This is a genomic window from Rubrivirga marina, from assembly GCF_002283365.1.
GTDB classification, from domain to species: Bacteria; Bacteroidota; Rhodothermia; order Rhodothermales; family Rubricoccaceae; genus Rubrivirga; species Rubrivirga marina.
Genome location: NZ_MQWD01000001.1, coordinates 774,141 through 889,483 on the forward strand (window position 1 = coordinate 774,141; position 115,343 = coordinate 889,483).

The window sequence follows — 115,343 nt, forward strand, 5'->3', positions numbered from 1 at the left end:
GGTGGCGAGATCATCGTCGTCGAGGCCGACGAGTACGACCGGACGTTCCTCCGGCTGGCGCCCATCGTCGCCGTCGTGACCAACATCGAGGCCGACCACCTCGACATCTACAAGGACCTGGACGACATCAAGGACGCGTTCGTCCAGTTCGCGAACTCGGTCCCCTTCTTCGGCGCCGCGATTCTCTGTCTCGACGACGAGAACGTGCGGAGCGTGCTCGGGCGGATCCATCGCCCGGTTCGCACCTACGGGACGAGCCGCCAGGCCTCGCTCCGAGCCGAGACCGTGGACCAGGTCGGTGCCGAGACGCGCTTCGACGTCTACGAAGGCGTCGAGCGTCTCGGCACCGTCGTCCTGCAGGCGCCGGGCCTCCACAACGTCCGCAACGCCCTCGCGGCCGTGGCGGTCGGGCTCGAGCTTGGCGTCCCGTTCGAGACCATCGTCGAGGCGCTCGCCACGTACCAGGGCGTCGACCGGCGCTTCCAGGTCAAGGGCGAGGCCGAGGTCACGATGGACGGCGAGACCGGGACCGTCCTCGTCGTCGACGACTACGCCCACCACCCGACCGAGGTCGAGGCCACGCTGGCCGCCGCCGCGCGGGGGTGGAGCGACCGGCGCGTCGTGGCCGTCTTCCAGCCGCACCTCTACAGCCGCACCCGCGACCTCGCCGAGGAGTTCGCCCTCGCGTTCTACGACGCCGACGTCCTCGTCATCACCGACGTGTTCCCGGCGCGCGAGGAGCCCATCGAGGGCGTGAGTGGCAAGACCATCGCCGACCTCGCCCGCCAGTACGGCCACCGCGACGTCCACTACGTCTCGCAGAAGGGGGCGCTCCCGGCCCACCTCCACAGCCTCGTCCACCCCGGCGACCTCGTCGTGACGATGGGGGCCGGCGACGTGTGGCGCTTTGGCGAATCGTTCCTCACCCAGCTCCAGACCGGCGACACCACGCCGGTCGGCGACCGATGACCACGCGACGCACCAAGAAAACGGCCGATCGCCGTCGCCGCGTCCTCCGGGGCCTCGGGCTCGTCGTGCTCGCCCTCGGGCTCGTCGCCGCCTGGGTCTGGCAGCGGACGCTCCCGCTCGAGGCCATCGCCGTCGTCGGGGCCGAGCACGCGCCCGAGGCGGAGGTGGCCGCCCTCACGCGGGCCGAGCCCGACTCGGTCGCCCTGTTCTCGCTCTCGCCGGCCCTCATGGAGGACCGCGTCCAGGCCCACCCGTGGGTCGCTTCGGCGTCCGTGCGGCGCCTCCCGACGGGGACGCTCCGGATCGCCGTCGAGGAGCGCGTACCGGTCGCCCTCGTGCTCGACGCCGAGGGCCGCCAGAGCCACTTCCTCGACGCCGAGGGCTACGCGATGCCCATCGCCGCCGCGTCGCCGGCCGTCTACGACGTGCCCGTGCTGACCGGCGCCCCGCCCTACCACCCGACCCAGCCGGTCGCGGGCGGCCTCCGCTCGTTCCTGGCCGCCCTCGCGACGGCCGACGAGGCGACGCAGGCGCTCGTGTCCGAAGTCGCGTGGGGCCGCCGCCCGACGCTCTGGACCACGCCCGTCGCCGCCCACGGCAGCCTCCCGGTCCGCCTCGGGACCACGCCGGGCGAGCACGCCGACCAACTCCGCCGGCTCCGCGCCTTCTGGGACCAGGCCGTCCTGCCCCAGCCCGAGGTTCGGTTCGACCTCGTCGACCTCCGCTTCGACGGCCAGGTCGTGACGCGCGAGCGCGGCCCCGCCCCCGACTCGACCGAGGCCGCCGCTCCAGCGGCCTCGACGCCTCCCGCCTAACTCCACCCTCCCCCACACACCATGCCTCACCCCGAACTGGCCGGCGACCGCGTCGTCGTCGGCGTCGACATCGGAACCACCAAGATCTGCGCCGTCGTCGCGAGCGCCGACGACTTCGGCCGGATCCACGTCCGCGGCGTCGGCGTGGCCGAGTCCGAGGGCCTCAACCGCGGCGTCGTCGTCAACATCGACAAGACGGTCGACGCCGTGAAGCGGGCGATCTCGGAGGCCGAGCACTCCGCCGGCATCGAGACCCAGTCGGTCGTCGTCGGCATCGCCGGCGACCACATCCAGTCGTTCCAGAGTCGCGGCGTGATCACGGTCGCGGGCGGCGAGATCGACAAGGGCGACGTCCTCCGCCTCCTGGAGGACACGAAGCACGTCGCCATGCCGGCCGACCGCGAGATCCTCCACGTGCTCCCGCAGGAGTTCATCGTCGACGGGCAGGACGGCGTGGCCGACCCGATCGGGATGAGCGGCGTCCGGCTCGAGGCCAACGTCCACATCATCACCGGGCTGGTGTCGGCGGCGAAGAACGTCTACCGATGCATCGAGAAGGCCGGGTATGCGGTCGATGACATCGTCCTGGAGCCGCTCGCGAGCAGTCACGCCGTGCTCCACGACGACGAGAAGGAGGTCGGTGTGGTCCTCGTCGACATCGGTGGCGGGACGACCGACATCGCCATCTTCGAGGACAAGACGATCCGCCACACGGCCGTCGTCGCCGTCGCCGGCAACAAGGTGACCGACGACCTCCGCAAGGGGCTCGGCATCCTCCACGACCAGGCCGAGCGGCTCAAGCGCGAGTTCGGCGTGGCCCTGGTCGACATGGTCGAGGCCGACCAGGAGATCCAGATCCCCGGCATCGGCGGGCGCCCGGACAAGTCGATCGGGCAGTCGACGCTGGCCCAGATCATCCAGCCGCGGCTCGAGGAGATCCTCGAGTTCGTGGCCATCGAGATCAAGCGGTCGGGCTACGGTCGGCACCTCTCGGCGGGCGTCGTCCTCACGGGCGGCGGCGCGCTGATCCCGGGCACGGCCGCGCTCGCGGCCGAGATCCTCGGGCTGGAGGCCCGCGTCGGGCGCCCGCTCGGGCTCGCCGGCGGCCTCGTCGAGGAGGTCGACGACCCGAAGTACGCGACCGGCGTGGGCCTCGTGCTCCACGGGCTGCGGACGGGCGCCGGCCGGGGGGCCTCGCTCCTCGCGCCCGCGCCCCAGACGGACGACGCGACCGCGCCGGAGCCGGCCCGCGAGCCCGTCGAGGCCCTCGGCGACGGCTACGACTCGGACCCGGACGGGCTCGTGAACAAAATCGCGAGTCGCATGCGGAGCTGGTTCGACGAGCTCTAGGCCTCCCCCCACTTATCAACACCCCCGCGGCAGGGCTGCGGAGCCGGTACCTTACCGGTTGTCCTGCCGACGCCTCACAACCCTGGCAAGACACACCCTTTCGGAGGGACCCCAATGGACGATTTCAGCACCCGATTTGCATTCGACGACGACGCACAGGACACGGCCCTGATCCGTGTCGTGGGCGTGGGCGGCGGAGGCGGCAACGCCGTCAACAACATGCTCGCGAAGGGCATCCATGGCGTCGAGTTCGTCGCCATCAACACCGACGCCCAGGCGCTCCAGGCCAACCAGGCGCCGAGCAAGATCCAGGTGGGCCGCGAGCTCACCAAGGGGCTTGGCGCCGGCGCCCGGCCCACCGTCGGCGCCAGCGCCGCGCAGGAGAGCCAGCGCGAGATCGAGGCGGCCCTCGACGGGGCCGACATGGTCTTCGTGGCGGCTGGCATGGGCGGCGGGACCGGCACGGGCGCGGCGCCCGTCGTGGCCGCGCTCGCCAAGAAGATGGGCATCCTCACGGTGGCCGTCGTGACGAAGCCGTTCAACGCCGAGGGCCGCAAGCGCGGCAAGATGGCCGAGCAGGGCATCGAGCAGCTCCGCGAGGTCGTCGACACGCTCATCATCATCCCGAACGAGCGGCTCCTCGACGTCGCCGACGACAACACGACGGTCGTGGAGGCCTTCGAGATGGCCGACGACGTGCTCTACAACGCCACGCGCGGGATCTCGGAGCTCATCACGGTCCACGGCCTCATCAACCTCGACTTCGCCGACGTCCGGACGACGATGCTCGACGGCGGGACGGCGCTCATGTCGAGCGCCATCGCCTCGGGCGAGCGCCGGGCCGAGCGCGCGGCCAAGGAGGCCATCTCGAGCCCGCTCCTCGACGGCATCTCGATCGCGGGCGCGCGGAACGTGCTCGTCAACATCACGGCCGGCGTCGACCTCGGCATCCGCGAGGCGACCATGGCCACCTCGGTCATCCAGACCGAGGCGGGCGAGGAGGCCGAGGTCATCTTCGGCACGGTCATCGACGAGACGCTCGGCGACTCGCTCCGGGTGACGGTCATCGCCACCGGGTTCGATCAAACCGGCCGCCAGGACGAGGCGGAGGCGCCGGCTCAGCGGCCGCGCGTCGTGCTCGGGTCGAACGGCGGGGCCCCGCCTTACAAGGGCGAGGACAACCTCAAGACGCTCGACGTGCCGGCCTACGAGCGCCGCGCACCGCTCCACCCCGAGCGCGTCCGCGAGGACGAGGAGGTCGCGGACCGCGAGAAGGCCGAGGGGCGCCGCCCGTCGAACGTCCGCCCGCTCCCGAACGCCACCCCGCCACGCCGCGAGCGGATCAACAAGGACGACACGGACGTGCCGGCCTTCCTCCGCCGCATGATGGACTAGCGGATACCAGGGCCCGTCCGCCGACGTTTTTCCCACATCTCGGGTGTGACGGACCTGTGGCACTCGCCGTCCCTACCCTCGGGCTGGGACGCAACGATCCCCCCGGACAACTTCGCCAGGGTTGTCCTGAGGCCCCGCCGGATCTCCGCCCGGCGGGGCCTCTTCTGTCCGGGCGCCATCCTTGAGGGACGGGCGAACGCGGCGGCGCGGCGTGCGTACTCTCGGCCGGCCTCACCCTGCCCGTGTCCCGTCTAACCGCCCTCGCCGCCCTCCTGCTGGCGGCCTCTCTCTCCGCTCAGACGCCGCCCGCCCGCCCCGCCCCGTCGGCGGACTCGGCGGCGGTCGACTCGACGGCGCCGTCCGCGCCCGCCTCGGCGAGCCCGCGGGCCCGGCTCGACTCGGCCGCGCTCGCGCCGCGGGGGCCGTTTCCGCCCCTCGACCCGAGCCTCGCGGGCGTCGTCTGGAACGCCCCCGCCGACGCCGAGGCGGCCGTGGCCGACCTCGTGGCGATGCGTCGCGCGGGCGTCCGAGCGGTCCGTACCGAGTTGATCGAGGAGACGGCCGTGCTCGACGCCGCCAGCCGGCTCGGCATCGCGCTTTGGCAGGACCTCCCGATCGAGGGCCTCCCGGCCCTGTTCCTCCGCGCGCGGACCGACGAGGCGGCCCAACTCCTCGCCGAGGCGCTCGACCGCTCCCGGCCGTACTCGGCCGCCCGCCACTTCGGCCTCGCCCAGTCGAGCGACACGAGCGACCCACGCGCGCGGCCGTATTTCGAGGCGCTGACCGAACTCGCCCACGACCGCGGCGCCGAGGGCACCCAGACCTACTACGTCAGCCGCTTCCCCGTCGACGACCGGTCGGCGCGGACGGTCGACCTCGTGCTCCTCGATGCCCGCGACGGCGACCCGGTGGCGCTCCTTCGTCGCTGGCGTACCGAGCACGACACGCCGGTGGGCCTGGCGTCGATGGGCACGGGCGTCCGGCCCGGCCAGCCCGGCGGCTGGCGGACGCTCGGGACAGAGGCCGCCCAGGCGCGGACCCTCGAGAACGCCTTCACCGACCTCCTCGGACTGAGCGAGCCCCCGGCCGCCGCCTTCGTCTACCGCTGGCGCGACACGGACGCCGACCGCGTGGAGCGCGATCAGCGCGCCGAGGTCACGGGCACCCGCTTCGGTCTGCTCGGGCCCGGCGACGAGCCACGGCCGGCGCTCGATGTCGCGAGCGGGTTCTGGACCGGCCGCCAGCGCGTGTTCGCCTTCGACGCGGGTTCCGAGGCCCGGCAAGAGCGACGCGCGTCGCCGCTCCTGCTTATCGGCTGGGGGCTCGTGCTCGGCCTCGGCGTGTTTTATGCCGGGGCGCCGCGGCTCGGGTCGCTCGCGCCGCGCTACTTCGGCCGGCGCGACCTGTACCGCGAGGCCGTCCAGCGCGGGTTCGACCTGTCGGCGTTCGAGACGTCGGGCCTCGCGCTCGCCCTCACGCTGGCGGCCGGCGTCGTCGGGACGTCGGTGCTGCGGGCGCTGGCGCGGACCGACGCGCTCGTGGCGGCCACCTCGTCATGGACGCTCGATGGTCAGGCCCGGCTCACGAGCCTCCTCGGCCAGCCGCTCCTGCTCGTCGGCGTGCTGGCGCTGGCGTACGCCGCGTGGCTCCTGCTCAACCTCATCTGGCTCAACGTCATCACCGGGCGACGTCGGTTGCGGCCCGCGCAGGCGCTCTCGCTCGCGGTCTGGTGCCGCTGGGGCTGGTTCCCGCTGATGATCCTCTCGCTCCTCCTCGGCAGCATCGACCCGCAACTCGCGACGGTCCTCGCCCCGACGGTCCTCGGCGTCGGGCTGCTGATCGAGGTCGTGGCCGGCTACAAGATGATGTGGGACCTCCAGGCCGTGACGCACGCGCCGCCCGCGCGGGCCATCCTCCTTGGATTCGGCCTCCCGTTCCTGCTAGCGGTCGCCGGCCTCGTCGCGCTCGGGATCACCTCCCGCGACGAGATCGGCTTCCTCTGGCACCTCGCGACGCGCGCCTGACCCCGCCCGCCTCGGCGCCGAGGCGGACGGAGTGGTGAGCTACCCGGTGTAGCTCACGCGGTAGATCCGCCCGTTGATCTCCTCCGTCACGAGGAGCGACCCGTCGGGGAGCACCAGCAGGCCTACGGGGCGCCCGAACGTGGTCGGGCCCGAGGGATCGATGAGGAAGCCGGTCAGGAAGTCCTCGTAGTGGCCGACGGGCCGACCGTCCTCGAACGGCACGAAGACGACCTTGTAGCCGGTCCCCGGGTCCCGATTCCACGAGCCGCGCATGGCGACGAACGCCCCACCCCGGTAGCGCTGGGGGAAGGTCTGGCCGTCGTAGAACTGGAGGCCGAGCGCGGCCGAGTGGGCCTGGAACAGGACGTCCGGCATCGCGGTCCGCGCCGCGAGGTCGGGCGCCTCGCTCCGGTCGCCCTCCATTCGCCGCGGGTCGAGGTTGTCCGGCTCGAAGTACGTGTAGGGCCAGCCGTAGAAGCGCGGCTCGCCCGAGGCATCGGAGCCGATGGCCGTGAGGTAGTCCGGGACGAGGTCGTCGCCCAGCCCGTCGCGCTCGTTGACGGTCGTGTACGGGACGCCCGTCATGGGGTGGAAGTCGAGGCCGACGGGGTTGCGGAGGCCGAACGAGACCGTCTCTCGGCCTGAGCCGTCGGGCGCCATCCGGAACACCGACGCGCGCGGCAGCTCCTCGACGTCCACGTTCGACTCGGAGCCGACCGTCACGTAGAGGCTGTCGCCGTCCGGGCTGGCGACGACGTTCCGCGTCCAGTGCTGGTTGTACCCACGGCCGGGCAGGTCCGTGACGACGGCCCCCTCGCCCTCGACCCTCCCCCCACTCGAATAGGCGTAGCGCCGCACGTCCGACGTGTTGCCGACGTAGAGATCGCCGTCGACGAACGCGAGACCCATCGGGAGGTCGAGGCCGTTGGCGTCGGTGGCGATCGTCTCGACCGACTCAGCGACCCCGTCGCCGTCCGCGTCGCGGAGGCGCTTGATCCGGTTCTCGCGGCTCTCGACGAGGAGCACGTTGTTTTCTGGGTCGAGCGCGAGCCAGCGCGGGCTGTCGAGATCCTCCGCCCAGACCTGGACGGCGAAGCCAGCTGGCACGTTCAGGACCGCGTCGTCCGGCACGTCGATCACGTCGGCCCCGTTGCGTACCGACTCGGTCGCGTACGGCTCGGGAAGGTCGCCGGCCTCGATCTCGATGGGCGTCGGGGTGAGGGGCGCCGTGCGGACGGCGCCGGGCAGCGTCGTGTCGGCCGCGGCGGTGCCCGAGGCGGCCGGAGGCGCAGACGGCACCGATGGGCCAGACGAAGAGCACGCCGCGAGGAGGACAGAGAGCAGGAGGAGTCGCATCGGGGTGGGAGGGGGACCTAGCTTGTCAACGTCGCTCCGCCGCCCCAGTGCCCTCCTCGAACCAGCCTCAATCCCTCGGGTCCGTCCTCTCCGAGCTCGTCGACCGCTACGGCTACCGCGAGCGGTTCGACGCGGCGCGGGCCGTGGAGGCGTGGCCGGAGGTCGTGGGCGAGGCCATCGCGAACGTGACGGAGCAGGTCTGGATGCGGCACGGGACGCTCCACGTCAAGGTCCGGTCGTCGGCGTGGCGGCACCAACTCCAGTTCCAGCGCCAGCAGTGGCGCGAGCGGATGAACCAGCACCTCGGCCGCGAGGTCGTCGACGAGGTCGTGTTCCGGTAGGTCGGCCGCCTCCGCCTCGGCGCCGAGGCGGACGGACTCGGGGAGCGTCCGGCGGTGCCACGAAGCCCCGCGGGTAGCTTCCGGCCTCACCCACCCGATTCCCGTGACCTGCCCCCTCTGCGACGCCGAGCTCGACCGGTCGACCCTCCTCGAGGCCGAGGCCGGCGGCCGGTCCCTCCGCGGCTTCCGCTGCCCCCGCGACCACGGCACGTTCCTCCCGGCCGACCTCTACTTCGCGTGGCGTGAGCACTACGAGCCCGCCGACCCGCCAGCCGAGGCCGTCCCCTCGTCCGACGAAGTCGGCGACGTGAAGCGGGCGAAGCTGTGCCCGCAAGACCAGCACATCATGAGCCGCTACCGCGTCCGTCCCGAGGGCGGGTTCTGGCTCGACCGCTGCGCCACGTGCGGGGGCGTCTGGTTCGACGGCGAGGAGTGGGACGCGACCGTCGAGGCCGGCCTCCTCAACCGGCTCCCGGCCCTCCTCACGGACGCGTGGCAGCGCCAGGCCGATCGCGAGGTCGCGCACGACGGCTACGAGGACCGGCTCCGCGACCGTCTCGGCGAGGACCTCGACCGGGTCGACGGCTTCCGCGCGTGGGCGTGGCAGCACCCCCAGCGGCACCTCATCTTCTCGCGCCTCCGCGAGCGCCCAGACGAGCCCCAGGAGACGGCCGATTAGCCGCCCCGCCCGCCTCGGCGCCGTGACCGAGGCGGGCGGAGTCGGGGCCTAAAAGCGCAGCGCCGCCGAGAGCCGCGCGCTCCGCGGGAGGACCGGGTGGAAGTGGACGTCCTCGACGCCCGCCGCCGGCTCGCCCGGCAGGCGCGACGTGTAGAGGTAGCTCACGTCGGCCGCGTCCGAGTCGAGCAGGTTGAGCACGTCGAGCGCGACGGCGACCGGCCCGAGCGTCGTGCCCACGCGGGCGTTGACGAGCGTGGACGCCTCGGCCTGGAAGGCGCCGTCGGCCGTGAGCGGGCGCGGGCCGAGGTGGCGGACCTGGAGGCTGGCGATCCACCCGTCGGGCCGGCCGGCGTAGACGCCCCCCGTGACCACGCGTCCGATCGAGTTCTCGATCCGATCGCCGTCGGACTCGCCCGCGGTGTAGCGCGAGCGCGTCAGCGCCACGTCGAGGGCCAGTTGGAGCCAGTCGGTGGCGCGGTAGAAGTTGGTCCACTCGACGCCGACGTGACGGCTGGCGTCGCTCGGCTCCGTCCCGCCCGCGTCGCCAACGAACACGAGCTCCGACTCGAGTTCGAGCGCCCACAGCGCGACGGTCGACTGGAGCCCGTCGACGGCCGCCGTCCGCGCCCCGACCTCGGCGCCGCGCGTCCGCACGAGCGGGTCCACGGGGTCGACGGCCTCGCCCGTCGCGGGGTCGACCGCGATGACCGTCCCGCGCGCGTCGTTGCTGTGGAAGCCGAGGCCGGCGTTGAGGTACACCTCCGTCTCGGCCCATGGGCCCAGCGCCAAGCCCACCTTCGGACTGGCGATAAAGGCTGTCTCCCCGCCCGAGTTGACCTCGCGGTCGCTCGTCACGTCGAACGCGTAGACGTCGCCGCGGAGGCCAAGCGTCGTCCGGAGCCACTCCGTCCAGCGCGTCTCGTTCGAGACGTAGGCGCCGCCGCGCGTCTGCGCGACCTCGTCGTCGCGGACGGTCCCGACCCGCTCCCGCGCTGACGTCCGGAAGAGGCCGACGCCGAAGATCTGGTCGTGCCGAAGGTCGGCCCCAACCGTCGTCTCGCTCGCCCGGCCGATTCCGCCCATGCGCCACGAATGCGCGACGTCAGCACCCGCATACGCACGGCGGTCGGCCTGCTCGAACTGGTCGCCTTGGTCGGGGTCGTCGAGGAAGTAGGTGAAGTTGGAGAACAGGTTGAGGTGGTAGGCCGCGGCGTAGGCTGTCGCCCGCGTCCGCTGGCCGGCGTCGGTCGACCGGCGCCACGTGCCGGCGAGCGTGTAGCGGCCCGTCGTCCCGCCATTCGTCGCGTCGAGCGTGCCGAACCGCGTGACGAGGCCGGGCACGGCGCGGCGGGCGATCTGGTCGGTCGCCGTCCAGTCGTTGTGGTAGCCCATCGCGGTGACCTCGAGGCCATTGCGCGTGCTCCCGGTCGAGTACTTCAGCACGCCGCTCGCCAGCGTCCCATTCTCGGGCTGGACCCACGGGCCGTCGGTGTACTGACCACGGAGCGCGACCAGCAGGTCGCCTCTGCCGAGGCGCCATGAGTCGGCCACGAGCGCCGCCACGAAGTCGTCCGACCCCGCCTCGGCCTCGGCGAGGCCGGCGTCGAGGCGACGGACGAGGCGGATCTCGGCACGGCCAGCCGTGGCGAAGTCGCCGGCCGCCGCGTTCTGCGGGCCCTTCTCGAAAGCGACCGTCTCCACCAGCTCGGGAATCAGGAAGTTGAGGTCGAGGTAGCCCTGGCCGTGCGCGTGCGTCGGCAGGTTCATCGGGACGCCGTCGACGGAGGCCGCGAAGTCGGTCCCGTGGTCCAGGTTGAAGCCGCGGAGGAAGAACTGGTTGGCCTTCCCCGACCCGCTGTGCTGCGTGACGATGGCGCCGGGCACCGTCTCCAAGACCTCACCCACGCGGAGCAGCGGACGGACGGCGATCTGCGCCTGCCCCACGAGCCCGGACGACGCGGCATTCGCCACGCCGACGAGATTCGTCAACCGGCCCTCCACGACGACCTCGCCCAGGTCGGCATCCGTCGACACGAGCACGAGCACGACCCTCGTCGTCTCGCCCGCGCGGACGGTTAGGGTCTCGTCGGCGTCGCTGTAGCCGACGGACGAGGCGCGGAGGGTGACGGTGCCCACTGGCACGTCGAGGTCGAAGCGGCCGTCGGCGTCGGTGACGGCGCCGCGGTCGGAGCCGACGAGGGCGACGTTGACGTCGGCGAGCGGCCGGGCGGTGCCGGCCTCGGTGACGGTGCCAACGAGGCGGCCGGTGGACTGGGCGGAGGCGGCACCCGCGAGGAGTGCGAGCAGGGCGGTGAGCCGCGCGAGGCGGCGGAGAAGCGAAGGCATCGGTCGAGAGGGGTCAGTAGAGAGACAGGCACCGTGCGTCGTGCGCACGGCGGGGGCCGCCGCGCCCACGCGCGGCGGCTCGGGCCAGGGGCGGCCCGGAGGTCCAGACGTGCCGCCAGAGCTGGCGGACGCGCTCAGCCGCGCCGGATCGGCGGCGGCGTCTCTACCGAAGGATCGACCGAGGCGGGTGGAGCCATCCGCTCCCCACCGAGGGGGACCGCGGCGACTGCGGGCGCCGGGACGCCGGGCGTCGCCGGCAGCCGGTGCTTGTCGAGCGAGACCGTCACCACGACGTGCTGCTCCGTCGGCGCCGTGTCGTGGCGGTGGACCGCGCCCTCGTGCTCGTGGAGGCCCCGCGCCTCGGGCGGCGTCGCGAGCACGTGGATCGTCTCCCGCACCGGATCGGACGCGTGCCGATGCTTGTGGTCGTCGTGCGCGTGCGCCTTCGGGCGGAGCGTCCGGAGCACATCGCGGTCGCCTTCCTGGTCGCCCACGAGGTGGGGCGCGGCGGGCGCCGTCGGCGCGTGTTCGAGGGCGAGGTGCGGGAGCAGCTTGAGCCCTTCGCCCGACGCCGTCGTCCCGAGTGCGAGGACGTAGCCCGCCACGACGAGCGCGACCAGCGCGCCCCGGAGGGCGCGCTCGGTCCGACTCGCCGAGGCGCGGCGGCGCATCTAGCGGGTGGCGCTCGTGGCGCGGATCGGGGTGCCCGTGCCGAGCGACGCCATGAGCGTCTGCGCCTCGGTCGCCGCGCTCGGGCTCTCGACGTAGAGGTTGCCGTCGAGCGCGAGCTGGAGGTGGCGGGCCGCCTCGGCGGCCTGGCCGGCGCCCTCGTAGATCCGCGCGGCGCGGTAGTGGACCATCGCGTCGCCCGTGTCGAGCCGCATCGCGCGCTCGATGTAGGGGATGGCCTCCGCCGAGCGGCCGACGTGGTGAAGCGCCCAGGCGTAGGTCTCGTTCGCGTGGAGGTGGCCCGGCCGGCGGGCCTGCTGTTCCTTCGCCATCTGGAGCGAGCGCTCCAAATCCTCCCCACGGTCGATCAGGAAGTCGGCCTCCTCCATGTCGACGATCTCGCCGAAGCCGCGCGCCTCGAGCAGCGCCTCGTGGACGCGCTCGGCCGCGGCCTCCGCCTTCGCCTCGTCGCCTACGGCGAGGTAGGCCTCGACGAGGAGCTCGTCGATGACCCCGAGCGGCTCGAGCGCCCGGGCCTCCTCGAGCTGGCGGACGGCCTCGTCGGCGTCGCCCTTCACGAGGGCGACGTGGCCAAGGCCCGCCAGCGCGGGCACGAAGTCCGGCTTCTCTTCGAGGATGCCGCTGTAGAGGAACGCCGCCGTGTCGGCCTTGGCGTCGCCGAGGTAGAGGCCCGCGAGGTGGTACAGCGCCCAGGCCCGCTCGGGGCGGCCCGATGGCGCCGCGTCGGCGGCGTAGCGCATGGCCTGGATCGCGCCCTCGGTGTCCCCGTGGAGCTCGCGGAGGTAGCTCGCGCGTGAATACGCCGGGAGACCCGGCTTCAGCGCTTGGAGCCGGTCCGAGACGCGGACGGCCTCGTCGTACTCACCCAGCTCCACGAGCGCGTCGACGAGCGTGCCGTGGACGTAGGCGTGGTGCGGGTACTCCTCGAGGAGCTCGCGCGAGAGGTCGCGCGCCTCCTCGAACATGTGGAGCGTGTTGAACAGCGACGCCTGGAGCGTCCGCGCGTAGTAGTGGTCGGGCGCCATCTCGATGGCCTCGGCGAGGAGCTCCTCCGCCTCGGGGATGGTCTCGGCCTGCGTCCCGCGCTCTTCGCCAAGCTGGAGGAGCGCGTGGGCGAGGCGGACGCGCGGCTCGACGGCGTCGGGCTCGCGGCGGAGGAGCGCGCGGTAGTAGTCGACGGCCTCTTCGGCGTTGGCGAACCGGTCGCCGGGGGCGACCTGGGCGTGGTCCTGGGGGAGCGGCGCGGGCTCGCGGTCGAGCCACAGGTAGCCGACGACGCCGATGGCGGCCAGCACGAGTCCGACGGCCAGGAGACGGGCGGTGCGAGGAGTCATGGGAAGAAGGGAATCCGAGAGAAAGGAAAAGAGGAGGCGGAGCGTGTTCGGCCCCGCCCCCCCGGACCCGCCAGGCGGGTCGGTCGAGGCGTGCGCCCGTTAGCGGACGACCGTCGCCCGCTTCGTCGCGACGAGCTCCCCGTCCACCATCAGGCGGTAGAGGTAGGTGCCCGTGGCGAGGCCGGAGGCGTCCCAGTCGACGTCGTGCGCGCCCGGCTGGTAGCGCCGGTCGGTGAGCGTCTGGACGCGGCGGCCCTGGACGTCATAGACGTCCACGCGAACCGTCGCCGTGCGCGGGAGCTGGAACCGGACCGTCGAGTTGCCGGCGGTCGGGTTCGGGAAGCTCTGGTCGAGGATCATCCCCGACGGCGCGCCGACGCCCATGCCGCCCGACGTGGCGAACCGAGCGCGCGGGGCGCCCGTCGTCTGGTCCCGCACGTAGTCGTACCCGCGGTGCGGGTTGGCGAGGTACGGGAAGTCGCTCCGGAGGGCAACGTCGTTGCGGGTCGGGCCGGCCACGAAGTCGAGCTCGGAGAGCGTCTGCGGCGTGACGAGCGCGCCCATGTAATCGCTCCCGGTGTAGTCGTCCTCGAGGACGCCCACGGCCGTGAGCACGAGGCCGCCGACGGCCTGCAGCGCGATGCCGGTCACGTCATCCTCGAGGCGGCGCCCGTTCGGGAAGCCGTCCATGTGCGGGATGAACTCCAGGTCCGTGTTGGCGAAGTCCGGCACGGTCAGGCCGATGGCCGCCGCGCGGATGAGCCCGAGGCGGGCCCAGTCGGTGAACTCGCTCGAGGAGCGGTCCGTCGTCGGGGTCGCCATGTTGAGGCGGAGCATGTCGCCGCCCCAGAGCCCGCCGTCGGGCGTCTGCGTGATCGGGAGGAAGTTGTGGATGAACGGCTTGCCCTCGGTGAGGGGGTTGCCGCCCGTCTTCCCGGTCAGGAGCTGGTACGGCGCCAGGTTCGGGACGCCGAAGTAGAAGATCGGGAAGATGTCCACGAGCCGCGGCTGGTTGTCGCCGGCGAGCGCGGTCACGCTGTTCGCCCCGAGCGGGCGGAGCGGGGCGACGCTGTCGTCGAACGCCGACCCGGCCACGAACTCCAACGGCACGTCGCCGGCCACGATGGCCTCGACGATGTCGTAGACGCCGTCGGAGTCGTTCATCTCGCCGAAGTTGGTGTTGAAGTTGAACCCTTCGTTCCCATCGCCGTCGAGGTCACCGAACACGCCCGCGAGCGCGTTCATCTGGATCGACAGGTCGTCGGAGAGGCCGGGGACCGCGCCGCCGAAGGCGCCGTTGCCCATGTAGAGGCCGAGCTCCGGGTTGGCGAAGTACTGGATGAACTCCTGCTCGTCCTCGTCATAGGGCGAGGTGTAGTTCCAGTAGTCCTTCATCCCGATCGGGATGATGGCCTCGTTCGTCAGCGGCATGCCGAGGCGGGAGACCTGGACGTACCGGCCCGAGACCTGCGGCTCCGGGTTCTGCGGGTCGCTCGAGAGGCTCGTGAACTGCGGCCGCGAGGCCGAGGCCCACACGCCGATCACGAAGTTCGGGTCGAGGATCGAGTCCGCGTCGTCGGCCGACATCCCGTCCTTCTGGAGCATCTCGATCGGGATCGAGAGCACGAGGGCGTGGGTGTTGTAGCCGGCGACGGCGTCCCGGGCGAGGGCCGGGTTCGTCATCTCGCCGGGCGTCCCGTCGGTGCCGAACTGCTGGCGGATGCCGCCGAGGTCGAACACGCCGCCGAGGTCGACGAAGAACGGGTCGTCGCGCGGGCCGGCGAACACGGTCTCACCGGTCGTAGCCGTCACGACGGCCTGCTGCGTGAGGTCCTCGTACGTCGTGTTGAGCCCGGCGCCGGACTCGATCGAGCGCGGGCCGATGTTGGCCGGCGGCGTGTAGCCGTCGGTCACGATCGTCTGGAACGAGGCGCCGCCGTCGGTGCTCTTCTCGAGCGTGTAGCTCGTGTTCAGGTTCTCCGCGCCGAGGCGGATGTTGAAGAACGTCGAGGGGTCCTCGTTGGCCCGGTCGAACGTGAACCGGTAGGTCACGTCGTCCGTGGCCGAGCCGAGCATGCCGGCCGACGTCTGGTTCTTGACGTGGATCTCGTAGCGGACGTTCTCGCCGAAGTGGTTGTAGTTCGGGCCGCCCTCGGGGTGCGAGAGCGGGATGTAGTCGGCGACGATGATGACGTTGCCGTCGTCGTTGGGGTCACGGAAGGCGTAGACGTCCGTGTTGTCGGCGAGCGGGTCGTCGGCGATGAGCGGGGCCTCGCGGTGGCTCGACGCGTCGGAAGGGGGCGGGGCCAGGAGGCCGGCGGTCAGGATGAGACCGGCCGCGGCCGCGCCCATCAAGAGGGTTCGCAATGGGGTCATGAGAGGGAGGGGAGGGAAAGGAGTCAATAAGGAAGCTCTGGATGGTGCTCACTCACGAGTCCGGCGTATGCTCATTCACTGCTCACCTTCGTAGGAGAGACCCCCACTTCCGCGTCAGGAAAGCCAATTCGCCCCCTCCCGCCCCCGTTGCGCGCCTCCTCCCCCCCCTCCACGGCCACCCTCGGCGACCGCCTCCAGGCGGCCCGCCACCGCCGGTTCGTCGGGCGTGAGCGGGAGCTGTCGCGGTTCGCGGACGCCCTCGACGCGGAGGCGCTCCCCTTCCACCTCGCGCTCGTTCACGGGCCGGGCGGCATCGGCAAGACGGCGCTCCTCGACGAAGTCGCCCGCCTCGGCATCGAGGCGGGCGTGGCCGTCGCCCGGCTCGACGGGCGCGACCTCGACCCGACGCCGGTCGCCTTCGCGGAAGCCGCCGACGCCGCGCTCTCGGCCGACGCCGATCGGCGCATCCTCCTCGTCGACACATACGAGCAAATCGAGCCGCTCGACGGGTGGCTCCGGCGAACGTTCGTGCCGGGCCTCCGGGCTTCGGACCTCGTCGTGCTGGCGGGCCGCAACCGGCCGTCGGCCGACTGGCGGACGGCGTGGCCCGGCGAGGCCGTGGAGATCGAGCTCCGCGCCCTCGCCCCCGATGAGGCCGCGACGTACCTCTCGGACCGGGGCATCCCAGAGGAGGCCCACGCCCGCGTGCAGGCCTTCACGCACGGCCACCCTCTGGCTCTCGCCCTCGTGACGGAGCGCCTCCGTCAGTCGGGCGGCGGCCCGTTCGATCCCGGCACGGAGCCGGGCCTTCTCAGCGACCTGCTCGAGCGGTTCGTGTCGTCGGTCCCGTCGCCGGCCCACCGCGCGGCACTTGAAGGGGCGTCGGTCGTCCGCTCCGTCACGGTCCCGCTCCTGGGGGCCCTCCTCCCCAATGACGCCGAGGCCGACGCGCTCTTCGCGTGGCTCCGTGGCCTCGCGTTCGTGGAAACCGACGCGCGCGGCGCCCGCCTCCACGATGTCGTCCGGGAGACGATCGAGGCGGACCTCCGCTGGCGCGACCAGGACCGGTACGCCACCGTCCACGCCCGTGCGCGCCGCCACTTCGTCGACCGGCTCCGCTCCGCTCCGACCGAAGCCGACCGCCACCAGGCCTTCGCAGACTACCTCCACCTCTACCGCCACAACGCGGTGGTCGAGCCCCTCCTCGCCAGCCTCCAGACCGCATGGGCCGACGCCCACCTCGCGGGGTCCGGTCCGCTCCGCGACGGCGACGCCGCGGCCATCCGCGCGCTCGTCACGGACCACCACGGCGAGGACGAGGCGGAGGCCGTCGCCGGCTGGCTCGAGAGGCGCCCCGAGGCGGCCGAGGTGTTTTACGCTGAGGGCGGCGGCGTGGCCGGCTTCCTCCTCACGCTCTCGCTCGACGCGCTCGCCGACGACGAGCGGGCCGCCGACTCCGTCGTCGCGGCCGTGTGGGACGCCGTCGGCACCCGCCTCCGAGAGGGCGAACGGGGCCTCCTCTTCCGGTCGTGGCTCGACGCCGAAGCCGGGCAGGGCATCTCGGCCGTCCAGAGCCTCGTCTTCGTCCGGACCGTCGAGCGCTACCTCTCCACGCCGAGCCTGGCCACCTCGGTCCTCCTTACGGCCGCGCCCGCGCTCTGGACCCCCGTGTTCGAGATCGTCGGCCTGAAGCGGCTGCCGGCCGCCGAGGTCGACGGCGGCCCCCTGGCGGCGTTCAGCAAGGACTGGCGGGCCACGCCGCCCGACGCCTGGCTCGACTCGATCGCGGCGTGGTCACCCTCCGGCGTGTCCCCCCCGCGCCCGGACGACTCGGTCGTGGTGCTGGGCCGCGAGGCGTTCACGGAGGCCGTCCGGGACGCGCTGAGAGGCTACGCCCGGCCGCACCTGCTCTCCGACAGCCCCCTCCTCGAGGCCCGCCTCGTCCGCGAGCAGGACGGGGACCCCGTCGAGGCGCTCCGCACGCTCCTCTCGGAGGCGGCCGACGAGCTCAACCAGGGGATCCGGGACCGGCCCTACTTCCGAGCGCTCGACACGACCTACTTCCGGCCGGCCCCGACACAGGCCCTCGCGGCCGAACGGCTCGGCGTCCCGTTCAGCACCTACCGCCGCCACCTCGGGCGCGGCGTCGACCACGTCGTCGACGCGCTCTGGGACATCGAGACGGGCGGCTGAGGGATCAGCCGAGAACGTCGGCGCAGGCCGTGTCGGAGTCGCCGGGCAGCGGCTCGCCGGCGAGGAACGTCCGCACCATCCCGATCACGCGGGGCCGCATCATCACGAACGTGTGGCCCGACGAGACGACGGCGTGGGCCGCGCCCTCCAAACACGTCTCTTCGACAGCCACCTTCCCGTCCCGGCTGGCGGCGATGACGGCCACCTCCACGCCCGGAGGCGCCCCGAGGTCGACGGCGGTGCCGCCCGTTGTCCGCAGCTCGGTGATGGGCGGGAAGGTCCAGCGGACGAGCCCTGCCCACCGATCCGCCTCGTGGGAGCCCTGGTTGGGCGGTGCCAGCAGGACGGCCCGGCCGGCCGCCTCGGGCGGGTCGTGGACGAGGAGCCAGCGGATCACGACGGTCCCCAGGCTGTGCCCGACAAAGTGGACACGCGGCGCGGGCTGCTCGACGAGCGCCGCCTTGACCTCCGCCCCGACGCCGGCCGCGATCTCCGCCACGCTCGGTGCCCCGCTGTCGTAGCCGACGTTGAGCACGCGGTACCCGGCCCGCCGCAGGCCGATGCCCATCGGCACCATCGACAGCGGCGTCCGCCCCATCCCATGGACGAGGACCACGAGGTCGCGCGGGTCCTCCGTCGGGCGCGTGGTCCCGCACGCACTGAGGGTGGCGACGGCGATCAGGAGCGAGACGAGGCGGACCATGCGGGGACCCTACGGGGCGACTCGGCGGACGGTCTGGTACGATCGCACCACTCAGCCCAGAACGAGCCGGTCGTCGCAGAGACGGTCCAGCAGGTCGGCGCGGTGGCTGGACAGGACGACGAGGCCGCCGCCGTCGCGGAACGCGGCGATGAGGTCGAGCGCCGCCTCGGTCGCCTCGGTGTCGAGCGCACGGAACGGCTCGTCCATCAACAGAACGGCAGGCGCCCCGGCCAGGGCGGCGGCCACCTGCGTCTTGCGCGTCATGCCCGACGAGTACGTCCGGGTGAGCGCCTCGCGCCGCTCGTCGAGGCGGACGGCGTCGAGGAGCGCGCTGTGCCGCTCGGGCGCCGCCTCGTCCCACGCACCGCGCTCGCGGGCGATCCACTCCAGCGTCTCGACGGCTGTGAGGTAGCCCGGCACGTCCGGCTGGTCGTGCACGACGCCGACCGACGCCAGAAACGCATGCGGGCTCTCGTGCACGTCGAGCTCGCCGTAGCGGACGTGCCCCTCGGTCGGAGCGCTGAGCGCCGACAGCACGCGGAGCAGCGTCGACTTCCCTGAGCCATTCGGGCCGACGAGCGCCGTTGCCGTGCCGGGCGCGAACGTGTGGCTCAGCCCGCGCAGCACGAACGGGCCGAACACGTACCGCTTCGTCACGCCATCGACGACGAGCGGGTGCTGGCGGTCGATGGGGACCGTGAGGAGGGGAACGAGGCTAGGCGACGGCACGGTGGAAGCGGACATGAGCAGCGAGCGTGACGAGACCGGCGATGAGCGACGCCGCCCCCAGGTCAACGAGCGTCCACACGGCGAGGTCGTTCCAGCTGACGTCCTCGGCCAGCCAGATCAGGAGGAGCAACACGCCGGCCAGCGGCGGCAGCCAACGGACGTTCATCAGAAACCGCGCGGCGCTCCACCGAGCGACCCCGCCGAGCCGCCCCGTCCGCGCCGCCGGTAGCACCTTGTCCGAGGCGGAGAGCGCGACGGCGCCGTTTATCACCACGACGTAGAGCGCGAGACTGGCCGCCTCGACGCCGTCGCCGAGGCGGGCGAGGTGAACGGCGGCCACGAGCGCCAGCCCGAGCGCGGCGACGCGCCCCAGCGGGAACCGACGGTCGAGCGACACGAGCCCGGCCCACACCGCTGGCCGGAGCCCGCGCGGTGCCCAGTACACGGCCTCGACGCGGATCGGCTCGCGGCTCTCGGCCCGCTCGACCTGGCGGAAGGCGTCGGCCCAGACGCCGTGGGAGATCCAGAACGCCCGGTCGAACGTCGCTCGGAGCCGGGCGATGAGAACCGCCGTGACGGCCAACACCACGAGCGGAGCCACGAGCGCGGACGGCGCGCTCCCGACGATGGCCCCCGCGTTCGACAGGGTCTGGGCGACGAGGGGCGAGAGCGCGCCGACGAGGAACACGGCGCCGGTCCGGTTGAGGCCGGGGACGAGCGCGTCGGGCACGCCGTAGCGGACCGACGGCGCCCAGGTGTAGAGCCGCCGGTACCAACCGCCCGCCTCCTCCCGCTCCCACGCACGGACGACGGGCCCGAGCGACGCGAACCGCGCGAACGCGTAGAGCCCGGCCGCCAGCACCGACAGCGAGCCCTCGGCGGCCAGCAGCGGCGCACGCCCGTCGAAGGCGATCACAACGGCTGGCACCGACAACACGAGCGGGACCGGCAGCCACCGTCCGAGCGCGTGCTGGAGGAGCCGCCCGGGCTCGGGGTTGATGAGCTGCAGCCGCCGCACCGCGGCCGACGGGTACAGTGCGTGCTGCACGCCGACGGCCAGGCCGGCCGAGATCAGGATCGTGAGGTACCGGACCAGCCGCGCCCGCCCCGCGGGGTCCAGCCCCTCCCCTGCCGTCGCCGCCAGCGCGCCGAGGACGACAGCGGCGGCGCCCCACCCCACGAGGCGCGCCCACCGCCCCACAGGACTCATCGATCCGGGGAGGAGCGCGCTCACCGCAACGTGCCGAGGTACACCGTGCCGTCCGGGAAGCCGGCTCGCGCGTCTTCGGCCAGCCGGGAGGCGAACGGCTCGGGGTAGATCGTGATCTGGCCGAGCTCGCTCAAGGGCACGAGGCGGAGGCCGCGGAGCAACTGGCGGTCGCCCAGCTCCGGGTCGGTCCCGAGGCGGGCGGCCTCGACGTCACGCGCCCGGCAGGCGAAGTAGAACGAGACGGCGTGCAGCGGCGGCCGGATGAAGTCGATCGCGTACCGGAGCGGGCCGACCTCGACGTCGACGCCCGCCTCCTCCGTCACCTCGCGCCGTAGCGCCTCCTCCAGCCCCTCCCCGAACTCGACGCCGCCGCCCGGAGGCGTCCAGAACGGCCGGTCCTCCCACAGCCCCTCGTGCTCCGCCAGCAGCACCGCCGACGGGTCGTCCGGATCATCGAAGACGAGGGCGCCGACGCGCACGCGAACGCGGTTGGTGTAGACGTCGGGGATGCGCACCGGGGTTGAGAGTAGAGGATCGAGGGCGCCCGCCTCGGGGCGCTGTCGGGCCGAGGCGGACGGATCGAGGCGACACATAGATCCCCGCCAGTGCGGAGAGGGCTCGGTCGAAAAGAGCCGGGCCGCTGGACCTCCGAGCGCAGCGAGCCCTACTCCTCCGCCAGCACGCGGGCCGTCGCGCGGCGGACCTTCCGGGTGCGGCTCGGCGCCTTCGGCTCGTCGAGCGTGCCGCCGGCCTGAGCGTGGGCCACGGCCGCCGCCACGAAGTGGACGAACAGCGGGTGCGGCTCGCGGACACGGCTCCGGTACTCCGGGTGGAACTGGACGCCGACGAACCACGGGTGGGCCAACTCCGACGCCGGTGCGCCGTCGCCGCCCGCGTCCGGTCGGGGGAGTTCGATGATCTCGACGAGGTCGCGACTTGGGTTCATGCCCGAGAACACGAGGCCGGCCTCGCGCAGCTTGTAGCGGAGGTCGTTGTTGACCTCGTACCGGTGGCGGTGCCGCTCCTCGACGGCCTCGGCGCCGCCGTACACCTCACGAGCGAGCGTGTCCTCGCCGAGCGCGCAGGTGTAGGCCCCGAGCCGCATCGTCCCGCCTTTGTCCGTGACGGTCTTCTGCTCGGCCATCATCGAGATGACCGGCGCCGGCGAGTCGGGCTCGAACTCCGTCGAGTGGGCGTCTTCCAGGCCGGCCACGTTCCGGGCGAACTCGATGGTCGCCACCTGCATCCCGAGGCAGATGCCGAAGAACGGGACGCCCCGCTCGCGGGCCCAGCGGACCGCCTCGATCTTCCCGTCGATCCCGCGGTCGCCGAAGCCCGGCGCCACCAGGACGCCCGAGACGCCGTCGAGCGTCTCGGCCACGTTCGCCTCGATCACGTCGTCGGAGAGGACGCTCCGGACCTCGACCTGGACGCCGTTCTTGGCGCCCGCCAGCAGGAAGCTCTCCGAGATCGACTTGTAGGCGTCCTGGTGCTCGACGTACTTCCCGACGAGCGCGACCGTCACCTTCCCCTCGGGGTTCTTGAGCCGGCGGAGAAAGTCGACCCAGTCTTCGAGATCGGGCGTCGGGTCGACGTCGAGCGGGGCCGTGAGTTGGAGCCGCTTCAGGACCACCTCCTCGAACTTCTGCTCGCGGAGCAGGAGCGGGACCTCGTAGATCGACTCGGCGTCGAGCGCTTCGATGACGGCCTCCGACGACACGTTGCAGAACAGGCCGATCTTCCGGCGGACGTCCTCGGGCAGCGGGTGCTCGGTGCGCGCCACGAGCACGTCGGGCTGGAGGCCGTAGCTCTGGAGCGTCTTGACGGAGTGCTGCGTCGGCTTCGTCTTGAGCTCGCCGGCGGCGGCGAGGTACGGCACCAGCGTGAGGTGGATGAGCGCCGTGTTCTCGCGGCCCTCCTCGAGCGAGAGCTGGCGGATGGCCTCGAGGTACGGGAGCGACTCGATGTCGCCCGCGGTCCCGCCCACCTCGGTGATGATCACGTCATAGTCGCCGGTCTCGGCGAGCCGCCGCATCCACCCCTTGATCTCGTCGATCACGTGGGGCACCACCTGGACCGTCTTGCCGAGGTAGGCGCCGGCGCGCTCCTTCGCGATGACGCCCGAGTAGACGCGGCCCGTCGTCACGTTGTTGGCCTGCGACATGGGCACGCCGAGGTAGCGCTCGTAGTGGCCCAGGTCGAGGTCCGTCTCGGCCCCGTCGTCGGTGACGTACACCTCGCCGTGCTCGTACGGGTTCATCGTCCCCGCGTCGACGTTGATGTACGGGTCGAACTTCTGGATGGTGACTCGAAGCCCACGCGCTTCGAGGAGCCGGCCGAGGCTGGCGGAGACGATCCCCTTGCCCAGCGACGACGTCACGCCGCCGGTCACAAAGAGGAACTTGGTCGGGGCGGAGTCGGCGGGCATCGGCGGGGGTGTGGACGCTCGCCCCGCAAGCTACGGGACCGGCGCCCGCGCGCCTGCTTCCGGGCGGACTTTCATGCGCCCCCCCATCCCCTCTCCCCGCCCGCCTCGACGCCATCGCCGAGGCAGGCGGGGTCGGGTCACTCGGTGCTGGTGGCGCCCTCGACCGGGAGGAGCACCACGCGGACGTACTGGTCCTCGTCGAGCGTGTCGACGGCCATGTCGCGGACGTCGTCCATCGTCAGGCGCGCGACGATGTCGGGCTGGTCGAGGCTGTCCTGCGGGTCCGCGTCGTAGCGGGCGGCCGTCGTGAGGACCGACAGCCAGTAGCTGTTCTCTTCGAGGTTCGTCTCGCGCGCCCGGCGCTGCTGCTCCTGGAACGCCGCGAGGTGGTGGGACTCGGCCTCGCCGGCCTTCAGCGTCGCGATCTCGGCGAACACCGCGTCCACCAGCTCATCCACGCGGTCGGGGTCGGCGCCGAACTGGATGCGAATCTGGTACCGGTCCTCGTCCCGGTCGACGCTCGGCCGGACGCCGACGCCGTAGACGCCGCCGCGGTCCTCGCGGAGCTCCTCGCGGAGCATCTTCGACAGCACGTCGGCGGTGGCGTCGAGGATCGCGCGGTCCTCGTTGTCGTCGGCGTCGATCTCGCCGTGGAACACGAGAGCCACCTGAGCCTGCGGCTCGACGCCGGCGCGGACCGTCTTCTCGATGACGCCCTCCGGCGGAGCCACCGAGCGGTCGACGGGCGCCTCGTCGCGGCCGGCGCCGGGGAGGCTGGCGAGGTACGTCTCGACGAGCGGCCGGACGGCCTCGGGCTCGACGGCGCCCACGAGCACGAACGTGAAGTCGGAGACGTCGGCGAACCGGTCCCGGTAGAACGCGAGCGAGCGGTCGAGGTCGGCCCGGTCGAGGTCGCCGAGGTACTCGCGGAGCGTCCGGCTGCGGGGGTCCCCGTTGGCGAGCGTGGCCGAGAGCGTGTCGCCGAACGCGACGCGTGGCACGTTGACTTGGCTGCCGAGGATGCCGCGCGTCTGGGCCAGCGCGGCCTCGAACGCGTCGCGGTCGAGCCGCGGGGCGGTCACGTAGAGGTGGACGAGCTGAAACAGGGTTTCGAGGTCGCCGGGGGCTGCGCTGCCCGTGAACCCTTCGGTCTGGCCCGAGATCGTCGGCCGGACACTGACGATCTGGCCCGAGAGGGCCTTCCCGAGCGCCGTCTGGTCGAACGCGCCCACGCCCGACTGGCCGACGTAGCCGGCCGCGCCGCCGGCCGCGATCACGGCCTCGTCGTCGAGGAGCGACGTGCCGCCGGGGCTGGTCGCGCTCAGGAGCACCTCGTCGGCCTTGAAGTCGGTCGGCTTGAGGATGACCGTGGCGCCGTTGGAGAGCGTCCACGTGATCGTGCCGAGGTCGGCGTCCGCGTCCTCCTCGAAGACGGAGCCGGCGGCGGGCGGAGCAGGCACGAGCGGGCCCTCGACGATGGCGTCCTCGTAGGGCGTGATCTCCGCGTCGGCGACCTCGTCCAGCACGGCGAGCAGGTCGGCCTCGGCGGGCACGCTGCCGTCGGTGGGCGCCGTCACCGTGATCACGCGGTCGTCGCCGGCGGCGAGCTCCTCAGCGACGGCGTTGACCTCGTCGAGCGTGATCGTGGGGAGGTAAACCTCGACGAACGCGAGCCGCGCCTCGGGCGAGACCGACGGCTCGCCCTCCAGGAACGCGTTGACGTAGGCCATGGCGAGCGCCCGGCTCTCCTGGTTCTCCGCCTCGGCCACCGCCGACTGCGCCGACCGGAGCAGGTCGGCCTTGGCGCGCTCGACCTCGCCCGGGGTGATCCCAAACCGGCTCGCCCGAACGGCCTCGGTGCCGAGCACGCGCATGGCCTCCTCGATCTGGCCCGGCTTGGCCACCGCGATCAGCTGCGACGCGCCGACGGTCCGGACGAGGTTGCCGGTGGCGGCGGCCGCGAAGGCGTAGGGCGCGTCGGGCTGGCGCTGGATCTCAGCGAGCCGCTCGCGGAGCGCTCCGAAAAAGAGCCCCTCGACGAGCGATTGTCGGGCGTCGCCGTAGGTCGTGATCCGCCGGGGCTCGCCGCGGTACATCAGGCGGACGAGCGCGTACGGGGCCTCGGGGTCCGTCGCGATGGCGACCGCGCCGCCCGAGGCCTCGGCCATGTCGTAGACGGTCCGCTCGGGCGCGTCGGTGGGGGGCTCGAGGCTCGCGAACCGCTCTCGGATCATGGCCTCGACGGCGTCGACGTCCACGTCGCCCACGACCACGACGGCCATGAGGTCCGGGCGGTACCAGTCGCGGTAGAAGTCGCGGAGCCGCTCCGGCGGCGCCGTCTCGATGACCTCGGGCGTGCCGATGGGCAGGCGGTCGGCGTAGCGCGAGCCGCCGAACAAGACCGGGTACACCGTCCGGTTCATCCGCTCGGAGGCGCCCTGCCCGATTCGCCACTCCTCCAGCACCACGCCGCGCTCGCGCTCGATGGCCGAGTCGGCGAGTGTGATCCGCCCGGCCCACTCGCGGAGCACGTCGACCCCGGTCTCGAACACGTCGGCCGAGTCGGTCGGGACCTGGAGCATGTAGACCGTCTCGTCGAACGACGTGTAGGCGTTGAGGTCCGGCCCGAACCGCGTCCCGACGGACTCGAGGTAGCGGACGAGCTCGGGCTCGTCGAACCGCTCGGTCCCGTTGAACGCCATGTGCTCGACAAAGTGGGCCAGCCCACGCTGGTCCTCGTCTTCGAGCACGCTCCCGGCGTCGACCGCCAGCCGGAGCTCGGCGCGGCCCTCGGGCTCGGTGTTGTGGCGGACATAGTACCGGAGCCCGTTGTCGAGCGTCCCCTGCCGCACGGCGGGGTCGAACGGGAGCGGCGCGTCGAGCGCGGGCTGAGCGAGCGCGGGGGCGGCGAGGACGAACGCGAGCAGCCCGAGGCGGGCGAAGAGGCGCGACGAGTGGAGCATCGGGTCGGGGGAGTGGAGCGGAATCCGCCTGCCGATTTGCAGGGGACCGACGGCGCCTAAACATAGGGTCCGCCTCTCTTGAGGGCGGCGGCTTCGAGGGGCGGAACGCCGTCGCGTTCGCCATTTGTGCCTTGCCGCACTCGGCGCCCGCGGCCTATCTCTTGTCGTCCCAACCCGTTGCCCGATGCGGCTCTCCGTCACCCTCCTCGCCGCCGTCGCTCTCACCCTCCCCGCCTCGGCACAGGCGGGCCCTCCCTGCCAGTCGCCCGAGGCGGACGGGCTCGACTTCTGGGTCGGTACGTGGGACCTCGAATGGGACACGGCCAACGGGACGGCCTCCGGCACCAACGTCATCACGCGCGAGCACAACGGGTGCGTGATACAAGAGCGGTTCGCGGCCGAGACCGGGTTCGAGGGCGGGAGTTGGTCGGTCCTCACGCCGGCCGGTTGGCGGCAGACGTGGGTCGACAACGGCGGCGGCTACCTCCTCTTCGACGGCGCCACCGACGCCGACGGCCGCGTGACCGAAATGCGGCAGGCGCCGTTCGAGAACCCGCAGGGCCAGAGGCAGACGAACCGGATGGTCTGGGAGGACGTCACCGCCGACTCGCTCGTGTGGCGCTGGCAGGCCTCCCTCGACGACGGAGAGACCTGGGCCGACCGCTGGGTCATCCGCTACACACGCCGCGACTGACCCCGCCTCGGCGCCGAGGCGGAGGGAGGCCGCGCGCTAGGCCGGTTTCCGCGAAGTCACGAGGAGGCCGGTGCCCGTCGCGTTGTCGGCGCGGAGGTCGACCGCGTTCAGCGCCAGCCCGACGGGGCCGGCCGCGGCGTACCACGCGCCGACGAGCGGGGCCGTCAGCCACGACGCGTTGAGCGCTTGGATCGGCCACTTCACGAGGAGTCGCCACGCGGCCGAGCCGGCGGGGCCGTAGGCGTAGTCGGTCTCGATGACCTCCAGCCCGGCCGTCTCCAGCTTCTCCGTGAGCTCCGCCAGCGGGTACCCGTCGCGGACGTGCTCGCCGATAAAGCTCTCCTCCCCCTCCTCGGTCACACCCGACCCGCCCTGGTCGCTCGGCGTGTTGACGATGAACACGCCGCCGGGCTTGAGCGCCGCCAGGACGTGCCGGAAGACGGCCCGGTCGTCCTCGATGTGCTCCATCACGTCGACCGAGAGGGCAAGGTCGAAGGCGTCCTCGTACTCGAGGGGGAGCGTGAGGTCGGCGTTCTCGAACACGACGCGGCCGGCGTACGGCGTCTGCGCCATGAAGGTCTGCGCCCGCGCGAGGTAGTCGTCCTTCACGTCGACCGCCGTGACGTCGACGTTGGGGAACGTGTCGACGAGCCAGTAGGCGTACTGGCCGAACCCGGTCCCGGCGTCGAGCACGCTGACGGGTCGGTCGCCGAACGCCTCGATCCGCCGGCGGAGCGCGCGGCGGACGTACCACGAGCGGAGGAAGACGGTGTCGAGCAGCCGGTAGAACGCCTTCGTCCGGGCGGGCGTCGTCCAGAAGAAGCGGCCGAGGCGGTCTTTGACGGGGTCGTAGTCCACGAGCGCAGGGGGTGGGATCGGAGGTTACGGCCCGCCGACGCGCGGTATCGTTCCCCTCCCCCATCGTCGCCGGAGGTTCACTGCCATGCCCACCTGCATCTGGTCCCACGAGACGTCCGACCGCGTCGTCCCGCTGACGCTCGACGTGCCGTCGAACACCGGCGGCGAGCGGACCGAACAGACGCTCTACGTCCTCCCCGAGCACGAGGCCGCCCTCCGGGCCTACAACGAGCGCGTCGCACGCTTCGGCAAGACCTTCCTGCGCGCCATGCTCGGTCTGAGCGCGGCGCTCCTCGGCGTAGCCGTCGGCGCCCCCCTTTTCGGGTGGCCCGATGCGACGGCCAGCGCCATCGTCGGGTTGGGCGTCTCGGGCATCGGCTGGCTGATGATCGCGTTCCCGTTCGCCACCCCGACGACGGTCCGCTCGCTCGGCATCCGCCGCTCGATCTGGATCGCGCGCGGCCTCGGCGCCGTGACCGTCGGCCTCGGGATCTGGATCGCCCTGGCCGGCTAGCGATCCGTGAGGCGCTCGACGGCTTCGCAGAGCCGGTCCCACGAGTACCGCTCGCGCTCGCGGCGGACGCCGGCCGCGAGTCGCTCCCCGAGGTCGTCCTCCACGAACCGCACGAGCGTGTCGGCAAGCGCGCCCGGGTCCTCAGGGGGGACGACGAGGCCGGCCTCGCCATCCGGCACGATCTCCGCCAGCCCGCCCACGTCGGTCGTGATCACGGGCGTCCCGAAATGGAACGCGATCTGGGCGACGCCGCTCTGCGTCGCCGAGACGTACGGCTGAACGACGGCGTCGGCGGCGCTGAAGTAGAGGCCGACGCGGTCGTCCGGGATGTAGTCGGCGTCGAGGCGGACGCCATCGAGCGCGGCGGCCTGCGCGCGGAGCTCGGCCTCGTCGGCGTAAAACTCGCCGGCCACGACGAGTTGCGCGCCCGGAACGCGCTCGCGGACACGCGGCCACGCCTCCAGCAGGACGTGGAGACCCTTGTAGCGACGGATGAAGCCGAAGAAAAGAAAGAGCGGGACGCCGGTCGGGAGTCCCAGCGCCTCGCGTGCCTCCGCCGCGGGCGTCGGGACGCCGAAGCCGTCGTACACCGGGTGCGCCACCTGCTCCACCGGGGCCCCGAGGCCGAGCGCCTCGACGTCGGCGCGGACCTGGTCGCTCATGACCACGAGCCCGTCGCACGCGCCGAGCCCGTACCTCGTCAGCGTGATGTCGCCCGGCCGCCGCTCGTGCGGAATCGCGTTGTGGACGACGGCCAGAACCCTCACGCCTCGCTTCCGAAGTCGGCGCGCGATGACTCCGAACGCGGGGCCAAAAAATGGCATCCAGTGCATGAACACGGCCACCTCCGCACCGCGCTCGGCGACGTGCCGGGCCGTCCGCACCCACGAGAACGGGTGGAGCGAGTCGATGCGTTGGGCCGCGATCGGGAGATCGACGGGCGGGGGGCCATCGTCGAGCTGCGTCTTGCCAGGGAAGAGCGCCTCGGGATACTGACGTCGGAACGTGACCTGATCCACGTTGTGGCCGCGCGCCACCAGCCCGCGAGCGAGGGCGGACTGAAAGTGGGCGATGCCGCCGCGGTAGGGCCACGCGGGGCCGAGGAGCGTAATGCGCATAGCGTAAGATCCCTCCGCTCTCGTCCAGCGGCTCGCACCGAGGCCCAGCGGGTCTGTCCCTGGCCCCGCCCACCTCGATGCCGAGGCGGGCTAGACCCGGACCGGCTCCTCTCGACGCACGTCGACCGACGGCGTGACCTCGCTCCGGACGTCGTACTGGTCCGGCCGCTCCATCTCGGGGCGGACGATCATCTCGCCCAGCAGCCCGGCCAGGAACGACTGCGCGCCGAGCAGGATGAGCATGACGCCGAACAGGAGCAGAGGGCGGCCGCCGATCGACGCGCCGAATACGAGCTTCTCGACGGTGAGGTAGACCAGCGTCAGGAAGCCGAGGACGAACGCGAGCGTTCCGGCCCCGCCGAAGAACACCATCGGCCGGCGCGCGAACCGGGTCAGGAAGACGACTGTGATGAGGTCGAGGAAGCCTCGGAGGTAGCGCTCCAGTCCGAACTTCGTCGTCCCGTGGAGCCGCTCGCGGTGGTTGACGACCTGCTCCTCGATGTTCGTGAACCCCTCCCACTTCGCCAGGAGCGGGATGTAGCGGTGGAGTTCGCCGTACACGCGGACACTCTCGACCACCTCACGCCGGTAGGCCTTGATGCCCGAGTTGAAGTCGTGGAGTGGGATCCCCGACATCCAGCGCGTGATGTGGTTGAAGAACTTCGACGGGAGGCGTTTTTCCCACGGGTCGTGCCGCTTCCGCTTCCACCCGGAGACGAGGTCGGCGCCGGCCTGGAGGCGGCGGACCATCTCAGGCAGTTCGGCCGGATCGTCCTGGAGATCGGCGTCGAGCGTGGCGACATAGCGCCCGCGAGCCCTCCCGAAGCCGGCGGCGAGGGCGGCGCTCTTGCCGTAGTTCCGCCGGAAGCGGACGCCCGCGAACCGGTCGTCGTCTCGATTGAGCCCCTCAATAACCTCCCACGAGGCGTCGTCCGAGCCGTCGTCGACGAGCCAGACCTCGAAGCTCAGGCCGGCGCCGTCCAATGCGTCGCGGATCTGGTCCGCCAGCTTGGGCAGGCTCTCGGCCTCGTTGTACGAGGGGACGACGACGGAGAGGTCGGGGCGCATGGGCGGGAACGTACGCGCGGGTCCCCCCGCCTCGGGCGCGAGGCGGGCGGGGCTAGGTGTCGATCGTGGCGTACTTCGCGTTCCGCTCGATGAACTTGCGCCGGGGCTCGACGGCGTCGCCCATGAGCGTCGAGAACGTCTTGTCGGCGGCCGCGGCATCCTCGATCGTCACGATCTGGAGCATCCGGTGGTCCGGGTCCATGGTCGTGCTCCAGAGCTGCTCGGGGTTCATCTCGCCGAGCCCCTTGTAGCGCTGGACGCCGACGCCGGACGCGCCGCCGAGTTCATCGATGGCGTCCCTGAGCTGCTTGTCGTTCCAGGCGTAGAGCTCGCGCTTGCCCTTCTTGGCGCGATACAGCGGCGGAAGCGCGATGTAGATGTAGCCGGCTTCGAGGAGCGGACGGAGATACCGGTAGATAAACGTGAGCAGGAGCGTCCGGATGTGCGCGCCGTCGACGTCGGCGTCGGTCATCAGGACCACCTTGTGGTAGCGGAGCTTCTCGTCGGAGAACTCGTCCGAGCCGGCCGCGATCTGGACGCCGAGCGCGGTCACCATGTTCTTGATCTCCTCGTTGTCGAGGATCTTGTCGAGCCGGGCCTTCTCGACGTTCAGGATCTTGCCCCTCAGCGGCAAGATCGCTTGGAAGTGCCGGTCGCGGGCCTGCTTGGCCGAGCCGCCGGCCGAGTCGCCCTCGACGAGGTACAGCTCCGACTCGGACGGGTCCTTCGACGCGCAGTCGGCCAGCTTGCCCGGTAGGCCGCCGCCGCCGAACGCGCTCTTGCGCTGGACGAGCTCGCGGGCGCGCCGCGCCGCCGTCCGCGCCTGCGCGCTCAGGATCACCTTCTGGACGATCGTCTTGGCCTCGCGCGGGTGGTCCTCCAGCCACTCGGCCAGCTTCTGCCCCACGAGGCTCTCGACGGCGCCCTGGACCTCGCCGTTGCCCAGCTTGGTCTTGGTCTGACCCTCGAACTGCGGCTCCTGCACCTTCACGCTCAGCACGGCCGTCAGGCCCTCACGGAAGTCGTCGCCGGAGAGGTTGACCTTCGCCTTCTTGAGCAGGTCGTTGTTGTCCGCGTAGTTCTTGAGCGTCCGCGTGAGGGCGCGGCGGAAGCCGGAGACGTGCGTCCCCCCCTCGTGCGTGTTGATGTTGTTGACGAACGAGAGGACGTTCTCCTGGTAGCCCGTGTTGTAGCGCATGGCCAGCGACACAGGAACCTCGGCGTCCTCGTCCTCGATGTGGATCGCGTCCTCGAAGAGGGACTCGCGGGCCTCGTCGAGGTAGGCCACGAACTCGGCGAGGCCGCCCTCCGAGTGGTACGTCTCGGCACGGAGCTCGTCGTCCTCCTCGCGTTCGTCGGAGAGCGTGATCGTCACGCCCTTGTTGAGGTAGGCGAGCTCGCGCATCCGCGACGCGAGCGTGTCGAAGCGGTAGACGGTGTCGAGGAAGATGCCGGTGTCCGGCTTGAAGCGGACGGTCGTGCCGGTCTCCTCGTCCGGGCCGAGGTCGCGGACGCGGGTCAGCTCCTCGACCGTGTCGCCCTTCTCGAACGCCATCTTGAACACGCCGCCGTCGCGGCGGACCTCGACGTCGAGCCGGTCCGAGAGGGCGTTCACGCAGCTCACGCCCACGCCGTGGAGGCCGCCGGACACCTTGTACGTGTCCTTGTCGAACTTGCCCCCCGCGTGGAGAACGGTCATCACGACCTCGACGGCCGGCTTGCCCTCGCGCGGGTGCATCTCGACCGGGATGCCGCGGCCGTCGTCGACGACCGAGATCGAGTTGTCCTCGTGGATCGTGACCTCGATGTGGTCGCAGTAGCCCGCGAGCGCCTCGTCGATCGAGTTGTCGACGACCTCGTAGACGAGGTGGTGGAGCCCGCGCACACCGACGTCGCCGATGTACATGGCAGGCCGCTTGCGGACGGCCTCCAGCCCTTCGAGCACCTGGATGTTGCCGGCGCCGTACTCCTTGGCAACCGCAGGTGGCAGAGGCGAGCCGTCGCCCGAGGCCGGCGGAGTCGGGAGGGCGTTGGCCGGCGGCGTGGGCGTGTCGCCCTCGGGTGTCGTGGCCTGCTCGTAGGGGCGGTCGGTACCGTTCGTGTCGGGCATCGGTCGGGGATCGGTGGGAGATGCGCAGAGGCCCCTCGACGGGACCGCGCCAAACCGGCCAAATTTACGGCCGCGCGGCAGGTTTTGCCGTCGTTCCTGAACGATTCGCCCCCGGCCCTATTGGCGCCCTCGCGCCCTGTTCACACCCCTCCGCCGCCGTCTATGAGAACGTCCCCGAGCGCGTCTCGAAGGTCGCCGACGCGGGCCGTGAAGGCCGCCAGAGCGCGGCCGTACTCGTCGGCCACAGACCGGCGCCGGGACTCACCCGCGAGCACGCGCGCCTCTTCGACAAGCGACTCGTCAACGGCCGGGTACAGGCTCAAAAGCTTCTGATGGGCCGTTCCGAGCGCGTCGCTCAGGTCGTCGAGGAGAAGTCGGTCCTCGAACGCCTGCGCCAGTGCGGCGGCCTCATTCTCGGGCACGCCGGTCACGACACGGAGCCGGAGGCGGACGAGCGTGGCGCCCACCTCGACGTGGAGACCGCCGAGGTCGTCCCGGACGGTCCGCTCAGACTCCTGCTCCGACGCGTCGCGCCCGGCCCGGCGGTCTCCGATCCGGCGTGCCGTCTGAAGCGCGGCGCGGGCGGCGGCCACGAGGGCCACGGCGTGGAAGGCGGCGGAGTCGTTCGGCACAGTCGGTCGAAAGAGGGGCGTAGGGCGTGGGAGCCCCACGTCCTCTGCCCGCCGTTACACGTTGAGGTAGCGCAGGAAGGCAGCGGCGCGCTCTTCGAGGTCGTCCTCGGCCTCGTCAAAGACGGCGACGACGCGGTAGTCGTAGTGCGCCATGACGTGGCGCACGCGCGCCGTGTCGGTCACGTTCAGCTTGAGCGTCACGCGGACACGCCCCGCGCCCGGGTCATCCTCCGTCGACACGGACAGGATGCGGACGCCGTTCTGCTCGACGATCTGGGCCACCTGCCCAAGCGAGAAGTCGGTGCGGGAGACGTCGAGGACGACGATGGCGCCCGGCTCCTCGGTCGCCAGCATGTGCGCGAGCTGCCCAAACACGTCCTGGCGAACGACGAGGCCGGCGTAGCCGCCGTCCCCGGACACGACCGGGAGCACGCTCAGGCCGTGCTGGCGCATGAGGTGTGCCGCGTCGAACACGTGCGTGTCGAGTCCGATGGAGACCGGCTCGCCGGCCATGAGCGCACCGAGCGGGGCGCTGGGCTCGGGGTGCGCCCGGAGCGCGGCCTCGGTCACGACCGAGTCGAGGCGGCCGGTCGGATCGAGCACCGGGAGGTGCGCGACGTGGGCGTCGGCCAGCTCGACGAGCGCCTCGCCGACGGTGTCCGTCGTCGAGAGCGGGCCGAGGGCGCTGAGGATTGTGGCAACGGTCATAGTAGGGGGGGGACGACCGGATAGAGGCAAGCTATCACCCGGCACCTCTACAGACGGGCAAGAGGCGTACCAGATGCAGCGAGCGGCCGGTCCGCACCGACCGTTCACCTGGCGCTCGGGCCCGTTCGGGGAATCTCCCGACCTCGGCCTCGGCGAATCCGAGGCCGAAACGCTACGCGCCGTCGTCGTCCGCCAGCGTGGCGGACTGCGCGGCGCCGTCGCCTGACGGCACGTCGGCGGCCGTTTGCCAGCGGAGGTTGCCGTAGCGCTCGAGCATCCGATCGAGGTCGGGCGCGTTCTTCGTCGAGGCCCGGAAGTGGAGGCGGACCACAGCGACGGGTGGCGCGCTGGCGTCGTAGGCGTCTCCGGCGAAACCGACTTCCTCCTCGATCACCTCGGCCACGCTGTGGATGTGGGCCCGGGCTTTCGGCTTCGCGACGGGCAAGAGCGCTACGCGGTCGACGTAGTCCGCCTCGACGAGGGCGAGCGTACGGGTGCGGAGTTCGTCGAGCCCGATGCCGCGCGCGGCCGAGATGAACACGGCGTCGTCGTAAGCCTGCTCGAGTTGGTCCAGAAGGCCGGGGTCGTCCAGGGCGTCCACCTTGTTGAACACCATGAGCGTCGGCTTGTCCTGAGCCCCCAACTCGGAGAGCGTTTCGTTGACCACGCGGACGTGGTCCTCGGCATTTGGGTGCGTCACGTCGACGACGTGGAGCAGGAGGTCAGCCTCGCGGACCTCGTCGAGCGTGCTCTTGAAGCTCTCGACGAGCGCGTGCGGCAGCTTCCGGATGAACCCGACGGTGTCGGCCAGGAGAACGGCTTTGTTCGTGTCGAGGTCGACCTGGCGGGTCGTGGCGTCGAGCGTGGCGAAGAGGCGGTCTTCGGCGAAGACCGTCTCGTCGGCGAGCGCGTTCATGAGCGTGCTCTTGCCAGCGTTGGTGTACCCGACGAGCGCGACGCGGGTCTGGTCGACGCGGCCCTTCCGCTGCGTGGTCCGCTGGCGGTCGATCCGGTCGAGGTGATCCTTGAGCACGGCGATCCGCTTGCCGATGAGGCGGCGGTCGGTCTCGATCTGCGTCTCACCCGGCCCGCGCATCCCGATGCCGCCCTTCTGGCGCTCGAGGTGGGTCCAGGCCCGCGTGAGGCGGCTCCGGAGGTACTGGAGCTGCGCGAGTTCGACCTGTGCCTTGGCCTGCGCCGTCCGCGCGCGGTCGGCGAAGATGTCCAGGATGAGGCCGGACCGGTCGACCAGCTTGACCGCGTTGTCCTCCGACTTCAGCGCCTTCTCCAAGTTGCGGACCTGGACCGGCGAGAGGTCGTCGTCGAACACCACGAGGTCGGCCTTGTGCTTCTCGACGGTCTTGCGGAGCTCCTCGACCTTCCCTTTCCCGATGAACGTCGCGCCGTGGACGCGCGGGAGATTTTGGGTGATGCGGGCGGCCGTGTCGGCGCCGGCCGTATCGGTGAGGAGTTCGAGTTCGTCGAGGCCGTCGCGGAGTTCGGCGGGCGTCGTGTCAGGCGTCTGGACACCGACGAGGACGGCGGTCTCACGTCGGCGGGAGGTCGGTTGCGTCAAAAGGCGATCTGTAGGCGTCGGAGGTCTGAACGCGGCGGGCCGGGGGAACGGTGCCTCTGCTGTGTGAAAGCTAGAGTGGAACGGCGGCGGATTCGTGGGGAGGCCCTTGAATTCGTCTCTCGCGCGCCTCCGCCTAGACATCGAGACGGAAGGGGCTGGTTTGGACAGACATCCCGCTCGCCCGGCGTGTCGCCGCTACGAATCGTGGAATCACAGGACGCGCCGCCCCCGATCTCGGCGCGATTCTGGACCTGTCGGCTGCGACTCGCTCCCTCCTTTCCCCGAGGGTCCGCCGATGGGTTCCGTGTGCTGGGACGGCACGCCGGCCCCTCTGTCCCGCCTCACGGGACAGAGGGGCTGATCGTCCCGGATCGGACTTCTGTCGTTTTGTGGTGGAGCGGCAGGGGCGTGGGCGGAGGAACTTTCGGGGTCCTCCGTCCCATTGTCGGGTCACGCCCCAGGGGCTGCCCGCCAGCGTGTCGTCACGAGCGTCTCGGCGACGAGGCACGTGAGGGCGAGCGCCAGGAAGAGGGTCCACAGCGGCATCCCGCTCGGCTCGCCCGAGGCGGACAAATCCGCGGCCCCCTCGACCACACGGACCGGCCGGTCCGTCGCGGCCTCCAGCCGACGCGCAGCCTCCGCCGGATCCAGTTGTGCCGGGTCCGACTCGCGCGCGTCCTCATTGACGGCGACCACGCGGAGCGTCCGCCCGCCTTGCACGACGCGGTACAGACCCGCCCGCGCGACGGCATCGCCCACGTCGAGGACGACGGCGCCCGGGACCGTCCGCTGGAGTGGCGTCAACGCCGTTCCGTCCGGCCCCACAAGGCGGAGTGCCGCGCCCGCCTCGACGCCCTCGACGCGGACGGTTCCCCCTTCCCTTGCGACCAGCTCGCCCGAGTCGGCGACCGACGACCCGGCGGCGAGGTACGCGGCAGCGCGGTACAGGAGGGGAACGAACAGGCCGCGCTGCGGGAGGTCGCTCCACCTGAGGTCCGGCGCGACGCCGAACAGGAGCACGCTGCCCTCGCCGCGCCGGATCTCCTGGAGCATCGGCGCGCCCGTCTGTGTCTTAATGAGCGTCGACTCGTCGGCGCCGCCCGGACGGTAGCGGGCGATGCGGCGTACATCGGCCGCCTCGGGCGTCGGGCGGGCCGCGTCGAAGACCCCCGCGAAGAGCGGGTGGTCCAGGTCGAGATCGGTCGTGCGACCAATGGCCTCGCCGTCGGACTCCCCGAGTGCGCCGTCGATCCGGCCCGCGCCGAGCGCAGAGAGAAGCGGGTTGAGCGACTCCGGATCCGTCCCGGGGAACGCGAGGACGCCGCCGCCCTCGGCCACGAACGCGGCCAGCCGCCCCGGGTCGGCCACCGAGGCAGGGCCGACGAGCACGACGGCGTCGTAGTCGCTCAGATCCGCGCCGGCCAGCGCGCCCTCGGCGACCTCATTGAGCGCGACGCCGCCCGACTCGGCAGCGACGCCCAGCGCGAGCGTTACGAGGTCGGCCCGCTGGCCGTCGCCGCGGACCACGAGCACGCGCGGCGGCGGCGGCACGCGGAGGGCGAAGTAGCGCGCGTCGTCCCACTCGGCACCGTCGGCCTCGATGCGGACCTCGCCGCCGAGCCACCCGCGGGCGGGAGGCGTGACCGTGAACGGGACACGCACAGGCGTGTTTGGAACCACGTCAACGGCCGTTTCGGCGACGCGCTCACCATCGAGCAGGAGCGCGGCGCCAACCGTCCCGGGGCGTCCTCCGTAGCGAGTCACTGTCGCCTCGATCTGTACCGGCCGGCCGGGCTCCACGATTCGGCTCACGACCTCCACGTCCGTCACGGCCGTGTTGACCTGCCGACGTGCGCCGAGCGGAAGGAGCGTCACGTCGACGTCGTCGGGGAGTGCGGCGCTGGCGGAGTCGGTAAACGTCGCGGCCTGGAAGTCGCTCACGACGACGATCTCACGGCGCGGATGCGCCGCGCCCTCCAACAGGCTTCCGGCCCGAGCAACGGCGGCCGTCAGGGGCTCGGCGCCTGCGAGGGACGGCGTCGCGGCGATGGCGTCGAGGACCGGTCCGGCCGTTGCGTACGGCACCGCCCGGAACTCGGGTGGGCGGGCGACTGGGAGGAGCGTCCGCTCGTCGCCGCGGCCCGTCGCCTCGACGACCGTCCCGCCGAGCGTGCGCGCCTGGTCGATGAGGGCGCCCTGCGCGTCGCGCAGCGTCATCGACCGGCTGTTGTCGAGGACGAGGACGAGGCTCCGGGCCGCACCCTCCTCGAACACTCCGGCATCGGCCGTCCGCGTCGGGCGTGCGAAGGCGAGCACGAGGAACAGCACGGCGAGCGTCCGGAGCGCCAGCAGCAGCCACTGGCGGATGCGGACGCGGCGCATCGAGGTCGCCTCGATCTCGCGCACGAACCGGAGCGTCGAGAAGTCGACGCGCTGCGGCCGGCGGAAGTTGAAGAGGTGGACGACGATCGGGATCGCCGCCGCCGCGAGGCCGACCAGGAGGAACGGATTCAGAAAGCCCATGGCCGGCGAACGTAGCCACGCCCGCCGGTCGCGCGCGGGCCAGGAGGTTCTCCGCTACCGCCCCCTCTCGAAGACCGCCCGCCCCGCCTCGACGCCGTCGCCCCCGAGGTGGGGCAGGTGGGCGTCGGCGTCGGGGAAGACGACGCGCGTCCGCGGGAGCGCCTCCGGGTGCGTCTCGCGGAGCCACGCCAGCAGCTTTTCCCGCACCTCGCACCGCAGCTCCCACGCGTGGTCGGCGTTCGAGGCCGTCATGAGGGCGCGCATCTCGACGCCCCGCTCGCCGAGGTCGGTCACGTGGAGCCGCCACGTCTCGCCGTCGAAGTGCTCCGAACCCCCGACGATCCGCCCCACCGCCTCGCGCACGTCCTCGACCGGGACGGTGTAATCGGTCCGGAGGTAGACCGTGCCGATCACCTGCGACGACGACCGCGTCCAGTTCTGGAACGGCGTCTCGATAAAATACGAGATCGGGAGGACGAGCCGCCGGAGGTCCCAGATCCGCACGACGACGTAGGTCAGCGTGATCTCCTCGACGCGCGCCCACTCGCCCTCGACCACGACCACGTCGTCGACGCGGATGGGCTGGGTGATGGCGATCTGGATGCCGGCGAACAGGTTGCCGAGCACGCGCTGCGCCGCGAAGCCGAGCACGATGCCGGCCACGCCCGCCGAGGCCAGCAGCCCCGCGCCGATCCGCCGGACCGACTCGAAGTGGAGCAGGATCGCCGCCAACGCAACGACGATCACGACCACGTTGATGAGCCGCTGCAGCAGCCCGACCTGCGTGAGGATCCGCCGTTCGGAGAGGTTGTCGGCCTTCTGGAGGTCGAGCCGGTCGCCCAGCGACATCCGGACGGCCTTGACGCTCCGCATGATGAGCCACGCCGACGCCAGCACGATGCTGATGTAGAGGGCGGTCGCGAGGTGGGGCGCGGTCGCCTCCGCCGCCTCGGGCGGGAGTTGGGGCAGAACGAGCCGGAGCGCGAGCAGCGCGAGCGTCCACCGTGCGGGCCCCTCGGTCTGGAGCACGAGGTGACCCCGGAGCGGGAGCCGCTCCGGTGCCGTCCGCCGGATCCGGTGGAGCGAGCCGTAGACGACCGCGTGGAGCAGGAGCGCTCCGCCCAGCGCGAGCCCGAGCCCCACCGCGAAGGCGGGCCAGGGCTCGAGCGCGGCGAGCGGGGCGATCTGGAAAAGTTCGATCATGGGACGTCAACGCACACCGCCCCTCCGCGAGTTGCCTCACCTCGGCGTGACACCGCTTCCAGTCACGCGCTCTCCACACAAGGCCTGCTGACACCACGGTTTCACACGCCCGGGGGCATCTTCCCTGCCTGCGCCGCGTTGCTCTCCGTCCCGCTGGCGGAGTGCCCCGCCGGCGTCTCGGCCCCACACCACGCGATGGCGAAGACGACGACGGCCCCGAAGCGAACTGAGACGACCGTAACCAACAGCGAGTCCAAGAACCGATTCGTCGGGAAGGACCTTGTGGTCAAGGGCGCGCGGCAGCACAACCTCAAGAACGTCGACGTGACGATCCCGAAGAAGCAGCTCGTCGTCGTGACGGGCCCGTCGGGATCGGGCAAGTCGTCGCTCGTGTTCGACACGATCTACGCCGAGGGCCAGCGGCGCTACGTCGAGAGCCTCAGCGCCTACGCCCGCCAGTTCCTCGACCGGATGGACAAGCCGGACGTGGACCTCATCACAGGCCTCGCGCCGGCGATCGCCATTGAGCAGCAGACGGGCACCAAGAACCCGCGCTCGACGGTCGCGACCCAGACCGAGGTCTACGACTACCTCCGCCTCCTCTTCGCCCGTGTGGGCACGACGGTGTCGCCGGTGTCGGGCGAAGTCGTGGTCCGCGACTCGCCCCGCTCGTCGGCCGAGGCGATCCAAGCGGCGCTGCCAGAGAAGACGCGGTTCTACCTCGCCTTCCCCTTCCCCTCTCACAAGGGCGCCAAGAAGGTCGAGGAGCTCAAGGCCCTCCGTGCCCGCGGCTTTTATCGGCTGGTCGCGCTGCCGACCGAGACACAGGCCAAGAAGGGCGCCGTGCCCGAGGTCGTCGACCTCAACGCGACGGAGCCCGCCTCGGTCACCACGCCGACGAAGCGGCTGTACGTCCTGGTCGACAGACTGGCGACGAACCCCACCAGCGACTCGACCACGAACCGGATCGCGGACTCGGTCGAGCAAGCCTTCCGCGAGGGGGACGAGCGGGCGGTCGTCATCACGGCGCCGCGTGACGGCGAGCCGTTCGAGATGCTGGAGTTCTCGGCCCGCTTCGAGCGCGACGGGATGGAGTTCGAGGAGCCGACGCCGCAACTGTTCTCATTCAACAGCCCGCTCGGCGCGTGCCCGGCGTGTCAGGGCTTCGGCCGCGTGCCCGGCATCGACGAGGACCTCGTCATCCCGAACCCCGAGCTATCGATTCGCCAAGGCGCACTCGCCCCATTCCGGTCCGACCAGTGGTCGAAGCATCAACGGTCGTTGATTCGGGAAGCAGGGCGTGTAGGGCTGGATCTGGATACGCCGTACACGCTCCTCCCCAAAGAGCACAAGGAGGTCGTATGGAAGGGCTCGGGCGACTACGTCGGGGTCGAGGGCTTCTTCGCTTTCCTCCAGAAGAAGGCCTACAAGATGCACTACCGCATCTACAACGCACGCTTCCGCGGCTACACGCGGTGCCCGGCGTGTGACGGATACCGGCTCCGCCCGCAGGCGCTCTACGTCAAGCTCCGAGGTCCGGCGATCGGCGGGTTGGAGGGCCAGGCCGAGTGGTACCATATCGGTGAGCTCTCGGAGCTCACGACGGCCGACGCGAAGGCGTTCTTCGAATCCGTCGAGTTGAGCGAGCACGATCAGGAGGTGGCCGGGCGCGTGCTCGAAGAAGTCCGCAAGCGGCTCGGCTACCTCGTTGAGGTCGGCCTCGACTACCTCACGCTCGACCGGCTGGCGATGACGCTCTCGGGCGGCGAAACGCAACGGATCAACCTCGCAACGTCGCTCGGCTCGTCGCTCGTCGGGAGCCTCTACGTCCTCGACGAGCCAACGATCGGCCTCCACCCTCGCGACAACGACCGGCTGATCTCGATCCTCGAAGGGCTCCGCGACATCGGCAACACGGTTCTCGTGGTCGAGCACGACGAGCAGATGATGCGCCGGGCCGACCAGCTCATCGACATCGGTCCGGGCTCGGGCGCGCTCGGCGGCGAGGTCATGTTCCAGGGCACGTTCGACGAGGCCCTCGACGACGAGAACTCGCTGACCGGCGCCTATCTGTCGGGCCGCAAGACGATCCCGGTACCGGATGAGCGCCGTGAGATCGACCCGGAGCGCGCCATCACGGTCAAGGGCGCGCGCCAGCACAACCTCAAGCGGCTCGACGTGTCGTTCCCGCTCGACGTGATCACGGTCGTCACCGGCGTCTCGGGATCTGGCAAGTCGACGCTCGTGCATTCGACGCTGTTCGCGGCGCTGGAGCGTGCGAAGGGCCGCGACTTCGAGGGCAAGGTCGGCTCGCACGATTCGGTCGAGGGCGCCGAGCTGATCGAGACCGTCGAGATGGTCGACCAGTCGCCGATCGGCAAGAGCCCGCGCTCGAACCCGGTGACCTATATCAAGGCGTTCGACGCGATCCGCGAGCTGCTCGCGAGCACGCACCAGGCCAAGATTCGCGGCTACCGACCCGGGACGTTCTCGTTCAACGTGCCCGGTGGGCGGTGCGAGACGTGCCAGGGGGAGGGCGTCGTCCAGGTCGAGATGCAGTTCCTCGCCGACCTCTACCTCGAGTGCGAGGCGTGCGGCGGCAAGCGGTTCAAGCAGGACGTGCTCGATGTCCGGTTCAAGGGCAAGAACGTGGCCGACATTCTCGACCTCACCGTCGATGAGGCTGTCGCTTTCTTCGAGGGCCAGGGCCGCATCGAGACCAAGCTCCAGACGCTCCAGGACGTCGGCCTTGGGTACCTCACGCTCGGACAGCCGTCGAACACGCTCTCCGGTGGCGAAGCCCAGCGCGTGAAGCTGGCCGCGCACCTCAGCAAAACCCACCAAGGCCACACGCTCTACCTGTTCGACGAGCCGACGACGGGTCTTCATTTCGACGACATCCGGAAGCTGCTCGACGCGTTCAACGCGCTCGTCGAGGCGGGCCACTCGGTCATTCTGATCGAGCACAACCTCGACGTGATCAAGGCGGCCGACTGGGTGATCGACATCGGACCGGAGGGCGGCCGGCGCGGTGGGTTCGTCGTGGCGGAGGGGACACCGGAGCAGGTCGCTGAGGTCGAGGGCAGTCACACAGGGCGTTTCCTCCGCGAGATCCCTGCGTAGCCGCGGAGCGCCGGGCGGTCGGCATGGGTATCTCCTAGCTCCTCCTCCGTGTGCCCCGTGCCGCCCCTCCGCATCGCCCTGTTCACGGGCAACTACAACCACGTCGAAGACGGCGTCTCCCGAACGCTCGGCCGCCTCGTCGGCCACCTTCTGGATCAGGGCCACGACGTGCTGGTGTTCGGCCCGACCATCGACGACGCGCTCGATCAGCCCGGCCGGTTCGTCGCGGTTCCGTCGGTCGCGGCGCCGGGCCGCCCCGAGTACCGCGTGAGCACTCGGTTTCCTGCCGAGGCGCGGCGTGAGGCGACCCGGTTCGCCCCTCACGTCGTCCACATCGCGACGCCGGACGTGTTGGGACACAAGGCCTTGCGCTGGGCACGCGCCCTCGGCATCCCCGTCGTCTCGACCTACCACACCCACTTCGCCTCCTACCTCGATTACTATCACCTCGGGCTAGCCGAGAAGGCTCTCTGGGGGGCGCTCCGTCGGTTTTACGACCGCTGCGACGAAGTCTACGTACCGACGCCTACAATGCGTGACGCTCTGGTCGAGCATGGCATTGCGTCTACGATCCGCCTGTGGCCACGCGGTATTGAGCTCGACCGATTCTTTCCTGACGCACGCTCGACCGAATGGCGTCAGTCGCATGGGTTCGCACCCGATGAGGTCGTGGTCTCATTCGTCAGTCGGCTGGTCAAGGAGAAAGGCCTGGACGTGTTTGAGGAGACCGTCCGTGCCCTGCAGCGGGAAGGACGCCCCGTCCGAGCACTCGTCGTCGGTGAGGGGCCAGAGCGGGCATCACTCGAGGCCGAACTGCCCGATGCCGTGTTCACTGGCCACCTCTCAGGCGACGAGCTCTCCACGGCCTACGCATCCTCCGACGTCTTCCTTTTTCCGAGTGAGACCGAGACGTTCGGAAACGTGACGCTGGAGGCCATGGCCTCCGGACTCGGCGTCGTCGCGGCCGACGCCGCCGGCACCGCCAGCCTCATCGACCCCGGCCGGACCGGCCTTCTCTGCCCGCCCCGAGACCGGGACGCGTTCCTCAATGCGACCCGTCACCTCGTCGACGATGAGGATCTCCGTCACCGCCTCGGCGCGGCTGCGCGCGAGGCCGCCCGGCGCTACAACTGGCCCGACGTGCTGGGTCGAATGGAGACGTACTACCGAGACGTGGCAGATCCCGCTTTCATGGGCGGAAGCGGCGCAAATGGAGGCTAATCGAACGTTTACCCATCTCTATATCGCTTATCGCAACAACGGTTTAGCCAGAATCGATTGACTAAACACTCGTTCACACAAGACAGGGAGGCCGCATGTCCGTACGGTTTTGGCCATGTATGGAGCCGTTAGCTCCCCATCGACTGCTCACCCCCTGGATGGAGTTTGAACGTCGGATGAAGGATCGCATCGGGATCTCCAAGGTCATACCGCCGCCGCCGCCGTCGGCGCCGGTCGAGCCACCGGTTATCCTCGAGCACCTGAAGAAGCGCGGGGTAGAACACGAGCGTCGCCGCCAACGTGGCCCCGATGCCAACGACAGCGAGGACGCCGATCGACCGGAGGCCCGGGTGTGACGACAACAGGAGCCCGCCGAATCCGACGAGATTCGTGACGGCCCCCATCGTCACGTGCTCGCCCGTCGATCGGAGCACGCGGCGAATCGAGCCTCTCCCCTCTTCCCGGTACCGATGCGTCAGGTGGACGCCGCCGTCATTGCCGATGCCGAGGACGGTCGGCAAGACGACGAGGTTGTAGAATGTGAGCTGGACGCCAAACAGCACCATGATGCCGAGCATCCACACGAGGCCTACGAGGAGAGGCACCACGGCCACGAACGTCCACTTGGCAGACCGGAATGAGAGGAAGACGAGGACGAACACGAGCAAGAACGTTACCCCGACCATGAGCGGGCTCTCCTCCTGCATCAGCCGGAGCATGTCGGCCGCGACGAGTTGGGTCGACGCCGCGTAGTAGGCGCTCCCCTCCGGAGTGGTGACCTGACCGATGAGTTCTGCGAATCGAATCGAGCGACGCCCATCGGCCATGTTGCCACGGGGGAAGACGATCACGAAGTCTCCGATCTCTCCGCTCTGCGTGGTGAACGGGCGCGTTAGGAAAGGCGGGACGCTGTCGAGAGGGATCGGCTCCGTCGCCGAGGCGGCCCGCCGAAGCCGTTCGATCTGGCCCGTCGTGTCGGCTCGAAGGAAAGGATCGTCGAGCACCTCCCGGATGTCCGCCAGTCGCTGGAGCTTGATCGACGCCCCCACGCTATCGGTCGGGAACCGCTCCTGCAAGCTCTCGACCGCCAGGATCAGCGAGTCCTGCTCGGCGAGCGTTTCGACCGCCTCGGTGACAGCCTGGACGCTCTCCGGCGAGTCGAGCAAGATGTACGCAGGGTTCCGCCGCTCACTCTGTCCAAAGACCGGTTCGAGCGCCTGCGCTCGTCGGTAGTATTCGTCGTACTCGGGCTCCAGGTTCGAGAAGTTGTACTCGAACGAGACCTTGGGGATGGCGAGGGCGCAAACCACGGTCAACGCGATGCAGCCGACCACGATCGTCCGTGAAAACGGGAATCGGGGGTCGAGTTCGACGCGCGAGGCCTCGCCGCGTAGCCGAAGGTTCAGCGCTCCCGTCCGCTCTGCGATGCTGAGAAGCGCCGGGAGGACGGTCAGCATCGAGATCACGGCGAACAGGATGCCGAGGCCGCCGATCAGCCCGAACTCGCTGAACCCGCGGAAATCAGCGAGTTGGAGCACGAAGAGAGCGAACGCCGTCGTGAGCGCGGACACCGCGATGCCCTGACCGGTGCTCACGAACGTCTCTTCGACAGCGTCAGCCACGCCCTTCCCGGTGCCCCGCTCTTCTGCGTAACGGGCGTAGAAGTGGATCCCATAGTCGATGCCGAGACCGAACAGGACGAGCCCGAGCGTCGACGTCATGAGGTTGAGCGTCCCGAAGGTGACTGCCGCGACGCCGCCCGCCCACGACAGGCTCACGAGCAACGGGACCGTCAGTAGGATCGCCGTGACGGGCGTCCGGAGGAGTTCACTCCCGACGACGCTCCACACGAGCCGTCCGCCCGTCCGCGCTTGGATGGACTTGTAGAGGAAGTACAGCACGACGGCCAGCACCACGGACAGCACGCCGGCCCCGAACGAGTTCTGGACGTCGCTCGTGATCGACTGGACCTCAATGGTCTGACGCAGCAGCCGACCAGCGGCCGTGACTTCCATGTCGGGGTGGTACCGCTCAGGCTCGAGCGCCGCGATCTGAGCGTCGAGGTCGGCGTACAGACGTTCGACAAAGCCGATGTTCGTTTGCGACCCGGTCGGGTAGAGCTTGACGACGAGTGTCGTCGAGTCAGGGCTCAGGAAGTACTCCGTGAGCGCCAGTTGAGCGAGGTCGGCGCGGAGACGGTCCCCCTCTTCCTGCCGCGCCATCTGCGCGCTGGCAGCCGTCGCATTGAAGAGGTCCATCTGAAGTGGGTCCGTCGCGGACCGCACCTGCTGAGCCTGGCTCCGAAGGAACGTCTCGAGCCGGTCGAGCTCTTCGAATGTGGCGAAATAGAGTGCGTTCTCAGAGACGAATCGGACGTCTCGTCGGAAGTCCGCCCGGGTGAAGTAGGGCCCGTCCCCGTCCGCGCGCTCCATGTCGAGGGCCGAGTCGACGAGCGCCTGCCCAAACGCGACGTTCCTCTCAAACGACGGACTGTGAATGGCGATGTCGACCGTCGTTTCGGCGCCGACCGTCTCCTGGAGTCGCTTGATTGCTTGAACACTCGTGTACTCCGACGGGAGCAGGGTCACGATGTCGGTATCGATCCGTAGCTCCGTGGCTTTCCACAGGCCCAGTCCAGCCAGCGTGAACGCCAGAAGCACGACCGCCAGCGGATGGGCGACGGTCCATCGAGGAATGACGCGGAGGCGGCTGAATACCACGGTTCAAACGAGGTGCAACGGAGAGTAGGCTCGAAACGATTGGCGCCCCGTCGTTCCACGTGAAACGTCAGATGGGAATGCTGGGGCCAGCCAGTACCTAGACCACGAGCCGGACCCAACCGTGAGACGGGCATCACGAGCGACGCCCACCGACGACAGGCCGGCCGGGGTGGGGACCCCGGGGTGCCCCTCGTGCACAGAGGGCCGATGCCCGATGCGCCGGCACAGCGGACATCAGGTTAACGGATGCCGTGCGCGCGGCGTCGGTGAGAGATGGCCTCATCGGATGCGGCGCTGGGGGAACCCGTGAGCGGAACGGCCGCGCAACGACCCGTGCCGACAAGACAACAACCGCGGCTCGGCCGACACGAGGCATGACCGACGCATCAGACGAAGGGGGCAGCGCGTAGTGGCGTGAGCGCACGGCTCATACCTCTTGAATCCATGTCCGACCGGCCCATCCTCCTCTTTGACGGGGTCTGCAATCTGTGCGACCGATCCGTCCAGTTCGTCCTCGACCACGATACCGAGGGCGTCTTCCAATTCGCCTCACTGCAGTCGGAGGTTGGGACCGCCATGATGAGACGATGCGTGTTCAGGGCCGAGGCCATTGACTCCGTGGTCCTCGTCGAGGATGGCCAGTGCCACATCCGCTCCGAGGCGGCGTGGAGGATCGCGACTCGGCTTAACGCGCCGTGGCGGTGGCTCTCCGCCACCCGCTTTGTCCCTCGCCCCGTGCGCGATGTGGTGTATGACTGGGTCGCACGGAATCGATACCGCTGGTTCGGGATGCGGGAGGCATGCCGCATCCCGACTTCGGATGTTCGCGCGAGGTTCTTAGACGCGGCTGAACTGGCACCGAGTGAGGCCCCGTCGTAGCCTCCTGCGCCTCCCCCTCTCTACAGATGGCCCACACCTTCGATTCCCTCTCGGTCGGCGACAGCTTCTCGTGGTCGCGCGTCCTCACAATGGACGATGTTCGCCTCTTCGCAGAGGTCACCGGTGACGACAACCCGATCCACATTGACGAAGAGGCCGGGCGGCAAAGCCGATTCGGGCAAGCCGTCGTCCACGGGGTCTACATCCTTGGGCTCGCTTCGAAAGTGCTCGGCCGCGATTTCCCGGGCCCCGGATCCATCGCCGTCTCCCTCTCGGCCAAGTTCCTCCGCCCGGTCCCGGTCGGTGAGGAGGTGACGATCGAGGTGAAAGTGGCAGAGAAGCTGGAGCGGCACGGGCACGTCAAAATCCGGATGTACGCATACTGCAAGGGGAAGATGGCGCTCGGCGGCGAGGCCGTCGTGATCCCTCCACCCGCCGGGGAGGCCTGAATGAAGCGGGGCCCAGACGTCCAGCGTCTGGGCCCCGCGAACCGCTCCGCCTCGGTCTGTTATTCGGGGAGCTTAACGGACTCGCCGGCTGGGAGCCGACTCGTGAGATCTGTCTGGTTCATGATGGCGATCTCCAAGTCGGAGAGCCCGAGCGGCATCGTCCGACCCTGCAGCAAGGCCTGCAAGGTGGTGCCGGCGGGCGCCCGCATGACCTCGAGGCGGGACGGCTGGCGGTTGAGGTAACGGCTCTCGGTGAGACGGGCGAAGCTGCCGGCGGTCGAGCGGAACTGGTTCCCGTACGTGCCGAAGCCATTCACGGAGGTCAGTCCGAGAATCTGGTAGACGTTGCCACCGTACTCGATGAAGGTGGCCGAGAACGCCGCGGTCCCGTTCTGCTGCTGCGCCGTCCCCTCTACCCGGTAAGCCGAGTTGCCGTTGATGGAAAGCGCACCGGCCGCCTGTGCCTGCACACCCTGCTGAGACCGGAGCGCCTGCCCGGCCGCCTGGGCTGACTGGGCCTGCGCGAGCGTGAGCTGCATCACTGCCTGGCCGTTGGGCTCCCCCATTAGGAAAGCCGCCGGCGAGTTCTGCGTCTGCCAGCCATTCGGATAGTCGAGCAGAAAGCGAAGCTCGGGGTGATAGAAGACGCCGTTCTCAGTGAACCCCTGGCGCGGGTCCTCACCGAGCACGATTCCCTCGATCTGAGACATGTACCCGGCCTCGTTCACTTGAGTGCCCCGCGGATCGTACTGCGAGGCGAGCTGCGGGATCGTCTGGGCGCGTTCGTCCGGGTCCGGGTGCGACGACAGGAAGTTGGGAACGCTCTGCCCAGCCTGCTCGCTGAGACGCCGGAGCGACACGAAGAAGCGGGCGGCCTCGGCAGCATCGTAGTCCGCAAACTCAGCGTAGGCGACTCCTGCCCGGTCTGCTTCTCGCTCCGCGCCGCGGCCATACTTGAGTTGGAGGAGTTGGAGGCCTGTGCCTCCGTAGTTCAGAATGCCCTCCGCGACCTGGCCGCCGCCGAGCACGCCGCCGAGTACGGCCGCCCCCAGGAGACCAAACTGATTGAGTTGTGCCCGGGCGGCCTGCTCCGACGAGTGACGCCCGAGCACGTGCCCGATCTCATGCCCGAGCACGACGGCCAATTGAGCCTCGTTCTCGAGGTAGGCCAGCAGTCCCCGAGTGACATAGACGTACCCGCCCGGCAACGCGAATGCGTTGACGACGGGCGAGTCGAGGATCCGAAACGTGAACGGCGTGTTCCGAATCTCGGCGGGCGTGTTGGGGTCCGTGTACGCACTCGTGCTGAGCACGTCACGGGCCACCCGCTCGACGTACGCTGTGAGGGACGCGTCCTCTCCATAGACTCCGAACTGGGCCTGGATCTGCCGGTCCGCCTCGGTACCGAGTTGGACCTCCTGAGCCCACGTGTACGCCCCGCGCTGCTCTTCGCCCGTGACGTAATTGACGTTCGTCGTGCCGCACGCGGCGAGGATGAAAACGAGAAGCGTGAGGACCGCCGGGCGGGATACGGCACGGATGGGCGTCATGAGGAGAGGGGAGCGGAGAGGGGGGAATTGAGACGGGTAACGCCGCCGCGTTCCACGTGAAACACGGCGTGCGCGTCGTCCTCGAACGGCACGACCCCCTCGAAGGGTTCTGCCCGCGCTGCCGTCACGAACGACTGCCCGAGTTCGCCCGAGGCGAGGAGACCAAGAACCACCCGGGTCCGGTCGGGGTCGAGAGGGCCGAACACGTCGTCTAGGAGGAGGAGCGGCGGCTCGTCGGAGCGCTCCCGGAAATAGAGAGCCTGCGCCACACGAACGGCCAATGCGAACGTCCGATGCTGCCCCTGCGATGCGTACGGGCGGAGATCGAAGCCGTCGAGCTGGAAAAGAACCTCGTCCAGGTGGGGACCGACCAGTGTGCGCCCGAGGTCGCCACTCCGGCTCCGGGTCCGAACTAGCGACCGCCGCATGCCGTCCACGTCCGACTCGGAATCGGAGCCGCTCGACGGCTGGTATTCGAGCGTCGGCGTACCGCCCGGCGTGCCGAGCAGGTCATACGCCTCCAGCAAGAGATCCGCGAACCGGTCGAGGAAGATGCGACGACGCTCCACGACGCGCCCGCCGAGCATGGCGAGCTCTTCGTCCCACGCTTCCATGGTCCCGGGGGTGAGCGCCCGACCCTTTCGGAGTTGCTGGAGCAACGCGTTCTTCTGCTTCAGCGCCCGCCGGTACTTCAGAAGATCGTCGAGGTAGACAGGGAATGCCTGGCTGAGCGTGGTGTCGAGTAGACGCCGTCGCTCGCTCGGACCGCCGGCGGTAAGGTCCCGATCGTTCGGTGACAAGATCACCACAGGCACGCGGCCCACGAGGTCCGCCAGCCGATCGAGCGAACTGCCGTTCGAGAATCCTCGCTTCCCCTCCCTCGGCACGAACGCGAGGCGGAGACGGACGTCGGGCCGGTCCTCCCCTTCAAACGTTCCTTCGACTGTGAAATGCGGCCCACCGCGCTGAAGAACCGTGGCGTCCGAGGCGCCCAAGAAGCTCTTCCCGAGACAGAGGTAGCCGATGGCCTCAATGACATTCGTCTTCCCCGCGCCGTTGGGGCCTACGAGGAGGTTGACGCGAGGGGCAGCTTCGACCTCGGTGCGCGTGTGGGCACGGAAGGACGAGAGAGAAAGGTGGCGGAGGCGCACGGTCGGCAGGAGGCGGCCGACTCGTACCGGCCCTCGGTCGCGATGTTCGCTAATCTCGGCAGGCATCCTCCCCCCGTCTGTGTCCATCTCCAGCCGTACGTGTTTACTCGTTCTCCTGCTCGTCGCAGCGGGGGGCGCGGTGTGGGGCCAGGCCGACGCCGAAGCGACCTGCGAACGAGAGCGGGCGGAGTTGTTCGACGAAGTCCGTCAACGACGGTCTGAGGGCACAGAAGTGCGCCAGGACCTGATCGACCGCCTCCGCTCCTTGATAGAGCGCTACCCCGGGAGTGCTCCAATCTGCGTCGGCCGATCGCGGGAGCACGAGGCGTACCTGTACGTGATGGACCGTCGCTACGAAGAGTTGGTGTCAATCACAGGACGCTACCTGGAAGGTCCAGGGCAGCATACTTCGGTTCGCTCGCGGGTTCTGCTACTGATGCAGAGAGGCTATGCCCTAGACCAACTCGGACGGACGCTCGAGTCCGCCTGGTCGTTCTACACCGCAGCGAGCATGGCCGACGAAGCCCCGGTGATGTATGGGGGCCGAGCGCTCATCGAGGCGGGCCGAGTCGCTCGCGTGCTCGGCGAGTTCCGCGAGTCCGAGTCCTACTTCCGAGCGGCCCTCGACCTGATCGACGACAGCCTCGGCGTCGCGCCCGAGCTTCCTGACCTGAAGGGCCATGCCTTGACCAGCTACTCCATCCTGACGGACCTACAACTGCGGAGTGCGGTAACGGACGCCGAGCGTGACTCCTTGGTCGGCCTTCTCGCTACACGGACCAGCGACGCGTTGGACGTCCTCTCCAAGACGGGCCAATCGGCGGGCTACCGATCGGTCGTCCTAAGCTTGAGCGCCGTCGCGGCTGCCCATCAGGGCGATTTCGACAGGGCGCGGGCTCACGTTCGGCAGGCGCCCCCCCTCGCACGCGAGGCCGGCCTCTTGGCTCCCGAGGCTCCGTTCGAAGCGCTCATAGCCGAAGGACGCATCGCTGAAATCGCCGGCGATCTAGAGGACGCGGCCGAGGCGTACAACCGAGGTCGGAAGGAGGCCCTTCGGAATCAGTCGCCGAGGAGCGAGGCGTTGGCGCTGGAGCACCTGGGACAGCTGGCGGAGCGTCGAGGACGATGGGCCGAGGCCGCCGACTACTTCGAGCAGGCGGTCGAACGGCGGGAGATCGAGCGCGACCGCCTCGGCCTCGACGACTGGAGCTCCTCCGCATTCGCCACCATGCAAGGGCCCTACCGAGGCCTCGTCCGGACGCAACTCGCGACGGGGGACGTCCGGGGGGCCTTCCAGACTCTCGACCGGACACGCGCACGCTACCTCCGCGACCTCCTTCACTACCAAGACGTGCGCGAAACCCTTCGACCGGACACCCGGAATCAGATTGACAGCGTAGTCGAAAAGCTCTCCGCAACGCGGTTGGCATACCTCCAAGCCTCGTCGGCATCCGATCGAGCAGCACGGCGGTTGGAGACCTCAGCTTATCAGCGTCAAATCGAGGAACTCACAGCATCCGGACCGGAGGCTCGGCAGATCGCAGACCTCGACCTCGGCGCATTGAAGCGACGACTCGCCACGGAAGAACGGACGCTCATCACCTATTTCGTGGACGACACGAGGAGCACCGCGTTCGTCCTCTGCCGCGACACCCTCGTGAGCGTCCCTCTCCCCGTAACGAGAGCGATGGTGCGAGAGCGCCTCGAAGCCATCGGCTGGCCATGGCGGCCGGGTCACCCCGATCCCGCTTACGCCCTCCCTCCCCTCTACGAGCTCTACGATCTCCTCATCGCCCCCGTCCGCCCGTGGGTCCCGACGCAGAAGGTGACAATCATTCCGGACATCGACGTCGCGACGGTCCCCTTCGCGGCGCTCCTGACGGCTCCGGCGGACGACTACGCGACCGCCCCGTACCTCCTGCATGAGTGGACGCTGACCACGGAGTTGGCGGCAGCACTCATCGCCACCGACGAGCCTCCCGACAAGACGACCGAGGCGCATCCCCTCGATGTGCTCGCCTTCGGGCGCAGCACGTTCGGCGACGACCGTTCCACGTGGAACACCGGCGCGACGATCGACCTCCCGAACGTGGAGCGAGAGGTGCGACGCGTCGTCTCCCACGGCGACGCCGAGATGTTCGTCGACGCAGAGGCGACGGAATATCGCTTCCGACAACGCGCAGGCGACGCGGACGTCGTGCACCTGGCGTCGCACGCCGAGGCGAATGCGACGCTCCCCCTCTATTCGCGAATCGCGTTACGGGAGGACGACCAGGACGACGGCATCGTCCACCTCTATGAGTTGCTCGACCTCCGAATCGATGCCCACCTCGTCGTCCTGAGTGGGTGCTCAACTGCGGGGGGCGGGCGGAGGGGTGGAGAGGGACTCATCGGGTTGCAGTACGGGATGCGCGCGGCCGGGGCGGAGGCCACCGTCGCGACGCTGTGGCCCGTCGCCGATGGCGCCACGGCCGAGATCATGGGCGCGTTCTACGACGGGCTTGCGGGTGGGCATGGGAAGGACCGCGCGCTCCAAGACGCGCAACGGACGTACATCGCGACGCATGACGGCATCGAGGCCAGCCCGTTCTACTGGGCCGCACCGGTGCTCTCAGGGGCGCCAACCCCGATCCCGTTCGAGTCAGGGGTACCGTGGTGGGGCCTCGGCCTCGGCGCCGCAGCAGTCGCTCTTGGAGCCTGGCTAGCTTGGCGTCTCCGCTTCCTCCCGGCCCATGCCTGACCGCCCCGCCCTGTTCGACGAGCTCCAGACGCTCACCACCGAGACGCGCAACCCGCGCACGATGCAGATCGACGTCGCGCCGCTTGCCGAGGTCGTCCGACTGCTCCACGAGGAAGACCAGATCGCCGTCGACGCCGTAACGCCCGAGCTCCCGTATGTGGCACAGGCGGTCGAGATCGTCGAAGACGCGTTCCGCACCGGCGGGCGTCTCTTCTACTGCGGCGCTGGGACGAGTGGTCGGCTTGGCGTGCTCGACGCTGCCGAATGCCCGCCGACCTTCGGCACGCCTCCGGACCTCGTGCAGGGATTGATCGCGGGCGGCAAGGCTGCCATGTTCGTCGCACAGGAAGGAGCCGAGGACCACGAGTCGAACGGCGCCGCCGCGCTCGACGAAGCCGGCGTAACCGACAAAGACGTGGTGTGCGGCATCGCCGCATCGAGGCGGACGCCCTACGTCGTGGGGGCCGTAAAGCGGGCCCGCGAGATCGGGGCGCGGACGCTCTTCGTGACGTGCAACCCGCGCAGCCAGTTCACGCTCGATGTCGACGTCGCAATCTGCCCGGACGTCGGCCCGGAGCCGATCATGGGCTCGACGCGCATGAAGAGTGGGACGGCCACCAAGCTCGTCCTCAACATGATCTCGACCGCGACGATGATCCGCCTCGGGAAGGTCTACGAGAACATGATGGTCGACCTCCAGATGACGAACCTCAAGCTCGTAGAGCGCTCGAAGCGGATCGTCATGACCGCGACGGGGGTCAACTACGACGAGGCGGCCGCGACTCTCGACGCGGCGGGCGGACACGTCAAGACCGCGTTGGTGATGCTGCTGGCTGGCGTCGACGCCGAGGCAGCCCGGGAGCGCATCGAACAAGGCGGAGGGTTCGTTCGCCACGCCATCGCGGGCACCACGCCGGACTGAGGAGAGACACACGGGTGGCAGTCGTGAGAGAGAGACTCCTCCCTTCCCGTAAGAAGGGCGAGGCCCGATGGGGCCCACCCGGAGATGTCGAGGAGGCGGCCCTCGCGGGGAACAGCCGCCTGCCAGGACGATTCGCTCTCTCCCATGTGGATTCTCTCTCTCGCCCTCATTCTCGCCTGCGCCGCCGACACCACCGACGATCGGCGGGCGGACTTGCTCGACGCGGTCGCCCGCTACGCCGACCCGCTCAGCCTCGCCTGGGACTCGACCTCCACCCGAGTCGCCTGGACAGACCTGAACGGGGACGGACGGGACGACGCCCTCGTGTACCTCACCGGCGCTGACTGGTGCGGGTCGAGCGGGTGCACCGTCCTCGTGTTCGAGCAACTTGACGGGATCGACGCGGACGAGTTCGGGCGCTTCCGGGCGGCGGCTGAGATCAGTCTCGTCAGCGGCCCGGTCACGGTCGTGGAGGGGCGTGGGTACTGGCGGGACCTCGTGGTCGACAGCGACGCCGGCCCGCGCCGGCTTCAGTTCGACGGCGAGACGTACCCCATGAGCCCCGCTGGAGGACTCCGCGTGGATGGCCCGGTGAAGGGCACGACGCTCTTCGCCGACGGCCGCTGACCGACGGCTCCTCTTCCCTCTCTCCGCCCGGGTCCTGACGGATTCGGGCGGCTCGCGTGCGCGCTCTGTGACTCTGATTGACCTCCGCGACCGACTCTCGGCGCTCCCCTTCTTCGCCCAGGTCCGTGACGAAACCGAATCGCTGGCGCCCGGCATGGCGCTCCGGCTGAAGGGCACCGTCGGGTCGCTCCCGGCCTTCGTGCTGGGGGACCTCCTCGACCAGGCGGGCGGGCCGATCGTCGCGCTCCTCGCCGAGAGCGAGAGCGCCGACTACCTCCGCTCCGACCTCGAGCAGCTCTTCGGCTCGGACGACCGCGTCCTCTTCCTCCCCCCCACCGGCCACGAACCGTACGACCCCGAGCAACTCACCGACACGCTCCCGCTCGTCCAGCGCGCCGACGCCCTCGGCCGGCTCCGAGAGGGATTCGACGGGATTCTCGTCACGAGCGTCGAGGCCATCTCAGAGTTGGTCCCGCTCCCTGAGAGGGTCGGCAATGAGACCGTGACGATCCGCATCGGCGAGGAGGTCCCACCGGAGGAGTTGATGGAGCGGCTGACGGGACAGGGCTTCTTGCCAGTGGAGTTCGTCAGCGAGCCCGGCGAGCTCGCGCTTCGAGGTGGCATCCTCGACGTGTACCCGTTCGCCGGCGGCTACCCCATCCGCCTCGAGTTCTTTGGCGACGAGGTCGACCAGATCCGAGAGTTCGACCCGCAGACGCAGCGGTCGGTCAGCCGCTTGGAGACGGCCCGGCTCGTGCCCAACCTCGGGGCCGAGAAGTACACCGCCAGTGGCCACGTCACGGCGCTCGACTACCTCCCGACCTCGACGCCGCTCGCCCTCTTCGACAGCCAGCGACTCGTCGAGTCGGCACAAGAACGCTTCGAGGCGGCCCAGGCCGCCCACGCCGCCCGCCTCGGCGAGGTGGCAGACGGCGAAGAGGAGCCGGCCGCTCCCGAGAGCCAGTATCTGACGGGCGACGCCTTGTCGACGCTCGTTGAATCCAGGCCGGTGCTCCTGTTCGGCACGTTCTCGGGTGAGGGCGATCTGACCGTCGAGCTTCAGGCGACGCCTCAGCCGTCGTACAACGGAGACCTCAAGCGGCTGCGGACCGACATCGAGCGGAAGAGCGGGACCCAGTTCGTGATCCTCTGCGACAGCGCCTCTCAGAAAAATCGGCTGTGGGAGTTGCTGGGCGGCGATCTCGAAACGGGCAAGCCGCCGCCGGCCGACCTCGTCGTCGAAAGCCTCCACGAGGGGTTTGAAGTCCCCGAGGCGGACCTCGCCGTCTACACCGACCACCAGCTCTTCGATCGCTACCACCGGCCGACGGCGCGCAAGAGACGGAAGGCGCGCGGGGGCCTGTCGCTCCGCGAAGTCAAGGCCCTCCGCCCCGGCGACTTCGTGGTCCACGTGGACTACGGGATCGGACAGTTCGCCGGCCTTCAGACGATCACGGTGCGCGAGCAGAAACAGGAGGCCGTGCGCCTGCTGTTCTCTGGCGGCGACGAGTTGTTCGTCAACGTGGCGGCGCTCCACAAGCTGCACAAGTACACCGGTAAGGAGGGCCACCAGCCGAAGCTGACCAAGCTGGGGACCGGCGCGTGGGACCGGCTCAAGGCGCGGACGAAGAAACGCGTCAAGGACATCGCCCGCGACCTCATCAAGATCTACGCGGCGCGGCGGGCCTCTCAAGGCTTCGCATTCAAGGGGGACACCGTCTGGCAACGCGAGCTTGAGGCCTCGTTCCAGTTCGAGGAGACGCCAGACCAAGCGACCGCCATCGAATCAATCAAGGAGGACATGCAGCAGCCCGTCCCGATGGACCGCCTCGTCTGCGGGGACGTCGGCTTCGGGAAGACCGAGGTGGCCGTCCGCGCGGCGTTCAAGGCGATCCAGGACGGGAAGCAGGTCGCCATCGTCGTCCCCACGACCGTCCTCGCGCGGCAGCATACCGAGACCTTCGAGAAGCGGATGGGGCGCTTCCCCATCGAGATCCGCCAGCTCTCGCGGTTCGTCACGACGGCCGATCAGAAACAGGTCATCGCTGGCCTCGGCGATGGGACGGTCGACGTCGTGATCGGGACACAGCGGGTGCTGTCCAAGGACGTCGCGTTCAAGGACCTCGGCCTGCTCATCGTGGACGAGGAGCAGCGGTTCGGTGTCGGCGCGAAGGAGAAGCTGCGGAAGCTCCGCCCGAACGTCGACACGCTCACGCTGACGGCGACGCCGATCCCGCGGACGCTCCAGTTCTCGCTCCTCGGCGCGCGCGACCTCTCCCTCATCCAAACGCCGCCGGCCAACCGCCAGCCGGTCATCACCGAGATCCACACGTTCGACCGCGACCTGATCCGAGACGCCATCCTCTACGAGGTCAACCGAGGCGGGCAGGTCTTCTTCATCCACAACCGGGTCCAGACGATCGACGAGATGGCCGCCATGATCCGGGCACTCGTCCCCGACGTGCGGATCCGGACGGCGCACGGCCAGATGCCAGCGAAGACGCTGGAGAACACGATGATGGACTTCATGGACCGTGAGTTCGACGTGCTCGTGTCCACGACGATCGTCGAGTCCGGCCTCGACGTGTCGAACGCCAACACGATGATCGTCAACCACGCCGAGCGCCACGGGCTGGCGGACCTCCATCAGCTCCGCGGGCGAGTCGGACGGAACGACCAAAAGGCCTTCTGCTACCTCCTCGTCCCGAGTGTCCACTCGTTGACGAAGGAAGCGAGGCAGCGATTGCAGGCGGTCGAGGAGTTCTCCGACCTCGGCGCCGGGTTCAACCTTTCGATGCGCGACCTCGACATCCGCGGGGCCGGCAACATGCTCGGCGCGGAGCAGTCGGGGTTCATCGAAGACGTCGGGTTCGAGACGTACCACCAGATCCTCGACGAGGCCGTCCAGGAGCTCCGCCACGAGGAGTTCGCCGAGGTCTTCGCCGATCAGGACACCGCCCCTCCCCCGCCCGAGCCGACCGTCGACGTGGAGGACGACGTGTTCATCCCGCAGAACTACGTCACGAACCCCGTCGAGCGCCTCAACCTGTACCGCCGGCTGGCCGACCTCGAGAGCGCCGAAGACATCGACGCGTTCCGCGCAGAGTTGGAAGACCGATTCGGGCCCGCTCCACACGAGATCGACACGCTCCTCCGGCTGGCCGCGATGCGCCCGCTGGCGATGCGCCTCCGACTCCCGCGCGCGACGTGGAAGAACGAGCGGCTCTTTCTCTCGATTCCCGAGCCGTCCGACGACCCGTACTTCCACCAGAAGCTGTTCAACCCACTGTTGGAAGCGCTGAACGGACTCGACCGGCGCTACGTGCTGAAGGACAGCCGGCGAACCGGGAAGCTCCGCGCCATCGTGCAGGACGTGGCGACCCTGAAGGACGCGCAGGACGTGCTCGCGCGCCTCGGCGACACCGTCGACCGGGCGGCCGAGGCGGAGAAGGAGGCCGCCTAGCGCCCTCGCTGGGGCAAACGTGTGAAGGACGGGCGAAGCAACTAGCTTGCGTGCGCCCATCCCGCTGCGCCATGCCCCTTCAGATCGGAGTCCCTCGCGAGACCGCGCCGGGCGAAGCGCGCGTTGCGCTCTCGCCGGACGCGGTGCGCCGGCTCAAGCGGAGCGACGTGGAGGTCGTCGTCGAGCGGGGCGCGGGCGACACCGCATTCATGGGCGATGCGGCATTCGAGGCCGCAGGCGCCCGCCTCGGCAGCCGCGCCGACGCACTCGGCCAGCCGGTGGTGGCGACGGTCCGCGGCCTCCCCGAGGCCGACCTCAGCGCGCTGGCGGAGGGGGCCGTCGTAATCGGCTTGCTCCGGCCGCTCGACGAGCCCGAGGCGTTCGACGTGTTCGCGCAGCGCGGTGCGACGACGATCGCGATGGAGCTCGTGCCGCGCACGACACGCGCGCAGAAGATGGACGCGCTCTCGGCCATGAGCACGGTCGCGGGCTACCGAGCCGTGCTACTGGCGGCCGAGCGGCTGCCCAAGTTCTTCCCGCTCCTGACGACCGCGGCCGGGACTGTCCGCCCCGCGAAGGTGCTGATCCTCGGCGCCGGTGTGGCGGGTCTCCAGGCCCTCGCGACCGCCCGTCGGCTGGGCGCGGTGACCTCGGCGTACGATGTCCGCACCGCGGCGCGCGAGCAGGTCGAGTCGGTCGGCGCGAGGTTCGTGGAGCTCGACCTGGAGGCCGGCGACGCCGAGGACGCGCGCGGCTACGCGAAAGCGCTCGACGAGGACCAGCAGGCCCGCCAAGTCGCTGCCCTGGCGACGCACATCGCGGAGCACGACGTGGTCATCACGACGGCGCTGATTCCGGGCCGGCCCGCCCCCAGCCTTATCACGACCGAGGGCGTCGAGGGCATGGCGCCCGGATCGGTGATCGTCGACCTCGCGGCCCCCAACGGCGGCAACTGCGCCGCGACCCTCCCGGGCGAGACCGCCGAGCATGCCGGCGTATCGATCCTCGGGCCGCTCGACCTCGCGGCCGAGATGCCGCTCCACGCGAGCGAGATGTACGCCCGCACCGTCGCCGCCCTCATCCAGGAGTTCGCCACCGACGGCGTGTTTCGCGTCGACCTCGACGACGAGATCCAGCAGAGCGCCGTCGTCACGCACGGCGGCGCCATCGTCAACGTGCGCGTCCGGTCCGCCCGCGGCCTCGCCGAGGCGGACGCACCCGCCTCGGCGCCAGCGGGCGAGTAGCTCGTTTCCCCTGCCCCCTTGCCCATCGTCCGATGAGCCTCGCCCTCTTCATCGTGTTCGTCCTCGCCTCCTTCGTCGGGGTCGAGGTCATCTCGAAGGTGCCCGCCACGCTCCACACGCCTCTCATGTCCGGGTCGAACGCGATCTCCGGCATCACCATCGTCGGCGCGCTCGTGGTCGCCGGGGGCGTCGAGGCGCCGTGGGCGAAGTGGGTCGGCGTGGCCGCGCTCGTGCTGGCGACGATCAACGTGGTCGGCGGCTTCCTCGTCACGGATCGCATGCTGGAGATGTTCAAGCCTCGTGAGAAGGCCGTCGCAGAGACCAATGGACGCGCGTAGCCCTTCCCACCTCGGGACCGAGGCGGCCCCGCTCCCCTACTGACATGATCGACGGCCTCGTCACGCTCGCCTACCTCGTCGCGGCGTCGCTCTTCATCCTCGGGCTGAAACGCCTGTCGTCGCCGCGGACGGCGCGCGCGGGCAACCGGATGGCCGCCGTCGGCATGCTCATCGGGGTGGTGGCGGCGCTGCTGTCGGAGCAGATCCTGAACCCGGTGGAGCTCGTGGGCGGCCTCGCCGTGGGCAGCGTGATCGGCGTGTTCCTCGCGCGGCGGACGCCGCTGACGGAGATGCCGGAGTTGGTGGCCGCGTTCAACGGGTTCGGCGGGGCGGCGTCGGCGCTGGTGGCCGCGGCGGAGGTGCTGCGCGAGATGGAGCCGCCGCTGCGCGACATCTCGGCGGCCGGCGAGACGGTGGTCAACGCACCGGGCCTGGGGATGGCGGAGGTCGCTGTCGTGGCCGCGTCGGTCCTCATCGGCTCCGTCACGCTCTCGGGGTCGTTCGTAGCGTGGGGCAAGCTGAAGGGCAAGAGGGGACTGAGCGGGTTCCCCGGGCTCCGGATGGTCTCGATCCTCGTCGGCCTCGGCGTGCTCGCAGTCGGGGCGCTGTTCGTGACGAGCGGAGACGTCGGCGTCGTCTTCCCCGCGACCGGCGCGTCCAGCGACGGGACGATGCTATGGCTGGCGGCACTCGGAGTGCTGTCCCTCGTCCTCGGCGTGCTCCTCGTGCTGCCCATCGGTGGGGCCGACATGCCCGTCGTGGTCGCGCTCCTCAACGCGTACTCGGGGCTAGCGGCGGCGGCGACCGGGTTCGTCCTAGGCAACTACGCGCTCGTGATCTCCGGCGCGCTCGTGGGCGCGAGCGGACTAATCCTCACCCGGATCATGTGCGAGGCGATGAACCGGTCGCTCGCGAACGTCCTCCTCGGCGGCTTCGGGGCCGCGGCGACCACCAGCAGCGGAGGCGGCGACTCCGATCAGCCGCCCGTCCAGTCTACCACGGCCGACGACGCGGCGGTGATGATGGCTTACGCCGGCCGCGTCGTGATCGTCCCGGGCTACGGGCTCGCCGTCGCGCAGGCCCAGCACGAGGTCCGCGAGTTGGTCGACCTGCTCCAGAAGGAGGGGGTCGAGGTGAGCTTCGCGATCCACCCGGTCGCCGGGCGGATGCCGGGCCACATGAACGTGCTCCTCGCCGAGGCCAACGTGCCGTACGACCAGCTCATTGAGATGGACGAGATCAACCCTGAGATGGGGCAGGTAGACGTCGTCCTCGTCGTCGGCGCGAACGACGTCGTGAACCCGGCCGCGCGCGAGGACGAGACGAGCCCGATCTATGGCATGCCCATCATCAACGTCGACGAAGCGCAGCAGGTCATCGTCCTCAAGCGCTCGATGCGGACGGGCTACGCGGGGATCGAGAACCCGCTGTTCTTCAAGCCCAACACGCAGATGCTGTTCGGCGACGCGAAGGAAACCGTCAAGGCCGTGATCGGCGAGCTGAAGACGCTCCAGGCGGCGTAGCGCGGAGGGCGCGAGGTCCGTCGCCTCGACGGGGTCAGGGAAGAGGTCACCGAGGCGGGCAGACCGAGCCCCGGGCGAGCGGAAGGCGTCCAGCGATTGACGCCGCCTGCGAGGGGGATTCGCCCAGACTCCGACCGGGCAGAGTCGAACGCCTCCATGTTGAGGGGGAGCCCGCGTCGTCGCGGCGGGCCGCTCGCGCGACTTCACGGCGTCCCCTCTCCCCTCTTCGATGACCAAGGACTTCTTCAGCAAGTACGGACTCTCGTTCGTGATGGTGGCCAGCTACTTCGGGGCTGGCTCGATCTTTATCGCCTCCGACGCCGGCGTCCGGTTCGGGTACACGCTCATCTGGGCCGTCGTGGGCGCCGTCGCGCTCGGGTTCATGGGACAGGACATGAGCGCCCGCGTCGGCATCTTCGGCTCGACGCTGACGTCGTTCATGCGGAAGAAGCTGGGCAGAGGGCTCTCACTGGCCCTTTCCTTGTTCCTCTCCGTCGGCTGCGTCCTGTGGTGCCTCGAACTGACGGCGGCGGTCGGCAAGGGGCTGGAGCTCCTGTTCGGGCTGGAGGAGGGCATGTGGAAGCCGCTGGCCTACGCGACCGGCGGCATCGCCATGGTCACGGGCGTGCTGGACTACGCCAAGGCCGAGAAGGTCATGACGTACATGATGTTCATTCTGCTCGCGCTCTACGTGGTCGTCGCGGTGGTGAGCGGACCGGCGCCGATCGAGCTCGCGGCGGGCTTCCTCCCGCGGATCACGAGTGAGGGCGCGCTCCTATCGGCCGTCGCCATCCTCGGGACGACGGCGCTGTGGCCGAACTTCTTCTTGGAGTCGACGCTGGTGAAGGAGAAGGGCTGGACGAAGGCATCGGACATCCCGCACGTCCGGCGCGACCTTGCGCTCGGCTATGCCGTGGGCGGCATCATCACCATCGCCATCATCGTCGTGGCGGCGGCCGTGCTCCGGCCGGCCGGGTACACGCAACTCGACACGTTCCTGACGCCGGGCCTCGCGCTCGAGGAGATCCTCGGCCAGTGGGCCCGCATCGCGTTCCTGGTCGGCGCCGTCGCCGCGGCCTTCAACAGCATCATCCCGATCATGTGGACGCCGGCGTACATGGTCATGCGGTCGCTCGACAGAGACCCGGAGGGCGGCTCGAACCGGACCTTCAAGTGGATCTATGCCGCCGGAATCCTGCTCGGCAGCCTCTCTCCCATCGTCAGCGAGGTGTTCGGGCTGAGCGTAGTGGACATGATCATCCTGTTCCCGGCCTACAACGGCGTCGTCGGGTTGCCCATCGCGGCGATCCTGCTGTTCTGGGCCGTCAACAGCAAAGACGAGATCGGCGCGCACCGCAACGGATGGAAGATGAACGTGGTGAACAGCCTCCTCGTGGTGCTGTCGTTGTACGCGGCGTACCGCTCGGGCCCGGTCATCTTCGACGCCATCTTCGGCGGCGGCCTCTCGTGAGCCAAACCGTCCTGCTGGTCCTCGTCGCCCTCATCGGCGGCATCGCGATCACGCTCCTCGGGCCCGGCGGCATCTTCGTGACCGTCGCGCTGCACGCGCTCGGCTACTCCGCCGCGACGGTCGCGGGCACGGCGAGCGCGGCGTTTGTCGGGACCGGGATCGTCGGGAGCGCGGCCTACTGGCGGTCCGGCGAGCTCGCCGCGCCGGGCGTCCGCCGCGACGCGCTCGTGCTGACCGCGGCGAGCGTTCTGGGCGCACTGGGCGGCAGCGCCCTGAATGCTGTGCTCGACCGCCAGTCGTTCGGCGTCGCCCTCGGCGTGTTCGTGGGGGCGACGGGCCTGCTCGTGTTTGCCCGCCAGCGGGGACTGCTCAAACCGGCGACGGCGCTCGACGCGGGGTCGAGGCGGGCACAGTGGCTCATGCTCGGCCTCGGCGTCGCCGTCGGCGTGCCCGGCGGGGCGCTGGGGGTCGGCGGGCCGGTGCTGGCCGTGCCGCTCCTCGTGCTGTGCGGCGTCCCGATGCTGACGGCTGTGGCGATGGCGCAGGTCCAGTCGGTCGCGATCGCCGGGTTCGCGACGCTCGGCTACGTGGTGCGCGGCACTGTCGACTGGCCGCTCGCGCTGCTGATCGGCGTGCCCCTCGTGATTGGCACCGTCATCGGCTGGCGACTGGCCCAGAAGACGCCGACGGAGCGGCTGACGACGCTCCTCGCTACCGTCCTCCTCGTGATCGGCGTCTACCTCGTGGCAACGGCCGTCTGAGGCCGCCCACCCCGGGCTCCGCGGCACCAAGGCGGGTGGGGTCGGTGTTCAAAGCCGAATGGGCTCGCGGCGGAGGTAATGGTCGAGGGCGTACCGGCCGGCGCCGGCGATCAGGAGCGCGACGAAGGCCACCAAGAAGAGGAACGGCTTCTCCATCCCGGAGAACGGCTCCCCTCCGTGCCGCACAAACGCGGCGACGGCCATCGTGAAGCCGGCGAAGACGGCTGCGGGACGCGTCAGCAGGCCCGCGGCGATCAACAGTCCCCCGACGAACTCACTGAGCGCCGCGGCCCAGGCGAACAGGGTTGGGAGGGGGAAGCCCATCTCGGCCGTCCCAGCGATGAAGCCCTCGGAGGGAGGCAGCTTGCCGAGGCCGTGCCCAAAAGCGAGCGACAGCCCGAAACCGAGGCGGAGGATCAGTAGCCCGAGGTCGGTGGCGCGGGAGGTGTCGCCGGTGCCGAAGAGAAGCGCGCGCGTCGTCATGGAGTCGAGTGGTGGGGCGGGCTCCAACCCGCTGCACGGTGAAAGGATCGGCGATCCACGGCAGGATCATGAGAGCCCGGACGACGTCGGGTAGCTTGCCGATCCACCGCTCCCTCGCCCGTGTCCGACCTCACCTCCAAGCAACGCGCTCACCTCCGCGGCCTCGCCCACCCCCTCAAGCCGACCGTCCACATCGGAAAGGAGGGCGTGACGGACGCCGCCGTTGACAACCTCCTCGAGACGCTGGCTGGCAGCGAGCTCGTAAAGGTCCGCGTGCTGGAGGCCGCGCCGCAGAGCGCGAAGGCGACGGCACACGCGCTGGCGGCGAAGGTCGCAGACGCCGTCGTGATACAAGTGATGGGCCGGAACGTGACGCTGTACCGGCCCGACCCAGACGAGCCGGAGATCCGACTCCCTCGCTGACCCTTCCGCCTGGCGCGGCGACCGGCCGACCGAGGCGGGCCTAGACGGAGGCCGCGGCCCGGACGGCCTTAATCACGTGCTCGTGGACGTCGGGGTGGAACGGGCTCGGCACCAGCTCCTCGTCCGGCGCGAGCGCGCTGATGGCCTCGGCCGCCGCCACCTTCATCGCGCTCGTAATGGCCGGTGCGCCCACGTCGAGCGCCGCCTTGAACAGGCCCGGGAAGGCGAGCGCGTTGTTGACGCTCCGCCCGTCGGCGGCGAAGGCGGCCCCGGCGGCGAGGGCCGCCTCGGGCGTGATTTCGGGCACCGGGTTCGACAGCGCAAGGACGATCTGGCCGGGCCGCACGAGCTCCGGCGTGATGAGCCCGATGACGCCCGTCGTGGCGATGAGGATGTCGGCCTCAGCCGCGGCGCCCTCCAGGCTGGCCGTCCGCCCGCCGCGGGCTTCGAGCCGTCGGCGCGCGTCCTCGCCGGGATCGACCCCGACGACCTCGAAGCCGGCATCCAACAACAGCCGCGCGATCGCGAGACCGGCGGCGCCGAGGCCGACCTGGGCGCAGACGAGGTCGCGACGCCCCTCCCGGCCCGTGTGGCGGAGCGCGCTGAGGACGGCCGCCAGCAGGACGGTCGCCGTCCCGTGCTGGTCGTCATGCATCACCGGCTGCGGGAGCCGGCGGATCAGCTCGTCCTCGATCCAGAAGCAGTCAGGCGTCCGGATGTCCTCGAGGTGGATCCCACCAAAGCTCGGCGCGATCCGGCAAACGGTGTCGACGAACGCCTCCGGGTCGGTCTCGTCGATGACAATAGGGACGGCGCCCAAGCCGACGAACCGGTCGTACAGCACCGACTTGCCTTCCATCACCGGGAGGCTCGCCAGCGCGCCGATGTTGCCCAGCCCGAGCACGCGCGTCCCATTCGTAAAGATGCCGACCGTCCGCCCGACGGCCGTGTACTGACGAGCGAGCGCCGGGTCTTTCTGGATGGCACGGCAGACGCGGGCGACGCCGGGCGTGTAGATCGTCCGGAGGTCTTCGAGGCGTTCGACCTCCGTCGTACGGACCGTCCGGATCTTGCCCCCCGCGTGCCGCTCGAACACGAGGTCCTTGACGTCGACGATCACCGTGTCGGTGTCCGTGCGGATGGCCGCCAGCACCTCCTCGAGGTGCTCCTCGTCGAACACCGACAGCGTGACGTCGCGAACGAAGTGGTCTCGCCCGATGTAGCGCGTCTCGATGTCGCCCACGAGCGCGCCGAGATCCCCAACGAGCCCGAGCAACCGCCCGATCATCCCGGGGCGCTGCGGGTTTCGGACCGTCAGGACGACGTCGTAGTCAGGGAGGGCCGGGCGGCCAGGGATGTCGGTGCGCATGGGCACAAGCTATCCCGAGCCAGGCCGCTGCCCCGCCGGGCAACGCCTCTTCACGAGAGGCTCAGGCTCTGATCCGTGTCTACTCCGTCTCGGTCAGCCGGGGCAGGTTGTACGTCCCGCGGCCGACGCGTTGGATGCGGCCCCGCTTGACCATCTTGCTCAGCACGCGGCCCGCGTAGTCCTTCGACGTCCCCGCCGCCTTCGCGAGGTCGTCGCGGTGGACGGCGCCCGGTGTGCGGGCGAGGTGGAACAGGAGCGTCTGGGCGACAGAGTTCGGCTCGTAGGACGTCGACATGGAGAGAAAGAAGCACCGGGGGCGGGCGGGGTCCCGACGGGATCGCTACCGTTGTCCGCCAAGGGCTTCTACCGGTTCCAGGCGTCAGCGTTTCACGCGCCTCGTCATCACACGTTGAACCGGAACAACATCACGTCACCGTCCGCCACGACGTACTCTTTCCCCTCGCTCCGCATGACGCCGGCGTCACGCGCGGCCGACTCGCCGCCGAGGCGGTCGTAGTCGGCGAACTTGATGGTCTCAGCGCGGATGAAGCCCTTCTCGAAGTCGGTGTGGATGACGCCTGCGGCCTGGGGTGCCTTCATGCCGCGCGTGATCTGCCAGGCGCGGGCCTCCTTCGGGCCGGCCGTGAAGTACGTGATCAGGCCGAGAAGCGCGTACGCCTCCTGCGCCAGCCGGTCGAGGCCGGACTCCTCGACGCCCGCGGCCTCCAGGAATTCGGCCTTCTCCTCGTCGTCGAGCTCGGCGACCTGCGCCTCGAACTCGGCCGAGACGACCACGACGCCCGCGCCCTCCGCCTCGGCGCGTTCGCGGACCTGCTCGACGTAGGCGTTCCCGTCCGGCAAATCCCCTTCGCCGACGTTGGCGGCGTAGAGGACCGGCTTCGCCGTCAGGAGAAACTGGTCGCGGAGGATCGGCGCCTCGGCATCGGAGACGCCGAGCGTCCGCGCCGGCAGGCCGTCGCCGAGGTGGTCCTCGAGGCGAGCGAGGAAGTCGGCTTCCATCTTGGCCGCCTTGTCGCCCGTCTTGACCGACTTCGCCACGCGCTCGCGCCGCTTCGAGACCGTCTCGAGGTCCTTCAGCAGAAGCTCCGTCTCGATCGTCTCGATGTCGCGGATCGGGTCGACCGAGCCCTCGACGTGGACCACGTTCGGATCCTCGAAACAGCGGACGACATGGGCGATCGCGTCCGTCTCGCGGATGTTGGCGAGAAACTGGTTGCCGAGCCCTTCCCCCTTCGAGGCGCCTGCCACGAGCCCCGCGATGTCGACGAACTCGATGACGGCCGGGAGGATCTGGGCCGAGCCCGCGAGCTCCGCGAGCCGATCCAGCCGGGAGTCCGGCACGGGCACGACGCCGACGTTCGGCTCGATGGTGCAGAACGGGTAGTTCGCCGCCTCGGCGCCCGCCTCGGAGAGCGCGTTGAAGAGGGTGCTCTTGCCCACGTTGGGCAGCCCGACGATGCCGACGCGAAGCGCCATGACGATGCGAGAGTGGTTCGGCGACGAGTCTACCGACCGCGTTCCCGAGGCGGGCGGAGCGGGGGCGAAGAGTGGAAGCGAGTAGCTTCATCCCGATGCGCCGTGCCCTCCCTCTCCTCCTCGCTCTGCTGGCGGCGCCCGTCGTCGCGGCGCAGGTCGGGCCCGACCCGCTCGGGAGCCGGCCGCGCGTCTACGTCGGGGGCGGGTTCGGGCCTGGCTTCGGCGGCGTCGCGATGGGGACCGATCCGGTGTTCACGGTCTTCACCCGCGAGGTCGCCGTCTACGCCGACTACGTGCCGCGCGTGACGGGCGGGAGCGGGCGCCTGCTCACGGCCGTCGGCCTCGGGGGGGCCATCCGCACGCTCCGGATCGCCGACATCGCGCGGAACCAGGACCCGGGGGCACTCGACGTCGACCTCGGGCTACGGATCGGCCCGTCGTTCTACACGGCCTTTTTCGAGCAGTCGGCCGAGAGCCGGTCGCGGGCGTTCAGCGTCATGATCGACCCGTTCGCTCGCGTCACGCTCCGGCGGGAATCGGGTCGCGTGTTCTTCGCCGAGGTCGGGACGCAGGCGCCGGCCCTCCGCGCCGGACTGTCGACCTCAATCCGCTTCCCCGGACGCTAGCCGGAGACGTCGTCGACCGTCGCGACGGACAGGAACCGGCGGTCGGGCAGCGAGACGGCCGTGAGCCGCCCGAGGCCGGGCCGGTGGACGAACACGGCCCCCGTGTCGATGTCGATGAGATGCGGCGTGTCGATGGGCTCCGAGACCGGCGTGTGGCCGCAGACGACCGGCTTCTCCCACTTCGAGAGGTCCGCGTCGAGGTGTTGGCGTGTCCAGAGCGCGATGTGCGGGTCGGGATCGGCGATGTTCTGGGCCACCGTCTTGCGCGTGTCGAGTCCGGCGTGGACAAACGCGAAGCCCTCCCCGTCGGCGACGAGCTCCGTGCGGCGGAGGAACTCGACGTGCTCGGGCGGAAGGCGACGGTCGCCGCGCGCCTCGTAGGCCGCCAGCGTCGAGTGCCCGCCGTTGACCCACCAGAGGTCCGCGTCGCCGACGCCCTCCGCATAGTCGAGCATCATCTGGTCGTGATTCCCGCGGAGGAAGACGCAGCATGGGCCGGTGCCCCGCACCGACGCCGTCTCCATCTCGATCATCCGGTCGAGGACCTCCGGGCTCGACGGGCCGCGGTCCACGTAGTCGCCCACAAACACGAGCACGTCGTGCGAGCCAAGCGTCCCGCCGGCGTCCTCCGCAAGACGGTCCAGTAGGGCGTCCAGCGTGCGCACGCACCCGTGGACGTCGCCGATCGCGTACCACGCCACGGCTCTAGGCGCTGTCGCTCCGGTTGCTCGACTCGACGAGGCCGCGGCCCGACTTCTTCATCCGGTCGGAGTCACGGAGCTCGCGGAGAACCGCGTCGAGCACGCCGTTGACGAACGCCGGGCTGTTGTCGGTCCCAAACGCTCGGGCCACCTCGAGCGCCTCGTTGAGCGTCACCTTGGGCGGGATGTCCTCGAAGTAGAGGAACTCCGCGATCGCGATCCAGAGGACGAACCGGTCGGTCCGAGCGATCCGGCTGAGGTCCCAGTTCTCGACGTGCCGGTCGATGAGGACGTCGGCCTCGGTCCGGGCGTCGGCGGCCTTCAGGAATAGGCGCTCGGCGAAGCGGAGGTACGTCCGATCACCCTCGAACGCGGGCCGGATGATCGTCGCCAGGACGTGGTCCACCGAGTCGCCGCTGGCCTCGTAGGCGTACAGGGCCTGGAGGACGCGCTCGCGGACTTGGCGGCGCTTGCTCAGACGGGGCGGCTGGGACACAGGACGTGAGAGAGCGAGGGAAGAGACAAGATACCCGGGCCGGGCGAACGAACCCGGTCAAGAGGAGGCGAAGCGGGGGTTGCACGGAACGGGGCGCCGGGTCTAGGCCGTCATGCCGCTCGCGCCTCCTCCCCCGCCGCTCCGCCTCGCGACCCGGCCTGCCCTCGCGCTGGCGGCGCTCGTCGCGGGGGGCATCGGCCTCGGCCGCCTCGTCTCTGGCGTCGACCCGATGACGTGGGCCGTCGGCGGGCTCGCCGTCGTCAGCCTCGCGGTGGGCTACGTGGTCGTCACGCGTCGGCGCCTCGTGTCGCTCGGACCGGTCGCGCTGGCGCTTGCCGTCGGCGGAGCCGCACTGACCCTCGGCGCGGCCCGCGACGCGGCGTCGCGAACGGCACGCCCCGACGGCATCGAGCGCATCGCCGAAGCGGCGTGGGAGGCCGACAGCCTGGGCGACCGGGCGCCGATCACGGTCTGGGCGACGGTCCTCGACGCGCCGGAAGCGACGTGGTCGATCCGCTTCACCGCCGCTGTGGACTCGGCGGCCCGAGGCGACACGCACGGCGTGGTGAGAGGCCGGGTCCTGGTCTCACTCCTCGTCGGCGACGCGGGCGCCGTCTACCCCGTCCTCCGCCCCGGCGACCGCGTGCGCCTCACTGGACGCCTCGAACGTTTGCCCAGGCGTCGCAACCCGGCGCAGTTCGACTACGGTGCGTACCTCCGCCGCCAGGGCGTCGGCGCGATGCTGACGGTGGAAAGTGAAGCCGACGCGGCCTTCCTCGCCCCGAGCCGCCAGCCGACGGACCGCATCGCCAACGGGGTCCGGGTCCACATCGAGACGGCGCTCGCCCGCCACGTCCAGGATGCCGAGGTCCGCGCGCTCTTGCGGGCGCTCCTCTTGGCCGACCGCAGCGGCATCGAGGCGGGCACCCTCGACGCGTTCCGAGAGACCGGCCTGATGCACCTGCTCGCCGTCTCGGGCTTGCACGTCGGCCTCGTCGGGCTCACACTCTACGTGCTGCTGAAGCCGCTCCTCGGCCGCCTCGGGGTCCGGCGACGGCGACTCGAAGCGGCGCGCGCGATCGCGACGCTCGCGGTGCTGGCGGTGTACGTGGTCGTCGCGGGCGCGTCGGTCTCGATCGTCCGAGCGTTCGTGATGGTCGCCCTCGTGATCGCGGGACGCGCGCTCGACCGGCGATCCGACACACTCAACGCGCTCGGGATAGCGGCCTTTTTACTCCTCGTCCACCGTCCGGCCGCGCTGTTCGATGTCGGCTTCCAGCTGTCGTTCGGCGCCGTCTTCGCCCTCGTCACGCTCACGCCGCTGTTGACGTCGGCCGTTCCCGAACGGGTTCGCCAGTCGAAAAGCGGGACGTTCGTCGTCGGGTCGATCGTGACGTCGGTGGCCGCGACGATCGGGACGGCGCCAGCACTCCTCTACCACTTCGGGCGCCTGCCGATCGGCGGGCTCGTCCTCAACGTCGTCGCCATCCCGCTCACGGCGGCGACCCTCGGCGCCGGGCTCGGGTGTGCCTTGACGGCGTGGGTACCTCCGCTGGCGGCGACGTTCGGCGCGCTCGCGACGGCGACCGGCGGCCTCCTCCTCGGGACGACCGAGGCGGGCGCGGACACGCTCGGCGGCATCGCCTACGACGGCTTCCTCGACTCGGCCTCGGTGCTGATCGCGCTGTTGCTGGGCATTGCCATCATGGCACTCTGGCGTCGGCCGGTCGCCCGGACGCGGCTGGCGCTGGCGGCGCTCGGCTGCCTCGCCATCGGGACGTGGACGGGCTTCGCAACCGGCGACGGACGCCCCGCTCTCGACGCCGTGTTCCTCGACGTCGGCCAGGGCGACGCGACGCTCCTCTCGACGCCCGGCGGCCGCCACGTTCTGATCGATGCCGGCCTCAAGTCACCGTATGTCGACGAGGGCAAACGGACCATTCTTCCCCATCTCGAGAGGTTCGGCATCGCCCGCCTCGACGCGCTCGTGCTCACCCACGCCGACGCGGACCACGTCGGCGGCGCGCGGTCGGTCCTCGAACACGCCGAGGTCGGCCGGCTGATCGTCAACGGCCAGGACGGCACGACCGATCTCTGGACCAGCGTGCTCCATGTGGCCGACTCGCTCGGCGTGCCGGTCCAGGCTGTCAAAGCGGGGGATACGCTCGCAGTCGACCCGGCGATTAGGCTCCGCGTGCTCGGACCTGGCGGGCCGATGGACTCGCCGAACGACGCCTCCGTGGTCCTCCTCGCGGAGTACGGAGCGACCCGCTGGCTGCTGACCGGCGACGCCGAGGTCGCCGGCGAGGCCGCCCTCGTCCGTCGGTTCGGAGAGCACCTCGAAGTCGACGTCGTCAAGGTGGGCCACCACGGCTCGCGGACGTCCTCCACGCCCGCCCTGGTCCGAGCGGCACGCCAACCGGAGTTCGCTGTGGTCTCGGTCGCGCGCCGGAATCGCTACGGCCTGCCCAATGAGGAGCCGATTGCGCGTTGGACCGCGGCCGGCGCCGCCGTTCTCCACACGTCGACCGAGGGCGCGGTCTGGCTCCGCTCCAACGGTGAAGCCGTCGAACGCATCGACTGGCGCCGTGAGTGAGAGACGGGTCCCCAGGTGACACGCCGCGACCATGGCGGTACCCTTCGCCCCTCACTCGGCACCCACCCGCAATGCGCATCGGAATCGACCTCGGCGGCACCAAGATCGAAGGCCTCGCCCTCCTCGACGACGGCACCGAGGCGGTTCGCCAGCGCGTAGAGACCCCGCGGGCCTACGATGCGACCATCGAGGCCATCTCCGGGCTGGTGGAGGAGATCGAACGCGAGGTCGGGGCGAGCGGGACCGTCGGGGTCTGCATTCCGGGCGCCATCGACGCGCAGACGAGCACGGTCAAGAACGCCAACTCGACCTGGCTCAACGGCCGTCCGTTTCGCGACGACTTGAGCGGCCGCGTCGGTCGCGAGGTGCGGATGACGAACGACGCGAACGCCTTCGCTCTGTCGGAGGCCAGCGACGGGGCCGGCGCGGGCGCCGAGGTCGTGTTCGGCGTGATCCTCGGAACGGGCGTCGGCGGGGGGATCGTGGTGCGCGGCGAGGTTCTCGACGGTGCCAACCGGATCGCGGGCGAGTGGGGCCACGTCCCGCTGCCGTGGCCAGCGGACCGCGAGCGACCCGGCCCGATGTGCTACTGCGGCAAGCGTGGCTGCATCGAGACGTTCCTCTCCGGCCCGTCGTTCGCCCGCGACCACGAGGCCCACACGGGCAAGGCCCTCACGACGCGCGAGATTGTCGAGCGCGCGGAAGCCGGCGACGCCGACGCCGACGCCCGCGCCACGCTCGACCGCTACGTCGCCCGCCTCGGGCGTGCGCTGGGCCAGCTCGTGACGATCCTCGACCCCGACGTGGTCGTGCTCGGCGGCGGCATGTCGAACCTGCCCCGACTGGCAGAGCGTGTCGAGACCGAGTTGAAGCCGTGGGCGTTCTCGGATCGTGTCGTTACACGCGTCCGGCGAAACGTCCACGGCGATTCAAGCGGGGTGCGGGGAGCGGCCTGGCTGTGGCCTCTGCCCGGGTAAACGCTAGCCGACTTCGGCACGGAGCCAGCGCGTGATCGTTGCGATGTCGAGCCCGTCGGGTTCGAGGGCGGGTCCCTCCGGCGGAGGCATCGGGCGGTCGTCGTCGCCCACGGTGGTGGGGCGCGGCTGGCGGGACCGCATCATGGCCTCGCGGCGTGTGCTCTGGGCATCCAGCAGCTCGATCCCGAGGCCGATGGCGTCGCCCGCGGCCGTCTCCAGCAGGCCCGGCGCCGCCACGAGGGGGATCCTCATCTCGACGACCAGCCCACGCGAGCCCCACGTCGACTCGGCTTCGAGGCCGCCGAAGCCGCCGTCCGCCGACGCCCGTTGCGTGAGTACGCCCCGCGTGACCTCGACCTGGTCGAGGCCCGACTCGAAGCGTCGCCGGAGCCGCGTCGGGTCGGCGTCGTCGATCGCGCCGCCGCGGAGGGGTCCGCTCCGCGCCACCGAGCGGGCGTCGGGGGCGGGCGGGGCCGGGTACCGGACGCCGAGCACCCGGTCCGTACCGCCTGTTGGGTCGACCCACAGGCGAAGGCCGCCGACGGCGATCCGCCGCGCCTGGCGATCGTCGCTGGCGATGACGACCACGATGAGGTCGTCGCCGTCCCGGCGGAGCCCGAGGCTAAGGCCGGCCTCCTGGGGGACGGGCCGAAGCGCGGCCGGCCACTCGGCCGCCTCGCCATCGACGACGGTCTCCGGGGTGGCGGCCTCGGCGAAGTAGTCGGGAGGGGCCGAGCCGCACCCAGCGGCGACGAGGGCGAGGGTGGCGGCGAGGAGCGTGCGCATTCGGTCGGGGAAAGGATGCGGGGCGGCGGAGCGTCCACAACGCGTCGGGATCGTTCACGTTGCCCCCCGGCCCGGGCTGAAATCCGTCCCGGTGCCGGGGGAGCCTCCCCCCCCGCCCTCGCGTTCACGCCGCCCCCTGCCCACACCGCCATGATCACCGCCGCCGACCTCCGCACGATCGACGTGTTTTCGGACCAGGACGAGGCCGCGCTCGACTGGCTGGCGTCGGTCGCCGAGGAGCAGACCATCGCGGAGGGCGAGAAGCCGTTCCAGCGCGGCGCGCGGGCCGAGTACCTGTTCGCCGTCGTCGAGGGCGGCGTACAGATCTTTACCATCCAGGGCGAGAAGCGGACCCTCTTCGGGGCGATCCGCCCCGGCGAGATCTCGGGCCTCCTCCCGTACTCGCGGATGGAGACGTTCGCCGGCGAGGGCCTCGCCATCGCCGACAGCCGGATCGCGCGGATCCACCAGGACCACTTCACCGAGATGCTCGCGCGGATGCCCGAGGTGGGCAAGCGGCTCGTCGCGCGCATGACCGACCGCGTGCGCGAATCGTCGCGGACGGAGGTCCAGCGCGAGAAGATGATGTCGCTCGGGAAGCTCTCAGCCGGGCTCGCCCACGAGCTCAACAACCCGGCCGCCGCCATCCGCCGCTCCGTGGCCGACCTCCGGGCCCGCCTCGAGATGATGCCGAAGATGGTGACGCGCCTCACCGGCCACGGCCTCACGCCCGACCAGGTCGAGGCCGCCCGCGGCGCGCTCATGACCTGCACCGCGCCCACGCCCGGCACGCTCACGGCTGTCCAGCGCGGCGAGAAGGAGGACGAGCTGGCCGACTGGCTCGACGACCACGACGTCCCTCACGCCTACGTCGTGGCCGAAGTGTTGGCCGACGAGGGCGTCACGACGAAGGCGCTCACCCACATGGCCGAGCACGTCGACGAGACCGCGCTCGCCGACGTGATCTTGTGGATTGAAAAGGGGTTGGCGGCCGACCGGCTCCTCGCCGAGATCGAGCGGGCCGCCGGCCGCATCTCCGACCTCGTGGCGTCGGTGAAGGGGTACACGCACCGCGACCAGGCCCCCGACCGCCAGCGGGTCGACGTCCACGCGGGCCTCGACCAGACGCTGACGATGCTCGGCCACGCCATCAAGGTCAAAAACATTCACGTCGCCCGCGACTACGGCGACGACGTCCCCGAGGTCTGTGTCTTCCCCGGAGAGATCAACCAGGTCTGGACGAACCTCCTCGACAACGCGTTCGACGCCATCGGCGAGGGCGGCGAGGTCCGCCTCGGCACGCGCGTGGAGGGGGCCCTGGTGTGCGTCACCATCGCCGACGACGGGCCGGGCATCCCGGCCGACGCGCAGGAGCAGATCTTCGAGCCGTTCTTCACCACCAAGGAGCCGGGCAAGGGGACGGGCCTGGGCCTCGACATCGCCCGGCGGATCGTGATGCAGCACGAGGGCCGGATCACGGTCGAGAGCGAGCCGGGGCGGACCGTCTTCGAGGTCTGCCTCCCGATCGACGCGCCCAAGGCCTCCGTGACGCCGCTCGACGCACTCGAAGGGGTGGAGGCCTAAACACGGCACGCGCGGGCGACACAAGCAGTGTCAGCGGGCCGAGAGGGAACGCGGGAGGGGCGGCAGCGATAGGCCGGCCATGGACCTTGGCACCTTCGACCTCGGCCTCGCCGGCTGGGGCCTCTTCGTCGTCTACGCCGCGGGCGTGCTCACGGCCGTCGATGCGGTCATGAACGCGCGGACGCCGCAGGGCGCGACGGCGTGGGTGTTCGCCCTCGCCACACTGCCTCTCGCGGCGCTCCCGCTGTACTGGATCTTCGGGCGGTTCAAGTTCGAGGACTACCTCACCACGCTCCGCGACTTCGACTCCGAGATCGCGGACGGGCTGGCAAAGGCGAAGGAGGGGCCGCTCCGACCGTTCCTCATACGTGATAAGCGGGAGAGCGACGGACGCGAGGTCGGCGAAATGCGGGCGTTCGACGAGATGGCGACGCTTCCGTTCACGCGGGGCAACGACGTCCGCCTGCTGATCAACGGCGACGCGACGTTCGAGGCGCTCTTCGAGGCCCTCGACGCCGCCGAGGACTACATCCTCACCCAGTTCTACATCGTCCACGACGACGACATCGGGCGGCGCTACAAGCGGCACCTCCTCGACGCCGCCCGCCGCGGCGTGACCGTCCGGTTCATGTACGACACCGTCGGGTGCTGGAAGCTGCCGAAGGCCTACAAGCGCGAGCTCGAGGACGCCGGCGTGTGCCTCTGCCCCTTCACCGGCCCGCGGAACTGGCTCAAGAAGCTCCGGCTCAACTTCCGCAACCACCGCAAGATCACCGTCGTGGACGGCCGGATCGGGTTCGTGGGCGGCCACAACGTGGGCGACGAGTACCTCGGCAATACGGAAGACTTTCCGCACTGGCGCGACACGCACCTCCGCGTCGAGGGGCCGATCGTGCAGGGCCTCCAGTTGTCGTTCGCCCGCGACTGGTACTACGGGACCCGCGAGGAGCTCGACGGCCTCGTGTGGGCCCCCGAGGCGGCCGGGGCCGACCGCACGGCGCTCGTGATGTCATCCGGCCCGGCCGATGAGATCGAGACGTGCGGCCTGCTGTACACCCACGCCATCGAGAGTGCGGAGAAGCGCGTTTGGATCGCGACGCCGTACTTCGTGCCCGACGGCCGCGTGCTCGGCGCCCTCCAGCTGGCGGCCCTCCGCGGCGTCGACGTCCGGGTGATCATGCCGCGGACGAGCGACAGCGTGCTCTTCAAGTGGGTCCCCTACGCGTACCTCCCCGAGGTCGAGCGCGCCGGCGTGAAGGTCTACCTCTACGAGCCGGGCTTCATGCACCAGAAGGTCGCCCTCGTCGACGACGACTTCGCCATCGTGGGCACGGCCAACTTCGACAACCGCTCGTTCCGGCTCAACTTCGAGACGACCGTCGTCACGCGCGACGCCGAGATTTGTGGCGAGGTCGCGTCGATGCTGGAGCGCGACATCGAGCGCGCCACGCGGATCACGCGCGAGGACCTCGCCGACAAGTCGTTCGCCTTCCGGTTCGCGGCCAACGCCACGCAGCTCCTGGCGCCGGTGCTCTGAGGCGCCGGGGTGCCCGCCTCGGCATCGAGGCGGGCGCGGTCAGTGGTACAGGAACAGCGGGACCGTCGCCTCCTCGAGCAGCCGCGTCGCGCTCGACCCGAAGATCATCTTGCGGAAGCCCGACTTGGCGTAGGCCCCGGACACGACGAGGTCGGCGCGGTCGCCCTGCGCCAGTTCGAGGATCCGGTCCGACGCGTGGGTGCTCTCGATGCCAGTCGTCGTGACGGTTTCAAATCCGTGGGCCGTGAGGTAGGCCGCGGCGTCGGCGCGGAGCCGCTCGCTGGCCAACCGGTCGGCCTCGCTGCTTCCGCGGACGTGAACGATCTCGACGGCGAGGTCGGTCCCGAACGGCGCGAGGTGGGCAAACTTCTGGAGCGCCCGCGCGGACGGCGCGCTGCCGTCATAAGCGACGGCGACCCGGGACACCGCTGGGCGCGTCTGGCCGACGATCAGTGTCGCCGCGGCGGCCTCCTGGAGCACCTTGCCCAGCGTGTGCGTCCGCTTCTCGGGTTCGGCGTAGTAGAAGTGGCTCTCCCGGCCGGTCACCAGCAGGTCGTGTGTCCGCATCTCGTCGAGCAGGCTCTTGACGAGCTCGCCCTCCCCAACGCGGTCGCCCGTGTGACGGACGCCCTCTGCCTCGACGCGCTCGGTGAACTGGGCGATGAGTTCGTTCGCTCGCTGGCGGGTTTCCTCGGTGAGCCTCTCCCGGAGCTTCTCGGCGTAGTACATCGACCCGATGCCCCCGCCCGTGGCCTCCTGCCCGATGGAGTCCTTGTCGACGAACGCGAGCCCGGTGAGCTCTCCGTCGGTCCGTTTGGCGATGTCGATGGCCGTCTCCGTCGCGATGGGCGTGTCGGAGTCAGGGTCGAGAACGACGAGGATGCGCTGAGTCATGGCCAGGGGGAGAAGGGACTCGAAGGTACGCGAGGAGAGCCCCAAGGCGTTCCGACTGACAGCCTGTCACGGACTGGTCTACGAGTGGTATACCAGAGGCGATCAGTGGTCTATCCCGTCGGTCGCCCTCCTCCGGTTCCGTCCACACCCCTCTGTATTACTCTGTATGAAAGAATAGAATGCTGAAGAAGTAGTAGGGCTGTGGATCCCGTGGACAACCCTGGAGGCCGGTGTGCTGTGGAGAGCCGTGGACAACACCCCCCACCCATCCACAGCGGCGTCCACGACGTCCGTGTCGAATCCAGTCGCTGGAGAGGCCGTCTGGGGCGATCGGGGGGGTGCCGTCCACATCTCCACACTCGTCCACAGCAAGGCGGCGCGTCTAGCCCGTTCGGTGGAAGGGCAGAGAGGGTGTGGACAAGAGGTCGCACAGCCCGTGGGCGGTCTGGGGTTGACGAGAGGCCCAGGTCCCCCACCATCGGGAGCGTCCACAGGGCTTCCCAGTCCGGCTGGGGTTTTCCACACCTCCATCCACAGTGTGGATAGCCTTTTTCAGGGCGTTTGAGCCGGTCGGTGGATGGCCTCGGTCCGACAGCGACACGGAATGAGCCCGAACAGAGGCGGGGCCGCGCCGACACATCGACACGGCCCCGCGGGAAATAAGACGTTCGGAGTCTGCTACGGCCGGCCGAGGAGGGAGAACATCTTCTGCTTATAGGTCTCGACGCCCGGCTGATTGAAGGGGTCGACGTCCAGCATCGTCCCGCTCACGGCGACGGCGTGCTCGTAGAAGTAGAGGAGGCGCCCGAGCGTCTCGGCGTCGAGGCGTGAGAGCGTGAGCGTCCAGTTGGGGACGCCGCCCTCAGCATGGGCCTCGGCCGTCCCCTCGTAGGCCTTCTCATTGACGAAGCCGTAGGGCTTGCCGGCGAGGTAGTTCAGCCCGTCCGGGTCGCTGTCCTCCTCCTTCACCGCCGGGCCGTCGTCGGCGTCGTCGATGCGGAGGAACGTCTCGACGAGCACGCGCTGGCCCTGCTGGACGTACTGCCCGACCGAGTGGAGGTCGGTGGTGTACTGGAGCGTGACCGGGAACAGACCCTTCCCCTCTTTCCCTTCGCTCTCGCCGAAGAGTTGTTGCCACCAGTCACCGATGCCGGTCAGCCGCGGGTCCATCGAGGCGAGGACCTCCGTCTTGTAGCCGGACTCGTGGAAGGCGTGGCGGTCGGCGGCGTACTGGAGCGCCGGGTGGGAGGCGTCCGCCTCGGTGAGCTCGCGGGCTTCGGCGACGGCGCCGTAGAACAGCGTCCGCACGTCGACGCCCGAGGCGGCGATGGGCAGGAGGCCGACCGGCGTGAGGACCGAGAACCGTCCGCCGACGTCGTCCGGCACCACGTAGCGGCGGTAGCCGCGCTCGACGGCGAAGTCGTGGAGCGTGCCCCGCTGAGCGTCCGTCGTGGCGATGATCCGTCGGTCGGCGTCGTCGAACCGATCCTCCAGGAACCGGCGCGCGAGGCGGAAGGCCAGCGCCGGCTCCAGCGTCGTCCCCGACTTGGAGATGATGTTGATGTAGACGCTCTTGCCGTCGAGGTACTCGAAGAGGCGTCGGTGGTAGTCCGGTCCGAGGTGGTGGCCGGCGAAGAGGACCTCCGGGCCGTCATCCGAGAACGGCGGGACGAGCGCCTGCATGACGGCCTCGGCACCGAGGTACGACCCGCCGATCCCGATGCAGAGGAGCGCGTCGGCCCGCTCGCGAATCTCGTTGGCCGTGTCGGCGACGCTTTCGAGGAGGGCGTCGTCGGGGTCGAGGAGCATCTGACGCCAGCCGAGCATCTCAGGGCTGGCGGTCTCACCGTTGAGGACACGCTGGTGAGCGGCGAGGACGTCACCGTCGAGGGCGTCGCGGTCGACGTCGAGCTCGGCGAGCGCGTCGGCGGCGTACTGGCGGTCGAAGTGGAGGGGCATGGGTCGGGTGGAGAGGGGCGGTGCGAACGCCCGCGGCCCGACGTGGTGCCGCAGTTGGGTCCAGGACCGGAGCCCGATCAAGCGGCCGCCGTCCCGATTCAGTCCGCCTCGGTGAGACGGTCGAGGCGGGCGCACTGACGCCGCGCGCGGGCGCGGACGGACGGCGCCGGGTGGTCGAGCGCGGCCTCGACGGATGGGCGAACCCGCTCGAGAAGGCTCGGATGCTGATGCACGACGGCGACGAGCGCGTCGAGTGCGTTCGCGCGGACCGCGGAGGGCTCGGTCCGCAACCAGTGGGCGGCGTGGTCGACCAGCCGGTGGGCGCTCTCGACGTCGAACGGGACGCGCGACAGCAGAAGCGGGAGCAGTCGGCGGAGCGCGCCACCGGGTCGGTCGGCCTCGGCCGCGTCGAGGAGGGCTCCGGCGAAGGGCGCCAGCGGGCGCGGGTCGTGGCGCGCGGCCCGGTCGAGGGCGATCGCCGCGCGGTTGCGGAGGCCCTCCTCGTCGTGAGCCAGCGCGTCGACGAGGACCTCGACGAGGTCGGGATGAGTGACGACCTCCTCCGCGACGGCCCGGGCGTGGCCCAGGGTGCCGGGCGTGTCGCCCTCGGCGAGACGGAGGAGCACCGGGTGCACGCTACCGGTAGCGGCCCTCGCGGAAGACCGACCGGATGTCCTCCAGCACCTCCCGGTCGATCCGGAGCGTCTCCCCCGCCGCGAGGTCGACGTCAGCGACCTCGTCGATGCGGAGGTCGTAGTTCTCCCAGCCCATGTAGTCGGTCAGGATCTTCTGGAACCCGGCGTCGACCTCGCCATCGGCTGGGCCGTCGTAGAAGTCGCGCTCGATCCAGATCTCCTGGAGCTCACGGGCGATCGCGGGCGTGACCTCGACCATGTCGGCCGGGTCGGAGTCGGTGAAGTAGAGGTCGTTGAGCGCGACGAGCCGCTCGAGCTCGGCGAGCGGCGTCGGGTGGTCGTAGACCGAGATGTCGACAACGACGTCAGAGCCGTCGTAGCCTGCGCCCTGGCGGTGGACGACGAGGGCCGCGGACTGCTCGCCGCGCTTGTCGCCGCCCGCGCGGCCGCCCGCGACGAGGGCCGCCGTGAGCCGTTGCGCGAGCGTGCCCGACGTCGCTTCGAATGTCTCCGCGATCGCGTCGACGGTGGCCTGCGAGACGAGGATGTTGCCCTGGGCCGCGTAGCCCTGTCCGACCGCGACCACGCCCGCCTCGGCGACGGCGTCGGAGCCGCCGACCCGCCCGCCGCGCCACTCGAAGGCGTCGGCGCCGGTGAACGTCGCGGCGTTGCCGTGCGCGTCGACCATCCCGACCTGCCGGACGGCCGGGTTCGGGTCGTTGCGCATCGAGATGCGAAGGGCCTCCTCGGCCGTCGCGCCCTGGCGCATGAGCGCGATGCCCTCCGGACCGTACGCGAGGCGGGCGAAGCTCTGCGTCGCGACGGCGCCGACTCCGGCTTGGACGGTCGGCACCATGAATCGGACGTTCGGGAACTTCGACTGGACCGCCACGCCGATCTCGCCCGTCGTCGTGTCGACGGCGACGATCGAGAACGTCGACACGAGCGGGTCGTCGGTCACGACTCGCTCGGCCTCGAGCCCGCAGCCGCTGACAGCGAGCCCGACCAGTGCGACGAGGGAAACGAACAGGCGGGGGGCGGGCGTTGGCATCGGTGTCTGGTCCACGAAAGGGTTCCGTAGTCTAGCGCCCATGCCCCTCACCCGTCCCGTCCGATTCCTCCTGCTCGCCGCCACCTTATGTATAGGGGCGGTGCCGGCCGTGGCCCAGGGCGAGGTCCAGATCGCCCGCGTCCAGTACGGCGGCGGCGGCGACTGGTACTCCGGCGACCCGCTCCCGACCCTGATCGCGTTCGCCCGCGAGCACTCGCTCCTCGACCTCGCGCCCGAGCCGATCACCGTCGAGCTGACGAGCGACCGGCTGTTCACGGTCCCGATCCTCTACCTCAACGGGCACGGCAACGTGGTCCTCACCGACGCCGAGGCGGGCCGCCTCCGGCGCTACCTCGAGGGCGGCGGGTTCCTCATCGTCAACGACGACTATGGGCTGGACGAGGCCGTCCGCCGTGAGCTCCGGAAGGTGTTCCCCGAGCAGGAGCTCCAACCGCTCCCGGCGTCGCACCCGGTGTACCGCGCCCACTACGACTTCCCGGACGGGCTGCCCAAGATCCACGAGCACGACGGCGAGCCGGCCGTCGGGTACGGGCTGTTCCATGAGGGACGGCTCGTCGTGTTCTACGCCCACGAGAGCGACCTCGGCGACGGGTGGGAGCCGGCGGGCGTCCACCCCGACTCGCCGGCGGCGCGCGAGGCCGCGCTCCGGATGGGCGTCAACCTCCTGGTCTACGCCATGACGCAGGGCGTCGTGCAGTAGGCACGGCCTACCTTTGGACGCGGCAAAACCGGCCGATACCCTCTGTCCGCCGTCTCCGAACCTGCCGGCCCCATGACTCCCGGACGCGTCCTTTTCGTCGGTCTGATCCTGATCGCGGGCGTGCTATACCTGCTCAACCCGGGACCCGAGGCGTTCCAGGAGTTCCTCCAGGCCGAGGCGGCAGCGCGCGCCCGCGAGAGCGGCGAGTCGGGCAACAGCGTAACGGACTTCCTCGACGACCGCCTCGGCCGCCGCGCGGGCCGGGTCGACGTCGAGGACGTCGAGCGGGTGGACTACCACGTGGCGAGCGTTTATCGCGTCGACCTCAACGGGCGGTTCCCGGGGGGCGAGTGGGAGTACCTCGGCATCGCCGGCTGGTTCACGCCCATCGAGCAGCCGGGCGACGACCGGTAGCGGGCGAGTCCGCAGGGCTCCCGAGGCGGGCCGTATCGGGCCATTCCTGCGTGGGCCGTGGGCTAGCTTTCGGCGCCCCCGCCGAACGCTCCATGACTGCCCTCCAGGACACCGACCCCGCCGTCTTCGACATCGTCCGCCGTGAGGTCGAGCGCCAGAACGACGGCCTCGAACTCATCGCCTCCGAGAACTTCGTGAGCCCCGCCGTGCTCCAGGCGATGGGCAGCCCGCTCACGAACAAATACGCCGAGGGCCTCCCCGGCAAGCGCTACTACGGCGGCTGCGAAGTCGTCGACGAGGTCGAGACGCTCGCCATCGAGCGGGCCAAGGAGCTGTTCGATGCCGACTGGGTGAACGTCCAGCCGCACTCGGGCGCGACGGCCAACAGCGCGGTCTACCTCGCCTTCATGGAGCCCGGCGACCGGCTCCTCGGGCTCGACCTCGCCCACGGCGGCCACCTCACACACGGGAGCCCGGTCAACTTCTCGGGCAAGCTCTATGAGCCCCACTTCTACGGCGTCGACACCGAGGGCGAGATGGCCGGGCGGATCGACCTCGACAAGGTCCTGGAGAAGGCGCGTGAGGTGAGGCCCCGGATGCTGTCGGTCGGCGCCAGCGCCTACAGCCGGGACTTCGACTACGCCACGATGCGCGAGATCGCCGACGAGGTCGGCGCGGTCCTCTGGGTCGACATGGCCCACACGGCGGGGCTCATCGCGGCGGAACTACTGAACGACCCGCTTCCGTACGCCCACGTCGTCACGACGACGACGCACAAGACGCTCCGCGGGCCGCGCGGCGGGATGATCCTCGTCGGGCCGAACGGCCCCTCCCCTACCGGCGAGACGCTCCGGAACGGGAATCCCAAGACGACCGGGCAGGTCCTCGACTCGGCCATGTTCCCCGGCACCATCGGCGGGCCGCTGATGCACGTCATCGCGGCGAAGGCCGTCGCGTTCGGCGAGGCGTTGCGGCCGGAGTTTGCGACCTATCAACAGCGGACGATCGAGAACGCGACCGCGATGGCCGAGGCCTTCGTCGAGAAGGGCTACGCCGTCGTTTCGGGCGGCACGGACAACCACCTCGCCCTCGTCGACCTCCGCTCGAAGGAGTGCACCGGCAAGGAGGCCGAGGCCTGGCTCGGCGAAGCGGCGATCACGGTCAACAAGAACATGGTGCCGGGCGACCCCGAGAGCCCGTTCGTGACGAGTGGCATCCGCGTCGGCTCGCCGGCGATGACCACGCGCGGGTTCGGCCCGGACGAGTTCCGCCGCGTCGTGGCCCTCACCGACCGCGTGATCGAGAGCCGCGGGGCCGACGCCGAGGCCGTCCGCGTTGAGGTCCGCGCCCTCTGCGACGCGTTCCCGCTCTACGACGTCGACTCGCTGGGCGCCGAGCCCGTCGCGGCATAGTCCCCAGATCCCTCCACCTCGGGTCCGAGGTGGAGGGATCTGGGGAAAACCCGCATCACGGCGGGTCGTTCTTTCGCCCGGCGCTCACGGAGCCGGCACGCGACCGCACGGCCCACTACGTTCTTGCGGCGCTGGGGCCCGGGAGATCCCGCAACTCCGGCGCTTGTCCGCCCGTCCCGCTCCGCGGCACGCCGCTTGCCGGCCGCCGCTCCGTATGTTGCCGCTCTCCGCGACGCGTCCGTCGCGGCCCGCCGTCGCCCCCATGCCGAACGATTACAGCACCGTCCCCGAGTCGGCCCTGGCGAAGCTGGGGCACACGCTCTACCAGCGGGCGCTGGTCCGGCGTGAGGACGAGGCCATCACCGACCCGCGCGGCCAACCGATCGGCTGGCTCCTCGACACGCGGACCCCGATGCTCGACGGCGACGTGTTCCAGGAGGCCGGCACGGTCCTCGCTGAGCGGCTCCGCGCGCGCGGGATCGACCAGGTGGCCGGGTTCGGCTACGGCGCGTTCCCGCTCGTGACGGCCGTCCTCCCGCACGGGACGCCGGAGCGGCCGTTCCGCGGCGGGTTCATCCGCGAGCGGCGGAAGGCCTACGGGCGGCGCCGGCTCGTCGAGGGCCCGCTCGACCGGAGCCGGCCGGTCGCGCTCATGGACGACATCCTCAACAGCGGTCGGTCGGCGGCGCGCGCCGCAGCGCTGCTCCGCAGCGACGGGTTCGATGTGGCCGGCGTCGTGACGCTGTTCAACTTCACGTGGAGCGGCGGCCGGGCCCGCCTCGAGGCCGAGGGCCTTTGGGTCGAGTCGCTCCTCGAGCTCAACCTCCGCGAGAGCGCCCGCGCCGCGACGCCATCGGGAGATACCGCGTAAGGTGACGAGGGAGGAGGACGGGGTGAAGGGCGCGCGGCCCTGAAGCCTTTCGTGCGGCTCGTACGTTCCCGAGATCCGGGAGGCCGGCGCGGACGTCCCCTCACCCATCACACCTCACCTTTCATTCGCATGGACGTTTGGCGCTCGCGGTCGCAGAGGGCGGCGGCCTCGTCAGGCGATGGTTCGACGTCGCTCACCACAGGCCCCTCGGCCGACCCGGTCCGTCTCGACCAGACCCCGCCGCCGGCCCCTCCCTCGGGCGGCGTCCCGGAGCACATGCGGCCGGCGCCCGGCGAGATGCCGTTCCTCGACCACCTCGAGGAGCTCCGCTGGCGGATCCTGAAGTCGCTCGGCGCCATCCTCCTGTGCGTCGGGCTGTGCCTCTTCTTTACGGAGTGGATCATGGACGGCCTCCTTCTCGGGCCGACGCGGGCGTCGTTCTTCATGTACGACGTGCTCCGCCTGGACGCCATTGACGTGGTGCTCCAGAACCGGACGGTGACGGGTCAGTTCTTCGCCTTCTTCGGGACCGTCATCGCGGCCGGCGTGGTGATCGGGTCGCCGGTGGTGGTGTACCAGACGTGGAAGTTCATCGAGCCCGGCCTGTACCCGGACGAGCGGCAGGGCCTCCGGTTCGCGGCCGTGTTCGCGACGTTCTTCTTCGCGCTGGGGATCTCGTTCGGCTACCTCATCATCGCGCCGGTCGCGCTCCAGTTCTTCGCCCAGTTCCAGATCTCGGACTCGATCGTCAACGAGTTCGACATCTCGAAGTACTTCTCGATGCTCATCACGTGGGCGTTCGGGGCCGGGATCGTGTTCGAGCTGCCGGTCGTGGTGACGATCCTCGCGAAGGTGGGCGTGCTGACCCAGGCCATGCTCAAGGCGAGCCGGCGCTACGCCATCGTGATCGTCCTCGTCATCTCGGCGTTCATCACGCCGCCGGACCCGTGGAGCCAGTTCCTCATGGCGATCCCGCTCATGGGTCTGTTCGAGCTCTCGATTGGGCTGACGGGCATCGTCGAGCGGCGCCGCGCGCGCGACCTGGCGGCGGAGGAGCGCCGCGAGGCGAAAGAGCGCGAGAAGCGGGAGGCCGAGGCGGCCCGCGCCACGACCGAGGCGGCCTCGGTGGAGCCGTCGGCAGCGCCCGGGCCCGAGCCGGAGAGGCCGGAATCCGAGTAGGGCGGGCGTCGGGACTTTCCGGCCTGCGCCGGGCGGGCGAAGATGGCGCCCTCCCTCCCGCCTCCGCCATGCGCTCCGTCGTCCTCTCGCTCCTCGCTCTGACCCTCGCCGCGTGCGACACGGCCGGCCCGGTGGTCGACCGCGACGACGTGAACCTCTACGAGCTGAACCACGACGCCGGCGCGCTCGTCGGCAACTGGGAGCTCGTGAGGACGACGAACTCGGGTCAGATGGGACCGCCGCAGACCGTCGCCGTCGGGAAAGGCGAGCGGACGTCGTACGCGTTCGCTGCCGACGGTACGGTCGACATCGTCCGTCCTGGGCGCGCTACCGAGTCGACGACGTGGGTCGTGGAGCCGCCGAGCCACTTGCGGATCGGCTCACTCGGGATGTCCTTCGGGATCGACGGCGACCGGCTCTACCTCGACCGCCGGCCGATGGACGGGTCGTTGCTGGAGTTCGCGCGGCGGTAGCGCGAGTCGTCCCGCCTCGACGCCGAGGCGGGCAGGGCGGAAGGCGCGAAGGGGCGGGGCGCGGCGTTAGCCTGTCGCTCCATTTCGTTCGCCCCATGCGCCGCTTCGTCCTCGCCGTTCTCGTCGCCTTGCCAGTCGCGGCGCCCGCCGTCGCCCAGACCGGCGTCGACTTTTTCGCCATCCGCAAGAGCTTCGGGCTCTACGGCGCCGTCTACGAGACGCTCGCCGGCGAGTACGTCGACGCCATCGACTCGGAGGCGCTGATGCGGAGCGGGATCGGGGCGATGACGGGCTCGCTCGACCCGTACACGGTGTACTACGACGAGGCGACGGCCGCCGCCAGCCGGCTCCAGCAGGGCGGCGACGTGGGTGGCGTCGGCGTGGTCGTGGCCGAGCGCGGCGGGCGGCTCGTGGTCGTCAGCGTCCTCGACGGCTCCGACGCCGAGCGGCAGGGGCTCCGGCCGGGCGACGCCGTCGTGACGCTGGCGGGGCAACCGGCCGAGGAGCTCTCGGCGCAGCGCGCGAACACGTTGCTGCGCGGCGAGCCGGGGTCGAGCGTCCCCGTCGAGGTCGCGCGGGAGGGCGAGCCCGACCCGCTCCGGTTCGTCCTCGTCCGCGCCGGCGAGCAGGAGAGCGAGGTGACGTACTCGGGCTACCTCGGCGACCCCGCCGACGGCGTCGGGTACGTCCGCCTCGGGCGGTTCATGCAGGACGCCGCGGGGCAGGTGGCCCGCGCCGTCGAGGCGCTGAAGGCCGAGGGCGAGCTCCGAGCGCTCTTGCTCGACCTCCGCGGCAACCCGGGCGGTCTGTTGGACCAGGCCGTCGCCCTCAGCGGCCAGTTCCTTCCGCAGGGGAGCCTCGTGACCGAGACGCGTGGCCGGGCGGCCGGCACCGACCAGAGCTACCGGACGCAGGAGGCGCCGACCCTGCCCGACCTCCCCGTCGCCGTCCTCGTCGATGGGACCAGCGCGTCGGCGAGCGAGATCGTGTCAGGCGCGCTGCAGGACCACGACCGCGGCGTGGTGGTGGGCGAGACGACGTACGGGAAGGGGCTCGTCCAGGTCATCCGCCCGATGCCGTACGGGACGGCGCTCAAGCTGACCGTCAGCCGCTACACGACGCCGTCGGGCCGCGAGATCCAGCGCCTGGCCTACGCCCAGGGCCGGGAGGCGACGGAGGTCGGCGCGGGCGAGCGGACGTTCGAGACGACCGGCGGGCGGACGGTCCGCAGCGGCGTCGGGATCGAGCCGGACGTGGCGGTCACGGTCGGCGAGGAGAGCGAGCTCGAGCAGGCGCTCGTCCGGTCGGCCGCGTTCCTCCGCTTCGCCAACCGATTCGCGTCCGAGACACCCGACCTCCCGGAGGGCTTCCGTGTCGACGAGACGCTCCTCGGCCGCTTCCGCCAGTTCGTCGAGGCCGAGGGTCTCGAGTATCGGACCGACGCCGAGCGGACCGCCGACGCCCTCGCGGACGAACTCGACGAGGCGGGCTATGAGGGCGCGGAGGGCGCGCTCGACGAGCTCCGCCAGGCCGTCGCGCGCGAGAAGGCGCAGGACTTCGAGCGCCACGCCGACCGGCTCCGGGCGCACCTCCGCCAGGAGATCCTGTCGCGCTACGTCGGCCAGGAGGCGCAGACGGTCGACGCGCTCTCCGAGGACCCCGTCGCGGCCGAGGCTCGGCGCATCGTCCTCGACCCGTCCGAGTACGGGCGGATTCTCGGGCGATGAAGCTCGGTTTGTCGTTCGGGAACGCGACGATCGTCTCTTCACGTCCCTCATCCCCATGCGGTAGTGGCTCGGCGGGATCGGACCGCCACGCGCCCGGCCGCGTAGGCGCGGCTCCCCCTCCCCCGCCCGGCCGATGCTTCTGATCCTCCTCGTCGCCGGCGCGCTCGGCGGGTTCGTGGCCGGGCTGGTGGGCGTGGGTGGTGGCGTCATCTTCGGGCCGGTCCTCTTCTTTGCGTTCCAGGCGGCCGGGATCGAGGACCCGATCCTGACGCCGCTGACGCTCGGGTCGAGCCTCCTCTGCACGTTCGCCGCCAGCGCCTCGGGCACGGTCGCGCAGCGAAAGGCCGGCGCCATCGACCAGCGGACGGCGCTCGTGGCGGGAGGTGTCGCGGCCGTCGCCGTCGTGCTCGTCGGGCGGTTCGTGACGACGCAGCCGTGGTTCGACAAGGAAATGTTTCAGCTCATCCTGGGCGTGTTGCTCGTGGTGGTGGTGGTGCGGATGGTGGTCAAGAAGGACCGCGTCGACACGCTCTCCACCGAAGGGGCGGAGCGGAGCCTCGGGCGGCTGGCCGTGACCGGGCTCGGGGCCGGGACGATCGCGTCGCTGGCCGGCGTCGGCGGCGGCGTGGTGATGGTGCCGGCGTTCAGTGGGCTCGTGCGGCTCCCGACGAAAGTGGCCGCGGGAAGCTCCACGGCCGCCATCACGATCATCACGGCCGTCGGCGTGGCGACGTACGCCGAGCTCGGATGGGGCGAGCCGGTGCCGAACGGCGCGCTGGGCTACGTCGACTGGCGGAGCGCGGCGTTGCTGGCCGTGCCGGCCATCGTGACGGCCCGCCTCGGCGTGGCGACGGCCCACCGGATCGACGTCCGTGCGGTCCAGCTCAGCTTCGCCGCGTTCGCGGCCCTCGTCGCCGCGCGGCTCCTCTGGAACGCGTTGGCCTGAGGGGGGTCTACCGGCGATCCTACCACCCGCTGCCATGCGCGCACTCCTCCTCCTCGCTGCGCTGGCATTCGTCGCCTGCGCGCCCGACGACGAATCCGACGACGTCACGGTCGACGGCGTCGACCCCGCCGAGTCCGACGCCGACCTCGCCCCCGACCCGACGCTCCAGCCGGGCAACCCCGGTCTCGCCCCGGAGGCCGACGTGACGCCGGAGCCGGGCCTCGCGCCCGACCCGACCGTCCAGCCCGGTTCGACGGGCACGCCCGAATGAGGAGCGCCCCGCCGGCCGGAGCCAGCGGGGCGCGACGCCGAGGCGGGCGGAGCCGCTAGCTCATGTCGCCTTTGTTCTGGACGACGAACGTCACCTTGCAGTGGACGCGGAACTTGCCGGCCTCGTCCTCGCCGGGCTCGTAGATGAAGTCCTGGACGTAGACGCTCTGCACGCCGCGGACCGTCTGCGAGACTTCGCTGTACGCCTGGCGAACGGCGTCGTCGAAGCTGTTGTCGGAGACGGCGGAGACCTCGATGATCTTTGCGATGGCCATGGAAGGGAGGGTTGGTGAGAAGGGGAGCGCTCCAACGCCATCGGCGGGGGGAGAGGTCCGTCACGGGCTCTGGCCGCGCCTCTTCGCGTGGATGCTCGCGAACGGCGACGACGCACAGCACCGGCTCTATGGCCACCGAAAGCGAGCGCTGTTCGCAGAGATCGACGGGCGCGGTGGGCACCCACCCACCGTCGTCGAGATCGGTGCCGGGACGGGGCTCAACGCGCGCTACCTCCTGCCTGGCGCGGCGTGGATCGTGGTCGAGCCGAACGTCCACTTTCACGACCACATCCGCGCGGAGGCCGAGGCACACGGGCTCGACCTCGACCTCCGCGTCGGCACGTCCGAAAACCTGCCCGTCGCCGACGGCGAGGCGGATGCCGTCGTCAGCACGCTCGTCCTCTGCTCCGTCGGCGACGTGCGCCGGTCGCTGGCGGAGGCGCGTCGTGCGCTTCGACCGGGCGGGCGGTTCATGTTCGTCGAGCACGTCGCGGCGCCAGCGGGCTCGTCGCTCCGGCGGGTCCAGCGGCTCCTCCGCCGCCCCTGGGGCTGGGTCGCCGACGGCTGCCGGCCCGATCAGGACACGGAGCTCCTCATCGAGGCCGCCGGGTTCTCCGACGTCTGGATCGAGCGGTTCGACGCCGACCTCGGCCTCGTGGCGCCGCACGTCGCCGGCGTCGCCACGCGCTGATCCGTCCTGACCCAGCCCGCCTCGGTGATCCGACGGGGCGCCCGAGGCCGGCGCCCTCGGCCGGTCGTCCGCTCCGGGATCAGTCTCGCGGGAACCAGACGTACTCGCCGTCCTCGTCGACGTAGCCCGTCTGGCCGTCCACGACGACGGCCGCCAGCCCGCCGGCGAAGTCCTCGACCTCGTCGAACGACGGGTCCCGGACGAGCGAGCCGTCCGGGCGGACGAACGTCCACATTCCACCGATCTCGACGGCCGCGCGGCCGCCCTCGAACGGCCGCGCCGTGTCGAACTGCGGCCCGATCACGCGGTCGCCGTCGGCGTCGATGTACTCCCAGGCGTTCTCGGTGCGGACCGGCGCGCGGCCCTCGGCGAAGTCGCCGGCCGAGATGAACGTCTGGCTCCCGAGCGGGCGGCCGTCGTCCTCGTCGATGTAGAACCACCGCTGGCCCTGGCGCACGGCCGCGCGGCCCTCCGAAAAATCGCGCGCGGCGTCGTAGACGGGCTGGATCGCGACCTGCCCATTCTGATCGAGGAAGCCGACCTTCCCGTCGCGCTCGAACCGGGCGCGGCCGTCGTGGAGGTCGCCGAGCTCGCCGAACTGCGGCTCCACGACGACGGAGCCGGAGCGGTCGAGGAAGCCCCACTGCCAACCGGTCGTCTTGACGCGGGCGCGGCCCTCCGAGAAGTCGCGGGCGTCGTTGAGGTACGGGTTGAGGAGGAACCGGCCGTCGAGGTCGACGAACGCGAACTTGCCGTCGGTGCGGACGCGGGCGCGGCCGTCGCGCGGCGCCCACGCCTCGTCGGCGACCACGGAGAAGGCGACCTCGCCGGAGTCCTCGAAGTAGTCCCAGACGTTTTGGCCGTTCGTCCAGCGACGAGCGGGGGTGAGGCCTTCGGCGCCCGGGCGGACGGCGCTGTACTCCCCGAGGTCGACGACGACGCGGCCGCTCCGGTCGATGAGCACGCGCTCGCCGTTCTGGACGGCCGGATACAGCCCGGCGCTGGCGGACTCGCCGCCGCCGAAGGCGTCGCAGCCGGCGAGCGCTAGCAGCAGCAGTAGGAGGATCGGGAATCGTCGGGTCATGGGGACTATGAGGCTCGAGGCGATGTCATCATGAGCCACATGAAGGATCTCGTCTGACTCGTCAGGTGCGTCCGTCGGAGGGCCGAGGCGAGCGACACGAGATCGCTCCGCTCAGGATGACATGGTGTGAGGATGTGCTATCGTTGGGGCTCCCAGACAGGGGCGCCCTCGGCGTCGACGTAGCCGATGCGGAGGTTGTCGCCGCTGCCGGTCGTGACCTGACCGAGGCCGCCGCGGAACGGCGCGGCCGACGCGTAGGCCGGGCTGGCGACGATGAGGCCGTCGTCGCGCGAGACGTAGGTCCAGCGGTTGTTGAAGCGGACGGCTGCGAGGCCCTCCGAGAACGCGCTGGCCTCGGCCAGCTTCGGCCCGACGAGGAACGCCCCGTCGGTCCCGATGAAGCCCGTCCGCCCGCCGACGCGGACGGCGGCGTAGCCCTCCGAGAACGGCGAGGCGGCCTCGAACGTCGTGTTCAGCGCGATCCGGCCAGAGCGGTCGACGTACTTCCAGACCTCGCTGCCGGCCTCGCGGACCGGCGCCAGCCCGGCGGCCGAGAACGGGCCCGCCTCGGCGAACATCCCGCCGAAGGCGACGCTGCCGGAGCGGTCGACATACTGCCAGCCGTCGGCGGCCTGGACGGGCGCGAGGCCCTCGACGAACGGACCGGCCGCCGCGAACTGCGGCTCGACCACGACCCCCCCCGACTCGTCGATGTAGCCCCACAGGAAGCCCTGGCGAACGGCCGCGCGACCGTCGGAGAACGGTTCGGCGCTGTCGTAGCCCGCGGCCCCGACACGTGCGCCGTCGCGGTCGATGTACGTCCAGCCCTCGGTCGCCGTGCGGACGGGTGCGAGATCGCCCTCGAACCGTCCGGCCGCCACGTATTGGGGCTCGACGGCGACCGACCCGTCCGGCCGCGCGTACCCCCATACGGCGCCCTGGCGGATCGCGGCCCGGTCGTTGAACACCTCGTCGGCGAAGTCGAAGGCCGGCGGGGCCACCAAGCGCCCGTCGGCGTCGATGAGGCCCCACCGGCCGTCGACGAGGACGGGGAAGGCCGCGGCGTCCTGACGGACGACGTCGCCGCCGCCGAAGGCGTCGCAGCCGACGACGGCGAGGAGGAGCGGGAGGAGCAATCGGCGCATGAGTCAGCGGACGACGGTGAGGGGGACGGTCCGCGCCGCGCGCGGTGTGCGGAGGCGGACGAGGTAGAGGCCGGCGGCGAGCCCACGGGCGTCGATCGAGAGGGAGCCCGAACCGGCCGGCCGCTCGGCGTCGAGGAGCACGCGCACGGTTCGGCCCTGGAGATCCACCACCTCGGCCACGACGGGGCCGCCGGTGGCGAGCGTGAACGGGACGGCCGCGCGACCCGCGACGGGGTTGGGCGACGGCGCCCCGAGGCGGAGACCGTCGGCCTCGGGCGCGCGCTCGGCGGAGGTGATCGGCATCGACACGAGGCCGGAGAGCGGCGAGAACCCGCCGCCGAGCACGGCCGACGTCTCCTCGCCCGGCATCCCGAACCAGTCGGTGAGGACGCTCGCGTAGACACGTCGGAAGTCGACCGACATCGGGAGCGCGTTCTGGTTGTTGCTGAGCCCATCGAGGACGGAGCCCGGCCCGTCGCCGTAGAGCCCGCCGCCGACGCCCCCGCCGAACACGAGGAGCGGCGACGCCTCGGCGTGGTCGGTCCCGAACGAGCCGTTCTGGCTGATCGTCCGGCCGAACTCCGAGAATGTCATGGTCAGGACCCGGTCCGCGTCGGCGCCGAGGTCGGCGTAGAAGGCCGCGACGGACTCGGCGATCTGTCGGAGCAGGCCCGTCTGGCGGTCGAGCTGGTCCGAGTGCGTGTCGAAGCCTCCGATCGAGACGGCGAAGATCCGCGAGGCCAGCCCGCCCTTGATGAGCCGCGCGACCGACGCCAGCGACGACGCGAGCCCGCCGCCGGGGTAGCCCGCCTCGGCGGCGTTCTGGCCCGACTGGCTGGCGCTGTAGACGGCGTCGCGGTAGCGGAGGCCCGAGTTGTAGATCTCGCGGACGAACCGGAGCTCCTCGCCCGCCAGCGTCGCCGGCACGTCGCCCTCGTCGTAGAACTGGCCCGTCTGCGCGAGCCGGTCGAACTGGCCGGGGTTGGAAAAGCTCATCCCGAGCGCGCCGCCCGCCCCGCGCGTCAGCAGCGACGACGCCCCGCCGATCCGCACCGCCACCGGGTACGGCAGCGGGTCCGAGACGTGGCCCGGGAACATCCGGTCGACGCTCCGGCCGGTCCAGCCGTCGTTCCAGGTCTGGTTCGCGGCCGAGCCCGACGCCCAGATGTCGGTCGAGCGGAAGTGCGAGCGGCTGTGGTTCGGGTAGCCCGCCGAGTGGACGACGGCGAGGTCGCCTTCGCCCCACATCCCCTCCAGCGCGCTCATCGCCCCGTTCAGCCCGTAGTCGCCGTCGAGCGTCATGAGCGATGCGCCCGGCAGCCCGATCTGCGGGCGGCGCCGGTAGTAGGCGTCGCTCGTGTACGGGACGACCATGTTGAGCCCGTCATTTCCGCCTCCGAGCTGGATGATGACGAGCACGCGATCGGTCTCAACGCTCCCAAGCGACCGGAGCAGGGGCGTGTGCGACGACGCGCGGACGGTTCGGGCGTGGGCACCGCTCCCGAGGAGGAAGGCGCCGGCCGCGGCGGTCGTCGCCCCCGTCAGAAAATCGCGGCGGGACCAGGCGGCGTGGTCGCGGTCGTGGTCGCGACCGTAATCGAGCGAAATGGCGCGGCGCGTCCGTTCGGGCCGTGTCGACGCGTGATGATGATCGCACATGGCCTAGACGAGCTGGTACTCGGGGAGGTTGACGAGGGCCGCCAGGAGGTGGCGGAGCCGCTCGCGGGCCACGGGCTCGGCCGAGACGACGATCTCGACCCAGAACCCGCCCCGCTCCTCGCGGCTGTACGACATCGGCACGCCGTCGAGGACCGTCTGCTCGGCGAGCTCATCGGCCGCGGCGTCGGTGAGGGGGATCGCCAGGAGGTGGTCGGCGAGGTCGCGGGCGAGGCGGTACGGGTCGTAGCGGTCCGAGACCTGCTCGACGAGCGGGAGCGGGTCGTAGTCGGCGAAGCCGTCCTCGCCGTAGATCACGGCCTCGGCGAGGCCGCGGCGCTCGGGGATCGTCCCGGTCGTGACCCACGCGCGGTACTCGAGCGGGTCGTCGTAGCCGGGCCAGCCCTCGACGCTCGGCGGGTTCAGCACCTCCTGCCCGATCGACTGCGTCCGCATCCGGACCGTCTCGAGGGCCGCGGCGCTCGGCGTTACGCCAAGCTCGCGGAGCACGCCGACTGCCAGCTCCATCGGGCTTTTCAGCCGCGCCCCGACGACGGCCGGGTCGTAGAAGTGCGCGCTCGTGAGGAGCGCCCGGAGTGCGGTGGGGATGTCGAAGTTCGACTGACGGAGGACACCCGCCAGCGCCACGACGACGCCCGCGTTCGGGATGGGGTGGACGAACCACGCGTAGAGCTTGCCCGCGAGGAAGTGGGCGATGGCGTCGGCCCGCTCGTCGAACAGGATCTGGACGAGGTCGTCGTGGCCCCACGCGCCGGTCCGCCCGAGAATGGTTTTGGCGCCCGCGTCGTGGCGCTCCGCACGGAAGCGGCCCCGGATGGCGCCCTCGTCCACGACCCAACCGGTGAGCGCGCGCGCGGCCTCGACCACGTCGTCCTGCGTGTAGTTCGGCTGTCCGTCGGGGCCCGTGATCCCCATGGAGAACAGCTCCATGATCTCGCGGGCGTAGTTCTCGTTGAGGTTGCCCGCCTCGTTCGTGTCGTTGTCGAGGAACCGGAGCATTGCCGGCCGCTTCCCGATGCCCTCCAGGAGCGGCCGGAACCCGCCGACGGCCCGCTCGCGCAGGAACGTGAGGTAGTCGACGGCGAACGAGGCCTGCTCATAGGTGACCTGCGCCGTCGCGAAGTGGTCGTGCCAGAAGAGGGCCAGCTTCTCGCGGAGGCCGCCCTCCATCATCTCGGCGTACCACCCGCGCTGCCACTCGTAGAGCCGCTGAATGTTGGTCCCGCCGTTCGTCGTCGTCTGATTGGCCCAGCCCGGCTCGTCGGGGAGCGGTCTCGCGGTGGCGGCGCTCAACAGAGCGTCCACGGCCGCCTCGGCGCTGCCGCGGACGAGGGCGGAGACGACGTCGGCCCGCGCCGCGCCGAAGTGGGTCCGGCGGACGAGGTGGGCCGCGCGCGCGGCCGTCCACGCGCCCGAGACGGGCGAGAGGTCTGCCGAGGCGGAGGCGTGCGCGGGGTGGGGGGCCGGCGCGGGCCGGCGGCGCGTCAGGAAGGCGCGGCGGTCCATGGGTCGAGAGGCCAGGGCTCAAAGGGGCGCGGACGCCCCGGGAAAAAGCTATCGGCCGGTCCCGCGGCAGATTCAGACAGCCCCCCGCTCTGTCACGGCCCGATGCCGGCCCGAACCGTCGAAATCGTCGAATCGAGCCGATGTCCGTGGGTGGCCTGTCGGCGGATCCGGCCAATTCTCAGCCATTCCTAAGCCGTCTCGGCCCGGGGGATCGCGTTCTGTAGGCGAAGACCGGCATCCCGTCGCGGCGTGACGCTCCCGGGAGGATCCCGAGTCGAGGTCGGACTATCCTCCGGTTCGCCCCCCTCCGACGCATGGAACCGCCGACGCTCACGCACGACCAGGTCCGCACGTACTACGGCCAGACGCTCCAGTCCTCCACCGACCTCAAGACGAGCGCGTGCTGCTCCGACGAGGCCGTGCCCGAGCACCACAAGCCGATCCTGTCGCTCCTCCCCGACGAGGTGCTGACCAAGTTCTACGGATGCGGCTCGCCCATTCCGCCCGCACTCGACGGGTGCACCGTTCTCGATCTCGGGTGCGGCACGGGCCGCGACGCGTTCGTGGCCGCGGCGCTGGCGGGGCCCGACGGCCACGTGATCGGGGTCGACATGACGCCCGAGCAGATCGAGGTCGCCCAGCGTCACCGCGAGGCCGTCGCCGACGCACTTGGACACGAAACCCCGACGACCGACTTCCGCCTCGGCGTGATCGAGGACCTCGGCGCGATCGGCATCGAGGACGCGTCGGTCGACGTGGTGATCTCGAACTGCGTCCTTAACCTCGCGCCCGACAAGGAGGCCGCGTTTCGTGAGATCACGCGCGTGCTGCGGACCGGCGGCGAGCTCTATTTCTCCGACGTGTTCGTCGACCGGCGGCTGCCCCAGGCCGTGCGCCAGGACCCGGTTCTCGTGGGCGAGTGCCTCGGCGGAGCGCTCTACACCGAGGACTTCCGCCGCCTCATGGCCCGCCTCGGCTGGGCCGACGTCCGGACCGTCGCCGAGAGCCCCATTGAAGTGGAAGACCCCGCGCTCGCGGACAAACTCGGCAACGCCCGCTTCGTCTCCCGCACGATCCGCGCGTTCAAGCTGCCCGACCTCATCGAGGATCGCTGTGAGGACTACGGACAGGTCGCGATCTACCGCGGCGGCGTCGAGGGCCCACGCCACGCGTTCCGCCTCGACGACCACCACCTGTTCGAGAAGGACCGCCCGATGCTCGTCTGTGGCAACTCGGCGGCGATGGTCCAGGAGACGCGCTACGGCCGCTTTTTCGAGGTCCTCGGCGACCGCTCGACGCACTTCGGCCTGTTCGACTGCGCCCCGGCTCCGGCGACCGGCGACGCTGAGGCGTCTGGTGGGGCCAGCTGCTGCTGAGGCTCGCTGCGCGGCAAGGGCGCCGTCGTCGTACCGAGCGTCGATGATCTGGCGAGCCCCCGCAGCCGCGTCGAGGCGGACGGGGTCAGCTGCCGCGCACGACGCTCTGCGGCAGCCTCAGGCCCTCGGCGAGCGCGAGGAACCGGTCGTGGAGGTCGGCGCGGCGGATGCGGAGGTCGTCGAGCTGGTGGTGGTAGCGCCAGCGCGCGACCCGGACCTTCACCGCCCGCCACGCGCCGATGGCGATCTCGGAGTAGAACAGCGCGGCGACGCCGCCGATCGCGCTCAGCAGCACGGTCACGAGGCCGACGACCACGGGCACCTCGGGCAACCCGGGGAGCGAGTCGCCGAGGCGGACGACGCCGCGCGCGGCCAGGACGCCGGCGGTGATCCACGCGAGCGGGAAGAGGACGAGCCCGCCGAAGATCTTGACCGTGGCCGCGTCCTTCTCGGCCTTCGCCGCCAGTCTCGCCAGCGGCTTCAGCAACCAGTATGGCGGTGCGTTGACGACGAACCCGACGACGAGGAGTGGGGGGAGCAGCAGCAGCACGGCGAGGGCCTGGAGGAGTGCCCCCACGACGAGGACGCCTGAGCCGAGGCGCGGCGGGTGATCGAGCGCCGCGTCGTCCAGGCCGAGCCGGCGGAGTGACTCGTGGTACGCCGTCGTGGCCTCGCGGAGCGCCGCGATCTTTCCGGGGTGCGTCTCGGAGCGGACGCGGTAGCCCTCCCAGATCTGGGCAAAGCCGGTCGTCCGCGAGAGGACGGTCTCGGGCGCGGCGCGCTCGCCGCGGCGGGCGGCGGCCTCGGCCGCGATGAGCGTCCGCGCCCGGTGCATGAGCGCGTGGAGCTCCCACGACGCCGTCGGGTGGACGGCCCGCTCGAGCGCGTCCTCAATCGCCTCGGTAAGTCGCTCGGCCGTCTCGCGCGTGTTCGCGTCTGGGTCGATCCCGAGCGCGTCGAGGTCGAGCGGCGGGTGGTACGCCACAAGGACGTCCGTTCGGAAGACGTCTTTGTCTTCGTAGTGGAGCCCGACCGGGAGGATGACGGGCGGTGGCTGGCCGGGCGGCGTCTGGGCACGGGCCTGGAGATAGAGGCGGGCCGCTCCGCTCCGGATCTCGGCGAGGTGGGGCTGGTCGTGGCTGACGCCTTCCGGGAACAGCGCCGAGAACGAGCCGCCGGCGATCTCGTCCGCCAGGGCCCCGAGGCTCTTTTCGTTCGCCGCGCGCCGTTGCTCAGGGCTCATCCCCTCCTGATCGACCGCGCGGTAGATCGGCACCGTGCCCAGCCCACGCATCATCGGGCCGACGATCGGCCAGCGGAGGAGGCCGTCGCGCGCGCCGAACACGATCCGGCCGGGGACCGTCGCGAGGATCAGCGCCGGGTCGATGAGCCCGTTCGGGTGCCACGCCACGAGGAGCCCTCCGCGGTCGGTCGGCACGTTCGAGCGGCCGGCGACGGCGACCTCACTGAAGAACAGTCGCACGATCGCGCGGACGACGCCGCGGAGCAGGCGGTACCGGAACGGAAGCGGCGGCATGGCGGCGGGGGGATCCGCCGGAGACTACCGCCAACCGGGTCCGCCTCGGCGCCGAGGCGGAGAGAGTCGGCTACAGCAGGCCGACGCGGCGGGCGGCCTCCTCGAGCGCCTCGCGCTGCTCGTCGGTCAGCGAGCGCGGGACGGTCACCTGGACCTCGACGAACAGGTCACCGCGGCGCGAGTCGGTCTCGACGCCCTGGCCGCGGAGCCGGAGCCGCTCGCCCGGCTGCGTGCCCGGCGGGATGTGGACCTTGATCGTCTGGCCGTAGGCGTTCGTGATCGAGCGAGTCGCGCCGAGCATGGCCTCGACGGCGGAGACGATCTCGACCACGTGGAGGTTGTCTCCTTCACGCCGGAACCGGGCCACCGGGTCGACCCGGAACGTGACGTAGAGGTCGCCGCGCTCCCCAGTCCCACCGGCCCGCCCACGACCGCGCACGCGAACCTTGAGGCCGGAGCGGACGCCCTTCGGGACGGTCAGCCGGACCGTCTCGCCGTCGACCAGCCGGACCTCGGTGCGACCACCGCGCAGGGCCTGATCGAAGGTGAGCTTGACCTGCGCCTCGACATCGGCGCCGCGACCAGCGGGCGTGGGCTCGTCGCCGAAGAAGAGCGAGACGAGCGGGTCGTAGCCGTCGGGCCCAAACGGCGACGTGCGGCTGGACGACGGACGGGAGCGGCCGTCGAGCCCGCCGCCCAGGCCGCCAAAGAGCGACTGGCGGGCCTCGTCGTAGGACTCACGCCGGCGCGGGTCCGAGAGCACGTGATAGGCTCGCTGGACGGCCTTGAACCGCTCCTCGGCGTTCGGGTCGCCTGGGTTCCGGTCGGGGTGAGAGTCCCGCGCGAGTGACCGGTACGCGCGCTTGATCGTCTCCGGAGACGCGGTCTCCGGGACGCCAAGGAGCGTGTAGTAGTCGGTAACTTCAGCCATCAGGGGATTCTCAAGGCGGGCCGCTCGGGGCACGCGTTCTGCCAATGGACGCATGACACCCGGTCGGGGATTCCCCGGTACAGACACCGTGCCAACGCCCCAGACCGCGACGTGATGACACCCCGCCCGATCCGTACTCTCCTCGTCGCCAACCGCGGGGAGATCGCCGTCCGCGTCCTCCGGACGTGCCGCGAGCGGGGCATCCGCACGGTCGCCGTCTACTCTGAGGCCGACCGGAACGCCCTCCACGTCCGCCTCGCCGATGAGGCCGTCGCCATCGGGCCGGCCGCTTCGTCCGAGTCGTACCTCGCGGTGGACAAGGTCATCGAGGCCGCTCGCCGGTCGGGCGCCGATGCGATCCACCCGGGCTACGGGTTTCTCTCGGAGAACGCCGCTTTCGCGCAGGCCGTCGAGGAGGTGGGGATCGTCTGGGTCGGCCCGCCGCCGGCCGCGATCTCGGCGATGGGCGACAAGACGGAGGCGCGCAAGCTGATGGCCGAGGCCGGCGTCCCCATGGCCCCCGGCACGCCCGACGCCATCGACGACCCCGCCGAGGCGGAGCGGGTCGCGGGCGAGATCGGGTACCCCGTGCTGGTCAAGGCCGCGGCTGGCGGCGGCGGCAAGGGGATGCGCGTCGTCGAGCGGGCGGAGGACTTCGCCCAGTCGTTCGAGCGGGCGCGGAGCGAGGCGCAGAACGCGTTTGGCGACGGCCGCGTCTACGTCGAGAAGTACCTCGTGGGGCCGCGACACATCGAGATCCAGGTCCTGGCGGACGGTCACGGGAACGTGGTCCACCTGTTCGAGCGGGAGTGCTCGATCCAGAGGCGGCACCAGAAGGTGATCGAGGAGGCTCCGTCGGCCGTGCTCACGCCGGAGTTGAGGGCCGCGATGGGAGAGGCCGCGGTGCAGGCGGCGAAGGCGTGCGACTACGTCGGAGCGGGCACCGTCGAGTTCCTGCTCGATGCGAACCGCGACTTCTACTTCCTCGAGATGAACACGCGGCTCCAGGTCGAGCACCCGGTCACGGAGCTGATCACGGGCCTCGACCTCGTGGCCGAGCAGATCCGCATCGCAGAGGGCGAGCCGCTTGGCTACGGGCAGGACGACCTGGAGATCTGGGGCCACGCCGTCGAATGCCGGGTCTACGCCGAGGACGTGCCGGCCGGCTTCCTCCCCGCCCCGGGCCCGCTCCTCCGGCATCGCCCGCCCTCTGGCCCCGGCGTCCGGGTCGACGCCGGCGTCGAAGAAGGCGACGAGGTGCCCGTCTACTACGACCCGATGGTGGCCAAGCTCTGCACCTGGGCGCGGACTCGTGAGGAGGCCATCCGCCGGATGGGTCGCGCGCTCGCGGAGTATGACGTGGCCGGGATTCGGACGACGATCCCGTTCTGCCGGACCGTCATGCGGAACCCCGCCTTCGTGTCGGGCGACTTCGACACGGGCTACGTTGCGAACCACTTCGACCCGGCTACGCTCGCGCCCTCCGAGGCGGCGCTCGAGACGGCACGGCTGGCGGCCGGCCTGGTCAGCCTCGACGCGGCGCCGGCCGCGGTCGGGAACGGAGCGGCGTCCGCGCCGGTGCCAGTCCCGAGCCGCTGGATCCGCCGCCGCGTGGTCTGAGGTCCTTCCCTTTCCCATCGAAACGATGTCGCTCACCAAGTCCCAGCTCGAAGAGGTCCGCGAGCGGTTCCTCTCCTTCCTCAAGGATCGGGGCCAGCGGCGGACGCCCGAGCGGATCGCGGTCCTCGACGCGCTCTACGCGACGTCCGACCACATCGACGCCGACACCTTATACACGCGCCTGCGGAACGAAGGCGTGAGCGTGTCTCGGGCGACGGTCTACAACACGCTCGACCTGCTGATCGAGTGCGACCTCGCCGTCCGTCACCAGTTCGGGCAGCAGCAGGCCAAGTTCGAGCGGGCCTACGCCTACTGGCAGCACGATCACCTCATCTGCGTCGATTGTGGCGAGATCCTCGAGTTCTGTGACCCGCGGCTCCAAGAGATCCAGGAGACCGTAGCCGACATCTATGGCTTCGACGTGGCCCGCCACGCATTGACGGTCTACGGGACCTGCCGTCGCGAGGCGTGTCCGAACAAGACGGAAGAGGTCGCCGAAGTATGATCGTCACCGTCGTCGACGCCTTTGCCGAGCGCCCGTTCGAGGGCAATCCGGCGGCCGTGTGCCTCCTTGATGCGCCGGCGGCCGAGGACTGGATGCGTGGCCTCGCGGCCGAGATGAACCTCTCCGAGACAGCCTTCCTCACGCCTGGCGACGACGGGGCCTTCAATCTCCGCTGGCTCACGCCCGAGGTCGAGGTCGACCTCTGCGGCCACGCGACGCTCGCTAGCGCGCACCTCTTATATGAGGTGGGGCACGTGGGTCCCGAGGAGACGGTACGGTTCGACACCCGAAGCGGTCGCCTCACCGTTCGCCAATCGGGCGAGCGGACCTACACGATGGACTTCCCCGCCACGCCGCCCGAGGCGGCCGACCTCGACGGCGTCGCCGAGGCCTTCGGCGTCGAGCCGGTGTGGACGGGGCGGAGCCGGTTCGACGGGTTCGTGGTGCTCGAGAGCGAGGCCGCAGTCCGCGGCGCAACGCCCGACCTCGGGGCCGTCGCGGGGCTTGACGCGCGGGGCGTGATCCTGACGGCCCGCGCTGACGAGTCCTCTCCTTACGACGTCGTCTCTCGGTTCTTCGCGCCGGGTGCGGGCGTCCCAGAGGACCCGGTGACGGGCTCTGCCCACTGCGCCATCGGCCCCCACTGGGCGACGGAACTGGGGCGTGACGAGGTCTCCTGCTTTCAGGCGTCCCGCCGCGGCGGCCACGTCGGCGTCCGCGTCGTTGGCGACCGGGTCGAGCTGACCGGCCACGCGGTCACCGTCCACCGCGCCGAACTGGCGCCCGGTGCATCCCCATGAGCCGGACCCCGCTGATGACGCCTGAGCGCGTCCGCCGCACCGTCACGCGCCTCGCCTACGAGGTCATCGAGCGGAACCGTGGGGTCGACGGGCTGCTCGTGTTCGGCCTCAAGAGCCGCGGCGCCGCGCTCGCCGATCGACTGGCGGACGCCCTGGAACAGGCTTCGGGCAAAGCGATCGAACGGCACGCGCTGAGTATCGCCGGTTTCCGCGATGACCGAGACGGAGACCAAGCCGCTCTTCCCGACGACGCGCCGAGCGCTGAAGGCCGGGATGTCCTCCTCGTGGACGATGTGCTGTTTACTGGGAGGACGGCTCGCGCTGCGCTCGACGCCGTCCTCCAGTACGGCCGGCCCAAGACGATCCGCCTCGCCGTGCTCGTCGATCGCGGCCACCGCGAGGTCCCGGTCCACCCCGACTTCGTGGGGAAGGTCATCCCAACCAAACACGATGAGCGCGTCGTCGTGGACCCGAGCGAGCCGGCCGTCTACCTAGAGGACTGACCGGCTCCGCCCACCTCGCCGCCGAGGCGGCCGGGATCAGCTACTGGCCCGCCGTGTAGATCCGGACCTCCTGCCCCGGATTGAGACGCTCGCCCCGATCCGGTTCCTGGCGGACGACCTGGCCCTCGACCGCCCGCGGCGAATCGACCCACAGCTCGGCGTCGCTGATCGCCGCGCGCGCCTCGCTGACCGACATCCCAACGACGTTGGGTACCGTCACCTGGCGGCCGTTCTCGACGCCCGGGCTGATCCAGAGCGTCACGCGTGTCCCCACCGGCACGCGGCTCTCCGCCGCCGGCTCCTGGCGGGTGATGGTGTTCTCATAGGGCGTCCGCACCGTGTCGAGTTCGACGCGGTCCACCACCAGCCCGCGGTCTCCGATGTCCTCGCGCGCCTTCGCCTCCGACAGCGAGATCACCCGGGGCACCACTACGAGCTGCTTCGGACTGACGTTGACGTAGTAGTAGATGCGCCGGCCGGGCTTCACCATCGTCCCCGCTGCTGGGCTCTGGTCGACGATCACATCGGCTGGGACGTTGGGGTTGTAGGGCTGCTCGCGCGCTTCCCACTCCAGCCCGGCGAGCAAGAGCGTGTTCTGTGCGTCGTCTGGCGTCAGCTCTTTCACGTCGGGGACGGTCACCGCCGCGTCATGCCGCGTCCAGATTGGCATCACGGCGAAGTTGAACAACAGGGCGAACAGGACGAGTCCCAGAGCGATCGCGACGAGGCCGAGCCAAAAGGCGCGGTCGGAGAGAACGGACAGGAAGCCTCCGTGATCGGAGCGTGCCATGATGAGGGGGACGAGGGGGCGCCCCGGGCATCGGTGGCGCGTCCTTAAAGATACCCGATCTGCCGGGCGCCTCCGCCCTCACAATCGCCTCACCTCCTCTCCATCGCCTGTCCATGGACACCCCCGGAATAGGTCCGTACCATGGTTCTCCGCAGCAAGGGAATGGTCGTCCGCGACCAACGCCGAGCCGCCCTGTTCTCTATCGGATGACGGATCAGACCGCCCCGCGAGGCGGCCCGGCAAAGGGTTCGTGAACCCCGCCGCGGCGCTTGCGGTCGGCAGCATCCGACCCGTACCATGGGTTCCCCTCTCGCGAGGGGCAGGGGCCTCGCCATCCGGCATCTGCCGGGTCTCGGAATCGAAAGACAAGAGACGGTGAAGCGCTTGACACCTGGCTACGGAATCCGTAGATTGGCAGGACGCCCTGGAAGCAAAGCTGGTCTCGACCAGCCGTTCTCCTCGGCACCGTTCATTGAGAGATTGGAAGCATAGCGAGCCCTCGTCGGCCGCTCTCCCACTGGTTCGCCAGCGGGTAGCGGACAGACGAGAATAAGTCAACCTGGACTGCTTCGGCAGTCCAACCAAAAAAGCTCAACAGCAGGCGATGTCGGAGACGGCATCGCAACTCGATCCCTGACCCGAGTCTTCGGACTCATCAGGAGATCAACCTCTCTACTACGGAGAGTTTGATCCTGGCTCAGGACGAACGCTGGCGGCGGGCTTAACACATGCAAGTCGAACGAGAAAGGGGCCTTCGGGCCCTGAGTAAAGTGGCGCACGGGTGAGTAACGCGTAGGCAATCTGCCCTCAGGCGGGGAATAACCACGGGAAACCGTGGCTAATACCACATAACGTCGGAGGTCCGCATGGACCACCGACCAAAGGCTTCGGCCACCTGAGGATGAGCCTGCGTCGGATTAGCTAGTTGGTGGGATAACAGCCCACCAAGGCAACGATCCGTAGCGGGTCTGAGAGGATGATCCGCCACACTGGCACTGAGACACGGGCCAGACTCCTACGGGAGGCAGCAGTGAGGAATATTGCGCAATGGAGGAAACTCTGACGCAGCCACGCCGCGTGCAGGAAGACACCCCTCAGGGGCGTAAACTGCTTTTGTACGGGAAGAACACCTCCTCTCGGGGAGGTCTGACGGTACCGTACGAATAAGGACCGGCTAACTCCGTGCCAGCAGCCGCGGTAATACGGAGGGTCCAAGCGTTGTCCGGAATCACTGGGTGTAAAGGGTGCGCAGGCGGGCTTGTAAGTCAGGGGTGAAAGCCACCGGCCTAACCGGTGAATTGCCCTTGATACTGCAAGTCTTGAGTCCCGGAGAGGCTATCGGAATTCGTGGTGTAGCGGTGAAATGCGTAAATATCACGAGGAACACCTAATGCGTAGGCAGATAGCTGGACGGGTACTGACGCTCAGGCACGAAAGCGTGGGGAGCGAACAGGATTAGATACCCTGGTAGTCCACGCCGTAAACGATGGATGCTCGATGTTGCACCGCTTCAGGTGCAGTGTCTAAGCTAACGCGTTAAGCATCCCACCTGGGGAGTACGATCGCAAGGTTGAAACTCAAAGGAATTGACGGGGGCCCGCACAAGCGGTGGAGCATGTGGATTAATTCGATGCAACGCGAAGAACCTTACCCAGGCTCGAACGCTACCGGACAGGTCCTGAAAGGGACCCTTCTTCGGACTGGTAGCGAGGTGCTGCATGGCTGTCGTCAGTTCGTGTCGTGAGATGTTGGGTTAAGTCCCGCAACGAACGCAACCCCTATCGCTAGTTACCAGCGGGTTATGCCGGGGACTCTAGCGAGACTGCCTGCGCAAGCAGTGAGGAAGGTGGGGACGACGTCAAGTCATCATGGCCCTTACGCCTGGGGCTTCACACGTGCTACAATGGCCGGTACAATGGGCAGCCACTCCGCGAGGAGGAGCGAATCCATAAAGCCGGTCTCAGTTCGGATCGGAGTCTGCAACCCGACTCCGTGAAGCTGGAATCGCTAGTAATCGCGTATCAGCAACGACGCGGTGAATACGTTCCCGGGCCTTGTACACACCGCCCGTCAAGCCATGGAAGTTGAGGGCGCCCGAAGTCCGTGACCCAACCCCTCGGGGAGGGAGCGGCCGAAGGTGAACTCAGTGACTGGGGCTAAGTCGTAACAAGGTAGCCGTACCGGAAGGTGCGGCTGGATTACCTCTCACAGAGCTCGACGCTCCTCTGCCCGCAGCGCTCTGCGCTGGTGGCCGACATGGGCTCGCTATGCTTCTCTCTCTCAACCTCGGTGTCACCGGGTGTTCGAAGGCGCTTCATGGGTAGGCTCTCAAAGCCTCCCTATGTTCTGTGCCCGCCGGATGGCGACCCATCCACGAGGCCTCGGCCTCTGTTCTTTTAGACCGTTGTTGGTCCGCTCCCACCGGAGCGACCGTCCAGCCAAACGCCCGGTGGCGTGACGCGGGACTGTAGCTCAGGTGGTTAGAGCGCACGCCTGATAAGCGTGAGGTCGGAGGTTCAACTCCTCCCAGTCCCACCGCTGGCGCGCTGCATCGCAGTAGCCAGGCACGCTTATCGGGGCCATAGCTCAGTTGGTAGAGCGCCTGCTTTGCAAGCAGGATGTCGGGGGTTCGAATCCCTCTGGCTCCACTCCCTGGCACCCGAGATCGCTTCAATCGATCGCAGACGAGAGTCCGGGTGGCAGACCGGAGATCTTCCTCGGAGGTGACCCGGACGGTTCTTTGACGTGTTGATAGCCGTAGCAAAACTGCATCAGGGTCGAACCTGACGCTGACTAGTCCTTCGGGGCGTCGGCAGATGGTTCGTCTTGCTGAGTAAAAGCATCGAGCGACTCTGGATCGATCCAGAAATCGTTACGTAGACTCATACGAGGTCGCATCAAGCGACCAAGAGCACACGGCGGATGCCTTGGCACAAGAAGGCGATGAAGGACGTGATAAGCTGCGATAAGCGTCGGGGAGGGGCAAATACCCTGCGATCCGACGATCTCCGAATGGGAAAACCCAGCGGGTTGAAGACCCGTTACCTGCAGGTGAAAACATAGCCTGTAGGGGCTAACCTGGCGAACTGAAACATCTAAGTAGCCAGAGGAAGAGAAAACAACAGTGACTCCCCAAGTAGTGGCGAGCGAACGGGGACCAGCCTAAACCGACAGCATTTCGGTGCTGTCGGGGTTGTAGGACCTGCATACGGTGATCTGCAAGCCGAAGACGAAGTGGCCTGGAAAGCCACACCACAGAGGGTGATAGTCCCGTAGACGTACAGCGAGCAGCACCGCAGGCACCTGAGTACCACGGGACCGGAGAAATCTTGTGGGAATCTGCCAGCACCATCTGGTAAGGCTAAGTACTCTCTTGTGACCGATAGTGCACTAGTACCGTGAGGGAAAGGTGAAAAGAACGCCTAGTAGGCGAGTGAAATAGTACCTGAAACCGTGTGCTTACAACCAGTCGGAGCCCGATTCGTCGGGTGACGGCGTGCCTTTTGCATAATGAGCCTACGAGTTACTCCTCACTGGCGAGGTTAAGGCGTTTAGCGCCGAAGCCGAAGCGAAAGCGAGTCTGAATAGGGCGCACAGTCAGTGGGGGTAGACGCGAAACCAGGTGAGCTACCCTTGGTCAGGTTGAAGCGTGGGTAAGACCACGTGGAGGACCGAACGGGTGTCTGTTGAAAAAGGCTCCGATGAACTGAGGGTAGGGGTGAAAGGCCTATCAAACCTGGAAATAGCTCGTACTCCCCGAAATGTATTTAGGTACAGCGTCTCTCCATAGTGTGCCGGAGGTAGAGCACTGATTGGACGCGGGCCCTTCACCGGGTACCAACTCCAGACAAACTCCGAATGCCGGACACATGTTCAGAGGCAGTGAGGGCGCGGGTGATAAGATCCGTGTCCGAGAGGGAAACAACCCAGATCGACAGCTAAGGCCCCCAAGTCCATGCTAAGTTGACCAAAGGAGGTCGGACTGCTTAGACAACTAGGATGTTGGCTTAGAAGCAGCCATTCATTTAAAGAGTGCGTAATAGCTCACTAGTCGAGCGGTCCGGCATCGAAAATGTATCGGGCATCAAGCATGGCGCCGAAGCTTCGGATTCTACTACGTAGAGTGGTAGGGGAGCATTCCAGCGGCGCTGAAGCCGTCTCGTGAGAGATGGTGGAGCTTCTGGAAGAGAAAATGTAGGCATGAGTAACGATAAGACAGGAGAGTAACCTGTCCGCCGTAAGCCCAAGGGTTCCTGTTCAACGTTAATCGGAACAGGGTTAGTCGGGACCTAAGCCGAGGCCGAAAGGCGTAGGCGATGGCAAACGGGTTAAATATTCCCGTACCTCCCAAAGGCGTTAACGTAAGGCGTGACGCAGTAGCGTAAGGTCCGCGACCCGACGGAATGGGTCGTTGAAGTGCGTAGGCTGGAGCGGTAGGCAAATCCGCTGCTCCTCAAGGCCGAAACACGACAGTAGGGGGATCCGAGAGGTGAACCCATAGTGACCCCAAGCACACTGCCGAGAAAAGCGTCGTACGTTGTCAAGGGAGCCCGTACCGTAAACCAACACAGGTGGGCGAGGAGAGTATCCTCAGGCGCTCGAGTGATGCGTGGTTAAGGAACTAGGCAAATTAGACCCCTACGTTCGCAATAAGGGTCGCCCTCTTCGGAGGGCCGCAGTGAAAAGGTCCAACCGACTGTTTAGCAAAAACACAGCTCTCTGCCAAGTCGCAAGACGAAGTATAGGGAGTGACACCTGCCCGGTGCTGGAAGGTTAAAGAAGGAGGTTAGCCCTTGTGGCGAAGCTTCCGACTGAAGCCCCAGTAAACGGCGGCCGTAACTATAACGGTCCTAAGGTAGCGAAATTCCTTGTCGGGTAAGTTCCGACCTGCACGAATGGTGCAACGAGTTGGACACTGTCTCAACCACGCGCTCGGTGAAATTGTGGTCCCGGTGAAGACGCCGGGTACCCGCAGCGGGACGGAAAGACCCCGTGCACCTTTACTACAGCTTAGCATTGACATTGGCCAAAACGTGTGTAGGATAGGCGGGAGGCTTTGAAGCAGCGTCGCCAGGCGTTGTGGAGCCACCCTTGAAATACCGCCCTCGTTTTGGTTAGTGCCTAACCCACGGCCGTAATCCGGTTGGGGAACAGTGTTAGGTGGGTAGTTTGACTGGGGCGGTCGCCTCCTAAATTGTAACGGAGGCTCCCAAAGGTGCCCTCAGCACGGTCGGTAATCGTGCGTAGAGTGTAAAAGCACAAGGGCGCTTGACTGCGAGACATACAGGTCGAGCAGGTACGAAAGTAGGGTTTAGTGATCCGGCGGTTCCGAATGGAAGGGCCGTCGCTCAAAGGATAAAAGGTACGCCGGGGATAACAGGCTTATCTCCCCCAAGAGTTCACATCGACGGGGAGGTTTGGCACCTCGATGTCGGCTCATCGCATCCTGGGGCTGGAGAAGGTCCCAAGGGTTGGGCTGTTCGCCCATTAAAGCGGTACGCGAGCTGGGTTCAGAACGTCGTGAGACAGTTCGGTCCCTATCTGCTGCGGGCGTTGGAGAATTGAGTGGATCTGTCTTTAGTACGAGAGGACCGAGACGGACTGACCTCTAGTGTACCAGTTGTGTCGCCAGATGCATTGCTGGGTAGCTACGTCGGGAAGGGATAAGCGCTGAAAGCATCTAAGCACGAAGCCCACCACGAGATGAGTTCTCCCTTGTAGGTCGTTCGAGATGAGGACGTTGATAGGCTGCAGGTGTACGCATGGCAACATGTTTAGCCGAGCAGTACTAATTACCTACTAGAGCTTGAAGCACTCCGCCTCGTACGTGTGTACGTACCGATGGAATGATTCGAGACGCTCGAAACGCTTTTCGCTGCAAGAGGCTTGGGTTCGCCCAGGCCACCCGATGCAGTTTTGCTACGGCTATCCGCACGTCACCGACTTCTTGGTGACTATAGCGCGGGGGTTCCACCTCTTCCCATTCCGAACAGAGCCGTTAAGCCCCGCAGCGCCGATGGTACTGCCACATGGTGGGAGAGTAGGTCGTCGCCAAGTCCCTGTGAGCCCCGTCACTCTTGGAGTGGCGGGGCTCTCTTTGTTTATGAGCGCCGGTTGAGGACAGAGAGGGCGTCGCGCAGGATCTGCGTGTGGAGGACCTCGAGGGTCTCGGCTCCGTCGAGCGTCGTGAAGCGGCCCGCGTCCTCCTGTGCGAGGCGCAGGTACCCGGCGCGCACTCGCGTATAGAAGTCGATGTCGGCGCGTTCCATTCGGTCCGCAGCTCGATCTTGTCGCCGGTCGGCGGCGATCTGTGGAGGCAGATCGACGAGATACGTTCGCACGGGAGAGATCCCGTCGGTCGCGAAGGCGTGGAGGTCTCTCATCCAGTCCTTGCCCGCCATTCCCCGTCCAAAACCTTGGTAGGCGGTCGAGGAGTCGAAGAACCGGTCTGCGATGACGACCGAGCCTTTGTTGAGTGCGGGGGCCACGACAGCATCCACGAGTTGGGCCCGAGCAGCAGAAAACAGAAGCAGTTCAGACCGAGGCCGGATCTCCGCTTCGGTATCCAGCAAGAGGGTACGGACCCGTTCTCCCAAGTCAGTCCCGCCAGGCTCGCGGACCTCGACGACCTCAAATCCGCGCTGGCGAAGCGCCCCTGCGAGGAGCCGCGCCTGGGTCGATTTGCCGGATCCATCGATCCCCTCGAAGCTGAAGAACATGCGTTAGACGGTCAGAAGTGGCGTTGTGGAACATCCCCGCGGGATGTCGTAAGAGGGCGACCAAGACGGCGCGAGGTTCTCGCCATCCATTGCATCCCGACAGGGCGCCGGCTATACTAGCCCCGACGGGGTGGAGCCTCGGGCGACCCCCGTTCGTCCCCCACCTGATGCAGAGCCTCGGCTCGACCGCGAATGTTCGACTTCGAGTTCGACGACCCCACCGAAGGTGACCGCTCGGACGACCTGATCGAGGCTTACGAAGCCCACCTCCGCGACGGTGGGCCGGCCTTCTTCGACGTCGACGACTTGGAGTACATCGCTACGACGTACTTCGAAGCGGGGCGACTGACGGACGCGCTGGAAGTCGTGGACGTGCAGATCGAGCGGTCGCCCGGGTCTTCGGATCCTTGGATGCGGCGGGGGATCCTGCTGAACCACTTGGATCGGCACGAGGAGGCGTTGGAGGCGTACAACAAGGCGCTGGGACTGAACCCGGTGGACTCGGAGACCCTCGTTAACCGCGGGATCACGCTCGACACGATCGGTCGGTCTGAAGACGCACTGGAGGACTTCGAGCGCGCGCTCTCATTCGACCCGTTCGCATCCGACGCCCTCTTCAATCGCGCGATCGCGCTGGAGAAGATGGACCAGTTCGAGGACGCGGCTTCGGCCCTCGAAGCGTGTGCCGAGGCCGACCCGGAGCACCCAGAGGTCTGGTACGAGCTCGGCTTCTGCTACGATCAACTCGACCGGCTCGACGACAGCGTCACAGCCTACGACCGCCAGATCGACGTCGACCCGTATGCGCAGAACGCGTGGTACAACCGCGGCATCGTTCTGAACCGGCTCAGCCGGTACGACGAGGCTGTGAGCTCATACGACTTCGCGGTCGCCATCGACGACGGGTTCACGTCGGCGTGGTACAACCGGGGCAACGCGCTCGCCAACCTCGGCGATGCGCAGGGGGCAGCTGACAGCTACCTCAAGGTGCTGGAGTACGAGGATGGCGACGCGGCCACGTTCTACAACCTCGGCCTCGCTTACGACGACCTCGGCGATTACGCCGCCGCCGTCGAGTACTTCCGCCGCGCCGTCGCTGACGACGCGGACTACGCGGACGCGTGGTACGGCATGGGCTGCGCGCTCGACGGGCAAGGTCATTACAACGAGGCACTCGCGTCCTTCGCCCGCGCCATCGCGCTCGCGCCCGAGGAGAGCGAGTACTGGCACGCTCGCGCCGACACCGAGTACAACGCCGGACGGCTCGCCGAGGCGCTGAGGGCCTACACGCATGTCGTCCGCCTCGACCCGGAGAACAAGGACGCGTGGCTTGACCTCGCCGAGACGCGGCTCGAGGCCGGCCTGCGGCTCGAAGCCTTGGACGCCTTCTCGCAGGTCGTGCGTCTCGATCCGACCTCGTCGGAGGCGCACCTCCGCCAGGCCTGGGCGCTCGCGTCCATCGGGCAGCGCGAGAACGCGGTCCGTTCGTTCCGCCGCGCAGCGGAGCTGGACCCGTCGCGGGCCGAGGAGATTCGCCGCGCCTACCCAGATCTGATGGGCGGGGACGCGCGACCCGGCGCCGGCGGCCTCGGTCGGGGCGCCGCAGGAGACGAGCGGGCGTAGCGGGGAGAAGAAATGGGCAGAGCTCCCACGGAGGAGGGGGCCATGTCCAGCGACGGCCGCCAGCGGATCGGAGCCTCGACGGGGCTCGTCGTGCTGCTCGGCGATCCGGTCGGGCATTCGCTGTCGCCGACGCTCCACAACGCGGCGTTTGCGGAACAGGGACTCGATCTCGTCTACCTCGCTTGCGCCGTCGAGGCGGACCGACTGGCGACGGCGATGGATGGGCTCTGGGGGCTCGGCGCGCGCGGCGCGAACGTCACGATCCCTCACAAACGTGACGCGCTCGCGTTCGCCGCCGAGGCGACCCCGACGGCTCGCGCGCTCGGGGCCGCGAACACGCTGATCCGGACCGACAGTGGGTGGAAGGCGGACAACACCGATGTCGCGGGCTTCCTCGCGCCGCTTGTCGAGCATCGCCGGGAGCTGGCCGATGCGAGCGTCGTGGTGTTCGGCGCGGGAGGGGCGGCGCGGGCGGTGGTCTACGGCGCTGCGGTTGGCCTGGGCGCGAGAACCGTGACGATCGTGGCACGGCGGCCGGAGCAGGCCGAGGGCCTGGCGGATGATCTCAGCGATGCGGTGGGCGAGACGGAGCTGCGAGTGTCGACACCCGCCGACGCCACACAGAGCGTCCGTGACGCCGCGCTCGTCGTCAACGCGACGCCGCTGGGGATGGGCGATGGACGGGCACCGTGGCCCAACGACACCGACTTTCGCGGCGGGCAGGTCGTCTACGATCTCGTCTATCGACCGGCACGGACTCCGCTGCTAGCGGCGGCTGAAGCGAACGGCGCGATCTCCATCGGCGGCCTCCCGATGCTCCTCGGCCAGGCTGCCGACGCCTATCGCCAGTGGACCGGCCGCGACGTTCCGCTTGCCGTCGCCCGAGCGGCGGCCCTTACAGCCCTCGGACAAGACGCATGACCGACGCCATCCTCCACCCGGACATGGCCGACGGTCGCCTCGTCGCCGGGTTCACGACGCGCGCCTTCTCACCCGAGACCGACTCGCTCGACGACGCCCGCGCCCGCCTCGGGGAGACGCTGGGGATGCCCGTCGCATCCGTCGGCCAGGTCCATGGGGCCGACGTGGCAGTCGTTCGCGAGGCCCGGCATGTGAACGCTCACGACGGACTCGTCACCGACCGGGCCGGTCTCGTGCTGAGCGTCGTCGCGGCGGACTGCGCGCTCGTGCTGCTGGCCGATGCCGAGGCCGGCGTCGTCGGCGCGTGTCACAGCGGGTGGCGCGGGACCGTCGCCGGAATCGTCGACCAAACAGTGCGAGCGATGACGGGCCTCGGCGCCGAGCCGGAGCGGACTCGGGCCTACCTCGCCCCGTGCATCTCGGCCGAGGCGTTCGAGGTCGGCGAGGAGGTGGCGGCCCAGTTCGACGACGCGGTCGTCGTCCGACGGGCGGAGTGGCCGCGCCCCCACGTCGACCTCCGCGCCGACCTCGTTCGCCAGCTCGCCGAGGCGGGCGTCTCGGACGTCGAGGTGGACGGGAGCTGTACCGTCGGCGACGACCGGTTTTACTCGTACCGGGCCGAGGGCGGGACGCCGGGTCGGATGCTCGGCTTCGTCGGGATCAGGGAGATCCCCTAGCGCCGAGTATCTTCGCGGTCACAGAACGATGATCGCACCGATATGCCCGACGCTACCCCGGCCGGGGTCTCCGACGTGGAGACCGCCGCCCCCGACACACGCTGGACCCTCCGCCCGGTTGAGGACGAGCTCCTCGTCGACGCCCTCGCGGCCGACCTGAACAAGCTCCCGCACGCCCTCGCTCGCTCGCTCGCTCTCCGTGGCGTCCGCAGCTTCGACGACGCGCACACGTTTTTCCGGCCGTCGCTCTCGCGCCTCCACGACCCCCACCGGATGCGCGACATGGACCGGGCCGTCGCCCGCGTCGCCGCCGCCATCTGGGGGCAGGAGCGCGTCCTGGTTTACGGCGACTACGACGTCGACGGGACGACGTCGACGGCGATGATGACGACGTTCCTCCAAAGCCAGGGCCTGGAGGTCAGCTTCTTCATCCCCAACCGGTTCGAGCACGGGTACGGCATCAGCGAGGCCGGCATCGACATCGCCGCCGAGCGCGGAGCCACGCTCATCGTCGCCCTCGACTGCGGCATCACGGCCGTCGACGAGGTGGCCTACGCGTCGTCGAAGGGGATCGAGATGGTCATCTGCGACCACCACACGCCGGGCGACGTGCTGCCGGCCGCCGCGGCGGTCCTCGACCCGAAGCGCCTCGACTGCGAGTACCCGTTCGACGGGCTCAGCGGCTGCGGCGTCGGGTTCAAGCTGATCCAAGCCGTCATCGCGGAGCTGGGCCTGCCGGAGGAGGAGGCGTGGCCGTACCTCGACCTCGTCGCCGTGAGCACCGCCTGCGACATCGTCCCGATGGTGGGCGAGAACCGCGTGCTGATGCGGGCCGGACTGAAGCAGCTGTGCGACGCCCCCCGCGTCGGGATCGTGGCCCTGGCGGAGCGCGCGAACGTGGACCTCAACGCGTGCACGTCGTCGAAGATGGTGTTCCAGATCGGCCCGCGGATCAACGCCGCCGGCCGGATCGACGACGCGAGCGTGGCCGCCGAGCTCCTCGCCTCGACCGACCCCGACCAGGCCCGCCGCCTCGTCGACGCCATCGAGGCCCTCAACCTCCGCCGCCGCGAGCTCGACCGCCAGACGCGCGACGAGGCGTTCGAGATCGCCGAGCGGCAGATGCAGGACGACCCGCTCGCGCTCGTCGTCTACAAGCCCGGCTGGCACCCCGGCGTCATCGGCATCACCGCGAGCCGCGTGGCCGAGCAGTTCCACCGGCCGACGGTCCTCCTCACGTCGAACGGCGTCGCGAGCACGGCGAAGGGCTCGGCGCGATCGGTCAAGGGAATCTCGATCTACGAGGCGCTCTCGCACTGCTCCGACCTCCTCGACCGGTTCGGCGGGCACGCCTTCGCGGCGGGCCTCGCGCTCCCCATCGAGCGCGTCGACACGCTCCGCGACCGGCTCCAAGAGGCCGTCGGCCTCGCCGTCGCCGACACCGACGACCTCATCCCCGAGGTCGAGATCGACGCGCCCCTCCACCTCGCCGAGGTCACGCCCCGCTTCTGGAGCGTGCTCAAGCAGTTCGGCCCGCACGGCCCCGACAACCTCCGACCGACGTTCTGGGGCCGCGGCCTGAAGGTCGTTGGCCAGCCGTCGTGTGTCGGCGCGCAGAAGCAGCACCTTCGGATGCGCGTGGCCCAGATCGACGGCGGGCCGACGTTCTCCGTCATCGGCTTCGGGCTGGCGGACCGGTACGACGCCGCGCTCACGAGCGTCCGCCGGGGCCGACCCCTCGAGCTCGCCTTCCAGGTCGACGAGAACACGTGGAACGGGCGGACGACGCTCCAGCTCCGCGCCCAGGACCTCCGCCTCGACGCCGAGGCGGGGTGAGCCGCCCGCTCTGAGGGCTGGAGGCCGGGCCGGTTCGGGAACCGATCCGGCGGTCCGAAGGGGGCTCCGGGACGTGGAATGAACGACCCCGAGTTGGAGACCGGGGCGGAGACTCCATCCGCTCTCGTCCGTGTTGTGAAGCGTCCGCGAACGGCATAGGGAATGGGATGACTGTCCTGTAGGACCAGTGCGCAGATGGGGTCCGGGGCGGACATATGCCGCGGAGGTGACGGTTGGACGAACACCACGCAGCCCCGCTGCATCGCTCCTCCCTGTCCCCCTCCCCCTCCATGTCCTCCACTCTCCTCAAGGACGCCTCGGCCGCCACCAGCCGGCGCGACTTCTTCAAGCGGGCCGGCTTCGGGCTGGGCGCCGCGGCGGCGGCCGTCTCGCTCCAGGCCTGCGACTCCGAC

Annotated in this window: 92 protein-coding genes, 2 tRNA genes and 3 rRNA genes (2 of these 97 cut by a window edge); 54 read left to right on the forward strand and 43 right to left on the reverse strand. The window is 69.9% G+C overall.

Going from position 1 to position 115,343, the window contains the following annotated elements; translation table 11 throughout:
* The 5 genes from murC to BSZ37_RS03065 all read left to right on the forward strand — a co-directional run.
* On the forward strand, positions 1-969 hold the 3' portion of the coding sequence (gene murC / locus BSZ37_RS03045) for a UDP-N-acetylmuramate--L-alanine ligase (protein ID WP_095509126.1). Its footprint begins 486 nt before the window's first position; the window shows 969 of its 1,455 coding nt (coding positions 487-1,455); its start codon lies off the left edge, out of view; the stop codon is at positions 967-969.
* Positions 966-1,784 carry a cell division protein FtsQ/DivIB gene (locus BSZ37_RS03050; protein WP_095509127.1) on the forward strand — a complete coding sequence of 273 codons (819 nt, stop codon included), beginning with the start codon at positions 966-968 and terminating at the stop codon, positions 1,782-1,784. The genes murC and BSZ37_RS03050 overlap by 4 nt, the downstream gene beginning before the upstream one ends.
* Positions 1,785-1,805: 21 nt before the next feature.
* The gene (gene ftsA, locus BSZ37_RS03055; protein WP_095509128.1) at positions 1,806-3,134 is read left to right on the forward strand and encodes a cell division protein FtsA; all 1,329 of its coding nucleotides are present in this window, start codon (positions 1,806-1,808) and stop codon (positions 3,132-3,134) included.
* A gap of 114 nt (positions 3,135-3,248) precedes the next feature.
* Entirely contained in the window at positions 3,249-4,529 is a 1,281-nt protein-coding gene (ftsZ, locus tag BSZ37_RS03060) for a cell division protein FtsZ (RefSeq protein WP_095509129.1), read from the forward strand.
* Positions 4,530-4,771: 242 nt separating this feature from the next.
* Positions 4,772-6,553, forward strand: coding sequence for a hypothetical protein (locus BSZ37_RS03065; protein WP_095509130.1), 1,782 nt, complete (start codon positions 4,772-4,774; stop codon positions 6,551-6,553).
* Positions 6,554-6,592: 39 nt separating this feature from the next.
* Here the strand turns inward: BSZ37_RS03065 and BSZ37_RS03070 are convergent, their stop codons facing one another.
* Positions 6,593-7,909, reverse strand: a complete 1,317-nt coding sequence (locus BSZ37_RS03070; protein ID WP_095509131.1) for a PQQ-dependent sugar dehydrogenase — start codon at positions 7,907-7,909, stop codon at positions 6,593-6,595.
* 47 nt (positions 7,910-7,956) lie between these two features.
* Between BSZ37_RS03070 and BSZ37_RS03075 the strand changes: the two genes are divergently transcribed.
* Positions 7,957-8,250, forward strand: coding sequence for a DciA family protein (locus BSZ37_RS03075; RefSeq protein ID WP_179299453.1), 294 nt, complete (start codon positions 7,957-7,959; stop codon positions 8,248-8,250).
* A 103-nt stretch (positions 8,251-8,353) separates the two neighbouring features.
* The gene (locus BSZ37_RS03080) at positions 8,354-8,929 is read left to right on the forward strand and encodes a zf-TFIIB domain-containing protein (protein ID WP_095509132.1); all 576 of its coding nucleotides are present in this window, start codon (positions 8,354-8,356) and stop codon (positions 8,927-8,929) included.
* A gap of 48 nt (positions 8,930-8,977) precedes the next feature.
* On the opposite strand, the gene BSZ37_RS03085 is transcribed toward BSZ37_RS03080, so the two are convergent.
* The 4 genes from BSZ37_RS03085 to BSZ37_RS03100 form a co-directional block, all read right to left on the reverse strand.
* Positions 8,978-11,275: a TonB-dependent receptor gene (locus tag BSZ37_RS03085; RefSeq protein WP_095509133.1), complete on the reverse strand. Its 2,298-nt coding sequence runs from the start codon at positions 11,273-11,275 to the stop codon at positions 8,978-8,980.
* A gap of 134 nt (positions 11,276-11,409) precedes the next feature.
* Positions 11,410-11,946: a hypothetical protein gene (locus tag BSZ37_RS03090; RefSeq protein ID WP_095509134.1), complete on the reverse strand. Its 537-nt coding sequence runs from the start codon at positions 11,944-11,946 to the stop codon at positions 11,410-11,412.
* Positions 11,947-13,299 carry a tetratricopeptide repeat protein gene (locus tag BSZ37_RS03095; protein WP_095509135.1) on the reverse strand — a complete coding sequence of 451 codons (1,353 nt, stop codon included), beginning with the start codon at positions 13,297-13,299 and terminating at the stop codon, positions 11,947-11,949. It lies immediately after the preceding gene.
* A 99-nt stretch (positions 13,300-13,398) separates the two neighbouring features.
* A complete protein-coding gene (locus BSZ37_RS03100) occupies positions 13,399-15,675 on the reverse strand; it encodes a DUF4331 family protein (protein ID WP_143537546.1) in 2,277 nt (758 codons plus the stop codon).
* Between the two features lie 147 nt (positions 15,676-15,822).
* Between BSZ37_RS03100 and BSZ37_RS03105 the strand changes: the two genes are divergently transcribed.
* Positions 15,823-17,868, forward strand: coding sequence for an ATP-binding protein (locus BSZ37_RS03105; RefSeq protein WP_095509137.1), 2,046 nt, complete (start codon positions 15,823-15,825; stop codon positions 17,866-17,868).
* A gap of 4 nt (positions 17,869-17,872) precedes the next feature.
* Here BSZ37_RS03105 and BSZ37_RS03110 read toward each other — a convergent pair whose 3' ends face one another.
* The 6 genes from BSZ37_RS03110 to BSZ37_RS03135 all read right to left on the reverse strand — a co-directional run bounded on the left by BSZ37_RS03110 (position 17,873) and on the right by BSZ37_RS03135 (position 25,901).
* Positions 17,873-18,571, reverse strand: a complete 699-nt coding sequence (locus BSZ37_RS03110; protein ID WP_095509138.1) for an esterase/lipase family protein — start codon at positions 18,569-18,571, stop codon at positions 17,873-17,875.
* Between the two features lie 51 nt (positions 18,572-18,622).
* Positions 18,623-19,315 (reverse strand): ATP-binding cassette domain-containing protein, encoded by a 693-nt coding sequence (locus tag BSZ37_RS03115; protein WP_095509139.1) that lies wholly within the window; start codon positions 19,313-19,315, stop codon positions 18,623-18,625.
* A complete protein-coding gene (locus BSZ37_RS03120; protein ID WP_095509140.1) occupies positions 19,287-20,534 on the reverse strand; it encodes a hypothetical protein in 1,248 nt (415 codons plus the stop codon). The genes BSZ37_RS03115 and BSZ37_RS03120 overlap by 29 nt, the downstream gene beginning before the upstream one ends.
* A complete protein-coding gene (locus tag BSZ37_RS03125; RefSeq protein ID WP_179299454.1) occupies positions 20,531-21,025 on the reverse strand; it encodes an NUDIX domain-containing protein in 495 nt (164 codons plus the stop codon). Before BSZ37_RS03125 ends, BSZ37_RS03120 begins: the two co-directional genes overlap by 4 nt.
* A 149-nt stretch (positions 21,026-21,174) precedes the next feature.
* On the reverse strand, positions 21,175-22,938 hold the full coding sequence (locus BSZ37_RS03130; RefSeq protein WP_095509142.1) for a CTP synthase: 1,764 nt from the start codon (positions 22,936-22,938) through the stop codon (positions 21,175-21,177).
* 137 nt (positions 22,939-23,075) lie between these two features.
* Positions 23,076-25,901: a M16 family metallopeptidase gene (locus BSZ37_RS03135; RefSeq protein WP_143537547.1), complete on the reverse strand. Its 2,826-nt coding sequence runs from the start codon at positions 25,899-25,901 to the stop codon at positions 23,076-23,078.
* Positions 25,902-26,085: 184 nt separating this feature from the next.
* Between BSZ37_RS03135 and BSZ37_RS21385 the strand changes: the two genes are divergently transcribed.
* Positions 26,086-26,595, forward strand: coding sequence for a hypothetical protein (locus tag BSZ37_RS21385; protein WP_143537548.1), 510 nt, complete (start codon positions 26,086-26,088; stop codon positions 26,593-26,595).
* A 36-nt stretch (positions 26,596-26,631) separates the two neighbouring features.
* On the opposite strand, the gene BSZ37_RS03145 is transcribed toward BSZ37_RS21385, so the two are convergent.
* Positions 26,632-27,453, reverse strand: coding sequence for a class I SAM-dependent methyltransferase (locus BSZ37_RS03145; protein ID WP_095509145.1), 822 nt, complete (start codon positions 27,451-27,453; stop codon positions 26,632-26,634).
* 85 nt (positions 27,454-27,538) lie between these two features.
* Between BSZ37_RS03145 and BSZ37_RS03150 the strand changes: the two genes are divergently transcribed.
* Positions 27,539-27,967 (forward strand): hypothetical protein, encoded by a 429-nt coding sequence (locus tag BSZ37_RS03150; protein ID WP_095509146.1) that lies wholly within the window; start codon positions 27,539-27,541, stop codon positions 27,965-27,967.
* Here the strand turns inward: BSZ37_RS03150 and BSZ37_RS03155 are convergent.
* The 8 genes from BSZ37_RS03155 to BSZ37_RS03190 all read right to left on the reverse strand — a co-directional run bounded on the left by BSZ37_RS03155 (position 27,964) and on the right by BSZ37_RS03190 (position 38,905).
* Positions 27,964-29,085 carry a glycosyltransferase gene (locus BSZ37_RS03155; protein WP_095509147.1) on the reverse strand — a complete coding sequence of 374 codons (1,122 nt, stop codon included), beginning with the start codon at positions 29,083-29,085 and terminating at the stop codon, positions 27,964-27,966. The two genes, BSZ37_RS03150 and BSZ37_RS03155, sit on opposite strands and share 4 nt — an antisense overlap.
* 90 nt (positions 29,086-29,175) lie before the next feature.
* Positions 29,176-30,153, reverse strand: a complete 978-nt coding sequence (locus BSZ37_RS03160) for a glycosyltransferase family 2 protein (RefSeq protein WP_095509148.1) — start codon at positions 30,151-30,153, stop codon at positions 29,176-29,178.
* A 52-nt stretch (positions 30,154-30,205) separates the two neighbouring features.
* On the reverse strand, positions 30,206-32,263 hold the full coding sequence (gene gyrB / locus BSZ37_RS03165) for a DNA topoisomerase (ATP-hydrolyzing) subunit B (protein ID WP_095509149.1): 2,058 nt from the start codon (positions 32,261-32,263) through the stop codon (positions 30,206-30,208).
* A 140-nt stretch (positions 32,264-32,403) separates the two neighbouring features.
* Entirely contained in the window at positions 32,404-32,895 is a 492-nt protein-coding gene (locus BSZ37_RS03170; RefSeq protein ID WP_095509150.1) for a hypothetical protein, read from the reverse strand.
* Between the two features lie 54 nt (positions 32,896-32,949).
* Positions 32,950-33,603: a CBS domain-containing protein gene (locus BSZ37_RS03175; protein ID WP_095509151.1), complete on the reverse strand. Its 654-nt coding sequence runs from the start codon at positions 33,601-33,603 to the stop codon at positions 32,950-32,952.
* A gap of 172 nt (positions 33,604-33,775) precedes the next feature.
* Positions 33,776-35,179, reverse strand: coding sequence for a GTPase HflX (hflX, locus tag BSZ37_RS03180; protein WP_218830379.1), 1,404 nt, complete (start codon positions 35,177-35,179; stop codon positions 33,776-33,778).
* Between the two features lie 450 nt (positions 35,180-35,629).
* Positions 35,630-37,702, reverse strand: a complete 2,073-nt coding sequence (locus BSZ37_RS03185) for a vWA domain-containing protein (protein WP_095509153.1) — start codon at positions 37,700-37,702, stop codon at positions 35,630-35,632.
* Between the two features lie 54 nt (positions 37,703-37,756).
* On the reverse strand, positions 37,757-38,905 hold the full coding sequence (locus BSZ37_RS03190; RefSeq protein WP_095509154.1) for a mechanosensitive ion channel family protein: 1,149 nt from the start codon (positions 38,903-38,905) through the stop codon (positions 37,757-37,759).
* A gap of 195 nt (positions 38,906-39,100) precedes the next feature.
* Between BSZ37_RS03190 and uvrA the strand changes: the two genes are divergently transcribed.
* Together uvrA and BSZ37_RS03200 are read left to right on the forward strand one after the other, a co-directional pair.
* The gene (gene uvrA, locus BSZ37_RS03195; protein WP_095512299.1) at positions 39,101-42,028 is read left to right on the forward strand and encodes an excinuclease ABC subunit UvrA; all 2,928 of its coding nucleotides are present in this window, start codon (positions 39,101-39,103) and stop codon (positions 42,026-42,028) included.
* Positions 42,029-42,085: 57 nt separating this feature from the next.
* Positions 42,086-43,249 carry a glycosyltransferase family 4 protein gene (locus tag BSZ37_RS03200; RefSeq protein ID WP_179299455.1) on the forward strand — a complete coding sequence of 388 codons (1,164 nt, stop codon included), beginning with the start codon at positions 42,086-42,088 and terminating at the stop codon, positions 43,247-43,249.
* Positions 43,250-43,377: 128 nt separating this feature from the next.
* On the opposite strand, the gene BSZ37_RS03205 is transcribed toward BSZ37_RS03200, so the two are convergent.
* Positions 43,378-45,969: an efflux RND transporter permease subunit gene (locus BSZ37_RS03205; RefSeq protein ID WP_095509156.1), complete on the reverse strand. Its 2,592-nt coding sequence runs from the start codon at positions 45,967-45,969 to the stop codon at positions 43,378-43,380.
* Positions 45,970-46,413: 444 nt separating this feature from the next.
* On the opposite strand from BSZ37_RS03205, the gene BSZ37_RS03210 reads away from it, so the two are divergent.
* Positions 46,414-46,848 carry a thiol-disulfide oxidoreductase DCC family protein gene (locus BSZ37_RS03210; RefSeq protein ID WP_095509157.1) on the forward strand — a complete coding sequence of 145 codons (435 nt, stop codon included), beginning with the start codon at positions 46,414-46,416 and terminating at the stop codon, positions 46,846-46,848.
* Between the two features lie 26 nt (positions 46,849-46,874).
* Positions 46,875-47,297 (forward strand): MaoC family dehydratase, encoded by a 423-nt coding sequence (locus tag BSZ37_RS03215; RefSeq protein WP_095509158.1) that lies wholly within the window; start codon positions 46,875-46,877, stop codon positions 47,295-47,297.
* Between the two features lie 59 nt (positions 47,298-47,356).
* Here the strand turns inward: BSZ37_RS03215 and BSZ37_RS03220 are convergent, their stop codons facing one another.
* The gene (locus tag BSZ37_RS03220) at positions 47,357-48,847 is read right to left on the reverse strand and encodes a M48 family metalloprotease (protein WP_095509159.1); all 1,491 of its coding nucleotides are present in this window, start codon (positions 48,845-48,847) and stop codon (positions 47,357-47,359) included.
* Positions 48,844-49,998 carry a DNA replication/repair protein RecF gene (recF, locus tag BSZ37_RS03225; RefSeq protein ID WP_179299456.1) on the reverse strand — a complete coding sequence of 385 codons (1,155 nt, stop codon included), beginning with the start codon at positions 49,996-49,998 and terminating at the stop codon, positions 48,844-48,846. The genes BSZ37_RS03220 and recF overlap by 4 nt, the downstream gene beginning before the upstream one ends.
* Positions 49,999-50,509: 511 nt before the next feature.
* Here recF and BSZ37_RS03230 point away from each other — a divergent pair.
* The 9 genes from BSZ37_RS03230 (at position 50,510) to BSZ37_RS03270 (ending at position 63,087) form a co-directional block, all read left to right on the forward strand.
* A complete protein-coding gene (locus BSZ37_RS03230; RefSeq protein ID WP_179299457.1) occupies positions 50,510-52,738 on the forward strand; it encodes a CHAT domain-containing protein in 2,229 nt (742 codons plus the stop codon).
* Complete coding sequence (gene murQ / locus BSZ37_RS03235) at positions 52,731-53,660, forward strand: N-acetylmuramic acid 6-phosphate etherase (protein WP_095509162.1); 930 nt, start codon at positions 52,731-52,733, stop codon at positions 53,658-53,660. Before BSZ37_RS03230 ends, murQ begins: the two co-directional genes overlap by 8 nt.
* A 144-nt stretch (positions 53,661-53,804) precedes the next feature.
* Positions 53,805-54,287 (forward strand): hypothetical protein, encoded by a 483-nt coding sequence (locus tag BSZ37_RS03240; protein ID WP_095509163.1) that lies wholly within the window; start codon positions 53,805-53,807, stop codon positions 54,285-54,287.
* A gap of 67 nt (positions 54,288-54,354) precedes the next feature.
* Positions 54,355-57,750: a transcription-repair coupling factor gene (gene mfd / locus BSZ37_RS03245; protein ID WP_095509164.1), complete on the forward strand. Its 3,396-nt coding sequence runs from the start codon at positions 54,355-54,357 to the stop codon at positions 57,748-57,750.
* 71 nt (positions 57,751-57,821) lie between these two features.
* The gene (locus BSZ37_RS03250) at positions 57,822-58,994 is read left to right on the forward strand and encodes an NAD(P) transhydrogenase subunit alpha (protein ID WP_095509165.1); all 1,173 of its coding nucleotides are present in this window, start codon (positions 57,822-57,824) and stop codon (positions 58,992-58,994) included.
* A gap of 32 nt (positions 58,995-59,026) precedes the next feature.
* Entirely contained in the window at positions 59,027-59,332 is a 306-nt protein-coding gene (locus BSZ37_RS03255; protein ID WP_095509166.1) for an NAD(P) transhydrogenase subunit alpha part 2, read from the forward strand.
* Positions 59,333-59,376: 44 nt separating this feature from the next.
* Complete coding sequence (locus BSZ37_RS03260; protein WP_095509167.1) at positions 59,377-60,855, forward strand: NAD(P)(+) transhydrogenase (Re/Si-specific) subunit beta; 1,479 nt, start codon at positions 59,377-59,379, stop codon at positions 60,853-60,855.
* 229 nt (positions 60,856-61,084) lie between these two features.
* Positions 61,085-62,326, forward strand: a complete 1,242-nt coding sequence (locus BSZ37_RS03265; RefSeq protein WP_218830381.1) for an NRAMP family divalent metal transporter — start codon at positions 61,085-61,087, stop codon at positions 62,324-62,326.
* The gene (locus BSZ37_RS03270) at positions 62,323-63,087 is read left to right on the forward strand and encodes a sulfite exporter TauE/SafE family protein (protein WP_218830382.1); all 765 of its coding nucleotides are present in this window, start codon (positions 62,323-62,325) and stop codon (positions 63,085-63,087) included. The genes BSZ37_RS03265 and BSZ37_RS03270 overlap by 4 nt, the downstream gene beginning before the upstream one ends.
* A 48-nt stretch (positions 63,088-63,135) precedes the next feature.
* On the opposite strand, the gene BSZ37_RS03275 is transcribed toward BSZ37_RS03270, so the two are convergent.
* Complete coding sequence (locus tag BSZ37_RS03275) at positions 63,136-63,570, reverse strand: DoxX family protein (protein ID WP_095509169.1); 435 nt, start codon at positions 63,568-63,570, stop codon at positions 63,136-63,138.
* A 120-nt stretch (positions 63,571-63,690) separates the two neighbouring features.
* Here BSZ37_RS03275 and yhbY point away from each other — a divergent pair, with 120 nt between their 5' ends.
* A complete protein-coding gene (yhbY, locus tag BSZ37_RS03280; RefSeq protein ID WP_095509170.1) occupies positions 63,691-63,993 on the forward strand; it encodes a ribosome assembly RNA-binding protein YhbY in 303 nt (100 codons plus the stop codon).
* Between the two features lie 40 nt (positions 63,994-64,033).
* Here yhbY and BSZ37_RS03285 read toward each other — a convergent pair whose 3' ends face one another.
* From BSZ37_RS03285 to ychF, 3 genes are all read right to left on the reverse strand, one after another.
* The gene (locus tag BSZ37_RS03285) at positions 64,034-65,362 is read right to left on the reverse strand and encodes an NAD-dependent malic enzyme (protein ID WP_095509171.1); all 1,329 of its coding nucleotides are present in this window, start codon (positions 65,360-65,362) and stop codon (positions 64,034-64,036) included.
* 79 nt (positions 65,363-65,441) lie between these two features.
* Positions 65,442-65,657, reverse strand: coding sequence for a type IV toxin-antitoxin system AbiEi family antitoxin domain-containing protein (locus BSZ37_RS03290; RefSeq protein WP_095509172.1), 216 nt, complete (start codon positions 65,655-65,657; stop codon positions 65,442-65,444).
* Positions 65,658-65,764: 107 nt separating this feature from the next.
* Entirely contained in the window at positions 65,765-66,859 is a 1,095-nt protein-coding gene (gene ychF, locus BSZ37_RS03295; RefSeq protein WP_095509173.1) for a redox-regulated ATPase YchF, read from the reverse strand.
* Positions 66,860-66,954: 95 nt separating this feature from the next.
* On the opposite strand from ychF, the gene BSZ37_RS03300 reads away from it, so the two are divergent.
* Positions 66,955-67,485 (forward strand): hypothetical protein, encoded by a 531-nt coding sequence (locus tag BSZ37_RS03300; RefSeq protein WP_095509174.1) that lies wholly within the window; start codon positions 66,955-66,957, stop codon positions 67,483-67,485.
* Here the strand turns inward: BSZ37_RS03300 and BSZ37_RS03305 are convergent.
* On the reverse strand, positions 67,482-68,186 hold the full coding sequence (locus BSZ37_RS03305) for a metallophosphoesterase family protein (RefSeq protein ID WP_095509175.1): 705 nt from the start codon (positions 68,184-68,186) through the stop codon (positions 67,482-67,484). The genes BSZ37_RS03300 and BSZ37_RS03305 overlap by 4 nt on opposite strands.
* A 4-nt stretch (positions 68,187-68,190) precedes the next feature.
* Positions 68,191-68,682, reverse strand: a complete 492-nt coding sequence (gene nusB, locus BSZ37_RS03310) for a transcription antitermination factor NusB (RefSeq protein WP_218830383.1) — start codon at positions 68,680-68,682, stop codon at positions 68,191-68,193.
* Positions 68,683-68,794: 112 nt separating this feature from the next.
* Here nusB and BSZ37_RS03315 point away from each other — a divergent pair, with 112 nt between their 5' ends.
* The gene (locus tag BSZ37_RS03315) at positions 68,795-71,278 is read left to right on the forward strand and encodes a DNA internalization-related competence protein ComEC/Rec2 (RefSeq protein ID WP_095509176.1); all 2,484 of its coding nucleotides are present in this window, start codon (positions 68,795-68,797) and stop codon (positions 71,276-71,278) included.
* A 71-nt stretch (positions 71,279-71,349) separates the two neighbouring features.
* Positions 71,350-72,255: an ROK family protein gene (locus BSZ37_RS03320; RefSeq protein ID WP_095509177.1), complete on the forward strand. Its 906-nt coding sequence runs from the start codon at positions 71,350-71,352 to the stop codon at positions 72,253-72,255.
* Between the two features lie 3 nt (positions 72,256-72,258).
* On the opposite strand, the gene BSZ37_RS03325 is transcribed toward BSZ37_RS03320, so the two are convergent.
* A complete protein-coding gene (locus BSZ37_RS03325; protein WP_095509178.1) occupies positions 72,259-73,041 on the reverse strand; it encodes a hypothetical protein in 783 nt (260 codons plus the stop codon).
* Between the two features lie 150 nt (positions 73,042-73,191).
* Here BSZ37_RS03325 and BSZ37_RS03330 point away from each other — a divergent pair, with 150 nt between their 5' ends.
* Positions 73,192-74,625: a sensor histidine kinase gene (locus BSZ37_RS03330; protein ID WP_179299458.1), complete on the forward strand. Its 1,434-nt coding sequence runs from the start codon at positions 73,192-73,194 to the stop codon at positions 74,623-74,625.
* A 79-nt stretch (positions 74,626-74,704) separates the two neighbouring features.
* Positions 74,705-76,162, forward strand: coding sequence for a cardiolipin synthase (cls, locus tag BSZ37_RS03335; RefSeq protein WP_095509180.1), 1,458 nt, complete (start codon positions 74,705-74,707; stop codon positions 76,160-76,162).
* A 39-nt stretch (positions 76,163-76,201) separates the two neighbouring features.
* On the opposite strand, the gene BSZ37_RS03340 is transcribed toward cls, so the two are convergent.
* From BSZ37_RS03340 to BSZ37_RS03355, 4 genes are all read right to left on the reverse strand, one after another.
* Positions 76,202-77,056 carry a universal stress protein gene (locus BSZ37_RS03340; RefSeq protein WP_095509181.1) on the reverse strand — a complete coding sequence of 285 codons (855 nt, stop codon included), beginning with the start codon at positions 77,054-77,056 and terminating at the stop codon, positions 76,202-76,204.
* A 678-nt stretch (positions 77,057-77,734) separates the two neighbouring features.
* Entirely contained in the window at positions 77,735-79,015 is a 1,281-nt protein-coding gene (locus BSZ37_RS03345; protein ID WP_095509182.1) for a glucose-6-phosphate isomerase, read from the reverse strand.
* A 98-nt stretch (positions 79,016-79,113) separates the two neighbouring features.
* Positions 79,114-79,641, reverse strand: a complete 528-nt coding sequence (locus tag BSZ37_RS03350) for a hypothetical protein (protein ID WP_143537550.1) — start codon at positions 79,639-79,641, stop codon at positions 79,114-79,116.
* Between the two features lie 10 nt (positions 79,642-79,651).
* Complete coding sequence (locus BSZ37_RS03355) at positions 79,652-80,701, reverse strand: DUF1028 domain-containing protein (RefSeq protein WP_095509184.1); 1,050 nt, start codon at positions 80,699-80,701, stop codon at positions 79,652-79,654.
* 40 nt (positions 80,702-80,741) lie between these two features.
* Between BSZ37_RS03355 and BSZ37_RS03360 the strand changes: the two genes are divergently transcribed.
* From BSZ37_RS03360 to BSZ37_RS03400, 9 genes are all read left to right on the forward strand, one after another.
* Complete coding sequence (locus BSZ37_RS03360; RefSeq protein ID WP_095509185.1) at positions 80,742-81,422, forward strand: DUF4159 domain-containing protein; 681 nt, start codon at positions 80,742-80,744, stop codon at positions 81,420-81,422.
* A gap of 72 nt (positions 81,423-81,494) precedes the next feature.
* Complete coding sequence (locus BSZ37_RS03365; RefSeq protein WP_095509186.1) at positions 81,495-81,836, forward strand: hypothetical protein; 342 nt, start codon at positions 81,495-81,497, stop codon at positions 81,834-81,836.
* Positions 81,837-81,928: 92 nt separating this feature from the next.
* On the forward strand, positions 81,929-83,248 hold the full coding sequence (glyA, locus tag BSZ37_RS03370) for a serine hydroxymethyltransferase (protein WP_095509187.1): 1,320 nt from the start codon (positions 81,929-81,931) through the stop codon (positions 83,246-83,248).
* Between the two features lie 262 nt (positions 83,249-83,510).
* On the forward strand, positions 83,511-84,119 hold the full coding sequence (locus tag BSZ37_RS03375; RefSeq protein ID WP_095512302.1) for an orotate phosphoribosyltransferase: 609 nt from the start codon (positions 83,511-83,513) through the stop codon (positions 84,117-84,119).
* A 276-nt stretch (positions 84,120-84,395) separates the two neighbouring features.
* A complete protein-coding gene (gene tatC / locus BSZ37_RS03380) occupies positions 84,396-85,298 on the forward strand; it encodes a twin-arginine translocase subunit TatC (RefSeq protein ID WP_218830384.1) in 903 nt (300 codons plus the stop codon).
* A gap of 68 nt (positions 85,299-85,366) precedes the next feature.
* A complete protein-coding gene (locus BSZ37_RS03385; protein WP_095509188.1) occupies positions 85,367-85,771 on the forward strand; it encodes a hypothetical protein in 405 nt (134 codons plus the stop codon).
* A gap of 95 nt (positions 85,772-85,866) precedes the next feature.
* On the forward strand, positions 85,867-87,498 hold the full coding sequence (locus tag BSZ37_RS03390) for a S41 family peptidase (RefSeq protein ID WP_095509189.1): 1,632 nt from the start codon (positions 85,867-85,869) through the stop codon (positions 87,496-87,498).
* A gap of 133 nt (positions 87,499-87,631) precedes the next feature.
* On the forward strand, positions 87,632-88,444 hold the full coding sequence (locus BSZ37_RS03395; protein WP_095509190.1) for a sulfite exporter TauE/SafE family protein: 813 nt from the start codon (positions 87,632-87,634) through the stop codon (positions 88,442-88,444).
* Between the two features lie 34 nt (positions 88,445-88,478).
* Positions 88,479-88,715, forward strand: a complete 237-nt coding sequence (locus tag BSZ37_RS03400) for a hypothetical protein (protein ID WP_095509191.1) — start codon at positions 88,479-88,481, stop codon at positions 88,713-88,715.
* A 55-nt stretch (positions 88,716-88,770) separates the two neighbouring features.
* Here the strand turns inward: BSZ37_RS03400 and BSZ37_RS03405 are convergent, their stop codons facing one another.
* Positions 88,771-88,989 carry a dodecin family protein gene (locus tag BSZ37_RS03405; protein WP_095509192.1) on the reverse strand — a complete coding sequence of 73 codons (219 nt, stop codon included), beginning with the start codon at positions 88,987-88,989 and terminating at the stop codon, positions 88,771-88,773.
* Positions 88,990-89,080: 91 nt separating this feature from the next.
* Here BSZ37_RS03405 and BSZ37_RS03410 point away from each other — a divergent pair, with 91 nt between their 5' ends.
* A complete protein-coding gene (locus BSZ37_RS03410) occupies positions 89,081-89,680 on the forward strand; it encodes a class I SAM-dependent methyltransferase (protein ID WP_218830385.1) in 600 nt (199 codons plus the stop codon).
* Positions 89,681-89,759: 79 nt separating this feature from the next.
* On the opposite strand, the gene BSZ37_RS03415 is transcribed toward BSZ37_RS03410, so the two are convergent.
* The 4 genes from BSZ37_RS03415 to BSZ37_RS03430 all read right to left on the reverse strand — a co-directional run bounded on the left by BSZ37_RS03415 (position 89,760) and on the right by BSZ37_RS03430 (position 95,092).
* Positions 89,760-90,764 (reverse strand): WG repeat-containing protein, encoded by a 1,005-nt coding sequence (locus BSZ37_RS03415; RefSeq protein WP_095509194.1) that lies wholly within the window; start codon positions 90,762-90,764, stop codon positions 89,760-89,762.
* Positions 90,765-90,901: 137 nt separating this feature from the next.
* A complete protein-coding gene (locus tag BSZ37_RS03420; RefSeq protein ID WP_095509195.1) occupies positions 90,902-91,909 on the reverse strand; it encodes a WG repeat-containing protein in 1,008 nt (335 codons plus the stop codon).
* A 3-nt stretch (positions 91,910-91,912) separates the two neighbouring features.
* Entirely contained in the window at positions 91,913-93,568 is a 1,656-nt protein-coding gene (locus tag BSZ37_RS03425) for a DUF1501 domain-containing protein (protein ID WP_095509196.1), read from the reverse strand.
* A 3-nt stretch (positions 93,569-93,571) separates the two neighbouring features.
* The gene (locus BSZ37_RS03430) at positions 93,572-95,092 is read right to left on the reverse strand and encodes a DUF1800 domain-containing protein (protein WP_095509197.1); all 1,521 of its coding nucleotides are present in this window, start codon (positions 95,090-95,092) and stop codon (positions 93,572-93,574) included.
* 314 nt (positions 95,093-95,406) lie between these two features.
* On the opposite strand from BSZ37_RS03430, the gene BSZ37_RS03435 reads away from it, so the two are divergent.
* Positions 95,407-96,468: a methyltransferase domain-containing protein gene (locus BSZ37_RS03435; protein WP_095509198.1), complete on the forward strand. Its 1,062-nt coding sequence runs from the start codon at positions 95,407-95,409 to the stop codon at positions 96,466-96,468.
* A gap of 85 nt (positions 96,469-96,553) precedes the next feature.
* On the opposite strand, the gene BSZ37_RS03440 is transcribed toward BSZ37_RS03435, so the two are convergent.
* Entirely contained in the window at positions 96,554-98,005 is a 1,452-nt protein-coding gene (locus BSZ37_RS03440; RefSeq protein WP_095509199.1) for a 1-acyl-sn-glycerol-3-phosphate acyltransferase, read from the reverse strand.
* A 70-nt stretch (positions 98,006-98,075) separates the two neighbouring features.
* On the reverse strand, positions 98,076-98,936 hold the full coding sequence (locus BSZ37_RS03445; protein ID WP_095509200.1) for a DnaJ C-terminal domain-containing protein: 861 nt from the start codon (positions 98,934-98,936) through the stop codon (positions 98,076-98,078).
* 114 nt (positions 98,937-99,050) lie between these two features.
* Between BSZ37_RS03445 and accC the strand changes: the two genes are divergently transcribed.
* From accC to pyrR, 4 genes are read left to right on the forward strand one after another with little or no spacing between them, the layout of a single operon-like run.
* Positions 99,051-100,556 carry an acetyl-CoA carboxylase biotin carboxylase subunit gene (gene accC, locus BSZ37_RS03450; protein ID WP_095509201.1) on the forward strand — a complete coding sequence of 502 codons (1,506 nt, stop codon included), beginning with the start codon at positions 99,051-99,053 and terminating at the stop codon, positions 100,554-100,556.
* A 25-nt stretch (positions 100,557-100,581) separates the two neighbouring features.
* On the forward strand, positions 100,582-101,061 hold the full coding sequence (locus tag BSZ37_RS03455) for a Fur family transcriptional regulator (RefSeq protein WP_095509202.1): 480 nt from the start codon (positions 100,582-100,584) through the stop codon (positions 101,059-101,061).
* The gene (locus BSZ37_RS03460; RefSeq protein ID WP_095509203.1) at positions 101,058-101,861 is read left to right on the forward strand and encodes a PhzF family phenazine biosynthesis protein; all 804 of its coding nucleotides are present in this window, start codon (positions 101,058-101,060) and stop codon (positions 101,859-101,861) included. Before BSZ37_RS03455 ends, BSZ37_RS03460 begins: the two co-directional genes overlap by 4 nt.
* Positions 101,858-102,364, forward strand: coding sequence for a bifunctional pyr operon transcriptional regulator/uracil phosphoribosyltransferase PyrR (pyrR, locus tag BSZ37_RS03465; protein ID WP_095509204.1), 507 nt, complete (start codon positions 101,858-101,860; stop codon positions 102,362-102,364). Before BSZ37_RS03460 ends, pyrR begins: the two co-directional genes overlap by 4 nt.
* A 40-nt stretch (positions 102,365-102,404) precedes the next feature.
* On the opposite strand, the gene BSZ37_RS03470 is transcribed toward pyrR, so the two are convergent.
* Entirely contained in the window at positions 102,405-103,154 is a 750-nt protein-coding gene (locus BSZ37_RS03470; RefSeq protein ID WP_095509205.1) for a PASTA domain-containing protein, read from the reverse strand.
* Positions 103,155-103,828: 674 nt separating this feature from the next.
* Here BSZ37_RS03470 and BSZ37_RS03475 point away from each other — a divergent pair.
* The 5 genes from BSZ37_RS03475 to rrf all read left to right on the forward strand — a co-directional run bounded on the left by BSZ37_RS03475 (position 103,829) and on the right by rrf (position 109,211).
* Positions 103,829-105,363: ribosomal RNA gene (locus BSZ37_RS03475) — 16S ribosomal RNA — on the forward strand.
* A gap of 252 nt (positions 105,364-105,615) precedes the next feature.
* Positions 105,616-105,689 (forward strand) — tRNA-Ile (locus BSZ37_RS03480).
* Between the two features lie 40 nt (positions 105,690-105,729).
* Positions 105,730-105,802, forward strand: a tRNA-Ala gene (locus BSZ37_RS03485).
* Between the two features lie 247 nt (positions 105,803-106,049).
* Positions 106,050-108,968 (forward strand): 23S ribosomal RNA (locus BSZ37_RS03490).
* A 132-nt stretch (positions 108,969-109,100) separates the two neighbouring features.
* Positions 109,101-109,211 (forward strand): 5S ribosomal RNA (gene rrf, locus BSZ37_RS03495).
* Together the 16S, 23S and 5S rRNA genes with 2 tRNA genes alongside form the textbook arrangement of a ribosomal RNA operon.
* 44 nt (positions 109,212-109,255) lie before the next feature.
* Here rrf and tmk read toward each other — a convergent pair.
* Positions 109,256-109,873 (reverse strand): dTMP kinase, encoded by a 618-nt coding sequence (tmk, locus tag BSZ37_RS03500; RefSeq protein ID WP_095509206.1) that lies wholly within the window; start codon positions 109,871-109,873, stop codon positions 109,256-109,258.
* Positions 109,874-110,065: 192 nt separating this feature from the next.
* On the opposite strand from tmk, the gene BSZ37_RS03505 reads away from it, so the two are divergent.
* The 5 genes from BSZ37_RS03505 to BSZ37_RS03525 form a co-directional block, all read left to right on the forward strand.
* Complete coding sequence (locus BSZ37_RS03505; protein ID WP_095509207.1) at positions 110,066-111,496, forward strand: tetratricopeptide repeat protein; 1,431 nt, start codon at positions 110,066-110,068, stop codon at positions 111,494-111,496.
* Between the two features lie 42 nt (positions 111,497-111,538).
* Positions 111,539-112,417, forward strand: a complete 879-nt coding sequence (locus BSZ37_RS03510; protein ID WP_095509208.1) for a shikimate dehydrogenase — start codon at positions 111,539-111,541, stop codon at positions 112,415-112,417.
* Positions 112,414-113,094 carry a purine nucleoside phosphorylase YfiH/LACC1 family protein gene (locus BSZ37_RS03515; protein ID WP_095509209.1) on the forward strand — a complete coding sequence of 227 codons (681 nt, stop codon included), beginning with the start codon at positions 112,414-112,416 and terminating at the stop codon, positions 113,092-113,094. The genes BSZ37_RS03510 and BSZ37_RS03515 overlap by 4 nt, the downstream gene beginning before the upstream one ends.
* Positions 113,095-113,136: 42 nt before the next feature.
* Positions 113,137-114,930, forward strand: coding sequence for a single-stranded-DNA-specific exonuclease RecJ (gene recJ, locus BSZ37_RS03520; RefSeq protein ID WP_095509210.1), 1,794 nt, complete (start codon positions 113,137-113,139; stop codon positions 114,928-114,930).
* A gap of 290 nt (positions 114,931-115,220) precedes the next feature.
* Positions 115,221-115,343 carry the beginning of a ferritin-like domain-containing protein gene (locus BSZ37_RS03525; RefSeq protein ID WP_095509211.1) on the forward strand. 579 nt of this gene lie beyond the right edge of the window, so only the first 123 of its 702 coding nucleotides appear in the window; its start codon is at positions 115,221-115,223; its stop codon lies beyond the right edge, outside the window.

What these genes read in the sequence shown, in the direction of transcription:
- BSZ37_RS03050 (WP_095509127.1), top strand. Translation starts at nt 966, where the DNA reads ATGACCACGCGACGCACCAAGAAAACGGCCGATCGCCGTCGCCGCGTC.
- ftsA (WP_095509128.1), top strand. Translation starts at nt 1,806, where the DNA reads ATGCCTCACCCCGAACTGGCCGGCGACCGCGTCGTCGTCGGCGTCGAC.
- ftsZ (WP_095509129.1), top strand. Translation starts at nt 3,249, where the DNA reads ATGGACGATTTCAGCACCCGATTTGCATTCGACGACGACGCACAGGAC.
- BSZ37_RS03070 (WP_095509131.1), bottom strand. Translation starts at nt 7,909, where the DNA reads ATGCGACTCCTCCTGCTCTCTGTCCTCCTCGCGGCGTGCTCTTCGTCT.
- BSZ37_RS03085 (WP_095509133.1), bottom strand. Translation starts at nt 11,275, where the DNA reads ATGCCTTCGCTTCTCCGCCGCCTCGCGCGGCTCACCGCCCTGCTCGCA.
- BSZ37_RS03090 (WP_095509134.1), bottom strand. Translation starts at nt 11,946, where the DNA reads ATGCGCCGCCGCGCCTCGGCGAGTCGGACCGAGCGCGCCCTCCGGGGC.
- BSZ37_RS03095 (WP_095509135.1), bottom strand. Translation starts at nt 13,299, where the DNA reads ATGACTCCTCGCACCGCCCGTCTCCTGGCCGTCGGACTCGTGCTGGCC.
- BSZ37_RS03100 (WP_143537546.1), bottom strand. Translation starts at nt 15,675, where the DNA reads ATGACCCCATTGCGAACCCTCTTGATGGGCGCGGCCGCGGCCGGTCTC.
- BSZ37_RS03110 (WP_095509138.1), bottom strand. Translation starts at nt 18,571, where the DNA reads ATGGTCCGCCTCGTCTCGCTCCTGATCGCCGTCGCCACCCTCAGTGCG.
- BSZ37_RS03115 (WP_095509139.1), bottom strand. Translation starts at nt 19,315, where the DNA reads ATGTCCGCTTCCACCGTGCCGTCGCCTAGCCTCGTTCCCCTCCTCACG.
- BSZ37_RS03130 (WP_095509142.1), bottom strand. Translation starts at nt 22,938, where the DNA reads ATGCCCGCCGACTCCGCCCCGACCAAGTTCCTCTTTGTGACCGGCGGC.
- BSZ37_RS03135 (WP_143537547.1), bottom strand. Translation starts at nt 25,901, where the DNA reads ATGCTCCACTCGTCGCGCCTCTTCGCCCGCCTCGGGCTGCTCGCGTTC.
- BSZ37_RS21385 (WP_143537548.1), top strand. Translation starts at nt 26,086, where the DNA reads ATGCGGCTCTCCGTCACCCTCCTCGCCGCCGTCGCTCTCACCCTCCCC.
- BSZ37_RS03150 (WP_095509146.1), top strand. Translation starts at nt 27,539, where the DNA reads ATGCCCACCTGCATCTGGTCCCACGAGACGTCCGACCGCGTCGTCCCG.
- BSZ37_RS03155 (WP_095509147.1), bottom strand. Translation starts at nt 29,085, where the DNA reads ATGCGCATTACGCTCCTCGGCCCCGCGTGGCCCTACCGCGGCGGCATC.
- BSZ37_RS03160 (WP_095509148.1), bottom strand. Translation starts at nt 30,153, where the DNA reads ATGCGCCCCGACCTCTCCGTCGTCGTCCCCTCGTACAACGAGGCCGAG.
- gyrB (WP_095509149.1), bottom strand. Translation starts at nt 32,263, where the DNA reads ATGCCCGACACGAACGGTACCGACCGCCCCTACGAGCAGGCCACGACA.
- BSZ37_RS03175 (WP_095509151.1), bottom strand. Translation starts at nt 33,603, where the DNA reads ATGACCGTTGCCACAATCCTCAGCGCCCTCGGCCCGCTCTCGACGACG.
- BSZ37_RS03185 (WP_095509153.1), bottom strand. Translation starts at nt 37,702, where the DNA reads ATGGGCTTTCTGAATCCGTTCCTCCTGGTCGGCCTCGCGGCGGCGGCG.
- BSZ37_RS03190 (WP_095509154.1), bottom strand. Translation starts at nt 38,905, where the DNA reads ATGATCGAACTTTTCCAGATCGCCCCGCTCGCCGCGCTCGAGCCCTGG.
- uvrA (WP_095512299.1), top strand. Translation starts at nt 39,101, where the DNA reads ATGGCGAAGACGACGACGGCCCCGAAGCGAACTGAGACGACCGTAACC.
- BSZ37_RS03210 (WP_095509157.1), top strand. Translation starts at nt 46,414, where the DNA reads ATGTCCGACCGGCCCATCCTCCTCTTTGACGGGGTCTGCAATCTGTGC.
- BSZ37_RS03215 (WP_095509158.1), top strand. Translation starts at nt 46,875, where the DNA reads ATGGCCCACACCTTCGATTCCCTCTCGGTCGGCGACAGCTTCTCGTGG.
- BSZ37_RS03220 (WP_095509159.1), bottom strand. Translation starts at nt 48,847, where the DNA reads ATGACGCCCATCCGTGCCGTATCCCGCCCGGCGGTCCTCACGCTTCTC.
- BSZ37_RS03230 (WP_179299457.1), top strand. Translation starts at nt 50,510, where the DNA reads ATGGCCGACGAAGCCCCGGTGATGTATGGGGGCCGAGCGCTCATCGAG.
- murQ (WP_095509162.1), top strand. Translation starts at nt 52,731, where the DNA reads ATGCCTGACCGCCCCGCCCTGTTCGACGAGCTCCAGACGCTCACCACC.
- BSZ37_RS03240 (WP_095509163.1), top strand. Translation starts at nt 53,805, where the DNA reads ATGTGGATTCTCTCTCTCGCCCTCATTCTCGCCTGCGCCGCCGACACC.
- BSZ37_RS03250 (WP_095509165.1), top strand. Translation starts at nt 57,822, where the DNA reads ATGCCCCTTCAGATCGGAGTCCCTCGCGAGACCGCGCCGGGCGAAGCG.
- BSZ37_RS03255 (WP_095509166.1), top strand. Translation starts at nt 59,027, where the DNA reads ATGAGCCTCGCCCTCTTCATCGTGTTCGTCCTCGCCTCCTTCGTCGGG.
- BSZ37_RS03260 (WP_095509167.1), top strand. Translation starts at nt 59,377, where the DNA reads ATGATCGACGGCCTCGTCACGCTCGCCTACCTCGTCGCGGCGTCGCTC.
- BSZ37_RS03265 (WP_218830381.1), top strand. Translation starts at nt 61,085, where the DNA reads ATGACCAAGGACTTCTTCAGCAAGTACGGACTCTCGTTCGTGATGGTG.
- BSZ37_RS03275 (WP_095509169.1), bottom strand. Translation starts at nt 63,570, where the DNA reads ATGACGACGCGCGCGCTTCTCTTCGGCACCGGCGACACCTCCCGCGCC.
- BSZ37_RS03285 (WP_095509171.1), bottom strand. Translation starts at nt 65,362, where the DNA reads ATGCGCACCGACATCCCTGGCCGCCCGGCCCTCCCTGACTACGACGTC.
- BSZ37_RS03290 (WP_095509172.1), bottom strand. Translation starts at nt 65,657, where the DNA reads ATGTCGACGTCCTACGAGCCGAACTCTGTCGCCCAGACGCTCCTGTTC.
- ychF (WP_095509173.1), bottom strand. Translation starts at nt 66,859, where the DNA reads ATGGCGCTTCGCGTCGGCATCGTCGGGCTGCCCAACGTGGGCAAGAGC.
- BSZ37_RS03300 (WP_095509174.1), top strand. Translation starts at nt 66,955, where the DNA reads ATGCGCCGTGCCCTCCCTCTCCTCCTCGCTCTGCTGGCGGCGCCCGTC.
- BSZ37_RS03315 (WP_095509176.1), top strand. Translation starts at nt 68,795, where the DNA reads ATGCCGCTCGCGCCTCCTCCCCCGCCGCTCCGCCTCGCGACCCGGCCT.
- BSZ37_RS03320 (WP_095509177.1), top strand. Translation starts at nt 71,350, where the DNA reads ATGCGCATCGGAATCGACCTCGGCGGCACCAAGATCGAAGGCCTCGCC.
- BSZ37_RS03325 (WP_095509178.1), bottom strand. Translation starts at nt 73,041, where the DNA reads ATGCGCACGCTCCTCGCCGCCACCCTCGCCCTCGTCGCCGCTGGGTGC.
- BSZ37_RS03330 (WP_179299458.1), top strand. Translation starts at nt 73,192, where the DNA reads ATGATCACCGCCGCCGACCTCCGCACGATCGACGTGTTTTCGGACCAG.
- cls (WP_095509180.1), top strand. Translation starts at nt 74,705, where the DNA reads ATGGACCTTGGCACCTTCGACCTCGGCCTCGCCGGCTGGGGCCTCTTC.
- BSZ37_RS03340 (WP_095509181.1), bottom strand. Translation starts at nt 77,056, where the DNA reads ATGACTCAGCGCATCCTCGTCGTTCTCGACCCTGACTCCGACACGCCC.
- BSZ37_RS03345 (WP_095509182.1), bottom strand. Translation starts at nt 79,015, where the DNA reads ATGCCCCTCCACTTCGACCGCCAGTACGCCGCCGACGCGCTCGCCGAG.
- BSZ37_RS03355 (WP_095509184.1), bottom strand. Translation starts at nt 80,701, where the DNA reads ATGCCAACGCCCGCCCCCCGCCTGTTCGTTTCCCTCGTCGCACTGGTC.
- BSZ37_RS03360 (WP_095509185.1), top strand. Translation starts at nt 80,742, where the DNA reads ATGCCCCTCACCCGTCCCGTCCGATTCCTCCTGCTCGCCGCCACCTTA.
- BSZ37_RS03365 (WP_095509186.1), top strand. Translation starts at nt 81,495, where the DNA reads ATGACTCCCGGACGCGTCCTTTTCGTCGGTCTGATCCTGATCGCGGGC.
- glyA (WP_095509187.1), top strand. Translation starts at nt 81,929, where the DNA reads ATGACTGCCCTCCAGGACACCGACCCCGCCGTCTTCGACATCGTCCGC.
- BSZ37_RS03375 (WP_095512302.1), top strand. Translation starts at nt 83,511, where the DNA reads ATGCCGAACGATTACAGCACCGTCCCCGAGTCGGCCCTGGCGAAGCTG.
- tatC (WP_218830384.1), top strand. Translation starts at nt 84,396, where the DNA reads ATGCGGCCGGCGCCCGGCGAGATGCCGTTCCTCGACCACCTCGAGGAG.
- BSZ37_RS03385 (WP_095509188.1), top strand. Translation starts at nt 85,367, where the DNA reads ATGCGCTCCGTCGTCCTCTCGCTCCTCGCTCTGACCCTCGCCGCGTGC.
- BSZ37_RS03390 (WP_095509189.1), top strand. Translation starts at nt 85,867, where the DNA reads ATGCGCCGCTTCGTCCTCGCCGTTCTCGTCGCCTTGCCAGTCGCGGCG.
- BSZ37_RS03395 (WP_095509190.1), top strand. Translation starts at nt 87,632, where the DNA reads ATGCTTCTGATCCTCCTCGTCGCCGGCGCGCTCGGCGGGTTCGTGGCC.
- BSZ37_RS03400 (WP_095509191.1), top strand. Translation starts at nt 88,479, where the DNA reads ATGCGCGCACTCCTCCTCCTCGCTGCGCTGGCATTCGTCGCCTGCGCG.
- BSZ37_RS03405 (WP_095509192.1), bottom strand. Translation starts at nt 88,989, where the DNA reads ATGGCCATCGCAAAGATCATCGAGGTCTCCGCCGTCTCCGACAACAGC.
- BSZ37_RS03410 (WP_218830385.1), top strand. Translation starts at nt 89,081, where the DNA reads ATGCTCGCGAACGGCGACGACGCACAGCACCGGCTCTATGGCCACCGA.
- BSZ37_RS03415 (WP_095509194.1), bottom strand. Translation starts at nt 90,764, where the DNA reads ATGACCCGACGATTCCCGATCCTCCTACTGCTGCTGCTAGCGCTCGCC.
- BSZ37_RS03420 (WP_095509195.1), bottom strand. Translation starts at nt 91,909, where the DNA reads ATGCGCCGATTGCTCCTCCCGCTCCTCCTCGCCGTCGTCGGCTGCGAC.
- BSZ37_RS03425 (WP_095509196.1), bottom strand. Translation starts at nt 93,568, where the DNA reads ATGTGCGATCATCATCACGCGTCGACACGGCCCGAACGGACGCGCCGC.
- BSZ37_RS03430 (WP_095509197.1), bottom strand. Translation starts at nt 95,092, where the DNA reads ATGGACCGCCGCGCCTTCCTGACGCGCCGCCGGCCCGCGCCGGCCCCC.
- BSZ37_RS03435 (WP_095509198.1), top strand. Translation starts at nt 95,407, where the DNA reads ATGGAACCGCCGACGCTCACGCACGACCAGGTCCGCACGTACTACGGC.
- BSZ37_RS03440 (WP_095509199.1), bottom strand. Translation starts at nt 98,005, where the DNA reads ATGCCGCCGCTTCCGTTCCGGTACCGCCTGCTCCGCGGCGTCGTCCGC.
- BSZ37_RS03445 (WP_095509200.1), bottom strand. Translation starts at nt 98,936, where the DNA reads ATGGCTGAAGTTACCGACTACTACACGCTCCTTGGCGTCCCGGAGACC.
- accC (WP_095509201.1), top strand. Translation starts at nt 99,051, where the DNA reads ATGACACCCCGCCCGATCCGTACTCTCCTCGTCGCCAACCGCGGGGAG.
- BSZ37_RS03455 (WP_095509202.1), top strand. Translation starts at nt 100,582, where the DNA reads ATGTCGCTCACCAAGTCCCAGCTCGAAGAGGTCCGCGAGCGGTTCCTC.
- BSZ37_RS03460 (WP_095509203.1), top strand. Translation starts at nt 101,058, where the DNA reads ATGATCGTCACCGTCGTCGACGCCTTTGCCGAGCGCCCGTTCGAGGGC.
- pyrR (WP_095509204.1), top strand. Translation starts at nt 101,858, where the DNA reads ATGAGCCGGACCCCGCTGATGACGCCTGAGCGCGTCCGCCGCACCGTC.
- BSZ37_RS03470 (WP_095509205.1), bottom strand. Translation starts at nt 103,154, where the DNA reads ATGGCACGCTCCGATCACGGAGGCTTCCTGTCCGTTCTCTCCGACCGC.
- tmk (WP_095509206.1), bottom strand. Translation starts at nt 109,873, where the DNA reads ATGTTCTTCAGCTTCGAGGGGATCGATGGATCCGGCAAATCGACCCAG.
- BSZ37_RS03505 (WP_095509207.1), top strand. Translation starts at nt 110,066, where the DNA reads ATGTTCGACTTCGAGTTCGACGACCCCACCGAAGGTGACCGCTCGGAC.
- BSZ37_RS03510 (WP_095509208.1), top strand. Translation starts at nt 111,539, where the DNA reads ATGTCCAGCGACGGCCGCCAGCGGATCGGAGCCTCGACGGGGCTCGTC.
- BSZ37_RS03515 (WP_095509209.1), top strand. Translation starts at nt 112,414, where the DNA reads ATGACCGACGCCATCCTCCACCCGGACATGGCCGACGGTCGCCTCGTC.
- recJ (WP_095509210.1), top strand. Translation starts at nt 113,137, where the DNA reads ATGCCCGACGCTACCCCGGCCGGGGTCTCCGACGTGGAGACCGCCGCC.